Genomic DNA, 86,381 nt, shown 5'->3' with positions numbered 1-86,381 from the left:
CAGGCCGCCGGGCAGAGGTCGCCCCTCGGGCAAGCCGCCGGGCAGAGGTCGCCCCTCGGGCAAGCCGCCGGGCAGAGGTCGCCCCTCGGGCAAGCCGCCGGGCAGAGGTCGCCCCTCGGGCAAGCCGCCGGGCAGAGGTCGCCCCTCGGGCAAGCCGGCAGCGGTCCGCCGCACAGGCGCCATGTCTCCGGCCGCAGGGGGCGAAGCGGCCACCGCCCGTCCGGCCGGCGCCCGGGACGCCGGGCGCGCCCCGTGGTCGCTCCCTCGGGACCGCCCGAACGGCGGCCCCCGGAGCGGGCCGGACAGCCGAAGCCGACCACCCTGCGGGGTGGTCGGCGAAAAACTTCTCCGGGGCGTTGCATGAACCGTCCGCGACGGGGCACGCGAGGGTCAGGCCCCGCCGCGTTCCCCCGTCGCGGCGGGGCTTTCCCCTGCCTCCCGCGCGCGACGGTCGGTGACGTCGAGGAAGATCTGGTCGGCCTCGGGGACCGTTCGGGCTATGGAGCGCTTGATGCGGACCGCGACGTCCTCGACGTGCTCGCTGTCCAGGCCGGGCACGAGGTCGACGCGGGCGGCCACGAGGGCCGAGTCGAGGCCCGTCTTCATGGTGAACAGCGCCTCCACGCTGTCGATCTCCGGCTGTGCCCGCAGCAACTCCCGGATCCGCCCGCTCGCCTCCCGGTCGGCCGCCTCGCCGATCAGCTGGTCGCGGGCGTCACGGCCCAGCCGGTAGGCGACGTAGACCAGCAGCGCGCCGATCGCCAGGGAGGCGGACGCCTCCCAGACCACCTGGCCCGTGACCATGTGCAGCGCCATACCGGCGATGGCGAGCGTGACGCCGAGCACCGCGGTGCCGTCCTCGGCGACGACCGTGCGCAGGGCGGGGTCGCGCAGCCCGGCGACGGTGCCGCCCTGCCGGCGCACCTGGTACAGCGCCCGCAGCAGAGAGGCGCCCTCCGCGAGGAGGGCGATCCCGAGCACGATCAGACCGGCGACATAGCCGCCGAGTTTCTCCTCCCCTCCGCTCACCAGGGCCTCGATGCCCTGGAAGAAGGAGAAGCACCCGCCCATGACGAAGATCCCGACGGCCGCGAGGAGCGACCAGAAGAACCGCTCCTTGCCGTAGCCGAAGGGGTGACGCCGGTCGGCGGGGCGGCGGCTGCGGCGCAGTGCCGCCAGTAAGAACACCTCGTTCATGCTGTCGGCCACCGAGTGGGCCGCCTCCGACAGCAGTGCTGGCGATCCCGCGGCCAGGCCGCCGACCGCCTTCGCCGCCGCGATCACGAGATTGGCGGCGAGCGCCACCAGCACGGTGACGCGTGTCCTCCGATCAGTTCCTTCTGCACTCACCCACGCCGATTGCCCCGGTCGGCGGTGCTCACACCGTGCCGTCGGCGGAAAAAGGGGAACGCGTTCACCAGGGCACACGCACGACAAGCAGGCCACACGTACGCCGAAGGAGGGCATCCCCATGAGCCGCGACGACGACGGCGGCAACAGCTCCTACGGAAGGAGGTCGTTCAAACGGTCCAAGGCACACTTCACGGACCGGATCACCGCCGACGGCCGGGACGGCTGGCCGGTGGAGGCCGGCCGCTACCGTCTGGTCGTCAGCCGCGCCTGCCCGTGGGCGAGCCGGTCGCTGGTCGCCCGGCGGCTGCTCGGCCTGGAGGACGCGCTGTCCCTGGCCGTCGCCGACCCGATCCAGGACGACCGCAGCTGGCGCTTCACGCTGGACGAGGACGGCCGCGACCCGGTCCTCGGCATCCGCTACCTCAGCCAGGCCTACGACCGGCGGGAGACGGACCACCCCGGCGGTGTCAGCGTGCCGGCGATGGTGGACGTGCCCAGCGGGAAGCTGGTCACCAACGACTACCAGCAGATCACGCTCGACCTCGCGACCGAATGGACGGCGCTGCACCGGGAGGGCGCGCCCGACCTGTATCCGCTGAAGCTGCGCGACGAGATCGACGAGGTGATGGCGGACGTCTACGAGGACGTCAACAACGGCGTGTACCGGGCGGGTTTCGCCACCGAGCAGGAGGAGTACGAGACCGCCTGCGCGGGCGTGTTCCGGCGGCTGGAGCTGCTCACGGACCGGCTGGAGCGGCAGCGGTACCTCGTCGGCGACACCATCACCGAGGCGGACATCCGGCTGTTCACCACGCTGGTCCGCTTCGACGCGGTCTACCACGGTCACTTCAAGTGCAACCGCTGGAAGCTGACGGAGAACCGGGTGCTGTGGGGCTATGCCCGTGACCTCTACCAGACGCCCGGGTTCGGCGACACCGTCGACTTCGACCACATCAAGCGCCACTACTACCAGGTGCACACGGGCATCAACCCGACCCGCGTCGTGCCGCTGGGCCCGGACCTGTCCGGCTGGCTGACCCCGCACCACCGCGAGGAACTGGGCGGCCGGCCGTTCGGTGACGGCACGCCGCCCGGGCCGGTCCGCGCCGAGGAGCGGGTCCCGGCCGCGGGCACACCCTGACCACTTTCCACCCACCCTCACCGATCAAGGAGATTCACGTGGCCAAGAAGAAGAAGCTCCCCTTCGCCTACCAGCCCCTCGGGTTCGTGCTGGGCTGGTCGAGCGGCTGGCTGGCCGGGCTGGCCTTCCGCAAGACGTGGATGGCGATCCGGAACGAGGAGGACGCTCCCGACGCTCTGGACAAGGACCGCGGCTGGGGCGAGATCCTGCTGGCCGCCGCGGTCCAGGGCGCCATCTTCGCCGTGGTGCGCAGCGCCGTGGACCGCGCGGGCGCCAAGGCCATCGAGCGTTCCACCGGCACGTGGCCGGCCGGGGAGAAGGGCGGACGCGACTGAGAACGACGCGGCCCCGCCCCGCCGGTGCGGCGGGGCGGGGCCGGCCTGTGCGGGGCCGCCGCGCCTCATCTGTTGATCCTTGCCCGCACGGAGATCGCGGGAGCGCCGCCGGCAACCGGCCCGCCGCCTCCGGTCAGCCCTGTTTGGGCGCGGTCGGTGCGGTGCGGCGCAGGACGAAGGAGTGGCCTGCCGGGTCGGCGTAGCCCCGCTCCTCCAGGGGGCCCGAGGCGTCCTTGGCCTCCAGGGGGCGGCCGCCGAGGGAGATGACCCGGCGTTCCACCGCGTCGAGGTCGTCCACCACGAACTCCAGGTGGGCCTGGAGGGAGTTCTCTGGGCGGGGCCAGCTGGGCGGTGTCGCGTTGACGTCCCGGCGCAGGGCGACGCGGAAGCCGTCCGCGCCCTTGATCTCCACCCGGTTGGCGGTCGCGGCCGCCTCTTCCCCTTCCAGCAGCTCCTTGTAGAACACGGCGAGCTTCTCGGGCTCGGCACAGTCGAGCACCAGGACACCCGCTTTCACCAGTGCCATGTCTCCTCCGCAGGATTCCGGCCGCGGGGCGGTCGTGCCCCGCGGCCCTGTACCTTGCGGTTATCCCGGTCCGGCCGATTCAGTCGACCGTCAACCACCGTCCGTCGCGCATGAGTTCGCGGCCGTCCAGTTCGTTGGCCTCCCGCCAGGCCTGCACCCGCTGCGGCACGACGCGGAAGTAGAGGTACGGCGTGGCCAGCCCGCGGGGGTCGAACCCGGTCTTGGCGGCGAAGAGTTCGGCGTCCTGCTCGGTCAGCTCGCCGGGCTGGACGGTCTGCACGGTGCCCTCGACGAGCACGACGTCGCGGGTCGGCCCGATTCCGACACGGGCCCGGCCGGTCGCGGCCAGATTCCGTCCGGTGGGGCTCGACGCGGGGGTGGCGAACAGCAGGTACGAGCCGTTCCAGAGGAAGGACAGCGGGACGAGGTACGGCGTCCCGGACGTCCCGTCGGCCGTGGCGACCCAGGCGTCCACGTCGTGCTCCAGACGGTGCAGGGTGTCCTTCTTGCGCTGCTCAGCGCTGCGTGCGGGTTCGGACGTCATCGTCGGCAATCCTCCTGAAGCGTCGTCAACTGACGCTCACCAGTGTGACGTTCCGAGATTGCGGAGGCACGGCGGACAAGCCGATGCCGGGTGCGGGACGAGGGAGTATACGCAGCTCATGCGGTTCGGGCAGTAACGGAGATCACGGCAGGGTCACGGAATGGCTCATTCACGTCGTGGGCAGCCTCGTACCGCTTATCGGTTCAACTTTCGGACTGCGAAGCCCAGTTCGAGTGTGCGGGCGGTCACGGCACCGTCCGCCAGCAGGGGTGGGGGGACTCTGCGTTCCGTCTCCCGAAAGGAAACGCATGCCTCAGGACGTCCGGTTCGACCTGCCCTTCGACACCCCGGTCAGCTACCCACACGCCTCGGGCGAAGCAGCGCATCTCGGATCCAGGGGTCGCGCTACGCCTGACGGGCCGCGAGTGCTTCCTGATCAACACAACTGAGGCCGCGATGCAGGTGCTCGCCTTGCAGCAGGAGTGCCGTCATCGCAGCAGTCGTGCCCCTCGCGGTCGTTCGTAGCAGGAGCCAGAGCCGGTCGCGTGAGTCCGGCTGTCCGGCGAGGCCGTCGCGGAAAGTACAGAAGATTCCCGGACACGGCCGGTCAACGACCACGGTCGATCGATTCCGTTGCCAGGACCACAGCTCATTGGGAGACCGGTGTGAAATCTCGAGTCGCAGGTGCTGTTCCGAAGGCGTCCGCCGACAGCTCGCTCCCGGCGCAGCCAAGCGCCCAGCTCCACCCCACGGAGGCAGGGAACACCCTGGCCCGCCTCTTGGTGAAACACATCGATGGGAGCACGGAGCAGTACCGAAGGTCCCAGAACGCCGCTCAGCAGCGGCTGAACGCATTCGGCTCCCCCCACTCCAGCACCACGCTGCATGTGGAGGGAGCCCTCCATCTGGCGCGGCCCGCGTTCCTCCCGCCCGACGAGGAGGGCTACGCCAGGCTGAGGCACCTCGACACCAGCCTGCGCATGATCGAAGCAGCCTTCCCCCAAGTCAGCACCGACATCGAGGTCTGCAGACTGACCTGCACGATGCTGGAAGGGGCCTGGAGGAGCCGGGCCCTCACCCCGCCGCGCGAGGAGGAGCAGACAAGCGTCTGCGCCTGCCCTCTGTGCCGTCGGCTGCCCACGCCACCCGCACGCACGCTGGACGACTACCGTTGGCGGCAGAGCGCCGGTCGTCCCCTCACCGTCAAGACCTGGCCAAACCGCCGGGAACTCGACAGCGTCCTGACCGGTGGATGGTCCTGGACCCGGCAGATGAACGACCTGGAACGAGACCTCGGCCACCGCCACCGCTTCGAGGACGACATCCTCGTCTTCCACGAATACAAACGCGTGATCGACACCATCGACACAACGCGCCTCACCCAGCACGTCGAAGGCCGCCTGGCCGAGAATTTCAGCACCAACAGCGCACGGGCCCTGGTCTCCGGACTCTTCGCAGCCCACAAGCGATCCGTCGACGAGTACTGGCTGCAACAGCACGACGCGGGCAGCGTCGTGCTCCCCCAGACCAACCCGCTCAACCAGAGCACCTACTCAGCCCTTCAGATGCTGGACTGCCTGTTCTGGCACGTCGCCCCCGACACCGAACTCTGGCAGGAAGAGAACCTCGCCTCCCTGCTGCTGTGCCGCGTCATCGACGACATGGCCGATGTACGAGCCGACGCCCTCACCGGCGAGATCAGCAACTTCTGGCTCGCCGACATGCCCGCCCACACCAAGGCGCTCTACGCTGCCTGCGCGATAGCCCTCGTCAAGTACGGCTGCATGCCCGAGGCCCACAGCCCGATGTGGAACACCTGGCTGATGACCACCACCGTCGTCTGGATGGGGCTCACGGGCCGCCACGCCCTGTGGTTCGACGGCATCACCCAGGGCCTCCCCCCGGCCGAGGAGTGCCCGCTGTGCGACCTGCAGCCCAACCCGTGCACCGGCATCCTCACCCACGGCACCACCCTCACCATCGCCCCGCGGCCCACCGCACCAGCACTGAGCACCCGGGCCGTCGAGCTGTCCGCACGCTGTCGAGCCCAGTACCCCCGGACATGGCCCCTCTTCGACGCCGAGCTCCATGCCTTCGAAGCACTGCACGGGCCCTGGTACGGCAACACGGACAGCACATGGGAGATCTTGCGCCGCACCTACATCGCCGCCGTGGAGGCGTCCAGCGCCGCACCATCGACGGACCGCGCCCGTCATGTCCAACAAGACGCCGGCGTCGTCGGATCCGAGAGGTTCCACACCCTGCACGACCCTCAGACCGGGAGGGAAGACACCGCACTGCTCGCCTACATGTTCGGCTGTGCCCACCCGCACTTCCTCTGGAACGCCACGGGACACCGTCCCACGGGCGTCGCAGGCGACTGGCTCGACGGCTGACGCCTCGACCCTGAAGGCTCGGGCCGAGGCCGAGCGGACTGGGCGTGTGAGCCACCGCCTGCACCCACGCACGGCGTTGCCCGGCCGGAAGCCGGCCGGGCAACGGTCTGCCGGCGTGGCCTAGACGGCGAACTCGACCGGCAGGCTGTCCAGCCGGGACTCCCACGTGGAGGCGGTCGAGCTGAGTTCTTCCGGCGGTACGGCCAGGCGCAGGTCCGGCAGCCGGTGCAGCAGGACGTCCACGCCGATCTCGATGATGGACTGGCCGATGTTCTGCCCCGGGCACTCGTGCGGTCCGGAGCTGAAGGCCAGATGCGACTGGTTGCCCTGCACGGCGACGGCCGAGTCCGGCCGTACCTCCGGGTCGAGGTTGGCGGCGGCCAGGCCCAGGATGAGCAGTTCTCCCTCCTGGACGTGATGGCCTCCGAGCTCCAGGTCGGCGGTTGCGAACCGGCCCGGCAGCACGGACAGCGGCGGGGTGTCCCACATGACCTCTTCCACCGCTGAGGAGATGTTCAGCTCCCCGCTCACCAGACCGGACAGCCGGGCGGGGTCGGTGAGGATCCGTTGCAGGACCCGGGCCAGCAGGTTGCTGGTGGTGGTGTGCGCGGCGATCAGCACCAGGCGCAGATGGCTGACGACCTCGTCGTGGTCGAGGCCGGCCGGGTGCTCCAGCAGGGCCGTGGCGAAGTCGGAGCCCGGCTCGGCCCGCTTGCGCTCGGCGAGTTCCGCGAGGATCTGCATGATCCGGTCGTTGTGCTCGAGGGCGCCCTCACCGCCCTTGAAGACCTCGGCGCACGACTCGATCAGGCGTAGCCCGTCCGCCGCGGGAAGGCCCAGCATCCTGGTGAGCACGAGCATCGGCAGTTGCTCGGCGTATTCGGCCACGAGGTCGGCGCGCCCGGCGTCGGCGAACGCGTCGATCTGCTTGTTCGCGAAGTACGTGACGTGCCGCCGGATGCCCCGGACGGCCGCCGCCTGCAACCCGTCGGTGACGGCGCCGCGCAGCCTGCGGTGCGGTTCGCCGTCCTGGGACACACAGTCGGGGCGCCAGCCGACCATCGGCATGATCGGCGAGGTCTCCTCGATCCGGCCCTCCCGCCAGTCCCGCCAGATCCGCGCGTCCCGGCTGAACTGGCGGGGGTTGTTCAGCACCCGCCGGTTGTCGCGGTATCCGAGGACGAGCCAGGCGGGCACGTCGCCTTCGAGCAGCACCGGCGCGACGGAGCCGTGTTCCTTGCGCAGCCGCTCGTAGATGCTCCCCGGGTCGGTCGCCGCCTCCGGCCCGTACAGCCGGGTCAGGTCGGTCCCGTGGTGGGCGACGGGGCAGCCTCGCACGGCCTGGAGCTCGTTTTCGGTCTGATCGTTCATCGGGGCTCCAGGGCCACGGCCGAGCGTTGCTTCAGGTGGTGGATCAGGGCGACGAGGACGTCCCGGCTGGAGGCCCGGTCGCGGGCGTCGAAGGCCACGACCGGGGTGTGCTCGGGGATGTCCAGTGCGTCCCTGATCTCCTCGACCGGGTAGTTCCGGGAGTCGGGGAAGACGTTCAGCGCGACGACGAACGGGACGTCCTGCCGCTCCATCTCCTCGATCGCCCGGAAACTGGATTCCAGGCGGCGCGTGTCCACCAGGACGATCGCGCCCAGCGCACCCTTGAACAGCCCGTTCCACAGGAACCAGAACCGCTCCTGGCCCGGCGTGCCGAACAGGTAGAGCACCAGGCTCTCGTTGATGCCGATCTTGCCGAAGTCCAGGCTGACGGTGGTCTGCGTCTTGTCGGCGACGCCGATGAGGTGGTCGACGTCGACGCTGGCCTGGGTGAGGGTCTCCTCGGTGGTGAGCGGCTTGATGTCGCTGACCGACCGGACCATGGTGGTCTTCCCGGTGCCGAACCCGCCGGCGATCATCACCTTCACCGAGCGGGCGTCCCCGGCCGCCCGCCCTCCGGGTTGGTCAAAGCCTTTCAAGTCCACTGAGTACCTCCTCAAGGAGCGCGAGGTCGGGCCCGCGGCCGGCGTCGTGTGCCGGGATGGGGTTACGGGCTTCGACGCGACCTGCGTCCAGCAGGTCCGACAGCAGCACGGCGAGAATGTTGAAGGGCAGCCCGAGGTGGGCGCCGAGTTCGGCGACCGACAGCGGATCGCGGCAGCGGCGGAGGATCTCCTCGTGCTCGTGCTGCATGCCCGGTAACGGGGCGGCTCGGGCGACGACGAGGGTCGCCACGTCGAGGCTCGACGCCGAACCGCCCGGTCCGCTGCGTCCTCCGGTGAGGACGTAGTAGCGCTCGAGACCGGACGGGTCGGACGGCCTGCGGGGAGCACTCATCCAGAGTGCTCCTCCAGGCGCGGAGTGGTGCCGAGAAGCTCACCCATCCTGCGGGCCAGGTCCCTCATCTGGTGCCCGAGCAGGCCCTGGTCGAGGCCCTCCCTGGCGAGGACCCCGAGGTAGGTCTCCACACCGGCCCGGACGACGAAGAGGTGCCCGCCGTCGACCTCGATCATCGCGAGGCGCAACTGCCCGGCGTACTTGGGGAACTGCTCGGCGACCGGCTGGGCCAGCGCCTGGAGGCCGGCCACCACGGCGGCGAAGCGGTCGACGTCGTCGGGGTCTTCGGCGCCGTAGGAGGTGATGGCCTTGCCGTCGCTGGAGGCCACCAGGGCGAAACGGATCTCCTGGATGCTCTCGACGAGATCGCGGAGCGCCCAGCTCACATCTGTTCCTTGCTGCGTCATGAGGACTAGTCGCTCTCTTGGGTGCGGTGCTCTGTGAACTCGCGGCCGGCGAGGGTGTCGCGGTCGTCGGCCGCCTGGGACGCCTCCGCGGCGTCGCGGCCGGCGGTGGCGAAGGCCGCGAGGCCGGAGAAGGAGGCGTCCGGCGGGACGGCGGAGACGGCCGTGCTCCGGTCGCTCCGCTCGGCCTGCCTGGGCCCGTCCGTCTCGTTCCGCTTGCTGCGGCGCCGGGGCAGTCCACCGGGAGTGGTCTCCACGGCCTCGGACTCCGCGGCCGGTGACGGTGCGGTGACCGTCTCGTCGCGGGCCGGGGCGGGCGCGGCGGGGCGGGCTTCCGGGGCGGGCGCGGCCTGGGTGGGCGCGGCCGCGGGCAGCGGGCTGAAGTACTTGTGCGGAACCACGACCACCACGGAGGTGCCGAGCCACGGCGAGTCCGCGAAGGTGACGCGGATGCCGTAACGGCGGGCGAGGGCTCCGACGACGCGCAGACCGATGCTCGCGTCCTCGGTGATGCCGCCGAGGCCGGCGCCGGGCGCGGTCCCGGCGAGGGCGTGCTCGGCCTCGCGCTTCTTCTCCTCGCTCAGGCCCTTGCCGGAGTCCTGGATCTCGATGCCGACGCCGTTGGGGACCTCCTTGCCGGAGATGAGCACCGGCTCGGTGGGCGGCGAGTAGCGGGCCGCGTTGTCCAGGAGGTGGGCGAAGATCAGCGTGAGGTGGTCCACCAGGCCGCCGTCGACGCCGAGTTCGGGCAGATGGCGCACCTGGACGCGGTGGAAGTCCTTGATCCGGCCGATGCCGCCGCGCACCACGCTCAGCAGCCGCTGCGGTTCCTGCCACTGGCGCCCCGGGCGGTCCGAGCCGCCGAGCACACCGATGCTCGCGGCGAGCGAGTCGGCGGGGCCGAGTTCCTGGTCGAGCTCCATCAGACCGCGGGCGACGGCCGGGAGCCTGCCGTGCTCGCCCTGCATCTCGTGCAGCCGGCCGCGGAGCTTGCTGGTCAGCACGTGGATGCGGTTGCCGATGCTGATCACGGCCTGCTCGGCGGAGGTGGAGCGGTCGAACTCCGCCTCCAGGCCGACCAGGGCGGTGCGCAGCAGCTTGCGCAGTTCCGCTTGGAGGTCGGCGCTGACCTTCGCGCACTGGTTGACGGTCGGCAGGACGTCGTCGATGGCCTCGCCGGAGCGCAGCTTCTCCATCGCGTCGGGCAGTTGCTCGTCGGCGAGCCGGGTGACCGCGGCGAGTTGGTGGGTGAGCTGCTCCTGCCAGACCTCGGCCTGGTCGGCGAGCTGGGCCTCGTAGGACCTGGCCTGCTCGGTCAGCCGTTCCTCGTACGCCCGGGACTGGTCGGCGAGCTGCGACTCGTACGTGGCGCTCTGGTCGGCGAGGTGCCGTTCGTAGGCCGCGTTCTGCTCGGTGAGCTGGGACTCCAGGGTGGCGCGCTCGGCCGAGAACTTCCGTTCCAGGCCCGCCACATGCTGCTGCCACTGCGCGTTGTGCTCGGCCTGCGTGGTGCGGAAAGAGCCCTCCGCCCGGTGCAGTCGGGCCCGGGTGCGCAGCAGCAGGCGTACGCACACGGCACCGGCCGCCGTCGCCGCTACACCGGCGACGGCCGTGGTTATTCGCTCCGAGCTCATGAACGTGGCGGCTACGGTCCCGCCTCCCAAGCCCAGCGGCATCAACCACCAGCTGTACCAGGCGACAGGGGCCCGCGCCGCCGGTGGCGGAGTGGCGAGTTCCATCTGCATCCTTCGAAGCAACACGATCGAACGGGGGGGGTGTGGATCGCACTCATGAGTACGCACCGCGAGTCGACCGGACGCGATCGCGTCAACTCGCAGCGCCGATCGGAACCTTATCGGGTTTGAACCCGAAAGGATCAAACCCGACCCCCGGCGGAGGTGAGGGTTCCGTCACGCTCCGCCAGAAAGCAACAGGTCGACAAATGGCTTTGCTCGCTGCCCAGTTGGGCGTGAGACCGGGCCCTGCCTGGTCAGCGCGTGGTCTGGAACGTGCGGCGGTAGGCCTGCGGGGTCACCCCGATCGCCGCGTTCAGGTGCTGGCGCAGGGAGGCGCCGGTCGCGAAGCCGACCCGGCCCGCGATCTGGTCCACCGTGAGGTCGCTGGACTCCAGCAGATGCCGGGCGCGCGCCACCCGCTGCTGGATGAGCCAGCGGCCGGGGCTGAGGCCCACCTCGTCGTGGAAGCGGCGGGCGAAAGTGCGCAGGCTCATCCGGGCGTGGCCGGCGAGGTCGGCCAGGGTGAGCGGTTCGCCGAGGCGTTCCAGGGCCCAGGAGCGGGTGGCCGCGGTGCTCGCGGCGCCCTGTTCGGGGACGGGCTGTTCGATGTACTGGGCCTGGCCGCCGTCCCGGAACGGCGGGACGACGCAGCGGCGGGCGACGGTGTTGGCCAGCCTGCTGCCGTGGTCCTTGCGGATCAGATGCAGGCAGATGTCCACCCCGGAGGCGGCTCCGGCGGAGGTGAGGAAGGGGTGGTCGTCGACGAACAGCACGTCCGGGTCGAGGTCGACGTGCGGGAACATGCGCCGGAACCGGTCGGCGACCTGCCAGTGTGTGGTGGCCCTGCGCCCGTCGAGGAGCCCGGCGGCGGCGAGGACGAAGGCGCCGGTGCAGATGGACACGATGCGCGTTCCGGGGCGGATGAGGGCGAGCGCGGCCAGGACCTTGTCGGGCACCCGGTCACTCAGACGGTCCGGCGCGACGGGCGCGATCACCACGGTGTCGGCCGTGGCGAGGGCTTCCGGGCCGTGTTCGACGGTGACGCCGAAGTCGGCGTCGGTGCGCACGGGTCCGCCGTCCACGGAACACGTCAGGACCTCGTACCGGCCGTCGGCCGCGCCGAGGATCCGGCTGGGGATGCCCAATTCGAACGGGTACACGCCGTCCAGGGCCAGGACCACCACTCGTTCACGCCGCATGGCACGATCCTATCGAAGGTTGGCCTTTCTGCCATTGGCGGACCGGGCGCGGAACGGCACGCTGGGACACCATGAGCCCACGGAACACGATGCGAGCCATCAGCCAGGACGTCCTCGGCGGTCCCGAGGTCCTGAAGGAAGTGGAAGTCGAGCGCCCGGAACCCCGGCCGAACGAGGTGCTGGTGCGGATGCGGGCCGCCGGGGTCAACCCGACCGACTGGAAGCACCGCGCGACCGGCGGCTTCCTGGGCGAACCACCCTTCGTCCTGGGCTGGGACGTCTCCGGGGTGGTGGAGGCGGTCGGCATCGGCGTCGCGGCGTTCGCGCCCGGTGACGAGGTCTTCGGCATGCTGCCGTATCCCTTCGGGCACGGCTCGCACGCCGAGTACGTGATCGCTCCCGCCCGCGCCCTCGCGCGCAAGCCGGCCGGGATCGACCACGTCCAGGCGGGCGCGCTGCCGCTGGTGTCGCTGACCGCGTGGCAGGCACTCGTCGAGCACGCGGACCTGAGGTCAGGACAGCGGGTGCTGATCCACGCCGCGGCGGGCGGGGTCGGACATGTGGCGGTGCAGATCGCGAAGGCGCGCGGCGCCCATGTGATCGGCACCGCGAGCGCGGGCAAGCACGAGTTCCTGCGGGAGATCGGCGTGGACGAGGCGGTGGACTACCGGGAGACGGACTTCACCGAGGCCGTGAAGGACGTCGACGTCGTCCTGGACACGATCGGCGGCGACAACTCCCTGCGCTCGCTGCGCGTTCTGCGCCCGGGCGGGGTCGTGGTGTCGATCCTGCCGGGGGGCTCGGACGACTTCTACGAGGAGGCCGGGCGGCTCGGTGTGCGGGCGGTGCGGATGCTGGTCGACGCCGACCGCACCGGCATGGAGACGATCGCGGAACTCGCCGGAACGGGCAGGCTCCGCGCCACGATCGCCGGTACCTTCCCGCTGGCCGCCGCCGCGGAGGCCCACGCCTCGGGCGACACGGGCCGGACGACGGGGAAGCTGGTCCTGGTGAACGACTGAGCGCCCCAAAGGGGCGCGGGGAACTGCGCGCCAAGCCACGGCAAAGCCGCCCACGCCGGTCCACCGCACCCCTCGAGCTCTCATGCGAACGGCCGTGACAGCCGACCGCGTCAGAACATCAGAACCGGCTTGATCGTCTTGCCCGACCTCATGTCCTGCACCGCCCGGTCGATGTCCCCGAAGGGATACGTGCCGATCAGGCGGTGCAGCGGGAGCCGCCCGTCCTTCACCAGGCGGACCAGGGCCGGGATCATGGTCTGGGTCTCACTGTCACCGAGGGTGAGACCCACGATCCGCTTACCCCCGAGCAGCCCGTTGACGTCCAGGGCGACCTCCGTGCCGAAGGGCGGGGCGCCGACCACGACCAGGGTGCCGCGGGCGGCGAGCGCGTCGACGCCCTGGCGCAGGACGCCGACGTTGCCCGTGGTCTCCACGACACCGTCCGCGCCCTGACCGCCGGTGATCTCGGCGAGGGCCGGGGCGAGGTCCGTCCCGCTCGTGTCGACGGTGTGCGTGGCGCCCAGCTCCGTCGCCAGGGAGAGGCGCTCGGCGACCCGGTCGACGGCGACGATCCGCGTGGCCGGGGTGAGGGCCGCCGCCATCACGGCCGACAGGCCGACCGCCCCGGCCCCCAGGACGACGACCGTGCTGCCCGTGTCCGGCTTCAGGACGTTCCAGACGGCACCCACACCGGTCTGCACGCCGCAGCCCAGCGGGGCGATGGACTCCAGCGGCACGTCCGGGTCGACCTTGACGAGGCTGCGCTCGTCGGCCAGCGCCCGCTCGGCGAAGGAGGACTGGCCGAAGAAGTGCCCGCCCAGGGCCTGACCCCCGCGGCTGATGGTGTGCGTGCCGTCGGCCCGGCTGCCGCCGAGCAGGTTCAGCGGCAGCCAGGTCGCGCAGTACGCGGGGTGCCCGCCACGGCAGTTGCGGCAGTCGCCGCAGGAGGTGAAGGAGAGCAGGACGTGGTCGCCGGGCGTGACGCCGGTGACGGCGGAACCGACGGCCTCGACGACGCCCGCGCCCTCGTGGCCGAGGACCCCGGGCAGTGGGAAGGGCAGTCCGCCGCTCGCCACACCGAGGTCGGTGTGGCACAGGCCGGTGGCGACCATGCGGACCAGCGCCTCGTGCGGGCCGGGTGCGTCGAGGACGACGTCGGAGAGGGTGAAGGGCGCGCCGCCGGACTCGACGACCGCGGCACGGGTGGTGGTGGGCATCGCAAGAGCTCCTTGACGACTGTCTCAGTCGAGCGAGACGACGACGGACTTGACCTTGGTGTAACCGGCGAGGGCCTCGGGCCCGTACTCGCGGCCGTAGCCGGAGTCCTTCACGCCGCCGAAGGGCACGGCGGGGTCGAGCATCGCCCAGTCGTTGACCCAGACGATGCCGGCCTGGAGCCGGTCGGCGACCCGGTGCGCGCGGGCGAGGTTGGTGGTCTGGACGCCCGAGGCCAGCCCGTAGGAGGTGGAGTTGGCGAGGGCGACGGCCTCGTCCTCGTCGTCGAAGGGCTGCACGGTGAGGACCGGGCCGAAGATCTCCTCCTGGATCACGCGGGAGTCGTTCGACAGGTCGGCGATGACGGTCGGCTTGTAGTAGTAGCCGCCATCCAGGTCGAGCCGCTCGCCGCCGCAGACGATCCGGGCGCCCTCCTTGCGGGCCAGGGCGACGTACTCCTCCACCTTCTTCAGGTGCTTCTCGGCCGCCATAGGGCCGATGACCGTGGCCGGGTCGCGCGGGTCGCCGATCGGTACGCCCGGGACGGCCTCGGCGAGGATGCCGAGCAGCGTCGGGTACACCGAGCGGGCCACCAGCAGGCGCGGTCCGCCCATGCAGAACTGGCCGGTGTTGAAGACGAAGCCCTTGATGACCGCGCCCACCGCCTTCTCCAGGTCGGCGTCCTCGAACACGAGGTGGGCCGCGTTCCCGCCGAGCTCCATGGTGACGGGCTTGAGCGCCTCACCGGCGACGCTCGCCACGTGCCGGCCGATCGCGGTGGAGCCGGTGAAGGCGACCTTGTCGACACCGCGGTGGCGCAGCAGCGCCTCGCCGGCCACCGGCCCGCTGCCGGTCACGACGTTGACCACGCCGTCGGGCACCCCCGCCTCCTGGAAGAGCCGGGCCATGTACAGGGCGCTCAGCGGGGTCTCGTCGGCGGGCTTGTGGACGACGGTGTTGCCGGCCGCCAGCGCGGGGCCGATCTTGCTGCCGGCGAGGATCAGCGGGAAGTTGAACGGGGTGATCGCGGCGACCACGCCGAGCGGTTCGCGCCTGGTGTAGGCGAGGGCGTTCATGGGGGTGTCGCGCAGGGCGCCGTCCTGGCTCTGCGCGAGGTTCGCGAAGTACTCGTAGTCGTTGGCCGCGTTCGTCACGTCGACCGCGCCGCACAGCGTGATCGGCTTGCCGACGTCGAGGCTCTCCAGCGCGGCGATCTCGTCGGCGTTCTCGCGGATCAACTGTGCGACGCGGTGCAGCACCCGGCCCCGCTCGCGGCCGCTCAGACCGGACCAGGCGCCGTCGTCGTAGGCCTCGCGGGCGGCACGTACGGCCGCGTCGACGTCGGCCGGGCCCGCCTCCGCGACGGTGGTGACGACCGTGCCCCGGGACGGGTCGACCACCTCGGTGCGCGCCCCGTCGGCGGCCTCGCGCCACTGTCCCCCGATGAACAGCTGCCCGGGTTCCCTCTCGAAGGTGGTCATCGCCACTCCTCAGCGTCGTCGCCAAGTTTTCAATAAACAGGATTCCTGTTGGTTCGCAGTCTCATTACAGACAGGTTTCCTGTCAATGGTCTAGCCTGCATCCATGCTGGACGCACAAGTGACCAAGGCGCCCCCTTCCCTGCTCTACATGGTCAAGCAGGTGGAGCTCGTCGTGCGCTCCCATCTGGACGAGCTGGTCAGACCCTCGGGCATAACCGCTCTCCAGTACACCGCGCTGACCGTGCTGGAGCGACACGACGGGCTCTCGGCGGCCCAGCTCGCGCGCGACTCCTTCGTCACCGCGCAGTCCATCGCCGACCTCGTCCGCTCCCTGGAGGGCCGCGGGCTGGTGCGCCGGGAGCGCAATCCCCGCAACCGCCGCGAGCTGCTGATCCTGCTCACCGACGCCGGCCGGGAGCTGCTCGCACGGCACGCCGGGCCCGTCCGGGAACTGGAGGAGCGGATGGTGCGCGACCTCACGGCGCACCAGACCGAGCAGTTCCGTCAGGCGCTCGCCAAGGCCTGGCACTCCCTGTCGTAGCCCGGGACGCACACCGGCGAACACGCCCGCGCTCACACCCGCGTACGCCCCCGCGCGAACCTCGGCCAACTCGGGCGCAATTCAGAGACATATGTCAATCGAACATGCTCAAATTCACTCGTTGGAGGGTAACTTGCAGGGCGGGGAACGGTTCTGAGGACCGCGACCCCTCCCCACGCACGGAGCAGGCTGGAGGCGATCTCGTCGTGCGGCAGGAACCTGCACCGCTCACCCGGCATCTGCGCGTGCGACAGGAACGGGGGCACACGGTGCTGGAGCTCCGCGGCGAGATCGACCTCGCCGCGGCCACGGAGATCGCCCCGCACCTGGACCGGGAGACGAACCGCCGCGCCGCCCGGGTCGTGATCGACCTCAGCCGGATCGAGTTCTTCGACTGCTCGGGCCTGCGGTTGCTGTACCGGGCCAGGAGCCGGGTGCTCGACCGGGACGGGCAACTGCTCCTCGTCTGCGCCCACCCGCTGACGCTGCGCGTCCTGCGGATCACCGGCCTGTCCCGGCTGCTGCCCCCGCAGCCGACGCTCGACGCGGCCCTGGAGCAGCCGGAGGCGGCGTCCGGCTCGGTGTGAGCCGGAGGCGGCGTCCGGCCCGGTCTGAGCCGGAGGCGGCGTCCGGCCCGGAGTGAGCCGGAGGCGGCGTCCGGCCCGGAGTGAGCCGGAGGCGGCGTCCGGCCCGGAGTGAGCCGGAGGCGGCGTCCGGCCCGGAGTGAGCCGGAGGCGGCGTCCGGCCCGGTGTGAAGCCCGAGTGCGCCCTGCCGTGCTTCCGCCGACATCCTCCCCTCCTCAACCGACCGGTCTGGCAAGGCTCGTGGCGGGCATCCGGACAGTAGGAAGGAGGGCCGTCGCATGACGACTCCCGTCAAGCCTCTCCCCAGGCGCGTGCCCGGCTGGGCGAAGGTGGTGGGCGCGCTGGTGCTGGTGCTCGTCGTGTTCTTCGCCGGGATCCGGTTGAGCGTGATCCCGGGCCTGAAGGACCTGTTCGGCACCGACACCCACGACCGGTCCGGCCCCGCGCTGCTGAAGTCCGTCCAGGACCTCAGCCGTTACGACGCCGCCTCCGGCAACTTCCAGGTCGTCGTGGACCTGGAGAAGGACGCCAAGTTCCTCCCCGACGCGATCCGCGGCACCCGCACCCTGTACGTCGGTGCGGGCACCGTCGACGCCTACGTCGACCTGGGCAAGGTCGGCGACGACGACGTACAGGTCAACGGCGACCGCACGTCCGCCACGCTCCGGCTGCCCCACGCGCGACTGGGCCGGCCGGCCCTCGACCCCGACCGTTCCTACGCCGTCTCCAAGCAGCGCGGTCTCTTCGACCGCCTCGGCGACCTCTTCTCGGACAATCCCAACGGCGAACAGGCCGTGCAGAAACTCGCCGTACGGCACATCGGCGACGCGGCGAAGGAGAGCGAGCTGACCGCCCGCGCCGAGACCAACACCAGGAGCATGCTCGAAGGCCTGCTGCGTTCCCTGGGGTTCAAGGAGGTACGCGTTTCGTACGGGAACTGAGGGCGCGGTGAAGCATGGGGACACCGTGGCCGGGAACGGCCCGTGGCGGCATTGTCGGCGCGGCTGCGGGTAACCGCCCTATCACTCAGGGAAGTTGAAGACTGGAGGATAGAATGGCCGGTGCAGCCTCACGTCTCCGTACGGCCGGCCCCGGCCGTGAGCGACGCCCGCTGCCGCTGCCCGTCCGGCTGCTGGCGATGCTGTGCGCCTTCGCCTTCATGGTGGCCTTCGCCGTGGTGCTGGCCCGGCTGACCCTCCAGCCCTCGCCCGCGTCGGAGGCGCTGACCCACACCAATCTGCATCCGGGCCGCTCGCTGAAGGCCTATCTCGACCAGCCGGAACTGCGGGACGCCGTCCGGCAGGTCGGCGGCAACATCCTGCTGGGGGTCCCCTTCGGTGTCCTGGTGCCCGTCGTCGCGCCGCGCACCCGCGGCATCCTGCGCCTGCTGCTGCTGACCGCCGTGGTCATGCTGCTGGTGGAGTTCGCCCAGGGCGCGCTGGTCACCGGCCGTGCCTTCGACATCGACGACGTCATCCTGAACACCACGGGCGCGCTGATCGGTTATCTGCTCCTGGGCCGCCGGATGAGCCGCGCGGTCCATGCGCGCGGGCCCCGCGGCGGCCGGGCGGGGAAGAAGCCGGCCCAGCGCACTTAGCAAGGCCTAGTGCACGGTCCAGGTGAACTTGTCGCCGCCGACCCAGCGGACCACGTCCGGATCGTCCAGGTCGTGGACCGTGATGCCGAACGCGGCGGCGGCCGCCAGTACGTCGGTGACGGTCTTGGCCTCCCCGACCACCTGGCCGTCGATCTCCACGATCCGGAACGGCGGTGTAGTCGGCTGCACCCCGAGCACCACGATCCGCGGGTGGGATATGTACGGGCTCGCGCTTTCGGTCATGCATCGAGCGTAGAGCGCAACCGGCGGTAGTGCGGAGTCAAGCGCCGGCGGGATCAGCCGGTCCGCTCAGGGGCGGCGCCAGTCGTCGCTCGTCAGGTGCGAGCCGGCCTGCGGGCCCATGCGGAGCATTCCGCCGTCGACGCTCCAGGAGGCGCCGGTGACGTAGGAGGCGTCCTGACCGGCGAGGAAGGCGATGACGGCGGCGACCTCGCGGGCGTCGCCGGGCCGTCCCAGCGGCACGCCGGGGCGGCTCTCGGTGTGCGGGTCGGTGTCCTCCTGCCCGGTCATGGGCGTGGAGATCTCGCCCGGGGCGACGGCGTTGACGGTGATGCGGTACTCCGCGAGTTCGAGCGCCATGACCTGGGTGAGCAGACCGAGACCGCCCTTGGCCGCGCAGTACGGGGCGGCACCCACGCGCGGCTGGTGCTCGTGGACGGACGTCACGTTGACGATCCGCCCGCCGTCGCCCTGCCGGATCATGTGCCGGGCCGCCTTCTGCCCGCACAGGAACGGCCCGACGAGATCGACGTCGAGGACCTCGCGCACGTCGGACAGTTCCAGGTCGAGGAAGGGCGTCATGGTGCCGGTGCCCGCGTTGTTCACGAGCACGTCGATACGGCCGAGGCGCTCGCACAGCTCGTCGACGGTGTCGGCGGCCTCGGGCAGCCGGGTGAGGTCCATCCGGGCGACCTCGGCCCGTCGCCCGTGCGCCCGGACCTCGTCGGCCGTCTCCTCCGCTCCCTTGTGGTCGCTGTGCCAGGTGATGCCCACGTCCATGCCCGCCTCGGCCAGCTGTACGGCGGTGGCCCTGCCGATGCCGGAGTCGGCGCCGGTGATCAAGGCGGCCTTGCTGCGGGGCGTGGTGGGGGCGGACATGGGGCCTCCTCGTCGGCGCGTTCGGGACGAGGCATCGCAGTACCCGGGTGCGTACCGGGCAAACCACGCGCCCGTCGTGCGGCCCGCCGGGTGCTGGGGAACCCTTGTGGTGGAGGTGGCGATGGACCCCGTCGAGGCACTGGACCGGATCGCCTTTCTGCTGGAGCGGTCCCTGGCGCCGACGTACCGCGTACGGGCCTTCCGTACGGCGTCCCGGGTGCTGAAGGAGCTGGGCGAGGAGGAGGTGCGGCGGCGGGCGGACGCCGGGTCGCTGGAGTCGCTCAAGGGGGTCGGTCCGAAGACCGCGCAGGTGGTGCGGGAGGCACTGACCGGTGAGGTGCCCGGCTATCTGCGGAAACTGGAGGGCGAGGCGAAGGAGCCGCCGGCCGTACGGGGCGGCGAGAAGCTGCGGGCGCTGCTGCGCGGCGACTGCCATCTGCACTCCGACTGGTCGGACGGCGGCAGCCCGATCGAGGAGATGGGCCGGGCCGCGGCGGCGCTGGGGCACGAGTGGGCGGCGCTGACCGACCATTCGCCGCGCCTGACGGTGGCGCGCGGGCTGTCGGCCGAGCGGCTGCGGGAGCAGCTGGACGTGGTGGCGGAGCTGAACGAGACCTGGGCGCCGTTCCGGCTGCTGACCGGCATCGAGTGCGACATCCTCGAGGACGGCTCGCTCGACCAGGAGCCGGAGCTGCTGGACCGGCTGGACGTCGTGGTGGTGTCGGTGCACTCCAAGCTGCGCATGGACGCCCGGTCGATGACCCGGCGGATGGTGGCCGCGGTGCGTGATCCGCACTCGGACGTGCTCGGGCACTGCACGGGGCGGCTGGTGACCGGGCGGGGGCGGCCCGAGTCGGAGTTCGACGCGGACGAGGTGTTCGCGGCGCTCGTGGAGACGGGCACGGCCCTGGAGATCAACAGCCGGCCGGAGCGGCTCGACCCGCCGCGGCGGCTGCTGCGCCGGGCCGTGGAGGCGGGTGTGCTGTTCTCCGTCGACACCGACGCGCACGCGCCGGGGCAGCTGGACTGGCAGATCAACGGGTGCGCGCGGGCGGAGGAGTGCGGAGTACCGCCCGAGCGGGTGGTGACGACGTGGTCCCTGGACGAGCTGCTGGCCTGGACCCGTGAGCGGCGGGTGCCTTCCGGCGTGACAGGCGGCTGAGGTGGTACCCGGGCGGCCTGGGAGCAGGCCGTAGAGGAAGGGATCGCACGCATGGCGAAGGCGGAACGGGCGGCCGTGTTCGACGTCGACGGCACGCTGGTCGACACCAACCACCTGCACGTCGTGACGTGGTGGGAGGCCTTCCGCCAGGCGGGCCACGACGTGCCGATGCACGCCGTCCACCGGGCCGTGGGCCTGGCCTCCACCGACCTCGTCGCGCACCTGCTCGGCGAGGACCGGGACACCGACCAGGACGCGGCGATCAGCGCCGCCCACAAGGCGCTGTACGGGCAGTACTTCGACCGGCTGCCCGCGCTGCCGGAGGCGGGACCGCTGCTGCGGCGGCTGCACGGGGACGGCTGGGCCGTGGTGCTGGCCACCTCGGCGGGCGGCGCGGAGCTGAGCGCGCTGCGCCGGGCGATCGACGCGGACGACGCCATCACCGCCACGGCCAGCGCCGACGACGTGGACGCGGGCAAGCCCGCGCCCGAGCCCGTCGAGCACGCCCTCGACCTGGCCGGGGTGCCGGCGGAGCGGGCCGTCTTCGTCGGGGACACCGTGTGGGACATGCGGGCGGGCAGCCGAGCCGGGGTGCGCTGTGTGGGCGTCCTGTGCGGCGGCATCCCGCGCACCGACCTGGAGAAGTCCGGCGCGGACGCGATCTACGCCGACCCCGCGCACCTGCTGTCGTCCCTGCGGGACAGTCCGCTCGCATGAGCCGACGTGAAACCGCCGGTCACGCGGATACTCGCAGCGCATGACGCGTGTGACGAGTGCTGTTCGACGGGCGGCTCGCATCTTCGGCCGCCGGAAGGACGGAGCCGCGGCGGCGAACGACACCCGCCCGACCGGGCAACCGGCCCGGGGAACACGACCCGACGAGACGACCGGCAGCCGGACGACCCGGGGAACAGCCCCCGAGGAGACGAGCGACGACCGGACAGCCCGGGGTACGACCCCCGACGAGGCACCGGACGGCCGCAGGGCCCGAGAGACGCTCCGCGACACGACGACCGACAACCGAACGACACGGGACACACCCCCCAACCAGGCACCCGACGACGCCACAACCCGAGAAACGCTCCCCCACACGACGACCGACAACCGAACGACACAGGAGACACCCCCCAACCAGGCACCCGACGACCCCACAACCCGAGAAACACTCCCCCACACGACGACCGACAACCGAACGACACAGGAGACACCCCCCAACCGGGCACCGGACGACCGCACGGCCCGAGAGACGCTCCGCGACACGACGACCGACAACCGAACGACACAGGAGACACCCCCCAACCGGGCACCGGACGACCGCACGGCCCGAGAGACGGGTCATGGCAGGGAGACGGACAGCGGGGCAGCCCGGGAGACGGGACCCCGCAAGGCCACGGACGTCCCGTCGGCGCGGGGGACGCACGCCCACGAGGCGACCGGCAGCCGGACAGCCCCGCAGACGCAGTCCCACGAGGCGGCCCGCAGCCGGACAGCCCCTGAGACGGCCCGCGACCACGCAACGGACAACGCCCCGCCGCGGAAAACCCAGCGCCGCAAGCCGACCGACCGCCAGACCACCCAGGGGACGCCGCCCGGCACAGCGGCCGGTAGCCCGTCGGGCCGGGGCGGCAAGGTCATGGACAGCCGGGCGGCCGCCGATGCGCTGCGGCAGCGTATGGGGGATCTCGGGCAGGGGGTCCGTGCCACGCGGCCGCTGGACGCCGTGCGGCGGGAGGCGGGCAGGGCCGTGGAGGCCGTCCGGGCCGCCTGGCGTGGGCCCGGACGGGAGCGGGACCTGGTCGTCCAGTCGCTGAAGGCCGCCGCGGCGGCGGTGATCGCCTGGCTGGTGGGCGGCGTCTGGATGGGAGACCCGCTGGCGCTGATGGCGCCGTGGGTGGCGCTGGTGCTGGTGCAGGCCACGGTCTACAGCTCGCTGGTGCAGGGGGCGCGGCAGTTCGGGGCGATCTGCGTCGGCAGCGTGCTGGCCTCGGCGGCGCTGGCCCTCACCGGCGACACGACGGGCGCGCTCGCCCTGTCCGTCCCGGTGCTGATGCTGCTCTCGAACTGGCCTCGCTTCGGGGACCAGGGCATCTACGCGGCGACCACGGCCCTGTTCACCCTCACGTCGGGCGCGGTCGGCATGTCCGGTGTCGCGCACCGCATCGGCCAGGCGGCGCTCGGCGCCGTCATCGGCGTCGCCGTCAACGCGCTCGTCCTCCCGCCGATCCATCTGCGGGACGTCCGGGAGAACCTGGCGACCCTCGCCCGGGAATCGGGCGACGTCCTGCGCTCCGTCTCCGCTGACCTGCGCCACGGTGACTGGGACGCGCAGACCGCCGCCGGCTGGCTCAACGCCTCGGCGCAGCTGGAACGCCGCCTGGACGCACTGCGCTCGGCGCGCCGCTGGAGCCAGGAGAGTCTGCGCCTGACCTACGGCCCGCTGCGCGCCCTGCACCGCGTCCCGCACATGCCCCTGCCGCCACCGGACGAGGACGAACGCCTCTGCCGTGTCACCAGGCACGTCACCGCCCTGACCCGGGCGCTGGCGGTGGCCGTGGACGACAGCCGGACGCCCGCGCCGCCCGAGGGCCGGACCCTGAGCTCGTACGCGGAGCTGCTGGAGCTGCTCGGGGACGTCTGCGGCGCGGAGGCCGACCGGCTGCTCGACGGCAGCGTGGACCCCCGCCGGGGCGACGAGAGGGAGGAGAGGATGCGGGAGCTGCACCGGTACTTGCAGGAAGGGCTGCGGGAGCACGCCGGGATGGGGGCCGAGCACACGGCGGTGCTCGGCACGCTGCTGCTCCAGGCCGAGAACCTGTGGGCGGAGGTCCTTCCGGAGCACGAGAGCCAGTGACACACATCACCGCGAGAGCGGCCCGAGCCCGGAACGCCCAGAAGTGGTTCCCCGTTGAACAACACGTGGGTGCGGATGGGACAGTGTCCCCGGGCCTCACCATTCGCCCACAGGGACGATCGTTCGGCTGAAGCCCTGTGGAGCCCTTCGCCGAGAGGCGACCGCCATCCGCGCCCACCTCTTGAGCCGCCCCGGCCGTGATTCCCCCGTCCGGCCGGGGCTTTCCTCTGCCCACGTGCAATCGGCGCGACCCGGGTACTCGGTCATCCTCCGAGCACGGTCGCGGCCGAGAGGAGCAGATGGTGAGCAGCGGAACAGGCATGAGGATCGTCGTCACGGGCGCCACCGGCAACGTGGGCACCAGCGTGGTACGCCTCCTCTCGGAGGATCCGGAGGTGGCCTCCGTGCTGGGCCTGGCCCGGCGGATCCCCGACTGGTCGCCGCCGAAGACGGACTGGTCGGCGGTCGACCTGGCCTCCGAGCAGTCCGATCTGGCCGATCAGTTCCAGGGCGCCGACGCGGTGGTCCATCTGGCGTGGGCGTTCCAGCCGACGCACGACCCGGCGGCGACCTGGCGCACCAACGTGCTGGGCAGCATGCGGGTGTTCGAGGCGGTGGCCGCCGCGGGCGTGCCGGCGCTGGTGCACGCCTCGTCGGTCGGCGCGTACTCGCCGGGCCCGAAGGACCGGGCGGTGGACGAGTCGTGGCCGACGCACGGCTGGCCGGACGCCGCGTACTGCCGGGAGAAGGCCTATCTGGAGCGCGCGCTGGACACGTTCGAGCGCGACCACCCCGAGACGCGGGTGGTGCGGATGCGGCCCGCCTTCCTCTTCAAGTGGGAGTCCGCGAGCGAGCAGCGCCGGATCTTCGGCGGGCGTTTCCTCCCCGGCCCGCTGGCCCGCCCGGAGCTGCTGCCGTTCCTGCCCGACATCCCGGGGCTGCGGGTGCAGGCGCTGCACACGGACGACGCGGCGAACGCGTACCGGCTGGCGGTGCACTCCGACGCCCGGGGCGCCTTCAACCTGGCGGCCGAGCAGCCGGTCGACGCGCAGGTGCTGGGCGAGATGCTCGGTGCGCGCCCGGTACGGCTGCCGCGCACCGCGGCCCGTTCGGCGATCGCCGCCGCCTGGGGCCTGCACCTGCTGCCCGCCTCCCCGCACCTGTTCGACGCGGTGCTGCAGCTGCCCCTGATGGACAGCACGCGTGCCCGTGCGGAACTCGGCTGGCGGCCGGAGCGTACGGCGACGGAGGTGCTGGAGGAGTTCCTCCAGGGCCTTCAGCAGGGCGGGGGCGCACGGACGGAACCGATGCGGGGACGCAAGGTGGGCTGACCACACGAACCCTGCCCGGACGACCGATGGCCGCAGCCGACCCCCACAGCCGGCTGCGGCCATCGACGCCCACGGCGCCGGAGCGCTCGGCGGCGCTCAGGCGGAGGACTCGTCCGGATCCGGATGCTCGGGGTGGACGGTTCCCGAGCGCGGTACGCCCTGCCGTCCCGTCCCCGCTTCGTCCGTGTCGGGGACGTCTCCGGCGGGCTCGTCGGCCTCGTCCCCGTCGTCCTTCCGGTCCTTGCCGGTGCCCGTGAAGCGCGGGGCGACCTCCCAAGGGTCCTCGCCGGCGTCGGCCTGCTGGTCCGGCATGTCCCGCGGCACGGGCTCACCGTTCTCGCCGGGTCCTTCGAGGCGGTGGTCGGTCACGGCGTGCTCCCTTCACTGGTCCGGGCGCCACGCGAGTACCTCCGGCGTGACCTGGGAAACCTCAGCGCGGTGCCGCAAAGAGTTTGAGATCCCACCGTCACGGCTGAGGGGAGCCCGACAGGAGATCCTCGACCTCGTCCAAGGCCGCTACGAGCTCCGGGCCGACCCTGGCCCGCACCCAGCGCTCCTGTTCCTCTCCGACCTCGCGCGGAATCGTCTCGGTGAGCATGATCAGGTACAGGTAGGCGCGGTACAGGGCCAGTCGGAGGCGGGCCGGGACGTCGAAACCGGCCTGGCCGCCGGCCTCCCGGTAGCCCGCCAGGAGCGCCTCGTCCTGCTTGATGTCGCCCAGCAGTGCCAGGGAGACGAAGTCGGCCAGGGGGTCGCCCCAGAACATGCGCTCCCCGTCGATGAGGCCGCCGATGCGGGCGTCTCCGGCCGAGCGGTCGACCATGATGTTGCCCCGCCACAGATCGAAGTGCACGAGGCACGGGACGGTGACCTCGTCGAGGGCGCCGTACGCGGACCTGGCGGTACGGGCCACCGCGTCGGCGGGCCGGGGCAGCCACGCCCCGTAGCGCCGGGCGTCGTCGAGGACGGCGTCGAACATCGTCGTGAACGCGGTCCGCCAGTCGGGGGCGAGCGGACCGAGGGCACCGGAGGGATAGCCGAAGCCGGAGCCCGTCACGCGGTGCAGCCGGGCCGTCTGGCGGCCCAGCTCCGTGCGCAGTGCGGTCTGTTCCGTGTCGGTGAGAGAGCCGTCCCACGGTGCCCCCGGGCAGGCCGTCATCAGCAGGAAGTCGTCGCCCATGGTCACCAGCCGCGGTGCGAGGACTCCGGCGTGGGCGGCCGAGCGGTAGAACTCGGCCTCCGAGACGAGGAGCCGGCGCTCGTGGCGGAGGCCGGGGGTGGCCGCCGCGGGCGGGATCTTCAGCACGTAGCGGGTGCCGTCGGTGAGGCGGAGTTCCTCGACGGTGTTGTAGGTGCCGCCGGTCAGCGGGGCGAGGTGGGCGAGGTGGCCGGGATCCAGACCCGCCGCCTCCAGGATGCGCCGAGCCCGTTCCCAGGAGTCCACCACCGTGCGCCCACCCCTCCCCTTCGCCCTCGGTCAGCCGGCCGCGTACACGTCCTCGACGTAACGCCCGTCCGCGACCAGTTCGTCGAGCCACTGCTCGGCGGCCGTCTCGTCGGCGCCCGGCGTGTGCTTCCGGTACAGGGTACGGAACGCCTCCCGCACCCCGGGCGCCATCCGGGAACCGTCGCCGCAGACGTACACCCGCGCTCCGGCGGCCAGCAGGGCCCAGACCTCCCCGGCCTCGGCGGCGATGCGGTGCTGCACGAACCGCACCTCGCCCTCGGGTGCCTCGCTGAAGGCGGGGCGGAGGGCAACCGCTCCGGCGGTCTCGGCGGCGCGCAGTTCCTCGGCGTGCAGGAAGTCGGCGCCGGGCGCGTCGCAGCCGAAGTAGCAGACGGCCGGGGGGAGTTCCGTGCCTGCCGCGAGAGCGGCCGTACGGTCGGCGATGGCGCCGCGGAACGGGGCGAGGCCGGTGCCCGCCGCGATCATGACGACCGGCGCCGATCCGCCGGTGACGTCGATGCGGAAGGCCTCCCGGCACCGCTGCACGCGCGCGTACACCGTGTCGCCGGGCTCTACGCCGGCCAGGTGGCCGGATCCGGTGCCCCGGTAGACGCCGCGGCCCGAGCGGGCCGGTGCCTCCAGCAGCGACACCATCAGGTCCACGTGAGCGGGGTCCACGGCGGGCGAGGAGGAGATGGAGTAGTGGCGGGGGCGCAGCGGGGTGAGGAGATCGAGGAGCCGCGGCCAGTCCAGGGCGCCGCGCAGGGCCGGGTGGTCTTCGATGATCTCCACGAGGGTGCGCGGGTCGTCGGCGAGGGCGGCCAGGGCCATGCGCTCGGGCGGGCACGGGTTGGCGGCGGCGAGCGCGGCCAGCTGACCGGCGCTCGGGCGCTCCTGCAACTCCACGTGGTGGGTGAGGAGCTGTCGCACCGTCACGGGGCGGTCGACGGCGATTCCGTCGCGGCGCGGGCGGGTGGCGCGGATGTCCAGGACGGTGTCGAGGTCGACGCCGAGCGCGGTGGCGGCGCGGGTGACGACGTCCGGGTGGTTGGCGGGCAGCACGGTGAGGTGGTCGGCCGTGCGGTAGGTGACGCCGTCCGGCAGTGCGACGCGGAGGAACCGCTTGCGGCGCGGGTAGCCGGGCGCGGTGAGGTCGTGTGCTTCGGTGACTCGCATGGGGAGGAGCTCGTGCCGTTCGGCGAGGGCGTCCAGCGGGCCGCCGGTCAGGGTGCGGACCTCGTAGGCGGTGGTGGGCTCGGGGTCCGGGGTCGTGGCGTCCGGGTCGCCGTACCGCTCCAGCAGGGCGGCGCGGAGGGCCGTCGTGAACTCCCGCACCGTGCCGGTGAGGTCGCCGGAGGCGTCGGCGGCGGCACGGTCGAGGAGCCGGGTGGCGCCGGACTGCGCGAGCCGCTCGTCGATCCGGGTGGGGACGTGCTGGTAGGTGGCTGCCCAGTTGCGGTCCCCGACGCCGAGGACGGCGTACGTCACGCCGGACAGGTCGTGGGTCTCCTCCAGCCAGGCGGCGAAGGCGGTGGCGTCGTCGGTGGGGCGGCCGTTGTAGGAGGCGGCCGTGATGACGACGGGCCGGTCGGTGGGCAGGCCGCCGGCGTAGGCGTCCAGTTGCGCCACCTGTGTCTCGCAGCCGACGGCGGCGGCCTCGTCGGCGAGTCGGCCGGCGAAGTCGCGGCAGGTGCCGTAGTTGCTGCCGTGCAGGAAGAGGGCGGCGGTGCCGGGGCGGACGCGGGCGGGGAGGTCCTGTGGTTCGTCGGACCGGGCGTCCTGGACCGGGGCGGCGCCGGGCAGCGGGGTGTGGACACGGTCGGCCGGCGTGCGCGGGGTGAGCGTGAGGGTGAAGCCCTCGGGCTTGAGGGTGAGGGTCTCCTTGACGTGGAGCCGGTAGTCGGCGTGGTCGCTCAGCCGGTAGCGGTGGACGAGCATGGCCAGCAGCATGGTCGCCTCGTGCAGGGCGAACTGCCGCCCGATGCAGGCGCGCTCACCGGTGCCGAACGGCTTGAAGGCGTGCACCGGGCGCTCCGCCTCCGCCTCGGCCGTGAAGCGCGAGGGGTCGAACAGCTCGGGGTTGTCTCCCCACACGGGCTGCCGGTGCAGCATCGGCGTGAGCACCAGGGCGGACTGCCCGGCGCGCAGCGGGACGCGGCCGCCGAGCAGCGTGTCCTCGCGGGCCTCCCGGGCGAAGACGGCGGCCGTGGGCCACAGCCGGAGCGCCTCGTTCAGGACCTGGCGCGTGTAAGTCAGCCGACCGATCTCGTCGTACGTCGGCTCGATGTCCGCCGCGTCGCCCCACAGCTCGTCGACCTCGCGCTGCACCAGTTGGAGCGCGGTGGGGTGCTTGGCGAGGTAGTACAGGGCGAAGGACATGGCGCCGGAGGTGGTCTCGTGGCCGGCGATGAGGAAAGTGATGACCTGGTGGCGGATGTTGGCGGTGTCGAGCGTGCTGCCGTCGGCGGGGTGCTCGGCGGTGAGCATGAGGCCGAGGAGGTCGTCGGCCTGGCTCTGGTCGGTGCCGGTGCGGGCGGCGATGACGTCGTCGACGACCTGGGCGAGATAGGCGGAGTCGTCGCGGAAGGCCGCGTCCTGCGCCGAGTAGTCCTGGCCCGGGACGCGGGCGAGGCGGGTCATGCTCCACTCCAGGCAGCGGACCATCGACTCGACGAAGGGGTGCGGCTCGGCCCGCTCGAAGGAGCCGAAGTCGTAGCCGAATCCGGCCAGTCCGATGGTGTCGAGCGTCATGCGGGTCATGTCGCCGGGCACGTCGACGGGCTGCCCGGCGCGGGCGTCGCGGTCCCAGGACGCGATGAGGCGGCGGGCCACCTTCAGCATCACGGGGTGGTAGGTCCGCATCGAGCCGAGCGCGAAGGCGGGCATGAGGATGTCGTGCGCCTTGGCCCAGTTGGGCTCGTCGTTGTACGCGGTGAACAGGCCGTCGGCGGCGAACTCGCGGACGTTCTCCAGACCGGGCCCGATGTGCTTGGCGAACCGCCGCTCGTCCGCGAGCTCGGCCACGAGGTCCAGGTCGCCCACGAACAGCGTGTCGCGTCCGTACAGCCGCCGCACGAACACGGGCCCGTGCTCGCGCATCAGCTCCATGGCCTGCTGGACGGGCGCGGCACCGGGCCCGGTGCCGGAGATGTCGGCGACGGGGACACCGGGGAGGACGTCTGCGGGCCGGGGGGCCGGTGCGGTGGGGCGCATGACGCGACAACTGCCTTTCGCGGTACGGAAGTACTGCGATCCAGCGTGATCGACGGGACCCTGCGGGCCGTGCCGCGGCCCTACATGATTGTGTAGTACATGCAGACGCGTCGCCCTTGCGCGGGGGCGGCCCGGCGTGGCAGGAGACACTCGTGGACCAGGCCCGGCAGGAGGCCGTGACGTGGCGCAACCGCGCCCTGCTCCTCTTCGACCGGGTCGCGATGCCGGTCGCGGTGTGCGACGTGTACGGAGCGGTGCTGCTCGCCAATCCGGCGATGGCCGCGGAGTGCGGTACGACGCCGGGGCGGCTGCGCGGCCGTGACGTGCTGGACCTGTTCAGCCCGCGGGAGGCGACGCAGGTGGAGCGCATCGCCCAGGCCCTGCGCCTGCGGCACCGCTCGCGCTACCAGGTGTCGGTGCGCTGGCGGGCGCCCGGCGGCGCGGAGCGGTACGGGGAACTGACGGCGGACCCGGTGAGCGACACGGCGGAGGACACACCGGCGCTGCTGGTGATGCTGCGCGTGGACGGCGAACGCGCCCCCTCCCCCGCCCCGCCCGCCGGACAGGCCCGCGTCACCCCCGTGGAGGCCCGCATCCTGGCCCTGCTGGCCTCCGGCGCCACCACGGCCCGGGCAGCGCGCGAGACCGGCCTCACCACCGACGGCGTCACCTACCACCTGCGCCGCCTGTCCTCCCGCTGGCACGCCACCAACCGCACGGAACTGGTCGCCCGCGCCTACGCGCTGGGGGTGCTCACACCGGGGGTCTGGCCGCCGGAGGCCCCGGCCGCGGAGTAGGCGGTGCCGGCTCCCTCCGGTGCTCCGAAGCGGGCGAGGGTGTGCCACACCTTCTTCAGGTGCTGCAGTTCGTACCGGCCCGTCCGGGCGGCGTCGCCGATGGCCCTGGGGTCGATCAGGCCGTCCCGGGCGATCCGCGCGCCCAGGTCCGCGTACTCCGGGCCGCGGTAGTCCGCGTGGCGCCGCAGCCCGGCCACGGTGAGCCGGTAGCCGGGGTGCCACTCGACGGGGCAGGGCAGGCGCCGGGCCGCGGTCTCGACCGGTGTGCCGCGGTAGCAGGCGTCCAGCACCAGCGCCTCCATGTCCCGGGCGAGATCGACGCCTCCGTGCACGTGCGCCTCGATGTAGTCGTCGAGGGCGTCCTGCTCGTCCGCCTCGGCCAGCGCGATGAGCGACATGCCGGCCGCCACGCCGAAGTCGGCCGGCTCGGCGGCGCTGTCGGGGTAGCAGAACGTGGCGCGGGCCACGGCGCCGGCGCGCAGCCGGAAGTGGGAGGAGCCGAAGCGCGGCGCCGCGCCGACCACTTGCCGGCGGAAGTTCAGGGCGCCGTAGACGGGTCGCTCGTGGGCGGCCGCTGCGTCGTACGCCCCGCCGAAGATCCGGCTCTCCCAGTGCCACCGGTCGCCGCCGGGGCGGGCCGTGAGGCCGCCGTTGCTGGTGCCGGTGACGAACTGCGAGTGGTAGGCGCCGTCCCGGGCGAGCGCCACGAGGAGGGGCACGCCGCCCGCCGGCCGGTCCGGGTGGAAGTTCAGTGTGATCCGCACCTGCGGATCGACGGCGGGCCCTGACGAGCCGCCCGCCACATGGCGCAGCGCCGCCCGTGCGCGTGCGGACGCGACCTCGGCGAAATCCATTGGCTCCCCTGTCTTCGATGCTTCTAACCTGATCGCGAACCTAGGACCCCTAGGGTTCGTCGATGACGACCGCCGATGACGACCAGGAGCCCTCCGATGAGGTCACTCACCGAACAGGACATCCGCAACTCCTTTATCAACTGCTCCAAGGGAGAGGCGAAGCGTCTGTCCGTACCCCGGGACCTCGCCGAGCGCCCCTGGGACGATCTCGACTTTCTCGGGTGGCGGGATCCGGGTGCGCCGGATCGGAGTTATCTGGTCACCGAGCGCGAGGGGCGGCTCGTCGGGGTGTCGATGCGGTTCCAGGCCGCGCAGCGGGGCTTTCTGCATCGCAGCATGTGTTCGCTGTGCCTGACGACGCACCCGCGGGGCGGTGTGGCGCTGATGACCGCGCGGAAGACGGGAGCGGCCGGACGTGAGGGGAACTCCGTCGGGGCGTACATGTGCACCGACCTCGCCTGCTCGCTGTACCTGCGCGGGAAGAAGGTGCCGGAGAGCGGGCCCCGCTTCGAGGAGAGCCTCACCCTGGAGGAGCAGATCGAGCGGACGATGGGCCATCTGACCGCCTTCCTCGACAAGGTGTACGCCTGAGGCTCTCGGTCGCCCGTGGTTTCCCCCGGCATTAACGTCCTTCATGGATGCGTTCGATACGCCAGGGGAAGGGGAACAGCCCCAGGATGCAAGAGGTACGTGAGTGGACGGCGCACGCCAGGCGGATCATGCACAAGCGCCGGGACCCCGTGGTCGTCCAGACGGTGCGGTCCGCGTTCGCGGCGACGATCGCCTACGTCATCGCGCTGCGGCTGAGCCCCGAGGCGGCACCGCTCACCGCTCCCCTGACGGCCCTGCTGGTCGTCCAGGTGACCCTGTACGCCACACTCACCAACGGCTTCCGGCGGGTGAACGCCGTGGTGACCGGCGTCCTCGTCGCCATCGCGTTCAGCCTCCTGGTGGGCCTCACCTGGTGGAGCCTGGCGCTGCTCCTCGTGGCCTCGCTGGCCGTGGGACGGCTGGTCCGGGTGGAGGAGTACGTACCCGAGGTCGCCATCAGCGCGATGCTGGTGCTCGGGGTCACCACCGTCGGGGACACCGCCTGGGCCCGCGTGGTGGAGACGCTGATCGGCGCGGTCGTCGGACTCGGCTGCAATCTGCTGCTGGCTCCGCCGGTGTGGGTGGAGGAGGCGGGCGCGTCCGTCGAGGATCTGGCGCGCCGGCTGCGGCAGCTGATGCTGCGCATGGGAGAGGAGGCCGCCGGCCGTACGCCCGCGGACCGCGCGGCGGAGCGGCTGCACGAGGCGCGGCGCCTGGACCACGACATCGTCGAGGTGGACGCGGCGCTCCGGCAGGCGGAGGACAGCCTGCGGCTCAACCCGCGCGTGCGGGAGGGCCTGCTGCACCGGGTGGTGCTGCGCACCGGCCTGGACACGCTGGAGATCTGCACGGTCGTCCTGCGCGTGCTCGCGCGTTCCCTCACCGACCTGGCGAAGGAACGTGAGCCCGAGCCGCTGTTCGAGGGCGAGACGGGCGCCGCGCTGGAGCAGTTGCTCTCCGAGATCGCCGACGCGGTGGTGAGTTTCGCGGTGCTGGTGACCACTCATCTGAGCGCGAGCGCCGAGTCGGCGGAGGAACGCCTCACCGCGGAACTGCGCACCGCGGCGGGCACCCGCGACAAGCTGGCCCTGCTGCTGCGCAAGGAGGCCGAGCGCGAGACGCGGCACTGGCAGCTGCTCGGCGCCGTCCTGACGGAGGTCAACCGGATCCTGGACGAGCTCGACACCGAGCACCGCACCCGGCGCCTGTTCGAGGAACTGGACCGGGTGTCCCGGGAGCAGCGCGTGCGGATGCCCCGGCTGACCCGGCTGCGTGAGCGCCTGGGCGTTCAGGAGCAGATGTGGCGGAACCGTACGGGGGTCGGCGGGCGTTCTCGCTGAGCGACCACCTGAAGCGCGTTGCACGGACCGCAACACCCGGTGCCTTTGTTGCACCCGGCGGGTGATCCACGCCAAGGTGGCTGCGCGACGGGGACGAGTGACGACCTGAGGGGCGACATGGGCAGTGGTGGCTGGAGCAGGCGCCGGTTCGTCGGCGCGCTGGCGGGCGGAGCCGCCGCGGCGGCGCTGCCCGCCTGTGACGACGCGCCCGCGCCCGCGTCCCCGACGACTCCGGCGGTCCCCGAGTCGGGCGCGAGTCCGTCCGGCGGGGCCCGTCGCCCGTCCGGCCCGCGCCCGCTCTACCTCGGCACCTACACCTCCGCCGAGGGCGGCGGCAAGGGCATCGGGCTGGCCACGTACGACGCGGCGACGGGCCGGATCACCGGCACCGGCACGCTCACCGGCGTCGACGACCCGTCGTACCTCGCGATCCACCCGGACCGCCACACGCTGTACGCGGTGAACGAGCGCGAGGACGGCGCCGTGACGGCCGTCCGGCTGTCCGACCGGAAGGTCCTGGGCAGCCGGAGCACCGGCGGCGCGGCCCCCTGCCACCTGTCGGTGCATCCGGGCGGGCGGTGGCTGCTCAGCGCGGACTACGGCTCGGGCAGCGTGGCGGTGCATCCGATCGACGGCTCGGGCGCCCTGGGAGAGCGGACCGATCTCGTCCGGCACACCCGTCCGGCACCGGGACCGGGCCAGGACGGTCCGCACGCCCACCAGATCTTCACCAGCCCCGACGGCCGCCACGTGCTCGCCGTGGACCTGGGCACGGACACCGTGTACACGTACCGGCTCGACGAGAAGGCCGGCACGCTCACCGAGGCCGCGCAGGCGCGGACCCGGCCGGGCGCGGGCCCGCGCCACCTGACGTTCCACCCCGGCGGCCGGTACGCCTACCTCGCGAACGAGGTCGACAACACGGTGGCGGTCTGCTCCTACGACCCCGCCTCCGGCCGCGTCACGGTCGGTGAACCGCAGTCCACGGGCACCGGTCCGGGCACCAACTACCCGGCGCAGTTCCTGGTGACCCCGAACGGCCGTCATGCCTTTCTCGCCAACCGCGGCGACAACAGCCTCACGCGCTACGCCGTCGAGGAGGACGGCGCCCGGCTCAGGCTGCTGGAAACCGTGCCGGTGGGCGGGGACTTCCCGCGCCAGATCGCCTTCTCTCCGGAGGGCACGCTGTTGTTCGCGGCGAACCAGAAGTCCGGCACCGTGACCGTCTTCCGGGTGGACGAGACGAGCGGCGCGCTGCGGCGCGCCGGTGAACCGTTTCCGTCACCGGTCGCCGTCTGTGCGCTGCCACTGTAGGGCGCGCGGGCAGGCCGCGGCGGTCGCCTGGCTGAGCAGGACGTGCATGCGCTCGGTGAGCTGCGCGACGTCGTCGGCGGGTGTGTGGAAGGCCAGCCGTACGTCGCCGTGGGCGCGGGTGCGTTCGATGCGCAGCGTCAGGCCGTGCCGGTCGACGGCGAGGGGCTGGACGCGGACCGCGCCGTGCAGGCTGTCGGAGCCGATGAGGCGGGTGAGCCGCTCGACCGCGTCCGCGTGGCAGTCGGCGAGGTGCGTCAGCAGCCGGGCCTCTGCCGTGCCGAGCGGGTCGGGCGTCGCGGCGGCGAAGTCGTCGAGGTCGACGACCACGGCCCCGGACGGCTGCCGCAGCACCACGCGCGTGGCCCGGAAGGCCAGCCGGTCCTCCTCGACGGCGAACCAGCCCGCGAGCCACAGCCGGGCGCGGATCCGGTCGCGCACGGGGACGGGGGCCACGTCGGCGAACTCCAGCACCGCGGACGGCTCGCCGCGGGGCGCGCAGATCGCGGCCCCGAGCAGGGCGCTGTCCTCGGGCACGTCCACCAGCACCCGGCCGTCCTCGGTCACCGTGTGCGCGCCCACCAGCTCCTCCCGCGTGCCCTCCGCGGTCACCGAGCAGGACCATGCGGCGGCGAGCACCGAGCGCGCCCGCTCCGCAGCGGCAGGGGCCGCCGTCCAGCCGTGGCTGTCGTCACCCATCCCAGACCTCCTTAGGTAAGCCTTGCCTAACCTACCGAAGATCCGGGCGTGAGCCAACCACGTCACGTGATCTTTACGAGCTCTTTCAGGGAGTGAGCACACCCAGCAGGGCACGGGCGCACAGCTCGCGCACCTGATCCCGGCTCAACTCCGTGCCGCGCAGCCACTCCAGACAGACGGACGTGGTGAACGCCAGCCAGCCGCGCACGGCCAGCCGCACCTCCGGGCGCTCTTCGCAGGCCGGGCCGAACTCGGGGTCCTCGGCGAGCGCCGCGAGGATCTGCCGCTCCTGCGCGCCCAGAGCCCGCTGGTAGACCCGCCGGACCGCCTGGTCCCCGGCCGCGTCGGCGCGGTGGAAGGCGCGGTAGCCGTGGGCATGGGCCTGGACGTACTCCAGGAACGTGTCGAGGCCGCCCGCGAGCTGCTCGCGCACCGGCACACCGGGCACCGGCGCCGTCATGCGCAGCATCCGCTCGCTCTCACGCTCGACGACCGCCGCGAAGAAGTCCCGCTTGGTCGGAAAGTAGTGGTAGAGCAGCCCGCGCGACACCCCGGCGATCTCGGCGACCTGCTCGATCCACACGTCGTCGTACGGACTCTCCGAGAACAGCCGCGCACCGACGGCCAGAAGCTGCGCCCGGCGCTCCTCGGTGCTGAGCCGGCGGCGCGTGCGCCCGCCCTGGTTCGCGGCCATGCCCGCACTTTACTTGACGCCGGTTCAACAACGGGACCAGACTGAACCGCACTATTGAACCCACGTACAACACGTGCGAACCCGCCGCTGGATCAAGGGAGATCGCGTCATGACGGAGGCGCCGGTACGGGACGGGCTGACCAAAGGGTTCCGCAGCGCCGAGCTGGGCTGGCCGGAGCTGGACCGCATACCGCATCCACCGCACCGGGTCCCGCTGCTCGGTGACGTGGTGGGCGTGAACCGGCGCACTCCCCTCCAGGACTCGCTGCGGTACGCCCGCCGACTGGGTCCGGTCTTCCGGCGGAAGGCCTTCGGCAAGGAGTTCGTGTTCGTGTGGGGCGCCCGGCACGCGGCCGACCTCGCGGACGAGTCGCGGTTCGCCAAGCACGTGGGTCTCGGCATCGCGAACCTGCGGCCGGTCGCCGGGGACGGCCTGTTCACGGCGTACAACCACGAGCCCAACTGGCAGCTGGCGCACGACGTGCTCGCCCCGGGGTTCAGCCGTGAGGCCATGGCCGGTTACCACCCGATGATGCTGGCCGTCGCGCGGCGGCTGACGGAGCACTGGGACCGGGCGGCGGCGCAGGGCCGGGCGGTGGACGTGCCCGGCGACATGACCAAGCTGACGCTGGAGACGATCGCGCGCACCGGCTTCGGCCACGACTTCGGGTCGTTCGAACGCTCCCGGCCGCATCCCTTCGTGACCGCGATGGTCGGCACGCTGACCTACGCGCAGCGGCTCAACACGGTGCCCTTCCCGCTGGCCCCGCTGCTGCTGCGGAGCGCGAGCCGCCGCAACGCCGCCGACATCGCCCACCTCAACCGCACGGTCGACGAGCTGGTCCGGACCCGGCGCGCCTGCGGCCGCGGGAACGGGGACCTGCTCGACCGGATGCTGGAGACGGCCCACCCCGAGACCGGGGAGCGGCTGGAGCCGCGGAACGTCCGCCGTCAGGTCATCACCTTTCTCGTTGCCGGCCACGAGACCACGTCCGGCGCGCTCTCCTTCGCGCTGCACTACCTCTCCCGCCACCCCGAGGTCGCGGCCCGGGCGCGCGCCGAGGTGGACCGCGTCTGGGGCGACGCGCCGGAACCGGCCTACGAGCAGGTGGCCAGGCTGCGCTACGTCCGCCGGGTGCTGGACGAGTCGCTGCGGCTGTGGCCCACCGCGCCGGCCTTCGCCCGGGAGGCGCGGGAGGACACGGTGCTCGCCGGGGAGCATCCCATGCGGCGCGGGGCGTGGGCGCTGGTGCTGACGCCGATGCTGCACCGGGACCCCGAGGTGTGGGGCGCGGACGCCGAGCGGTTCGACCCGGACCGCTTCGACGCGCGGGCCGTACGGTCCCGGGCCCCGCACACCTTCAAGCCCTTCGGGACCGGGGCGCGGGCCTGCATCGGGCGCCAGTTCGCCCTGCACGAGGCGACGCTGGTGCTCGGCCTGCTGCTGCGGCGCTACGAGCTGCGCCCCGACCCGGCGTACCGGCTGCGGGTGGCGGAACGGCTGACGCTGATGCCGGAGGGGCTGCGGCTGCACCCGGAGCGCCGGACGCCGGTGCGGGAGCCGGCCTCAGACCTGCGCTGTCCAGTGCCCGGGGCGGGTGACTGACGCGGGCAGCCGGGTTCCGGCACTCCCCCGGGCCGCGTTGAGCTGCGGCTGGGTGAGGAAGAACGCCCCCGTGAGGTCGGCGTCCGTGAGGTCCGCGTCACGCAGATCGGCACCGATCAGGTCCGCGCCCCGCAGATCCGCGCCCGTGAGGTCGGCGGCGATGAGGTAGGCGCCGCGGAGGTTGGCGCCGCGCAGGTCGGCACCCTTGAGGCGGGCGCCCATGAGGTCCGCGCCCCGGCGGTTCTTCTTGCGCCCCTTGGTGCCGGACCTGGCCAGCTCGCTCGTCTGCAGCAGCAGGACGTTGACCTCCTGACGGTGCGCCGCCACGTCCAGCCCGGCGAGCTCCTCGGGGGTCAGCCCGGTCAGCTCCTCGGTCTTCTCCAGGGCCTCGCGCAGACCGGCGTGGACGGGACGGGCCGCGGGGAGGGAGAGCGCCTCGGTCAGGTACCACAGCAGCTCGTGCAGCTGCCGGACGACCGGGAAGACGTCGAACATGCGGCGGGCGTGCTCCGGTGGTCCGGACCTCCAGTCCTGGCCGCCGAAGGTGATCTGCGAGACCTGCTGCCCGGCGCCGAAGCAGTCGTAGACCGTGCAGCCGGTGAACCCCTTCTGCCGCAGCCGGGCGTGGATGCCGCAGCGGTGGTCGCTCTGGAGATTGCGGCAGGGGGTACCGGCGTCCTTGTCGACCGCGAAGTCGGACGAGGCCGCGAAGGGCAGGGCGACGCAGCACAGTCCGAAGCACCGCTCGCAGTCGCCGCGCAGTTCCGCCCGCGCGGCCGTGTGATCTGACATGACGTTCAGCATACGAAATGACAACTCGCCGAGCTCATCGCCGCCGCCTGAGTCAGCCCGCGAGGCCAGGTGCCTCCAGGCGCTCCAGCCGCTCGGGGTCGGCCAGGATGTACATGCCGGTGATCCGGCCGTCGGCGATCGTGACCCCCATGACCGACTGCACGTGTCCCCCGGGCGCGTTGACGACCCCGACCGAGCCGTTGACCAGCATCAGCTCCGCGGACTGCGCGAACCGGGCGAACATGAGCGCCTGCTCCGCCACCGTCTTCGCCCCCTGGAGGGCCTTGGACACGGCCGCGCCGCGCACCAGGGCACCCGAGTCGGCCCGCAGCACCACGTCCGGGTGCAGGAGCGCGAGCAGCGCCTCGAAGTCCCCGCTGCGCGAGGCGGCCAGGAACGCGTCGAGGACCTCCTTCTGCCGGCCGAGGTCCGGCTCGGCCGCCGGGGTGGCGCCGCGCACCCGGCGCCGGGCGCGGCTCGCCAGCTGCCGGGTCGCGGCCGGGCTGCGCTCCACGATCGGCGCGATGTCGTCGAACGGCACGGCGAACATGTCGTGCAGCACGAACGCGAGCCGCTCGGCGGGCTCCAGGTTCTCCAGGACGACGAGCAGGGCCAGGCCCACCTCGTCGGCGTGCAGCACCTCCTGCTCCGGGTCGATGTGCGACAAGGGCCTGAGCACCGGGTCCGGGACGAAGGTGTCGTCCATGGGCTCCTCGCGGCGCGCGGTGCGCGAGCGCAGCAGGTCCAGGCACACCCGGCCGGTCACCGTGGTGAGCCAGCCGCCGAGGTTGTGGATGTCGTCCGCGTCGGTGCGGCCGAGCTTCAGCCAGGCCTCCTGGACGGCGTCCTCCGCCTCGGCGAGCGATCCGAGCATGCGGTAGGCGACGGCCTTCAGCCGCCCCCGGTGCTCCTCGAACCGGTCGGCCAGCTCCTTGCTGTCTGTCATGGTCTCCCCCGTCTCCCCTGTCATCCGCGTCATCTGCCGAACAGTTCGAACGCCACCGCCGGCCTGCCCCCGAACCGCTCCCCGGTGGCCTCGGCGTGCTGGGTGAGGAAGCCCCGGACGTAGGTCTCCGGGTCCTCGTCGGTCAGGACCTCGATGTAGGTGCGGTGCTCCAGCAGTGAGCGCACCGCGCGTTCCATGCCGGGCGTCGCGTCGACCGCGTGCGTGGGGGTGCTGGAACCGGCGACGGCGACCCAGCGCACGCCGTCCCACGGTTCGAGGCCCCGCTCGGTGAGCTCCGGGAAGATCCACCGGTTGCCCGCGTCACCGGCCGCGTCGAGCGTGGCCCGGCCGACGGCCACGTGGTCCGGGGTGTTCCAGGCCACGCCGCCCCAGGTGTCCCGGTGGTTGAGCGTGATGACCAGCTCGGGCCGGTGCCGGCGGATCGCGGCGGCGATGTCGCGGCGCAGGGCGGTGCCGTACTCGATGACACCGTCCTTGTGGTCGAGGAACTCCACGGCCGACACGCCGACCACCGCCGCGCTCGCCCGCTGCTCCCGCTCCCGCAGCGGCCCGCACCGCTCGGGCTCCAGTGTGTCGATGCCCGCCTCGCCCCGGGTCGCCAGCACATAGGCGACCTCGCGGCCCTCGTCGGTCCAGGCCGCGATCGCCGCCGAGCAGCCGTACTCGAGGTCGTCGGGGTGGGCCACGACCGCGAGGGCACGCCGCCAGTCGTCCGGCATGGGCTGGAGTTGAGTGGTCGTCATGTCGGCAGACTAATCGGCGCCACCGACATCACCACGCGTCCGGCACGGCATCACGCCTCGTTGCGCGCCAGCGCCAGCAGCCGGTCCAGGACCCGTTGGCCGCCGGTGCGCACGCCGTCGTGCTCGAACTCGTCCGTGACCCAGGTGCGCAGGCCGCGGATCGTGCGGGCGGTGCGCAGGGAGTGGGCCGTGTCGACGTACATGTCGTCGTGGTAGACGGCGGCGACGACCGGTACGTCGTTCGCGGCGAGGCGGGCCGGGTCGTACAGGGGCGTCCAGTCGGTGCGGGCGGCGAGCAGGTCGGCGGTCTCGCGCAAGGGGCGCAGCGCCGGGTCGCAGTCGAACATCCAGGGGTGGATCGACTCGCCGGTGAACAGCAGCGGTTCGTCGCCCGCGAGGGCCTTCGCGGCGTCGAACTGCGGGAACTCGGCGCGGACCCGCTCGGCCGACCAGGCGGTGGGCCGGGCGTCCTGCCCGTAGATCGCCTCGTGGATCAGGGCGTACAGCGGGTGGCGGGCGTAGGACAGCATGCCCTGCGCCTGCTCCTGGAACGCGTCGGAGAGCGTGAAGCCCTGCGGGGTGCGGACGAAGGCGTTCTCGAGGAGGTAGTGCAGGCGGTGGGTGCCGTCGCCGGTGCCGAGGACGATGCCGAGGGACTGGAAGGCCTCGACGGTGAGCCGGTAGCCGTTCGGCAGGACCACGTCGTGGGTCAGCAGGTGGTCGGCGATCCGGCGGGCGCGTTCGGCGTCCTGCGGGTAGCGGGCGTAGTGGTCGGTGACCTTGCGTTCGATGCGCGGGAAGGCGGCCCGGTAGACGTCGTCGGCGTGGGCGTCCAGGGAGGGCAGTCCGCCGGTGATCACGACGGTGGCCAGGCCCTGGGGCGCGAGGGACAGGTAGGTGGTCAGGCAGAAGCCGCCGAAGCTCTGGCCGAGGACGGTCCAGGGGGCGCCGCCGGTGACCTGGGCGCGGATGGCCTCGCAGTCGCGGACGATCGAGTCGGCGCGGAAGTGCGTGAGGTAGTCGGCCTGTTCGGCGGGGCCGCCGCGCAGCGGGAGCGTCTGCCGGTTGGCGGGCGTGCTGTGGCCGGTGCCGCGCTGGTCGAGGAGGAGGACGCGGAACTCCTTCAGCGCGCGGCCGAGCCAGCCTGGCCTGCCGACGGAGCGGTCCGCGCCGAAGCCGGGGCCGCCCTGGAGGTAGAGCAGCCACGGCAGATCCTGGTGCGCCTTGTCGCTCGCGACGACCTCGCGGGCGTACAGCTCGATCGTCTCGCCCCCGGGGTGGTCGTGGTCGAGGGGGACGGTGAAACGGCGGTCGGTGAGGACGACACCGGGCTGGCGGTAGCTGAGGGTCAACAGGGCTCCCGGGACGGACGGATTTTCGGACCGCGTCCCAGTTCATCACAGGGGACGTCCGCGGGTGGCCCCTTCGGATCATGAAATCTTCCTGAACGACGGTTCAGGTTCAGCGGGCGGACAGACTGGAGCGGCGGACCACCAGCTCGGGCTGGAGCACGACCCGCCGGTGCTCGTGCGGCCGGACCGGGCCGTCCTCCTCCGTCTCCTCCAGGAGCAGGTCGGCCGCCATGGCGCCCATGGTGACGGCGGGCTGCCGTACCGAGGTGAGCGGGACGGCGGCGGCCGCCGCGAACTCGATGTCGTCGTAGCCGACGATGGCCAGGTCGTCCGGGACGCCGACACCGGCCGCGTACATGGCCTGGAGGACACCGAGCGCCAGCAGGTCGTTGGCGCAGAACACGGCGGTCGGCCGGTCGGCGAGGCCGAGCAGGCGGGCACCGGCGTCGCGGCCCGCGGCGACGTCCAGCCGTTCGGTCGGCAGCTCGCGCAGCGCGTCGGGACCGAGCCCGGCCTCGGCGAGCGCTTCGAGGGCGCCCGTGCGCCGGTCGCGGACCTGGTTGAGGCCGGGCGGGCCGCTGACGTAGGCGATGGAGCGGTGCCCGGCGTCGACGAGATGGCGTACGGCCAGGGCGCCGCCCGCGACGTCGTCCACGGAGACCGAGCACTCGGTGGTGCCCTCGGCGACCCGGTCGACCAGGACGAAGGGGATGCCGTGCCGGCGGAACGCCTCGATGTTGCGGCCCGTGGCGTCGGCCGGGGTGAGCAGCACGCCACGCACGCGCTGCTCGGCGAAGAGCGACAGGTACTCGGCCTCCTCGCCCGGGTTCTGGGCGCTGTTGCAGACCATCACGCCGAGCCCGGCCTGCCGTGCGGCGCGCTCGGCACCGCGTGCCACGTCGACGAAGAAGGGGTTGCCCATGTCGAGGACGAGCAGCCCCATGATCCGGCTGCGGCCCGCGCGCAGCTGGCGCGCGGACTCGCTGCGGACGTAGCCGAGCCGGTCTATCGCGGACAGCACGCGGGCCCGGGTCTCGGTGGCGACCGTGTCCGGGCGGTTGATCACGTTCGACACCGTGCCGACGGAGACTCCGGCGACGCGGGCGACGTCCTTGATACCCACCGACTGGGCCATCGGTCAGGGACCTCCTGGTGAGACGAGGGGGGCGGCGGCCGGAGCGGCTTCACATTACCGGCATGCCGCCCCGGCGACCGGCTTCGGTCAGGCGGGCAGGCGGAAGTCGATCACGTGCAGCGCCGAGGGCGTCGTACCGCTGGACTTCTCCTGGTACATGAAGGACAGCACACCGTCCTGCGCGACGCGTGTCTCGTCGATGACGACCTCGCCGAAGGCGTTGAGGCCGCTGCCGTCGAAAAGGATCTTCCAGTCGGTGTATCCGGAGGCCGCCGAGGCGCCGGCGACGCGGCCGAAGGGGAAGATCGCGTACGCGTTGTCGTACTTGTCCAGGATCAGCTTGGTGCGCTGGCTGGAGTTCAGCGGGACCGGGATCTCGGTCTTCTGCCAGGCGCCGGAGGCGTTCCTGCGGACGTGGAAGGCGCGGCCGTTGCGCGTCCGGTCGGTGACGTAGTCGGTGGTGCACTGCCCGAAGCGGCCCGGGACGTAGGAGATGATCGCGTGCGGCCGGCCCGCGGAGTCGGTGGACTGGCTCTCCTGGTTCATCAGGGAGTGGTCCGGGTTGAGCGGGTCGACGACCAGACCGGCGTCGTTCACGGACACCTTGTCGGAGCCGCCGGTGACGCCGACGACGGTGCCCGCGTTGTTGCGCCAGGTGCGGCCGCGGTCGTCGGAGTAGACGTAGCCGGTGTCGTGGTTGGTGATGCCGCCGCCGTTGCACATCACGGCGCCGTTCTGCTCGCGCCAGGTGAAGAAGGAGTGCAGCCGGCCGTTCCGGTCGTAGTCGATGCCGTGCAGGTACATGTTGCGGGCGGTCGAGGAGCCGTGCTCGCTGGTGTACGTGCCGGTGGAGCTGGACCACTCCCCCAGGTTGGTCCACTTGGTGCCGTCGTACTCGGCGAGCGCGTTGCGGCCGTTGCCGGAGACGGCGACACGGTAGCTCAGCTGGAGCCTGCCCTCCGGCGTGGAGATGAACTGCGGGTAGGTGAACTGCGAGGTCAGCGCCAGGCCGTCCAGGGTGGACTGGGGCGCGCCGAAGCGGCTCGCGGTCCAGCTCAGCCCGCCGGGGTTGTCCAGGAGCCCGGCGACCGACTTGACGTAGGTGAAGCCGTCGCTGTGGGAGTCCATGTTGAGGTGCAGCCGGCCGTCGGTCTTGGAGACGCCCATGGAGATCACGTTGTGGGAGTCGTTGTACCGCAGGGTGTGCCCGACCTTGACCGTCGACCAGGTACTGGCGCCGAGGACCCGGCGTCCGACGACGGCGTTGCGGTCGGCCGTGTACCAGACGGCGTACTGGTAGCCCTTGTAGGTCAGCAGGCCGTTCTTCTGGAACGCGTTGTTGTTGACCAGGCCGTCGTACGACACGAAGAAGAGGGCCTGGCTGTCGAGCGTGGTGGTGCCGGTCCTGGTGACGGAGGGGCCGGGGTCGGCGGCCCGCGCGGTGCCGGCGGCGAAGGCGGGGGTCACCACGGCTCCGGCGAGAGCGGCGGCCAGCAACGTACGTCTGTGCATCTCATGAACTCCATTGTTCAGGCGAGGTGGAACACTTCCGTGAGCGGTTTCATGGCCTCGTCGGGCCGGGCGCCGTCCAGCGACTCGAAGAACGGCGCCATCTCCGCCTGCCAGCGGGCGTTGACGTCGGTGGCTTCCATTCCGGCCTGGGCGGCCGCGAAGTCCTCGGTCTCCAGGTAGCCGACGAGCAGTCCGTCCTCGCGCAGGAAGAGCGAGTAGTTGTGCCAGCCGGTGTCCGAGAGCGCCTGGAGCATCTCGGGCCAGACGGCGGCGTGCCGCTCGCGGTACTCGTCGAGGCGGTCCGCCCGGACCTTCAGCAGGAAGCACACGCGCTGCATCAACAACCCTCCGGGAATCAGAAGTTGAACTGGTCGATGTTCTTGGCGTCGAACACGGTCGGCTTGCCGAGGCTGATCACGCCGTCCTTGCCGATGGTGTACTCGCCCATGGAGCCGGCCTTGAAGGTCTCGCCCTCCTTGCCGGTGATCTGCCCGGAGGACAGGGCGACGGCGGTACGCGCGGCCAGCTCGCCGAGCTTCGCCGGGTCCCACAGCTCGAACGCCTCGACGGTGCCGTTCTTGACGTACTTGCGCATGTCGTTCGGGGTACCGAGGCCGGTCAGCTTGACCTTGCCCTTGTACTTGGAGCCCGACAGGTACTGGGCGGCGGCCTTGATGCCGACGGTGGTCGGGGAGATGATCCCCTTCAGGTTCGGGTACTCCTGGAGCAGGCCCTGGGTCTGCTGGAAGGACTGCTGGGCGTCGTCGTTGCCGTACGCGGTCTTCACCAGCTTCATGTTCTTGTACTCGGGCTTCTTCAGCTCGTCCTTCATGAAGTCGATCCAGGTGTTCTGGTTCGTCGCGGTCTGCGCGGCGGACAGGATCGCGATCTCGCCCTTGTAGCCGATCTGCTTGGCGAGCAGCTGCACCTCGGTACGGCCCAGGTCCTCGGCGGAGGCCTGCGAGACGAAGGCGTTGCGGCAGTCGGGCGTGGTGTCGGAGTCGTAGGTGACGACCTTGATGCCGTTCTTCATGGCCTGCTTGAGCGCGGTGCACAGGGCGCCCGGGTCCTGCGCGGACACGGCCATCGCGTCGACCTGCTGCTGGGTGAGCGTGTTGACGTAGGAGACCTGGCCGGAGGTGTCGGTCGCGCTGGAGGGGCCGACCTCCTTGTAGCTGGAGCCGAGCTCCTTCAGCGCCTTCTCGCCGCCCTTGTCGGCGGAGGTGAAGTACGGGTTGTTGACCTGCTTGGGCAGGAAGCCGACGGTCAGCCCCTTCTTCAGCTCGGCGTTGGGGTCGGCCTTGCCGGCCGCGGCTGCGGAGCCGCCCTCGCTCTGCACGTCCTTCTTGGTGGTGCCGCCACCGCAGGCGGTGAGCGCCAGAGCGAGAGAAGTGGCGGTGGCGAGCGCCGCGCAGCTGCGGCGGAGGGTTGACTTGCGCATGGCTGTCGTCCTTTACGAGGAAGGGCTGGTTATGAGGTGGGAGTCGAGGCGGCTCTGCGGCCCGCCCTCGCTGTGGAGATCTGCCGTACGACCCGCGGGCCGAGCACGGAGAGAACGAGCAGGACGCCGGTGACGACGATCTGCGACTGGGCGGAGACGTCCTGGAGGCTCATCACGTTCTGCAACGCCCCCAGCAGGAACACCCCGGCGATGGCGCCGCCCAGCGTGCCCTTGCCACCGTCGAAGTCGATACCGCCGAGCAACACGGCCGCCACGACGGAGAGTTCCAGACCCGTGGCGTTGTCGTAGCGGGCGCTGGCGTAGTGCAGCGCCCAGAAGATGCCAGTCAGGGAGGCCATCAGACCGGTCAGCGTGAACAGGATCAGCTTCTGCCGCTTGACCCGGATGCCGGCGAACCGCGCCGCCTCCTCACTCGCCCCGATCGCGAACAGCGACCGCCCGAACGGCGTGGCGTGCAGCGCGACCACGGCGATGGCGAGCAGGACGAGGAACGGCAGGAAGGCGTACGGGATGAACGTGTCCCCGATGCGCCCGGCCGCGAAGTCCAGGTACTGCGTGGGGAAGTCGGTCACCGCGTCCGACCCGAGCACGATCTGCGCGACACCCCGGTACGCGGCGAGCGTGCCGATGGTGACGGCGAGGGACGGCAGCCCAAGCCTGGTCACCAGCAGGCCGTTGATCAGCCCGCACACGACACCCAGCAGCAGGCAGATCGGGATGATCGTCTCGATGGCCATGCCCTGGTTCCACAGGGCGCCCATCACGGCACCGGACAGACCCGCCGTGGACGCCACCGACAGGTCGATCTCCCCGGATACGACCAGCAGGGTCATCGGCAGGGCGATCAGCGCGATCGGCAGCGTGTTGCCGATGAGGAACGACAGGTTGAGCGCGTTGCCGAACCCGTCGACGAAGCCGAAGGAGAACAACAGCACCACGATCAGCAGGGCGCCGACGACCGTGTCCCAGCGGACCGCTCGGCTCAGGGAGATGTCAGCCATGGCGGGCGTTCCTCTTCTTCAGGGCGGAGGCCACGCGCAGCGCGACGATCCGGTCGACCGCGATGGCGAGGATGAGCAGGATGCCGTTGATGGCGAGCACCCAGACGGAGCTGACGCCGAGGGCGGGCAGCACGCTGTTGATGGAGGTCAGCAGCAGCGCGCCGAGGGCCGCGCCGTAGACGCTGCCGGAGCCGCCGGTGAAGACGACGCCGCCGACCACGACCGCGCTGACGACGGTGAGTTCATAGCCGTTGCCGGTGCCGGAGTCGACGTTGCCGAACCGCGCGAGGTACATCGCGCCGGCGAGTCCGGCGAGGGCGCCGCAGAAGGTGTACGCGGCGAGGATCCGCTTGCGCACGGGGATGCCGGCGAGGCGGGCGGCCTCGGGGTTGGAGCCCAGCGCGTACAGCTCGCGGCCGCTGGCGAAGTGCTTGAGGTAGTAGGCGGTGGCGATGAGGACCGCCAGGGCGATCAGCGCCAGGTACGGCACCGCCGAGATGCCGCCGGAGCCGAAGTCGACGAAACCTCCGGGCAGATCGGCCGCGGTGATCTGGCTGGAGCCGACCCAGATGGAGTCGATGCCGCGGATGATGTAGAGCGTGCCGAGGGTGACGACGAGCGCGGGCACCTGGCCGAGGCTGACGAGCAGGCCGTTGAGCAGTCCGAAGCCGATGCCGAGCAGCACGGCCAGGGCGATCGCCACGACCGGGTTGCCGCCGCCCTGGAGATACGTTCCGGCGGCGAAGGCGCTGATGCCGAGCGTGGATCCGACGGACAGGTCGACGTTGCGGGTGATGACGACGAGGGACTGCCCGGTGGCGACGAGCACGAGGATCGTCGCGTTCAGCAGCAGGTCCTTGATGCCCTGTTCGGACAGGAACTGGCTGTTGCCGGCCTGGGTGACCGCGATCATCACCAGGAAGACGACGAGGATGGCGAGTTCGCGCATCTTGAAGACGCGGTCGACGAGGCGGGTGCCGCTCGACTTGGGCACGTCGGCCACGGGGGCCTCTTGTGGGGTGACGACCGTCATGCGGCGGCCCTCCCGGTGGCTGCGGCCATCACGGTTTCCTCGGTGGCGTCGGAGCGTGGGATTTCGGCGGTGAGCCGGCCCTCGTGCATGACCAGCACGCGGTCGGCCATGCCGAGGATCTCGGGCAGGTCGGAGGAGATCATCAGGACGGCCACGCCGTCGGCGGCCAGTTGTGACAGCAGCCGGTGCACCTCGGCCTTGGTGCCGACGTCGATGCCGCGGGTCGGCTCGTCCACGATCAGCACCCTGGGCGCGGTGGCGAGCCACTTGGCGAGCACGACCTTCTGCTGGTTGCCGCCGGAGAGGGTGTTGACGGTGTCGGCGATCCGGGCGTACTTGACCTGGAGCTTGACGGCCCAGTCGAGGGAGCGGCTGCGCTCGGCGCCCCGGTCCATCAGACCCGCCTTCACGGTCGTGCGCAGCCCGGTGAGTCCGATGTTCCGCTCGATCGACATGTCCATCACCAGGCCCTGGGCGCGTCGGTCCTCGGGGACCAGGGCGAGGCCGGCGGACATCGCGGTGGACGGGGCGCCGTTGACCAGGGCCTTGCCGTCGACGGTGACCTCGCCGGCGTCCCAGCGGTCGATGCCGAACACGGCCCGGGCGACCTCCGTACGCCCGGCGCCCACGAGTCCGGCGAGGCCGACGATCTCGCCGTGCCGTACGTCGAAGGAGACGTCGGTGAACACGCCTTCGCGGGTCAGGCGGCGCACGCTCAGGGCGACCTCGCCCGGCTGCACGTCCTGCTTGGGGTAGAGCTCGTCGAGGTCACGGCCGACCATGCGGCGCACGAGGTCGTCCTCGGTCATGCCCTCCAGTGGCTCGCTGCCGACCAGGGCGCCGTCGCGCAGGGTGGTGACCCGCCGGCAGATCTCGAAGATCTCCTCCAGCCGATGGGAGATGAACAGTACGGCGGCGCCCTGGTCGCGCAGGGTGCGTACGACGCCGAAGAGGCGGGCGACCTCGCTGCCGGTGAGCGCGGCGGTCGGCTCGTCCATGATCAGGACGCGGGCGTCGAAGGAGAGGGCCTTGGCGATCTCGACGATCTGCTGGTCGGCGATGGACAGGCCGCGGGCGGGCCGGTCGGGGTCGAGTTCGACACCGAGGCGCTCCATGAGGGCGGCGGTCGCGTTGTGCGTGGCCTTGTGGTCGATCCGGCCGAGGGCGCGCCGGGGCTGGCGGCCCATGTAGATGTTCTCGGCGATCGACAGGTCGGGGAAGAGCGTGGGCTCCTGGTAGATCACCGCGATGCCGGCGTCGCGGGCGTCGCCGGGGCCATGGAAGGTGACGGGCGCACCGTCGAGCAGCACCTGGCCGGCGTCCGGCCGGTGCACTCCGGCGAGTGCCTTGATGAGGGTGGACTTGCCGGCACCGTTCTCACCGGCGAGCGCGTGCACCTCCCCGGGGAACAGCTCCAGGGAGACGTCCCGCAGTGCGCGGACCGCGCCGAAGGACTTGGAGACGTCCTTCAGTGCCAGAACCGGGGCCGGACCCGTGGTGGACGGGTGGGTCATGGGGGCTCCTCGACGACGCCGGCGGGACGGCCCTCTCGGCGTCGTGAAAGGTTTCAACTGGATTGCCGGGACGTTAGGCGGGTCGCGCATGTCACGTCAATGGGTTCCGGTCGAAAAAGTTTCGAGGACAGAAGGTCACGCCCTGGTCACGAGTAACCGTGTCGACCAGAGGGGTTGACACCCCTTCGGGGGGCCCATAACTTCGCGTCCTGAATCGTTTCATTCGGTGGTCATTACGACCCGATGCCTCAGGAGCCCTGACGTGACCGAGCTCGCCGCGGTGAAGGCCGCTCTCAAGACCCAGGCAGTCGAGACGCCGTCGTGGGCGTACGGGAACTCGGGCACACGCTTCAAGGTGTTCGCGCAAGCCGGTGTGCCGCGCAATCCGTACGAGAAGCTGGACGACGCGGCGAAGGTGCACGAGTTCACGGGGGCCGCACCGACCGTCGCCCTGCACATTCCGTGGGACAAGGTCGACGACTACGCGGCGCTGGCGAAGCATGCCGAGCAGCGCGGGGTGAAGCTCGGCGCGATCAACTCCAACACGTTCCAGGACGACGACTACAAGCTCGGGAGCATCTGCCACCCGGAGGCTTCTGTGCGCCGCAAGGCCGTCGACCATCTGCTGGAGTGTGTCGACATCATGGATGCGACGGGTTCGACGGACCTGAAGCTGTGGTTCGCCGACGGGACGAACTATCCCGGGCAGGACGACATCCGGGCCCGGCAGGACCGGCTCGCCGAGGGGCTCGCGGAGGTCTACGAGCGGCTGGGCGAGGGGCAGCGGATGCTGCTGGAGTACAAGTTCTTCGAGCCGGCCTTCTACTCGACCGATGTGCCGGACTGGGGCACGGCGTACGCCCACTGCCTGAAGCTCGGGCCGAAGGCTCAGGTCGTCGTCGACACGGGGCATCACGCGCCGGGGACCAATATCGAGTTCATCGTGGCGACGCTGCTGCGGGAGGGGAAGCTCGGCGGGTTCGACTTCAACTCGCGGTTCTACGCGGATGACGACCTCATGGTGGGCGCGGCCGATCCCTTCCAGCTGTTCCGGATCATGTACGAGGTGATCCGTGGCGGGGGGTTCTCGCCCGAGGTCGCGTTCATGCTCGACCAGTGCCACAACATCGAGGCGAAGATTCCGGCGATCATCCGGTCGGTGATGAATGTGCAGGAGGCCACGGCGAAGGCGTTGCTGGTCGACGCTGACGCGTTGGGTGCGGCGCAGCGCAGCGGTGATGTGCTGGAGGCCAATGCCGTGCTGATGGATGCGTACAACACCGATGTCCGGCCTCTTCTTGCTGAGGTGCGGGAGGAAAGCGGTCTTGACCCGGACCCGATCGCCGCGTATCGCCGTTCCGGGTGGGCGGAGAAGATCGTTTCTGAGCGGGTTGGTGGGGAGCAGGCGGGGTGGGGTGCGTAAGCGTCTGCCGAGATCTGTTGTCTGCGGGGTGCGGGCCGAGTGTGGCTGGTCGCGCAGTTCCCCGCGCCCCAAAAGAACCACCCCCCGTTGAAAGGAACCGGTATCCATGACACCGCACCCCGAAGCCGCCGCTCTCCTGGCCCGTTCGCACCGGCTCGGCTCCGATCCCCGCAACACCAACTACGCGGGAGGCAACGCCTCCGCCAAGGGCACCGAGACCGACCCCGTCACCGGTGGTGATGTCGAGCTGATGTGGGTGAAGGGGTCCGGCGGTGACCTCGGCACGCTCACCGAGGCGGGACTCGCCGTGCTCCGGCTGGACCGGATGCGGGCGCTCGTCGACGTCTATCCGGGGGTGGAGCGCGAGGACGAGATGGTCGCCGCGTTCGACTACTGCCTGCACGGGAAGGGCGGGGCGGCTCCCTCCATCGACACCGCGATGCACGGGCTGGTCGAGGCGGCGCACGTCGACCACCTCCACCCCGACTCCGGTATCGCGCTGGCGTGTGCCGCCGACGGCGAGAAGCTGACCGCCGAGTGTTTCGGGGACAGTGTCGTGTGGGTGCCGTGGCGGCGGCCCGGATTCCAGCTGGGGCTGGACATCGCGGCCGTCAAGGAGGCCAATCCGCAGGCCGTCGGGTGCGTTCTCGGCGGGCACGGGATCACCGCCTGGGGCGACACGTCCGAGGAGTGCGAGCGGAACTCGCTGCACATCATCCGGACCGCGGAGAAGTTCCTCGCCGAGCGCGGCAAGGAGGAGCCCTTCGGGCCGGTGATCGAGGGGTACGCCGCGCTGGGTGCCGGGGAGCGCCGGGAGCGGGCCGCCGCGCTCGCGCCGTACGTCCGTGCCCTCGCGTCCCAGGACCGGCCCCAGGTCGGGCACTTCGACGACTCCGAGGTGGTTCTCGACTTCCTCGCGAGCGCCGAGCATCCGCGGCTGGCCGCGCTGGGCACCTCCTGCCCGGACCACTTCCTGCGGACCAAGGTGCGGCCGCTGGTCCTCGACCTGCCGCCGACGGCTCCGCTCGACGAGGCCATCGCCCGGCTCAAGGAGCTGCACGCTGAGTACCGCGAGGAGTACGCCGCCTACTACCAGCGGCACGCCCTGCCCGACTCCCCCGCCATGCGCGGCGCCGACCCGGCGATCGTGCTGGTCCCGGGTGTGGGCATGTTCAGCTTCGGCAAGGACAAGCAGACCGCCCGGGTGGCCGGCGAGTTCTACGTCAACGCCATCAACGTGATGCGCGGGGCGGAGGCCGTGTCCACGTACGCGCCCATCGAGGAGTCGGAGAAGTTCCGCATCGAGTACTGGGCGCTGGAGGAGGCCAAGCTCCAGCGGATGCCGAAGCCCAAGGCGCTCGCGACGCGGGTCGCGCTGGTCACGGGTGCGGGCAGCGGTATCGGCAAGGCGATCGCGCACCGGCTGGCCGCCGAGGGCGCCTGTGTCGTCGTGGCCGATCTGAACGGCGAGAACGCGGCCGCGGTCGCCGAGGAGCTGGGCGGTCCGGACAAGGCCGTCGCCGTGACGGTGGACGTCACGTCCGAGGAGCAGATCGCCGAGGCGTTCCGTGCGGCCGTGCTGGCCTTCGGCGGTGTCGACCTCGTCGTCAACAACGCCGGTATCTCGATCTCCAAGCCGCTGCTGGAGACCTCGGCGAAGGACTGGGACCTCCAGCACGACATCATGGCGCGCGGGTCCTTCCTCGTGTCGCGGGAAGCGGCGCGGGTGATGATCGCGCAGGAGCTGGGCGGCGACATCGTCTACATCGCCTCGAAGAACGCCGTGTTCGCCGGGCCCAACAACATCGCCTACTCGGCCACCAAGGCCGACCAGGCCCACCAGGTCCGGCTGCTCGCCGCCGAGCTGGGCGAGCACGGCATCCGGGTCAACGGGGTCAACCCCGACGGTGTCGTGCGCGGCTCCGGGATCTTCGCCGGCGGCTGGGGGGCCCAGCGGGCCGCCGTGTACGGGGTCGAGGAGGAGAAGCTCGGCGAGTTCTACGCCCAGCGGACGATCCTCAAGCGGGAGGTGCTGCCCGAGCATGTCGCGAACGCGGTCTTCGCCCTCACCGGCGGCGACCTGACCCACACCACCGGGCTGCACGTCCCGGTCGACGCCGGCGTCGCGGCCGCCTTCCTGCGGTGAGCGCGGCCGTGAAGTCGTACGCCGCGGTCGACCTCGGCGCGTCCAGCGGGCGCGTCATGGTCGGCCGCGTCGGCCCCGACAGCCTGGAGCTGGCCGAGGCGCACCGCTTCCCGAACCGGCCCGTGCGGGTGCCCGAGGGGCTGCGCTGGGACGTGCTCGGTCTGTACGCGGGGGTGCTGGACGGGCTGAAGGCGGCGGGGCAGGTCGACTCCGTCGGGATCGACAGCTGGGCCGTGGACCACGGGCTGCTCGACGCGGACGGGGCGCTGCTCGGCAATCCCGTGCACTACCGGGACTCCCGGACGGAGGGGGTCGCGGAGAAGGTGTGGGCGACCGTCCCGGCGGAGGAGCTGTACGCGGCGACCGGGTTGCAGTACGCGCCCTTCAACACCCTGTACCAGCTGACGGCCGCCCGGTCCTCGGCCCAGCTGTCCTCCGCCGAGCGGCTGCTGCTCATCCCCGACCTGCTGACGTACTGGCTCACCGGCGAGCAGGGCACCGAGCTCACCAATGCCTCGACGACCCAGCTGATCGATCCCCGGACCCGCGACTGGTCGTACGGCATCGCCTCGCGGCTGGGCATCGACCTGGGTCTGTTCGCGCCGCTGCGGCAGCCCGGTGATCCGGCGGGTGTGCTGCGGGACGCCGTACTGGAGGAGACCGGGCTGACCGGACCCGTGCCCGTGACGGCGGTCGGGTCGCACGACACCGCGTCGGCGGTGGCCGCCGTACCCGCCGGGCGGGAGCGGTTCGCGTACATCTGCACCGGCACCTGGTCCCTGGCCGGACTGGAGCTGGACGCGCCGGTGCTGACCGAGGAGAGCCGGGCGGCCAACTTCACCAACGAGCTGGGGCTGGACGGCACGGTCCGGTACCTGCGCAACATCATGGGGCTGTGGCTGCTCCAGGAGTGCGTGCGGGCCTGGGGCGAGCCGGACCTGGGCGCGCTGCTGCTGGAGGCGTCCAAGGTGGAGGCACTGCGGTCCGTGGTGGACGCGGGCGACGCGGCGTTCCTCGCGCCGGGGCGGATGCCGGAGCGGATCGCCGAGGCGTGCCGGGTCTCGGGGCAGCCCGTGCCCGGGTCGCAGGCCGAGGTGACGCGCTGCATCCTCGACTCCCTCGCCCTCGCCCACCGCAAGGCGGTCCAGGACGCGCAGCGGCTCGCCGGGCATCCGGTGGACGTGGTGCACGTGGTGGGCGGCGGCACGCGCAACGCGCTGCTGTGCCAGCTGACCGCCGACGCCTGCGGGCTGCCGGTGGTGGCGGGGCCGACGGAGGCGGCCGCCCTGGGGAACGTGCTCGTGCAGGCCCGGGCCCACGGTCTCGCCGGTGACCTGGCGGGGATGCGGCGGCTGCTCGTCCGTACGCAGCCCCTCACGCGGTACGAGCCGCGCGGCGGGACCGAGCGGTGGCGCGCCGCGCAGGACCGGCTCGCCGGGGACTGACGGGGTCTCCCCCGGGCCTCCTCCCCGGACTACGCTGCAACTCATCCGATGATCGACCACAAGGAGCCGCGATGCGTGTCGCCCTGTTCCTGACCTGCGTCAACGACACGCTGCATCCCGACACCGGCCGCGCCGTGGTGAAACTGCTGACCAGACTGGGCGTCGACGTCGACTTCCCGATGGCGCAGACCTGCTGCGGCCAGGCGCACTACAACACCGGATACCGTCACGAGGCCGAACCGCTCGCCCGGCACTTCTCCGATGTCTTCGGCGAGTACGAGGCGATCGTGACGCCGTCCGGGTCGTGCGGGGCGATGGTGCGGGAGCTGTATCCGCGGATGGGCGAGCGGGCCCGGGCCGAGGGGCGCGGGGACACCCTCGCGGCCACGCTGGCTCCGGTGGTGCCGAAGACGTACGAACTCACGGAGTTCCTGGTCGACGTGCTGGGCGTGACGGACGTCGGGGCGTACTACCCGCACAAGGTGACGTACCACCCGACCTGTCACGGCCTGCGCGGTCTGGGCCTCGGCGACCGGCCGCGGCGGCTGCTCCAGGCCGTGAAGGGGCTGGAGCTGGCCGAGCTGCCGGGGGCCGACGAGTGCTGCGGGTTCGGCGGCACCTTCGCGCTGAAGAACGCCGACGTCTCGGCGGCCATGGGCACCGACAAGGTGCGCAACGCCGAGTCGACGGGAGCCGAGGTGCTGTGCGCGGCCGACAACTCCTGCCTGATGCACATCGGCGGGACGATGGCCCGGCTGCGGACGGCCATGCGGCCGGTGCACATCGCGGAGATCCTGGCGAGCACGGAGGAGGAACCGGCCGTATGAGCGGAACGTTCGTCGGGATGCCGGCGTTTCCGGAGGCCGCGCGGGAGGCCGTGGGCAACACGACCCTGCGCGGCAACCTGCGGCACGCCACGCACACCATCCGCGCCAAGCGGGCCAAGGCCGTGACGGAGGTGTCCGACTGGGCCGAGCTGCGCGAGGCGGGCAAGCGGATCAAGGACCACACGCTGCGTCATCTGGACCGCTACCTCGAGCAGTTGGAGGAGGCGGTGACGGCGGCCGGCGGCATCGTCCACTGGGCCGCCGACGCGGCGGAGGCCAACGAGATCGTCACCCAGCTCGTGAAGATGACCGGCGAGTCGGAGGTCGTCAAGGTCAAGTCGATGGCCACCCAGGAGATCGGGCTCAACGAGGCGCTGGAGGCCGAGGGCATCCGCGCCTACGAGACCGATCTCGCCGAGCTGATCGTGCAGTTGGGCAAGGACCGCCCCTCGCACATCCTCGTCCCGGCCATCCACCGCAACCGCGGCGAGATCCGCGACATCTTCTCCCGGGAGATGAGCGAGTGGGGCCGCCCGGCCCCCGAGGGCCTCACCGACACGCCCGCCGAACTCGCCGAGGCGGCCCGGCTGCACCTGCGGGACAAGTTCCTGCGCGCCAAGGTCGGTATCTCCGGCGCCAACTTCATGGTCGCCGAGACGGGCACGCTGGTGGTCGTGGAGTCGGAGGGCAACGGCCGGATGTGCCTGACGCTGCCCGAGACGCTGATCTCGGTCGTCGGCATCGAGAAGATCGTGCCGACGTGGCGGGACCTGGAGGTGTTCCTCCAGACACTCCCCCGCTCGTCGACTGCGGAGCGCATGAACCCGTACACGTCGACGTGGACCGGGACGACCGACGGGGACGGGCCGAGCACCTTCCATCTGGTGCTGTTGGACAACGGCCGCACCGACACCCTGGCCGACGAGGTCGGCCGGCAGGCGCTGCGCTGCATCCGCTGCTCGGCGTGTCTCAACGTGTGCCCGGTGTACGAACGCGCCGGCGGCCACGCCTACGGCTCGGTGTACCCGGGGCCGATCGGCGCGATCCTCAGTCCCCAACTGCGGGGTACGGGCAGTGAGATCGACGCCTCGCTGCCGTACGCGTCCTCGCTGTGCGGCGCGTGCTACGAGGTGTGCCCCGTCGCCATCGACATCCCCGAGGTGCTGGTGCACCTGCGGGAACGGGTCGTGGAGGGCGGGGAGGTCACCCGGGAGGGCAACAAGGTGGTGCTGCGGCCGGCGAAGGGGCACGCCGCCGAGCGGGCGGCGATGCGCGCGGCCCGCTGGGCGTTCACGCACCCGGGCGCGCTGCGTACCGGCCAGCGCGCCGCCTCCCGGACCCGGCGCTTCCATCCCCGTACGCTGCCCGGGCCCGGGCGGGCCTGGAGCGGGACCCGCGATCTGCCACCGGTGCCCGCCGAGCCGTTCCGGGACTGGTGGCAGCGGACGCGCGGTGGGAAGGACGGTGCCAGGTGAACAGCAGGGAGCGGATTCTGGGGCGGGTGCGGCGCGCGCTGGCGGACGCGCCGGCCGACGAGGAGCCGATCGCGCGGGACTATCTGCGCGAGCACGGGCAGCGGACCGTCGCGGAGACGGTGGAGCTGCTCGCCGAGAATCTGGCGGACTACCGGGCGGTCGTGCATCGCTGCACGGACGACGAGTTGCCGGACGTGCTCATGCGTCTCCTGGCGGAACGGGGCGTGCAATCCGTGCTGGTGCCCCCCGGACTGCCACCGCACTGGCTCAGGGCGGTCGACGCGACGCGTGTCCACGACCGGGCCGTGAGCACGCCGCACGAACTCGACCGGGTCGACAGCGTCGTCACCGGGTGCGCCGTCGCCATCGCCGAGACCGGCACCATCGTGCTGGACGGCTCGCCCGACCAGGGGCGGCGCCGGATCACGCTCGTCCCCGACCACCACATCTGTGTCGTGCGCGTCCCCGGCCAGGTCGTGTCGTCCGTGCCGCAGGGGCTCGAACGCCTCGACCCGGCACGTCCGTTGACATGGATCTCCGGGCCGTCGGCGACCAGTGACATCGAGCTGGACCGGGTCGAGGGGGTGCACGGTCCGCGCACGCTGGAGGTGATCCTGGTGGGCGACGCCTGACTCGTCGCCCAGGCCTGGTCGGAGGCCCGCATGCCGTGTCCCGGGTCGCGGGGTGTCGCTGAGTACACCCCGCGATACGGGTTCTGCGGCCAGTGTGGCCGGGTCGCCTTCTCCGTAGCGTCGTCGGCGAGGCACAGGGCGTGCCGGACGAAGGGGGACGACGATGCTGCGCACCGGCTCACGACAGGACCAGGACCCGGGACCCGCCGCCGAGGCGCTGCGGCTGGTCAAGGTCACCAAGACCTACGGGAGCGCCGACAGTGCCGTGACCGCCCTGGACGGTGTGACGTTCGGGCTGGGGCGTGGCACGTTCACGGCGGTGATGGGGCCGTCCGGTTCCGGCAAGTCGACGCTGTTGCAGTGCGCGGCAGGCCTGGACCGGCCCGACAGCGGGATCGTGCGGGTCGACGGCACCGAGCTGACGGGCGGCGGCGAGGCCGAGCTGACGAGGTTCCGGCGCGGGCGGATCGGGTTCGTTTTCCAGCAGTACAACCTGCTGGAGACGCTGACCGTCGCGCAGAACACGGTGCTGCCGCTGAAGCTCGCGGGGCGGCGCGTGGACCGGCGGCGGGTCCGGGAGGTGCTGGCGTCCGTGGGGCTGGGCGACCGGCTCGGGCATCGACCGGACCAGTTGTCGGGCGGTCAGCGTCAGCGCGTCGCCATCGCGCGGGCGCTGGTCACCGAGCCACGGGTGATCTTCGCGGACGAGCCGACGGGCGCCCTGGACACGCGCAGTGCGCGGGACGTGCTGCGGCTGCTCCGGGAGGCGGTGCGGGAGCACGGCCGGACGGTGGTCATGGTGACGCACGACCCGGTCGCCGCCTCGTACGCCGGCAGCGTGCTGTTCCTCGCGGACGGCCGGCTGGCGGGCCGCATGGACGACCCGACGGCGGACGCGGTCGCCGAGCGGCTGGCGCACCTGGGCGACGACATGCCGGCGGGGGTGTGAGCCGTGTTCGTTCTCGCGATGCGGTCGATACGGCAGCGGCCCGGACGGTTCCTGGCGACCCTGCTGTCCGCGTTCCTGGGCGCGGTGATCATCATGACGTTCAACTCGATGCACGACACGGCCGGGCAGCCGGGCGTGGACCCGACGAGCGCGGAGACTTTGTCCACCGCCGCGGGTGTGGTCGGCGGCTACGGCACCCTGCTGGTGTTCTTCGCGATCGCCTCGACGCTGACGGTGAACGTGCGTCAGCGCACCGCCGAGATGGAGCTGTTGCGCTGTTCAGGGGCGACTCCGGCGCAGATCAAGCGGATGGTGGTGGGTGAGGCGGTGGCCGTGGCCCTGGTGGGCGCGGCCCTGGCGGTCGGACCGGCGATGTTCGGCGGCCGGGCGCTGCTCGACGTGTTCCGGGACAGCGGTCAGGTCGCCCGGTCCGTCGACCACTCCTTCGGCCCGGTGGCGTTTCAGTCCGGTGCCGGCATCACGCTGCTCGCCGCCGCGGGTGCCGCGTTCCTCGCCGTGCGGCGGGCTACGGGCGGGAGCCGGCGTCGGGGCCGGGCGCGGACGGTTCTCGCCTACGCGGCCCTGGTGGCCGGTGCCGTGTCGGTGACCTCGACGTTCGCGTTCTCGGCGACGGACGCGGCGCTGATGGCGCCGCCGGCGTACGGGGCGATCCTGCTGTCGGTCGGGTGCGCGCTGATGGCGCCGCGGCTGCTGGCGGGGGTGCTGGACCGGCTGCCGCTCGGCGGCGCGAGCGGCTGGCTGGCGGTGCGCAATCTGCGCGAGCGGGCCGGGCAGCTCGCCGGGATCCTCATGTCGCTGATCCTGTTCACCGCCGTCGCCACGGCGACGCTGACCATGCAGGCCGTGGAGAGCGACGCCGTCGCGGCCTCGGGAGCCGTGAAGTCGGTCGACGCGAAGAACCTCGAGACGCTCAACTTCACGGTCGTCGGCATCATCGTGGTCTTCGTCTGCGTGATGCTGGTCAACTCCCTGTACGCGGCGACCACGTACCGGAAGCGGGAGTTCGGGCAGCAGCGCCTCGCCGGGGCCACCCCCGGTCAGGTGCTGGGTGTGGTCGGGGCCGAGGGGCTGGTCCTGACGGTCACCGGCGTGTGCTTCGGCACGCTGGCGGCGCTGGCGGGGATCGTCCCGTTCACCGTGGTCCGCACCGACGCGGTGCTGCCGGACCAGGCGTTCGGCGTGTGGCTCGCGGTCGTGGCGGTCGCGGCGGCGGTGACGCTGGGGACGGGCCTGGCCACGGCCCGGCGGGTGCTGCGCACTCCCGCGGTGCGGGCGGTGGCGTCGGCGGCGTGATCGACGACACGGCCGGGGGCCGGCCGCTTCGGCGGCCGACCCCCGTGACAGCGTCGCTGAACAAGCGCTTAGATAGGTACTCCTGTCAGCCCGCTGCCGCCGCCGACCTGGGAGGCCCCCGTTGTTCACATCCGTCGACGACGTCTCCGCACGTCTGGCCGAGACCGGCTATCTCGCCTCGCCCGCCGTCGCCACGACCGTCTTCCTCGCCGACCGGCTGGGCAAGCCGCTGCTGGTGGAGGGGCCGGCAGGCGTCGGCAAGACGGAGCTCGCCAAGGCCGTCGCCCAGGTGGGAGGGGCGCGACTGGTGCGCCTTCAGTGCTACGAAGGGGTCGACGAATCCCGGGCGCTGTACGAGTGGAACCACGCCAAGCAGCTCCTGCGCATCAGCGCGGGCCGCGACGAGACGTGGGACGAGACGCGCACGGACATCTTCAGCGAGGAGTTCCTGCTCACACGGCCGCTGCTGACCGCCATCCGGGGCGACGACCCGAAGGTGCTGCTGATCGACGAGACCGACAAGGCGGACGTCGAGGTGGAGGGCCTGCTCCTGGAAGTGCTCAGCGACTTCCAGGTGACCGTGCCCGAGCTGGGCACCATCACCGCGAGGCGCCGCCCCTTCGTCGTCCTCACCTCGAACGCGAGCCGGGAACTGTCCGAGGCGCTGCGCCGCCGCTGCCTCTTCCTCCACATCGGCTTCCCCGAGGAGGAGCTGGAGCGCCGCATCGTACGGCTGAGGGTGCCGGGGCTCGACGAGGCGCTGGCCCGCTCGGTCGTCCGGGTCGTGGGCGCGCTGCGGGCGATGGACCTGCGCAAGGTGCCGTCGGTCGCCGAGACCATCGACTGGGCGCGCACGCTGCTCGCGCTCGGCGCGGACTCCCTGGACGAGACGGTCGTGCGGGCCACCCTCGGCGTGCTCCTCAAGCACCAGGACGACGTGCTCAAGGCGACCGCCAAGCTCGACCTGGACGCCCTGTGACCACGCCGACGGGCGTCGCGGAACGGCTGACGTCCCTGGTCGGGGCGCTGCGCGCGCACGGCGTCCGGATCGGCACCGGCGAGACGGTCGACGCGGCGCGGGCGGTCGAGGCACTCGGCCTCGCGGACCGGGAGCTGCTGCGCGAGGGGCTCGCGGCGACTCTGCTGCACGGCACCGGGCAGCGGCAGGTGTTCGACCCGGTCTTCGACCTGTACTTCCCGCGCGGCGTCGGCGGCCCGCAGCAGCGGGCCGCGGGCCGGGAGAATCTGCGCGACCGGCTGGCGGCCGCACTCGCCGCCGACGACCGGGCGCTGCTGGGCCGGCTCGCGGTCGAGGCGGTCGAGGGTTTCGGCGGTTACGGTTCCGCGCCGGAGTCGGACGGCTGGTCGTCGTACCAGACGCTGGAACGGCTGCGCCCGCAGACCCTGCTGGCCCGGGTCCGCGACGACGTGCGCGGCCGGGGCGGGATTGAGGGGTTCGCGGACCGGCTGCTGGAGGACGAGATCCGGCGGCGTATCGAGAGCTTCCGCGCGCTGGTGGCCGCGGAGGCGCGGCGCCGGGTCGCCGAGCGGCGCGGCCGGGACGAGATCGCCCGGCGGGCGGTGGCCCCGACCGCCGACCAGGTGGACTTCCTGTTCGCCGGGAAGGCCCGGCTGGCCGAGCTGCGCCGGACCGTGCAGCCGCTCGCCCGCAAGCTCGCGACCCGGCTCGCGGCCCGGCGCCGCCGCGCCTCCCGGGGCTCGATCGACCTGCGGCGGACCCTGCGCGGTTCACTGTCGACGGGCGGCGTGCCGATGAAGCCGGTGCTGCGCAGACGACGGCCCGTCCGCCCCGAACTGGTGCTGCTGTGCGATGTGTCGGGGTCGGTCTCCGGCTTCTCGGACTTCACGATGCTGCTGGTGCAGGCGCTGCACGACCAGTTCAGCAAGGTGCGGGTGTTCGCCTTCGTCAACCGGATCGACGAGGTGACCGGACTCCTCCGGCACGGCACCGCGGACCCGGAAGGGCTCGGTGCCCGTATCGAGGCGGAGGCCACGCTGACGGGCTGGCACGGCAGCAGCGACTACGGCATGGCGCTGGGCGAGTTCGCGGAGCGCTACGTCGACGCGGTCGGCCCGCGCACGACCGTGTTCGTCCTCGGGGACGCCCGCACGAACATGAGCGACCCGAACCTGCCGGCCCTGCGGCAGATCGCCGGACGGGCCCGCCGCGTCTACTGGCTGAACCCCGAGCAGCGCTCGCGCTGGGGCACGGGCGATTCCGCCGCACCCGCCTACGCCGAGCTGGTCGAGATGCACGAGTGCCGCACGGCCCGGCAGCTGAGCGCGCTGGTGGGGCGGCTGCTGCCGGTGTGATCAGGCGGCCCGTACGAAGGACGGCGAGGCTAGTCCTTCTTGGCGTACTCCTTGGCCATGCTGCCCGCGAAGTCGTGGACCACGCACTGCTCGTCGCCGACGACCCAGGCGTCGTGGCCGGGCGGGCAGACGAACACGTCGCCGGGTCCCACCTCGCTTTCCGCTCCGTCGTCCATGCGGATGCGCATACGGCCCGATACGACGTAGCCGTTGTGGTGGATCTGACAGCTGTCGGTCCCGGCGATCGGAGCCACGGACTCGGACCAGCGCCAGCCTGGTTCGAACGTGGCCACGGCGAAGTCCAGACCCGTCATGTGGACGGCTTCCAGATGGCCTCGGGGGTAGTCGCGCCGCTCGTCCGGCTTGTCGATCGTCTTCACCTCAAGCATGACGCTCCTCCTCCGTGAGGGGTGTGCTTCCATCGTCCGTCCGTCGAGCGGGCCGCGCCATTCAGCGGGTACCGGTGCCGCAGAGCCGGGCGAAGCGCTCGGCGTCGATGTTGCCGCCGGAGACGATGACGCCGACGCGGCGCGGGAGAGGGCCCGCGCGGCCGGTGAGCAGGGCGGCCAGCGGGGTGGCGCCGCTCGGCTCGACGACGATCTTCAGGCGTTCGAAGGCGAACCGCATCGCGTCCCTGATCTCGTCGTCGGTGACCAGGACGACGTCGTCGACGAGCCGCCGGTTGACGGAGAAGGTGAGCTCGCCGGGTGTGTGCAGGGCCTGTCCGTCGGCGATGGTGTGCGGCACCGGGATGCTGACGCGCCGGCCCGCCTCCAGCGAGCGCTTGGTGTCGTCCCCGGCCTCCGGTTCGACGCCGATCATCCGGATGTCCGGGTGCAGGCCCTTGGCCACCGTGGCACTGCCGGCCATGAGCCCGCCGCCGCCGACCGGGGTGAGCAGCGCCCCCAACTCCCCTGCTTCTTCGAGCAGCTCCAGTGCGGCCGTGCCCTGCCCGGCCATGATGTGCGGATGCTCGTACGGCGGGATGACGGTGAGCCCCCGCTCGGCGGCCAGGGCCTCGGCGATGGCGACGCGGTCGCCGGTGTAGCGGTCGTAGGTGACGATCTCGGCGCCGTAGCCGGCGGTGGCCGCCCGCTTGGACGGCGGGGCGTCCTCCGGCATGACGATCACGGCGGTGGTGCCGAGTTCGCGGGCGGCCAGGGCGACGGCCTGGGCGTGGTTGCCGGAGGAGTAGGCGGCGATGCCCCGGGAGAGCTGGTCGGGGGTGAGGCGGGAGGCGGCGTTGTAGGCGCCGCGGAACTTGAAGGCGCCGACGCGCTGGAAGTTCTCGCACTTGAGGTGGATCTCGGCGCCGGCGAGCGCGTCCAGGGTGCGGGAGCGCAGGACGGGCGTGCGGTGGGCGACGCCCTGGAGCCGGGCGGCGGCGTCCCTGACGTCGTCGAGGGTGACCGGTGGGGTGGTGGTCGTCACGCTTGTCCTCCAGCGGAAGTGTCGGAAGCCGTGCCGTGGGCGGCCCGGGCCTGGGAGAGGTAGTTGTAGGCGGAGGCGCGGGAGATGCCGAGCCGGGCGGCGACCTGCTCGACCGCGCCGCGCACGGCGAAGACCCCGCGTGCGTCCAGGCCGCCGAACAGCTCCAGGCGCTCCGCGCGGCCGAGCTCCGCCCAGCTGCCCCGCTGTTTCGACTGGTGGGCGTCGACGAGGGCGTCGACCACGGAGTCGATGTCGTTGCCGAAGGTGGTGGTCGGCAGCTCCGCGGGGGCCGCGCCGAGTCCGGCGAGGGCGCCGAGCAGGCCGTGGACCTGGCTGACGGCGCTGACGTCCACGTTGACGCAGAGCGCGCCGAACACGGCTCCCGTGGAGTCCCGCAGCACCATCGTGGAGGACTTCACCAGTGTCCCGTTCCGGGTGCGGGTGACGTAGTTCAGTTCGTCGGCCGCCTCGTCCCCGTGGGCGAGGACGCGCATCCCGATCTCGCTCATCGCGCCGCCCACCGTCCGCCCGGTCACCGATCCGGCCACGGCGACGACCGACTTCTCCGGGTTCCGGTAGTCGTGCAGTACGACTTCGCAGAGCGGTCCGAAGGTCGTGGCGATCCCGTCGACGACCGGTGTCAGCGCGGCGAGGATCGCGTCCCGTTCCGCTGCCAGAGTCTCTCGCATGGATTTAGACTACACGTCCAAGAGTTGGACCGACAGTCCAGTCGGCCTGTTCAACAACTGGCAATGGTTTTCACATGACTTCGGCCAGAATCTGCTCTTGACATTCATTCCCATCTAGCGTGGCGCCTGCCTGCCATCCCGTCCGCACATCCGTCATGGAGGAGCCATGCCCCTGTCCACGTCCCGCCGCCTGGCGCTGCTGACCGGCGCGTCACTGGCCCTTCTCGCGGGCTGCGGCAGCTCGTCGGACTCCGCCGACGCCGGGAGCGCCTCGGCGAAGGTGCCCGTGGTCGCCTCCACGAACGTCTACGGCGACATCGTGCGGAGCATCGGCGCCGACAAGGTCGACGTCACCTCGGTCATCAGCGACCCCGACCAGGACCCGCACTCCTACGAGGCCGACACACAGAACCAGCTGGCCCTGTCCAAGGCGAAGGTCGTCGTCGAGAACGGCGGCGGCTACGACGACTTCGTCGACCGCATGCTGAAGAGCGGCCACAACGACTCCGCCCAGGTGATCGACGCGGTGCGGGTCTCCGGCAAGACCGCGCCGAAGGGCGGCGAGCTGAACGAGCACGTCTGGTACGACTTCCCCACCGTCGCCCGCGTCGCCGACCGCATATCCGCGGCCCTCGCCAAGGCCGACCCGGCCGACGCGGCCGCCTTCAGGAAGAACGCCACCGCCTTCAAGGCCGAGCTCACGCCCTTGGAGGCGAAGGAGGCACGGATCAGGAAGGAGCACGGCGGTGAGGCGGTGGCGATCACCGAGCCCGTGCCGCTGTACATGACCGAGGCGAGCGGCCTGGTGAACAGGACGCCCGCGGCGTTCAGCGAGGCGATCGAGGAGGGCGACGACGTCTCGCCCCGGATCCTCCAGGAGAGTCTGGCCCTGTTCACCGGCAGGAAGGTCGAGGTGCTCGTCTACAACGAGCAGACCTCCGGCCCGCAGACCGAGAAGTCCGAGGCGGCGGCCAAGGCGGCCGGCATCCCCGTCGTGCCCGTCACCGAGACCCTGCCGAAGGGCGAGGACTACCTCGGCTGGATGACCGCCAACGTCGACGCGCTCGCGAGCGCGCTGGCCAAGTGACCACGGTGCCCGGGCAGGACGGCACTCCTGTCGTCAGCCTGCGCGGCGCCGCCCTGTCGTACGGCGACCGCACGGTGTGGAGCGGCCTCGACCTCGACGTACGGCCCGGGGAGTTCCTGGCCGTGCTGGGGCCGAACGGAGCGGGCAAGACCAGCTTCGTACGGGCGCTGCTGGGCCGTCGGCCGCTGTCCGCCGGGACGCTGACCGTCCTCGGCCGGCCCGCTCGCGAGGCCGCCCGGCACATCGGTTACGTCCCGCAGCAGGCGGCGCTGTCCGTGCAGGCCCTGCTGCGCGCCCGGGACCTCGTGCGGTTCGGCATCGACGGGCACCGCTTCGGGCCGCGCCCGCGCACCGGCGCGGTCCGCCGCCGGGTGGACGAGATCCTCGAGTCGGTCGGGGCCGCGGCCTACGCCGACGTCCCGCTCGGGATGCTGTCCGGCGGCGAACGGCAACGCGTACGCATCGGTCAGGCCCTGGCGACCGACCCGCGCGTCCTGCTGTGCGACGAGCCGCTGCTGTCGCTCGACCTGAACCACCAGCGGGCCGTCACCGGGCTGATCGACGCCCGGCGCCGCTCCCACGGCACGGCGGTCGTCTTCGTGACCCACGAGATCAATCCGGTGCTGGGGATGGTCGACCGGGTGCTGTACCTGGCACCCGGCGGCCACCGGGTCGGCACCCCGGACGAGGTGCTGACGTCCGAGTCGCTGTCCCGGCTCTACGACACGCAGGTCGACGTGGTGCGCGTGCGGGGCCGGGTCGTCGTCGCCGGGGCCCCCGACGAGCCCGCCGCGCCGCCCCACCATCCGGGACATCACGAGACGGACGGAGTGCGCGCATGACGCTCGCCGACGGGGTCTGGCAGCAGATCTTCGACTTCACCGACTACGGCGAGCTGCTGGCCCTGGTCCGCAACTCCCTCATCGCCGGCGTGGCACTCGGTCTCGTGGGCGGGCTGGCCGGGGTCTTCGTCCTGATGCGGGACCTGCCGTTCGCGGTGCACGGCATCAGCGAGCTGTCGTTCGCGGGCGCGTCGGCCGCCCTGCTGCTGGGCGTCAACATCGTGGCGGGCTCGATCGCCGGTTCGCTCCTCGCGGCCGGCGCCATCGGGGTGCTGGGGACCCGGGCCCGGGACCGCAACTCGGTGATCGGCATCATCATGCCGTTCGGGCTGGGCCTCGGCGTGCTCTTCCTCGCCCTCTACAAGGGCCGGGCGGCCAACAAGTTCGGCCTGCTCACGGGTCAGATCGTCGCCGTGGACACCCCGCAGATGTCGTGGCTGCTCGGCACGTCCGTGCTGGTGCTGATCGCTCTGGCGGTCATATGGCGTCCGCTGACCTTCGCCAGCACGGACCCGGATGTGGCTCAGGCACGCGGGGTGCCGGTGCGTGCGCTGTCCTTCGCGTTCATGCTGGTGCTCGGGCTCGCGGTCGCCCTGTCGGTGCAGGTCGTCGGCGCGCTGCTGGTGCTCACGCTGGTCGTCACCCCGGCCGCGGCCGCCGCCCGCGTCACCGCCTCGCCGGTGCTGCTGCCCGTCCTGAGCGTGCTGTTCGCCGTGGCCTCGATCGAGGGAGGCATTCTGCTCGCACTGGGCAGCAGCATCCCCATCAGCCCCTATGTCACGACGATCTCGTTCGGCGTCTACGCGGTGTGCCGGCTGGCCGGGACGTACCGGGCCCGGCGGTGGGGGGCGCGGCGGACGGCTGTGGGGGCGGCGTGACGCGCTGATCGGCGGCAACCGCTACGGGGCCGTGGATTCCGCCGAGTCGAGGGCGATGGCTCCGGCGGGGCCGAGGGTGTCGAGCAGCGCGGCCAGGTCGTCCGCCATCCCGGCGGGTGTGTTGCCCTCGTCCCGTACCTCCGAGCAGCCGTGCCCTGGCAGGTGGGGCACGATCACCGGGAAGTGTCCGGCCAGGGCCTCGGCGTGCGGGGACCGCTCACGGCCGTCCCCGCCCCAGCCGTGCACCAGGAGCACGGCAGGGCGCCGGCGGCGCCGAGCGTCGTGCTGAAGTGGCGGACGCGGCGGGGGCCAGGCATGGGCTTCTCGTTCTTCGGCGACAGGGCAGTCGTCGTACGTGCGCAGGTGGAGGGGCGCGCCGCCCACCAGCCTGGCGGCCGACCAGCATGATCGCGCCCGCGAGCGGTACGCCGCCGGACATGCGTCGCCCTGCCGTCGGCGCGAGGCTGGTCATGTGAGCACGGTCGGGCGTCGCGAGGAGATCGTCATGCACAGCGCCACTCTGGAAGACATGCGGACGACATTGCGGGGGCCGGTCATAGGCCCGCGGGACGCCGAGTACGACCAGGCCCGCAAGATCTACAACGCGATGATCGACAAACGCCCCGCCGCGATCGTCCGGTGCGCGGACGCCGCGGACGTCATGGCCGCGGTGACCTTCGTCCGCGAGCACGGTCTGGAACTCGCCGTACGGGGCGGCGGGCACAGCGGCCCGGGCCTGTGCCTGGTGGACGACGGCGTGACCATCGACCTCTCGCCCATGCGCGGGGTGCGCGTCGACCCGGCCGCGAAGACCGCGCAGGCCGGCGGGGGAAGCCAGCTCGGCGACCTGGACCACGCCACGCACGCCTTCGGCCTCGCCACTCCCACGGGCATCATCTCCATGACGGGCGTCGCAGGCCTGACCCTCGGCGGCGGACACGGTTATCTCACCCGCAAGTACGGCCTGACCGCGGACAATCTGATCAGCGCGGACGTCGTGCTGGCCGACGGCAGCTTCGTCACCGCGAACGCGACCGAACACCCGGATCTGTTCTGGGCGTTGCGTGGTGGCGGCGGCAACTTCGGCATCGCTACGTCCCTCACCTACCGGCTCCACCCGGTGGACACGGTCGGGGGCGGGGTGACCGTCTGGCCGGTCGAGCACACCCGCGAAGTGCTGACGTGGTACCGCGAGTTCCTCCCCCAGGCGCCGGAGGACGTGTACGGGTTCTTCACCGTCTTCGTCGTCCCGCCCGGACCACCCTTCCCCGAGGAGATCCACAGGCAGAAGGTGTGCGGCATCGTGTGGTGCCACACCGGCGATCCCGACCGGCTCGACGAGGCTCTCTCCGTGGTCCAGGAGCCCGGCTCGCCGGCCTTCCACTTCGCGTCACCGATGCCCTATGTCGCGCTGCAGGGCCTGTTCGACGAACTGATCCCGACCGGCTACCAGTGGTACTGGCGCGGCGACTTCTTCGACCACATCCCCGACGCCGCCCTGGACGTCCACCTCAAGTACGGCGAGAACAATCCGACGCAGCTCTCGCTGATGCACCTCTACCCCGTCGACGGAGCCGCCCACCGGGTGGGCCCGGACGACACCGCGTGGAGCTACCGGGACGCCGTCTGGTCCGGCGTCTTCGCGGGTGTCGATCCCGATCCGGCCAACGCCGGGATCATCAGGCAGTGGTGCGTCGGCTACCAGGAAGAGCTGCACCCGTACTCCATGGGCGGCTCATACGTGAACTTCATGGGCACGGGAGAGGGCCAGGAACGGGTCCGGGCGACATACCGTGACCACTACGACAGGCTCGCCCGGGTCAAGCGGACGTACGACCCGGACAACCTGTTCCACGCCAACCAGAACATCGCGCCGGCGCAGGAGTGACGACCACGAGTCCTCGTTCCAGGAGGCCGACCATGGGACAAGTCATCGACGCCGACGGTGTGGAGCTCTGGGTCGAACGACGGGGTCAGGGACCGGACGTCCTGCTCATCTCGGGGCTGGGGGACCCGGCCGAGGCCTGGCAGCCGCAGCTCGACGGGCTCGCGGACCGCTACCGGCTCACGGCCTTCGACAACCGTGGCGCCGGGCGTACGCCACTGCCCGAGGGACCGCTCTCTCTGGCGCGGATGGCCGGCGACGCTTCGGCACTGCTCCGGGCGCTCCAGGTACCGGCCGCCCACATCGCCGGTTTCTCCGGGGGCAGCTTCATCGCCCAGGAGCTGGCGCTCCGCCATCCCGGCGTGGTCCGCAGTCTCGTCCTCATGAGCACGATGGCTCGCCCGGACCCCTACTTCCGCTCCATGACGCGCTACTGGCACTGGATGGTCGAGCACGCCCCGGACGAACGCGCCATGCTCGAGGCGTTCTTCCTGTGGATCTACACGCCCCGCGCCCACGCCGACGGCATGGTCGACAGGTTCGTCGAGGAGGCGCTCGCCTTCGAACACCCGCAGTCCGTCGAGAACTTCCAGCGCCAGCTCGCGGCGTTCACCGACCACGACGCGCTCGACCGTCTCGGCCGGATCACCGCGCCGGCCCTCGTCCTCGCCGGCGAACTCGACCTCGCCACGCCGCCGCGCCTCGGCCGCGTGGTCGCGGACAGCATCCCGGACGCCGAGTTCGAAGTACTGCCCGGGGAGGCCCATCAGCCCTTCCAGGAGGTGCCGGACGTGTTCAACGCCCGGGTCGACGCGTTCTGGCGTGAGGTGGAGTCGCGAGGCTGACGACTCGTCAGGACTCCAGTCGGCGCAGTCGTTCCGCGTCGCAGGTGCGGGGGCAGGTGGCGCAGGCCTCGTCGGGGCGGATGGCGTAGTAGAGGCAGCAGCCCGTGCGGGTGCGGGTCGGATGGTGGCGGCCGTCGGTGCCGGCCAGGAGGCGGAAGTCCGCTCCGGCGGGGTAGGGACTGACGGGTTCGGGGAGCAATGCGGTGACGGCGCGTACGGCGTCGTCCTCGCGGCCGAGGGTGCGGCCCAGGTACCAGATCCCGGAGACGAGATCGTCGCCGACCATGCCCCACAGGGCGCGCGGGCCTCGGCGTACGGCGGGGCCGAGGGCGGTGAGCAGCGGGCGCATGTGGTCCGCGACCGCGGCGCGCAGCTCGGCGCGCAGGGCCTCCTCGTCCGCGACGGTGACCGCCCCGGGCAGCGTGGCGACGGGGTCGCCCGGCAGACAGGCGACGCGGGGCTCGGGCGTGATCGCGTACGTCCCGGTCGCGAGGTCCACGCCCACCGACTGGGGGCGTACGCGGGGCACGCGGCGCTCCAGGTACCACACGCCGCTCATCAGCAGGGCGATCGACCAGGCGTAGTCGTGCAGGGCGCGTGAGGCGGCGACGTGGGGCCGCGGGGTGTGCCCGTGGCGCGTGCGGATGCGGGTCGCCTCGGCTTCCACGAAGGCGTCGAGGGATTGCTGATTCGATGCCAGTTCATCGGCCGACAGCACGTGTTGGCCGGCAGCCGTCCGGGGGTCCGCGACCTCGACGTCCAGCGCCTCGCAGACGCCGGTCAGTCGCCGGTAGGCGGCGGTGAGGACGGAGGCGAGGGCCGGCGGTGACTCCAGGACAGTGCGCATCGATCACTCCTACGGGCAGTTGCAACCCGTGGTTGGATAGGTAAGGCTAACCTAAGGTACAAGATCGTCGGCGTGCTGGTGAACGTCCGCCGATCAAGGGCCGTCCTTGTCACAGGGGTCCCGCGGCACGCCGTTCGACCCCGCCCCCTCCCGGAAGACCGCCATGCGCCTGTACCTTCTCGCCCTGAACCCGACCGACTCCGTCACCGAGGGTTTCCTGCCCGCCGCCGCCCGGCTGGGCCTGGACGTCACCGTTCTCACCGACCAGCCCGGCCCACACCGGAGAACCTGCCCGGACATCGAGGTTCTGGAGTGTGACGTGCGGGACTTCCGGGCCGTCGTGGCGCGCGTGTCGGGCCGTCACCGTCCCGACGCGGTCTTCACCAACAGCGACCACCTCCAGACCCAGGCCGCCCTGGCCGCCGCCTACTTCGGCCTGCCGGGCAAGGACTGGCGCGCCGCCCTGCGCTGCAAGGACAAGGCGGAGATGCGCCGCAGGCTGGCCGCCGCCGGAGTGGACACCGTCTGGTCGGCCGAACTCACCGAACCGGCCCCGCTCGACGCGCCCTACCCGTGTGTCGTCAAGCCCCGCGAGGGCGTGGCCAGCGAGGACGTGGTCCTCGTCGACGGCCCGGAGGACCTGGTGACCCGCGTCAAGGAGATCCTGGACCGCCGTCCCCGCACCACCCTGGTGGTCGAGGAGTACCTCCCCGGCGAGCTGCACACGCTGGAGACCCTGGGCGACGGCCGCGTCCGCCACGTCCTGGGCGGCTTCCGCACCGAACTGTCCCCGCCGCCGCACTTCGTCGAGGAACGCCTCACCTTCGTCCCGGCCCACCCCGAGCCGGTCGTGACGCAGGTCCTCGGTCAACTCGACGCGCTCGGCGTCGGATTCGGCGCCTGTCACACCGAGTTCGTGGTGCACGAGGGCCGGGCACGGATCATCGAGGTGAACTACCGGGCCATCGGCGACCAGTGCGACCTGCTGCTCGCCCGGCTCCTCGGCATCCCGCTGTTCGAGCTCGTCCTCGGCACGCACCTGGGCGAACCGCTCCCCGCCGACCTGGGTGCCCGCCGCGACGGCGCCGCCCTCGTGGAATACCCGTGCGCCGACCGGGCCGGAACCCTGACCGACGCCCCGGACGCCGCCGACCTCACCGTCGACGGTGTGCGTCTGACGTACCGTCCGCTGCGGGCCGTGGGCGAGCGACACGGGCTGTACCGCACCAACCGGGACTACTTGGGCGTCCTGCGGGCCACCGGCACCGACCAGGAGACCGTCAACCGTGTGGCGGCCGATTTCCTGGCCGCCTGCCGCTGGGAGATCCAGGCGTGACCGTATCGCCGCCCCCGCCGGACACCTGCGCGGCCGGGCTTCTCACCCGGGTGCTGAGCGCCCTCCTGCGCGAGGACGTCGTCGGACTGCGCTCCCGGAGCACCCTCGTCCACCGCCCGGACGGACCCTGGCTGCGGCGCGCCGCCGGGTCCGACGCGCTGCTGCTGCCCGTCGCCGAGGACGGTTTCCAGTGCGCGTACGCCGCGCGGCTGCCGCTCCTGCGCCGCGCGTCGGACGGCGCCGAGCTGACGTCGTACGGCGACGTGCTGGGCGTGCTGCGGGCGCTCGCCGAGCCCGAGGACCGGGCCGGCTTCGACGCCTTCGCCGAGGAGTGCAGGCAGACACTGGCCACACTGCGGCTGCACGCCGACACGCGCGCTGGCATCGCGGCAGAGCTGATCTCCCGCCACGGGGCCGACCCAGCGTGCTGGACGGGCCTGGACGCCGGTCTGGCCTTCGACGCGCTCGCCGCCCGGCAGGACCATCCGGTGTACCCGACCGGGCGCGGCCGGGCGGGACTGGCGGAGGAGCAACTGCGGTCGTACGCACCCGAGTTCCATCCACGGTTCCGGCTGCGCTGGCTCGCCGTGCCCCGGGACGCGGTCCATGTGGCGGGCACTCTCCCGGAGTCGTGGCCCACGCCCGCGCGGCTCGGTCTGGCCGGGCTGGAGGGCACGCACCTCGCCCTGCCGGTGCACCCGCTGACCGTCGGCCCTCCGCTCGACGAGGCGTTACGGGCGACCGGCCTGCGCGGGCGAGCGGTACTGGCCGAGCGCGGCGGCCTCGACGTCGTACCGACCCTGTCGATGCGCACGGTGGCCACGGCGGCGGATCCGGCGCTGCATCTCAAACTTCCCCTGGCGACCTCGTCATTGGGGCTGCGCAACAAGCGGTCCGTCAAGCCCGGCACGCTCGTCGACGGGGCCGTCGGGCAACGGCTGGTCCAGCGGATCGTCGCCCGCGAGCCGCGTTTCCGGGACACGATCCTGCACGCCGACGAGACGACGTACGCCCACGCGGGTCACGAACTGCTGGCCGTGCTGTGCCGCCGCTACCCCGCCGGTCTCGCGGACTCGGTCGTCGTACCGATGGCGGCGCTGCTCGCCGAGGCGCCGGACGGGCGGCTGGTCATCGACCATCTCGCCGACCGCTTCCACGGCGGCGACCCGCTCGCGCTGCTCGACGCCTGCCTGACCCTGCTGTTCGACTGGCAGACCACACTGTTCGGGTACGGCGTCGCGCTGGAGTCGCACCAGCAGAACGTCTCACTGGTCCTGCGGCCGGGCAGCCTCCGGCTGCTGTTCAAGGACAACGACGGGCCACGCGTGAACACGCGGCGGCTGCGCGCCCGGCTGCGCGCCCGGCTGCCCGGGGCGTGGGAGTTCGACGACGCGCGGGTCCTCGGCACGGACGACGGGCCGGTGGCCGACCTGTTCACCACGATCACCGTCCATCTGTGCGCGGGCGCCTACGCGTTCGGCCTCGCCCGGCACCGGCGCGCCCCGCTGCCGGTGCTGCTGCGGCTGGTGCGTGAACGGCTGGCCGAGGCCGTGGCACGGCTCGGGGGCGAGGCGGGGGACGTCCTGCGCGCCCGGGTGCTCGACGCGCCGGAGCTGCCCGTGAAGGCGATGGTCACGGCCGGAACGCTGCTGAGCAAGCAGCGGTCGGGCGCCGCCGACATCAACAAGCACTACACCACCGGCCCCAATTACCTGCTGCCCTCCCGGAGCACGTCATGACAGCCGTGAGCCGCAGCCGCACCGGTGCCGCCGTCCTCGTCCCCCTCACCGACCTCGTCCCCGCATCGAACCCGCGCACCCCGCTGGAGCCCGCCATGCCCTCGCTGACCGAATCGCCCGGCACCACCGCCGCCGCCCCGGTCTCCCTGCCCACCGCCGACGACGTGGTGGCGCACACCCTGCTGAACTGCCTGCTGCGCGAGGTGTCGGGGCCCGAGCGCCAGACCGTCGTCGCCGAGGGGCACCTGCTGCTGCGGCTGCCCCGCCGCGGGGTGCTGCTGCGGGTCGCCCTGCGCCGGACGTCGCTGCTCGGCGCGCACCGGTTCACCGGCCCGGTGTGCGAGGAACGGGACGGCGGCCGGAGGTTCGTGGACTGGCGGCGACTCGCCGCGTACACGTGCGACGAGCTGTCACTGCGCACCGGGGTGCGCAACGAGGAGTTCCTGGAGCAGGTCGCCTCCAGCCACGCGGCCGTCGCCGCCGCCCTCGCCACCGGGCACGCCTCGGACATGCCGGACGACCCGCGGTCCGCCTACATCGCCTCCGAGCAGTCCCTCCTCTTCGGGCACCGATTTCATCCGACGCCGAAGGCCCGCAGCGGCGACCCGCTTTCGTGGGCGGCGTACGCGCCCGAAGCGGGTGCCTCCTTCCCGCTGCGGCACCTCGCCGTGCGCGAGCACCTGATCGCGCAGGAGAGCGCCGAACCGTCGGCCACCGCCGTCCTGGACCGGCAGTGCGCGGACGTCCCGGACGGCTACCGGCTGCTGCCCGCCCACCCCTGGCAGTACGAGACGCTCCGGGAGCACCCGCTGCTGCGGGCCGCCCTGGAACGGGGTGACGTGCTCGACCTGGGACCGGGCGGGCGGCCCTTCGCGGCCACCGCGTCCGTGCGCACGCTGTACGACGGGGAGACGTTCCTCAAGTTCAGCCTGAACGTGCGGATCACCAACTGCCTGCGAAAGAACAGCAGTTACGAACTGTCCGGAGCGGTCGCGCTGACCCGGGCACTGGCCCCGGTGCTGTCCGGCCTCGCCGGGCGCTTCCCCGGCAGTGCCGTGCTCCGCGAGCCGGCCTACCGCACGCTCGCCCTGCCCGGGCCCGGCGGCGCACCGGACCGCGACCTGCTGGAGGGCTTCGGCGTGATCGTCCGCGAGGGCCTGTCCCGGCGGCTCGCGCCGGGCACCACTCCCTTGCTCGCGGCCGCCGTCGCCGACGAGTACCCGACCAGTACCGCACACGTCTCCCGCCTGCTCGCCGGAGCGGACGCGGCAGCGGCGCTCGACTGGTGGTCGGCGTACCTGGAGCTTCTCCTGCCGCCCGTCCTTGCCGCCTACTTCGACCACGGCGTGGTGCTGGAGCCGCACCTCCAGAACGTGTTGCTCTGCGTCGACGACGCCGGACGGCCCGCCCAGGTCCTCTTCAGGGACCTGGAGGGCACCAAGCTGCTGCCCGAGCAGCACGCACAGACGCTGGCCGCGCTGCCGCCCGAGGTGGCCGGGCCGATGACGTACGACGCGCGGCGCGGCTGGGACCGCGTCGTGTACTGCCTGCTGGTCAACCATGTCGCCGAGCTGCTCGCGGCCCTCGCCGACCTGCATCCGGAGGCGGAGCCGGCGCTGTGGGCGCGAGTGCGCGACACGCTGCGGTCATACGCCGGCCGGCACGGCTGCCCGCCCCGCCTGGCCGCCCTGCTCGCCGGGGTGCCGCTGCCCGCCAAGGCCAACCTGCTCACCCGCTGGGAGCGCAAGGCGGACCGGGCGGCGGGATACGTCCGGCTGCCGTCGCCGCTCGGCGAGGACGTGCTGCACGAGGCGAACAGGAGCTCCCGATGACCACCGCCCACCCGACGCCCGCGGTGCGTGACCGAGTGCTGTCGCTGCCGCCGTCACGGTTGCCGGCCTACGTCTACGACCTGGCGGCGCTACGCGCGCACGCCGCCCGGGTCCGGGCCGCACTGCCCGGGCGGGTCGAGCTGTACTACGCGGCGAAGGCCAACCCCGAGCCGGAGATCCTGGCCGCGCTGGGCCCCTGCGTCGACGGCTACGAGGTCGCGTCGGGCGGTGAACTCGCCCATGTCGCCGAGGCGGTGCCGGGCCGGCCGCTGGCGTTCGGCGGGCCGGGCAAGACGCCGGACGAGGTGACGGCCGCGCTGGAGCTGGGCGTCGGGCGGTTCCACGTCGAGAGCGAACACGAGCTGCGCGTGCTGGCCGAGCTGGCACGCCGCGTCGTGCCCCGGCGGCGGGTCGCGGTGCTGCCGCGCGTCAACCTGCCGGTGCCCGACGGCTCACTGGCGGGGAGCTCACTGGCGATGGGCGGGCGGCCGACGCCCTTCGGCATGGACCCGGCCCGGGCCGAGCCGATGCTCCTGGCCCTCGCCGACGGGACGTACCCACAGCTCGAACTGCGCGGCGTCCACGCCCACTTGGCGAGCGGGCTGGAAGCGGCCGAGCTGCTGGCGGTGGCGGAGGGCGTGGTCGGCTGGGCCACGGGACTCGGAGTGCCGGTCGCGGAGGTGAACGTCGGGGGCGGCATGGGCGTCGACTACGCCGGCCCGGAGCGCCGCTTCGACTGGGCCGCGTACGGCGAGGGCCTGGCCCGGCTCGCCGAGGCCCACCCGGGGCTGACGCTGCGGATCGAGCCCGGGCGGGCGCTCACCGCGTACTGCGGCTGGTACGCCACGGAGGTGCTCGACGTGAAGCACAGCCACGGCGAGGAGTTCGCCGTCCTGCGGGGCGGCACCCACCATCTGCGCACCCCTGCGACGAAGGGACACGACCAGCCCTGCTCCGTCCTGCCGGTGGACACCTGGCCGCACCCCTGGCCGCGACCGTCCGCACACAGCGGTCGGGTGACCCTCGCGGGCCAGCTGTGCACACCGAAGGACGTGCTGGCCCGCCGGGTGCCCGTGCGGGATCTCAGGGCCGGGGACCGGGTGGTGTTCTCGCTTGCGGGTGCCTACGCGTGGAACATCTCGCACCACGACTTCCTGATGCACCCGCGGCCCGGGTTCCACTTCCTGTCCGGCGACGCCCCTGCCCTGTGAATCGCTCGCGGGCGGGCCGGCGCCCACCGGACGGACCCGGTGGGCGCCACGGGCCGGGACGTGTCAGGCCGCGGCCAGGGCCGGTGACGCGACCGGTGGCGGTTGCTCCGCCTCGGCGAGCAGGGCCATGAGCGTCGCCCGGGCGCGGGCCACGCGGGAGCGGACGGTGCCGACCGGACAGTCGCTCAGCTCGGCTGCCTCCGCGTACGGCAGACCGAGCACCTGCGTGAGGACGAACGCCTCGCGCCGCTCGTCCGGCAGTGAGGCCAGCAGCTCCAGCAGCGCCACGCCGTCGTCGAAGCCGGGCAGGCCGCGCGGCTGGGCGAGTTCGACCGCCAGCTCCCAGTCCGGCAGGTCGGCCCGGCGGGGGCGTACGGCGGTGTACCGGAGGCTGTCGGCCACCGCGCGCCGGGCGATCGCCAGCAGCCAGGCACGCGCCGAGGAGCGTCCCTCGAACCGGTGCAGGCTGCCCAGCGCCCGCAGGAACGTGTCCTGCGCCAGATCGTCCACGGCCTGCGGATCCGCGCACAGATGGGCGACGTAGCGGATCACGTCGCGGTGCAGGGCGCGCACGAAGTGGTCGACGGCGGCCGGGTCACCGCCGCGGGCGGCCAGCGCCCAGGCGGTTATCGACTCGTCGGCCGACGCCGGACGTTCTCTTCTCTCGTGCGAAAGGGGCAGGGCAGGAGTGATCACCTGGTGTCCTTCTCGGGATTCCAGGACCACGGCAGGGCGAGTACGCGCACGCGGACATACGGGATGCCGGGCGTGCGCGCGCGTGGCTGCGCGGTCCGGTGAGTGAGGGCTGGGGCGTACGGGCGTACGACCGCACCGGGGCGCAGCAGTGGCCGCCCCGGGACTGACCGGCTGCCGTCAGACGGCAGCGGCCCTCACGGGTGGTCCTCTTGAGGTGATCGCGTGAACGAGGAGGAGAAGGCGCGGCGCCCGGTCCGAGGACCACCGCCGTACGCGCACGGGCGGGGGCGGCGGTGCGGGCAGGGCGAACAGGAGCCGCAGCGGCGCGGCCAGCCAGCCGCCCACGGCACGCAGGAGACGGAAGACGGCCCGCTCCCCGTGTCCCAGCCACAGGCCGCACAGCAGGGCGGCGAGCAGGTGGGCGGCGAGCATGCCGAGGGACGAGTCACCGTCAGGGGCGTGACTCGCGTGCCCCATGTGCCCGGACATGGACACGGGGGCCGACGGCATGGACCCCATGTCGTGCCCCATGGCCCCCATACCGTCGGCCCCCATGTCCATGGAGTCCATGCGCAGGGGTGCCGGGCCGCCCGATATGCCGTTCGCCGGCGCGAGCGAGAACGCCGAGTGCAGGGCCGTCTGGACGGCCACGGCGACGGCGACGACCAGCCGGAGTCCGCGCTCGCGGCCCGCCAGGCACCAGCCCACCACGCTCATCAAGGCCCAGCCGGCCAACAGCGTCCCGAGGGGCACGTGGTCGCCGGACATCATGACGTGCCCCAGGGCGGCGAGCACGACACAGACGGCCGCGAACACCGCGGCCCGTATCGTGCGAGCACACCACCCAGCCGTCATGGCGCCTCATCCTCGCATCCGGCACCGCTCCGTCACCCATGGGTACGGACAACGCCCGGGCCGGGCACTCAATCCACGCCATGTGATCCAGACCACTGCCGGTGCATGGGAGGCATCCCGGCTTCCCGGTCAGTGGTGGGCGTGCACCACGGCATGCCCCTTGCCCCGGCCGATCATCCACTTGTTGACCGGCGTCGTGATCAGGAAGGCCACCGCGAAACCGCCCAGGAGCGCGGACCAGAACAGGCCGTCCGTCAGATGGGCGTCCATCGCGCCGGGCGTGAGGGCGATGATCGCGTTGTCCACGAGTTCCATCACGGTGATCGAGACCGTGTCCGCGGCCAGGGCGACCCGGATCGCCGCCCCGAGGCCGAGACCGGCCCGCAGGACCGCGAACAGGGTGAACGAGTAGCCGAAGAGGAACGCGAGCCCGATGGCCAGGACCATCGTGGGCACGTTGTCCCACTCCAGCGCGGTGCCGATCACCATGCCGAGAATCTCGCCGATCGCACACCCGGTCAGACAGTGCAGGGTCGCCTTCACGGCGGTCCCCCAGGTCGCCGTTCCGTGGGGGCGCCCTTCGTGGTCATGAGTGGAGTGATCCATATGATCCATGACACCGACTATATACCCCCTAGGGGTATTCGCGCCATGGATGGCACCACCAACATCGCTGCTTCGGCCTGCCGTTCTAGAGTGCTCGTCATGACGACACCAGCGACGCGGGCCACACAGGCCTATCTCTCCGAATTGTTCTCCCTGCACGGCCGGGTCGCGGTGGTCACGGGCGGCAGTTCCGGCATCGGCCGCGCCATCACCCGTGCCCTCGCCCGCGCCGGGGCGAGCGTGGTGGTCGTGGCACGCGGTGAGGCCGGACTGGTCGCGACGGTCGAGGAGCTGACGGCCGAGGGCTGCCGCGCCGCCTGGGTCAGCGCCGACCTGAGCACGCGGGAGGGGGTGCGGACGGCCGCCGAGCGGGCCGTCGAGGCGTTCGGGGAACCCGACATCCTCGTCAACAGCGCCGGGATCAACGTGCGTCCGCCGATGGACGAACTCACCGAGGACGTCTGGGACCTCACGATGGCCGTCAACCTGGACGCGCCGTTCCTGCTGGGCCAGCGCTTCGGCCCCGGCATGGCGGAGCGCGGCCACGGCCGGATCCTGCACATCAGCTCGCAGCAGGCGCACCGGGCGTTCGTCCAGAGCGGTGCCTACGGCGCCTCCAAGGGCGGCCTGGAGTCACTGGCGCGGTCCCAGGCCGAGGCGTGGTCGCCGCGCGGCGTCACCTGCAACGTCCTGGTGCCCGGCTTCGTCATGACACCGCTCAACACGCGGCTGTCGTCGGATCCGGAGAAGGTGGCCGCCCTCGCCGAACGCACGCTGATCGGGCGGAACGGACTGGCCGAGGACTTCGCGGGAGTGGCGGTCTTCCTGGCGAGCCCCGCGTCCGCCTACATCACCGGGCAGGCGGTCTTCGTCGACGGCGGCATGTCGGTGCACTGACCCCGCCCCGGCGCCTGCCGGTCAGCACCCGGAGGAGTCCTTCCTCCAGACGAAGACCTCCGTGCTCGGCCCGCGTTCGGAGAACCTCCCCACAGAAGAGGCCTCCCGCAGCAGCCGGCGCAGGTCCCCTTCGAAGTCGTCCCGGCGCCCTTCGAACAGATGCGGCGCCGAGAACGACATGGAGAACACCCAGGCGACGACATCGTCGACGGTCCGCTCCAGCGCCTGCCCGCCGGGGACGACCAGACGCCGGGGACCGGAGAATCCCGCCCGGGCGAACACCTCGGCCTCTCCCCCGGCTGTGCCCTGCGGCAGCACCCCGCGGCCCGCTCGCCGCACGGGTCCCAGGTACCGCTTGACCAGCTCGTCCACCGCCGTGTAGGGGACCGGCGGGTGCGGCAGGCCGTCGAGGGTGCGGTGTTCCGTCTTCAGGTCCGCGATGTGCACCAGGGCGCCGCCCGGCTGGAGCATGTCCCTGACGGTCGCCGCGACCAGGTCGCGGTCCATCCAGTGGAACGACTGCGCGAAGGTGGCGACGGCGAACGTGCCGAGCCCCGCGGGCAGGGTTTCCGCGCGGGCCCTCACCCAGCGGGCCTTCTCCCCCACTCCCCGGTCGGTGGCCCGGCGTCCGGCTTCGGCGATCATGCCGCGGTCGGGGTCCACGCCGACGATCTCGCCGAACAGATGCGCGAGGCTGAGGGCGATGGTCCCGGGCCCGCAGCCCACGTCGACGAGGCGCCCCTCCCCGTCGGGCCGCAGGACCTCCGCGAGCGCGTCCGCGAGCCCCGGGGCGTACGGAGGCCGCCCCCGCTCGTAGTAGGCGGCGGTCCCCGCGAACAGCGTGTCGTCCCACTCCCAGCCGGCCACCACACCGCCCACCACCCTCACCGCACAGAGCTCCACGATCACCCGGCCGGGCGATGCGCCCGATGATTCCACGGCCCGGCAACCGGCCGGGGGCACAGGTCCGTTGATCCGCCGACCGGGCAGCGGCCGAGGGGCGATTGTCAGTGCCCGGTGTCACGCTGGGCACACCGAATCTGCGGAAGGGAAGCACCGCCATGATCACCACGGAATTCGCCCCCGGTTCCCCCTGCTGGCTCGACCTCGGCACTCCGGACGTCCGGGCCGCGGCGGCCTTCTACGGCGCCGTGCTCGGGTGGGACTACGAGTCCATGGGCGAGAGCGAGGACTTCGAAGGCGGCATGTTCCGGAAGGACGGCAAGATCGTCGCCGGTCTCGGCAAGCTCACGGAGGAGGGTGCGCGCCCGGCCTGGATGCTCTACTTCAGCGTCCCCGACGCGGACGCCACGACGGAGGCCGTGCAGCAGGCCGGCGGCACCGTCCGGGTGGCGCCGATGGACCTCGACGACTGGGGCCGGATGGCGCAGTACAGCGACCCGCTGGGCGGCCAGTTCGCCGTCTGGCAGCCGGGCACGACCAAGGGCGTCGACCTGGTCGACGAGCCGGGCTCGCTGTCATGGACCGAGCTGTACACGAGCGACGCGGCGGGCGCGAAGGAGTTCTACGGCGGCCTGTTCGGCTGGCAGTTCAGCGACATGCCGCTGCCGGGCGGCGGGGGCACGTACACCCTCATCACCCCCGCCGGGCTGCCCGAGGAGCGCATGCACGGCGGCCTCATGGAGCTCGGCAAGGAGGACCTCTCGCTGGCGAGCGGGCGGCCGTACTGGCACCCGGTCTTCGCCGTGGAGGACTGCGACGCCGCGGTGGCCAAGGTCACCGAGAACGGCGGCAGCGTGCAGATGGGGCCCGAGGACGCGGAGGGCGTCGGCCGGCTGGCGGTCTGCGTCGACCCGGCGGGCGCGGACTTCGTGGTGCTCACCCCGGCCGAGAGCTGAGCGCGGCCGCCGGCTGTGTGTGCCGAGCCACGTCACCTCGGCACTCTCACCGCATAGCTATTGCATATGATGTGCAAATGCGCGACTACAGCATCAGGGCGGCCACGGCGGAGGACATCGACGGGGCTCGGGCGGTGATGCTCGACGCGGTGTACCGCGACTTCCAGACGGGATACGTGCCCGGCTGGCACGCCGACATCATCGATCCCGCGTCCTTCTACGTGACACCGCCGCGGCACACGCTCCTGGTCGCCGTGGACGAGCGGGACGGGACGGTGGCGGCAACGGCGGCGCTGGACGCGCGCGGCCCGGCGCACCCGCCGAACCCGCGCTGGCTGGCCGAGCGGTTCCCCTCGGGCGAGACCGCACAGCTCCGGCGGGTGTACGTGCGCCCCGAGCACCGGCGGCGGGGGCTGGCCCGGCGGCTGGTGGAGGGTCTGCTGGACTTCGCGCGGGCCGACGGTGGTTACCGGTCCGTGTATCTGCACACGTACCCGCACTCGCCCGGCGCGACGGGCCTGTGGCGGAGCCTGGGCAAGGTGGTGTGCGACGAGCGGGAGGAAGTGCCCGGCGGGGGCAGCGGCGTGGTGCACTTCGAGATCCCCTTCGCCTGAGCGGCACGAGGACGACGCCGAGCACCTCGATGACACCCCTGACCAAGGCCCTGGCCGCCCTGCGCGTTCTCGCGCGCGGCGGCGGCCCGAAGCTGCTGTGGCGGGTCGCGCTCACGGCCGGCCTGGTGGGCGCGATCGGCCTGCTGCCGTGGCTGTCGCGCACCGACCCGGCGCTGACCGTGCTCAAGGCCCGCTCGGCGGACCGTGATCCGACCCCCGAGACGCTGCGCGCCATCCGCGACGAACTCGGGCTGGACGACGGCCCGTCGGTCCTGCTCGGCCGCTGGTTGGGCGGGCTGCCGCACGGGGACGCCGGCACGTCGTGGGTGTCCGGCGCCCAGGTGCTGCCCTCCGTCACGCAGGCGCTCGGTGCCTCGTTGCTGCTGATGTCCGGTGCCCTCGTCGTCGCCGCGGTCACGGCGACGGCCGTGTGCGCCCGCACGCTCCGGCTCGGCTCGCGGGGCCGGCTCGGCACGCGCGGTGCCGGCGGCACGGCGACCGCCGTGCTGGCCTCGCTGCCCGAGTTCCTCGTCGCCTCGGTGCTCGCCTCGGTGATCGGCGTGCAGCTGGGCTGGCTGCCGGCCCTGGGCTGGTACGGGCCGCAGTGGATGGTGCTGCCCTCGCTGGCCCTCGGCCTGCCCGCCGGCGCGGTCCTCGGGCGGATGCTGGACGACCTGCTGCCCGGCGCGTTCGCCGAGCCGTGGGCCCTGGCTGCCGCGGCCCGCGGTGTCCCGCCGAAGTCCGTGGCGCGGCAGGCGGTGCGCCGCTCTGTGCCCGGGCTGCTGCCCAACCTGGGCCTGTTCGTGGTCGGTCTGACCGGCGGATCGGTCGCCGTCGAGCAGATCTTCGACATCCCGGGCCTGGGCCGGCTCACCCTGCACGCCGCCCTCGCCCAGGACCTTCCGGTCCTTCAGACCGGCACGCTCGCCCTGGTCCTGCTCGCGGCCACCGCCGGTGTCCTCGCCCGGCTGACGGCCCGGCAGCTGATCGGGCCGGCGCTGCGCGACGGCGCCCTGCACTCCCTGCACCGCCCCGCCCCGCCCCCGCCCCGTGCCCTGCCCCTGCTGTACGGGGCGCTGCTCGCCGCGGTCATCGGCCTCGGCCTGCCGCGCGACGCGCTCGCCCTCGACCCCCTGGCCCGGCTGCAAGCCCCCTCCCCGGGGCACCCGTTCGGGACGGACGCGCTGGGCCGGGACGTCCTCGCCCGTGTCGCCCACGGCGCGCTGAACACCCTCGGCACGGCGCTCGCGGTGAGTGCCGCCGCCCTGGCGGTCGGGCTGCTGCTGGGGCTGCTGCCGCGGCTGTCCGGGCCGCTGGTCGACACCGTCAGTGCCGTACCGCCCGTCCTGGCCGGGCTCCTCGTCACCGGCGTCACGGGCAGTGGCCCCTGGGCGCCCGCCCTCGCCGTCGGGGTCGTGGCCTGGTCCCCGCTGGCCGCCCACACGTCCTCCCTGCTGCGTCAGGAGCGCGCGACCACGCACCTGGCCGCCACCCGCGCGCTCGGCGCCGGGCGCTGGCACCTGCTCCGGCACGAACTGCTGCCCGCCGTACTGCCGCCGGTGACCCGGCACGCCCTGCTCCGGCTGCCCGGCGTCGCGCTGAGCCTCGCCGCGCTCGGTTTCCTCGGCCTCGGCGCGCAGCCTCCGTCCCCCGAGTGGGGCCTGCTGCTCGCCGAGAACCAGCCGTACGCCGAGCGCGCCCCGTGGGCCGTCCTCTTCCCGGCGGCCGTACTCGCCCTGCTGGGGGCGCTCGCGGTGACGGCCGCCGGCGGCGTACGGCTGCCCCGGCGGCGTCGGCGGGCCGGCAGCCAGGCGGGACCGCCCGGCGACCGGTTCGTCCCCGCCCCACGGCGCCGGCCGAACCGTCCCGACGCCCTCATGACTCCTGTGCCCACCCCGACGAGGAAAGAACGATGACCGGCCTCATATCCCGCGCCCTGACCCGCCGGGCCGTCCGCGCGCCCAAGAGCGAGACCTCCGGCGACGGGACGCCCAAGGCCCCGCGCGAGAGCACCTGGCGGCTCTGGCAGGACCTGTCCCCGCTGCTGCGGCTGCTGATCGTGACCCAGCTCGCCTTCAACATCGGCTTCTTCGCCGTCCTTCCGTTCCTCGCCGAGCACCTCGGCACCGCGATAGGCATGGCGGGCTGGCTGGTCGGCTTCGTCCTCGGCCTGCGTACCTTCAGCCAGCAGGGCCTGTTCGTGGTCGGCGGCTCGCTCGTCGACCGCTACGGCGTACGCCCGGTCGTGCTGGCGGGCTGCGTACTGCGGATCGCCGGGTTCGCGTGGCTCGGGTTCGCGGAGGCGAGCTGGACCGTGATCGGCGCCGTGCTGGTGATCGGCTTCGCCGCCGCCCTGTTCTCCCCCGCCGTGGAGTCCGAGGTGGCCCGCCAGGCGGTGGTCTGGGAGGAGGAAGGGCACGGCTCACGCACCCGTCTCCTGGCCCTGTTCAGCGTGGCGGGCCAGGCCGGGGCCTTCGTCGGACCGCTGCTCGGCGCGCTGCTGCTCGCCGTCGACTTCCGCACCGCATGCCTCGCCGGTGCCGCGGTGTTCGTGCTCGTCCTCGCCGGGCACCTGTGGCTGATGCCGCAGCACATCCCCGGCAGGGTCCGCGTCCGGCAGCGGGGCGGAGCGCGCCTGCTGCTGCGCAACCGCCGCTTCCTGGCGCTGTGCTGTGCGTACGGCACGTACCTGCTGGCCTACAACCAGCTGTATCTGGCCCTTCCGGACGAGGTGCAGCGCGCGACGGGCTCCCAGGCGCCGCTGTCCTGGCTGTTCGCCCTGTCCTCGGTCCTGGTGGTGTTCGCTCAGCTGCCCCTGACTCGCTGGGCGGGCGACCGGCTCGACCTGCGCCGCTCCATGACCGCCGGGCTGCTGCTGATCGCGTCCGGTTTCGCGGTGGTGGCCGCGGCGCGTCCCGCGGGCTGGACGGGTGCCGCCGGGCTGCTGCCGGCCGCGGGTTTCGTCGTGCTGCTCACCGTGGGGCAGATGCTGGTCGTGCCCGCCGCCCGCGCCTGGGTGCCCGACCTCGCCGAGGAGGGCCGGATCGGTCTCTACATGGGTGCGCTCTCGTCCGTCTCCGGCCTGATCGTCCTCGTCGGCAGCGCGGCCACCGGCTCCCTGCTCGACACCGGCCTCCCGGCCGCCGTGCCCTGGCTGGTCCTCGCGGCCGTACCCGCCCTGGCGGTGACACTGCTGCCGCGCCGCAAGGAGCGGGCGCGGGGGGCGGGCGCGACGGCCTGACGGCGCGCGGAGGCGCGGGGAGGCGCGGGGAAGGGACAGCGACGGTCCGGCCCGCGCCCGAAGGCACGGGGAAGAAGCCCGGCAACCACGCGCGCCGCACGATCACCCCGGCGGGCGGCTCCTCCGCTCCCCGGTTTCCGGGACCGTGCCGTCCCACGCCACCGCGGCGGGGAACGGTGGTCACGCGGCGCCAGTATCCTGGGTCGGCTGCGGTACCCCCCACCAACCTCCGCTCCGACGCGGGGAGTTACGGCCTGCGGCGAGGACCTTCCCATGAGCAGAGGACGAGGACGAGTGCTGCTAGCGGGCCGCTACCGGCTGGACGTTGAGATCGGGCGCGGCGGAATGGGAGAGGTCTGGCGTGCGTACGACGAGACGCTCGCCAGAGCGGTGGCCGTCAAGCTGCTGCTGCCTCAGGACACCGACGCCACGGCGGCGTCCCGGTTCCGCCTGGAGGCCCAGACGGCCGGGCGTCTCAATCACCCCAACGTGGTCGGGGTCCTGGACTTCGGCGAGTACGACAACCGGCTGTACCTGGTGATGGAGCTGGTCGAGGGCGACAGCCTCGCCCGGGTGCTGTCCGTCTCCGGCGCGCTCCCGGCCGAGCGGGTGGCGGGACTCGCCGCGCAGGCCGCCGCCGGCCTCGCCGCCGCGCACCAGCAGGGCATCGTGCACCGGGACGTCAAACCCGCCAACCTCCTGCTGGACGCGGGCGGCACGCTGAAGATCGGCGACTTCGGCATCGCGCGCTTCCTCGACGACCCGGGCGCCGCGCTCACCGCCACCGGTCAGATCGTCGGCACCGGCCTCTACCTCGCGCCCGAACGCGCCCTGGGCCAACCGGCGGGTCCCGCCTCCGACATGTACTCCCTGGGGTGCGTGCTCTACCAGCTCCTCAGCGGCCGCCCGCCGTTCCAGGCCGACACCGCCGTCGCACTCCTCCACCAGCATCTCGACAACGCCCCCGTACCGCCCCGCGAGCTCGGTGTCACCGGTCTGCCTCCGGCCTTCGAGAGCTACCTCCTCGCCCTGCTCGCCAAGCAGCCCGATGACCGGCCCACGGCGCAGCAGGCCGCCGAGTGGTTCGCCGGCGGCGCCTGGCAGGGGCGGCCCGAGCCGCTGCCGGAGGCGGCGTCCCCGGTGCCGTCCTCCGGGCCGGGACCGTACGCGGCGTCCCCTGCGCCCTCGTCCGGGCCGGGACCGTACGCGGCGGGCGACACCGGCGCCCCGGCCACGTACGCGCTGCCCACGGGTTCTCGCACGGCACCGGGCGGGCGTTCACGTCGCTCCGCACCCCGCAACGGCCTCGGCAACCACCGGAGACTGGCCGCGACGGTGGCCGCGGCGGCGCTGTTCCTCGCCGCGATGCTCGCCGGCATGATGTGGTTCTCGCCCGACAAGACCGCGACGCAGGGCACGGAACCCGACGCGTCCCCGTCCGCGAGCAGCCCGGCCGCCTCCTCGTCCCCCGACTCCGCCGACCCCCTCGCGTCCGCGCCCGCGACCGCCACGACTCCCAC

Annotated in this window: 81 protein-coding genes (1 of these 81 cut by a window edge); 42 read left to right on the top strand and 39 right to left on the bottom strand. The window is 72.3% G+C overall.

From position 1 onward, the window contains the following. Positions 1-390: 390 nt before the first annotated feature. A complete protein-coding gene (locus ABFX81_RS06740; protein WP_428837136.1) occupies positions 391-1,311 on the bottom strand; it encodes a cation diffusion facilitator family transporter in 921 nt (306 codons plus the stop codon). 160 nt (positions 1,312-1,471) lie between these two features. Here ABFX81_RS06740 and ABFX81_RS06735 point away from each other — a divergent pair, with 160 nt between their 5' ends. Further along, positions 1,472-2,494: a glutathione S-transferase C-terminal domain-containing protein gene (locus ABFX81_RS06735; RefSeq protein ID WP_086855213.1), complete on the top strand. Its 1,023-nt coding sequence runs from the start codon at positions 1,472-1,474 to the stop codon at positions 2,492-2,494. A 38-nt stretch (positions 2,495-2,532) separates the two neighbouring features. Next, positions 2,533-2,829, top strand: coding sequence for a DUF4235 domain-containing protein (locus tag ABFX81_RS06730; protein ID WP_086565167.1), 297 nt, complete (start codon positions 2,533-2,535; stop codon positions 2,827-2,829). Positions 2,830-2,962: 133 nt separating this feature from the next. Here ABFX81_RS06730 and ABFX81_RS06725 read toward each other — a convergent pair whose 3' ends face one another. Next, complete coding sequence (locus tag ABFX81_RS06725) at positions 2,963-3,355, bottom strand: VOC family protein (protein WP_086855214.1); 393 nt, start codon at positions 3,353-3,355, stop codon at positions 2,963-2,965. A gap of 79 nt (positions 3,356-3,434) precedes the next feature. Further along, on the bottom strand, positions 3,435-3,899 hold the full coding sequence (locus ABFX81_RS06720; RefSeq protein WP_086855215.1) for a pyridoxamine 5'-phosphate oxidase family protein: 465 nt from the start codon (positions 3,897-3,899) through the stop codon (positions 3,435-3,437). Between the two features lie 782 nt (positions 3,900-4,681). Here ABFX81_RS06720 and ABFX81_RS06715 point away from each other — a divergent pair. After that, positions 4,682-6,295, top strand: coding sequence for a hypothetical protein (locus ABFX81_RS06715; RefSeq protein ID WP_346137741.1), 1,614 nt, complete (start codon positions 4,682-4,684; stop codon positions 6,293-6,295). A gap of 120 nt (positions 6,296-6,415) precedes the next feature. Here the strand turns inward: ABFX81_RS06715 and ABFX81_RS06710 are convergent, their stop codons facing one another. The 6 genes from ABFX81_RS06710 to ABFX81_RS06685 form a co-directional block, all read right to left on the bottom strand. Then, complete coding sequence (locus ABFX81_RS06710; RefSeq protein WP_086855216.1) at positions 6,416-7,666, bottom strand: cytochrome P450 family protein; 1,251 nt, start codon at positions 7,664-7,666, stop codon at positions 6,416-6,418. After that, positions 7,663-8,268: an ATP/GTP-binding protein gene (locus ABFX81_RS06705; RefSeq protein ID WP_086855217.1), complete on the bottom strand. Its 606-nt coding sequence runs from the start codon at positions 8,266-8,268 to the stop codon at positions 7,663-7,665. The genes ABFX81_RS06710 and ABFX81_RS06705 overlap by 4 nt, the downstream gene beginning before the upstream one ends. After that, positions 8,249-8,620, bottom strand: coding sequence for a DUF742 domain-containing protein (locus ABFX81_RS06700; RefSeq protein ID WP_078650896.1), 372 nt, complete (start codon positions 8,618-8,620; stop codon positions 8,249-8,251). Before ABFX81_RS06700 ends, ABFX81_RS06705 begins: the two co-directional genes overlap by 20 nt. Beyond that, positions 8,617-9,027: a roadblock/LC7 domain-containing protein gene (locus tag ABFX81_RS06695; protein ID WP_003994857.1), complete on the bottom strand. Its 411-nt coding sequence runs from the start codon at positions 9,025-9,027 to the stop codon at positions 8,617-8,619. The genes ABFX81_RS06700 and ABFX81_RS06695 overlap by 4 nt, the downstream gene beginning before the upstream one ends. Positions 9,028-9,032: 5 nt before the next feature. Beyond that, positions 9,033-10,763, bottom strand: a complete 1,731-nt coding sequence (locus ABFX81_RS06690) for a sensor histidine kinase (RefSeq protein ID WP_346137740.1) — start codon at positions 10,761-10,763, stop codon at positions 9,033-9,035. 251 nt (positions 10,764-11,014) lie between these two features. Next, positions 11,015-11,959 carry a helix-turn-helix domain-containing protein gene (locus ABFX81_RS06685; RefSeq protein ID WP_086852059.1) on the bottom strand — a complete coding sequence of 315 codons (945 nt, stop codon included), beginning with the start codon at positions 11,957-11,959 and terminating at the stop codon, positions 11,015-11,017. A gap of 71 nt (positions 11,960-12,030) precedes the next feature. On the opposite strand from ABFX81_RS06685, the gene ABFX81_RS06680 reads away from it, so the two are divergent. Next, positions 12,031-12,981, top strand: a complete 951-nt coding sequence (locus ABFX81_RS06680; protein ID WP_086852057.1) for a zinc-binding dehydrogenase — start codon at positions 12,031-12,033, stop codon at positions 12,979-12,981. Positions 12,982-13,091: 110 nt separating this feature from the next. Here ABFX81_RS06680 and ABFX81_RS06675 read toward each other — a convergent pair whose 3' ends face one another. Further along, a complete protein-coding gene (locus ABFX81_RS06675; protein ID WP_086852055.1) occupies positions 13,092-14,198 on the bottom strand; it encodes a zinc-binding dehydrogenase in 1,107 nt (368 codons plus the stop codon). Between the two features lie 24 nt (positions 14,199-14,222). After that, positions 14,223-15,677 (bottom strand): aldehyde dehydrogenase family protein, encoded by a 1,455-nt coding sequence (locus ABFX81_RS06670; protein ID WP_086852053.1) that lies wholly within the window; start codon positions 15,675-15,677, stop codon positions 14,223-14,225. Between the two features lie 103 nt (positions 15,678-15,780). On the opposite strand from ABFX81_RS06670, the gene ABFX81_RS06665 reads away from it, so the two are divergent. The 4 genes from ABFX81_RS06665 (at position 15,781) to ABFX81_RS06650 (ending at position 18,400) form a co-directional block, all read left to right on the top strand. Then, a complete protein-coding gene (locus ABFX81_RS06665) occupies positions 15,781-16,218 on the top strand; it encodes a MarR family transcriptional regulator (protein WP_086852051.1) in 438 nt (145 codons plus the stop codon). A gap of 206 nt (positions 16,219-16,424) precedes the next feature. Continuing rightward, positions 16,425-16,805, top strand: a complete 381-nt coding sequence (locus tag ABFX81_RS06660) for an anti-sigma factor antagonist (RefSeq protein WP_086852049.1) — start codon at positions 16,425-16,427, stop codon at positions 16,803-16,805. 276 nt (positions 16,806-17,081) lie between these two features. Further along, positions 17,082-17,744, top strand: a complete 663-nt coding sequence (locus tag ABFX81_RS06655; RefSeq protein ID WP_086852047.1) for a DUF4230 domain-containing protein — start codon at positions 17,082-17,084, stop codon at positions 17,742-17,744. Between the two features lie 113 nt (positions 17,745-17,857). Further along, the gene (locus ABFX81_RS06650) at positions 17,858-18,400 is read left to right on the top strand and encodes a VanZ family protein (protein ID WP_086852044.1); all 543 of its coding nucleotides are present in this window, start codon (positions 17,858-17,860) and stop codon (positions 18,398-18,400) included. A 6-nt stretch (positions 18,401-18,406) separates the two neighbouring features. Here the strand turns inward: ABFX81_RS06650 and ABFX81_RS06645 are convergent, their stop codons facing one another. Together ABFX81_RS06645 and ABFX81_RS06640 are read right to left on the bottom strand one after the other, a co-directional pair. Continuing rightward, positions 18,407-18,643, bottom strand: coding sequence for a hypothetical protein (locus ABFX81_RS06645; RefSeq protein WP_086852042.1), 237 nt, complete (start codon positions 18,641-18,643; stop codon positions 18,407-18,409). A gap of 66 nt (positions 18,644-18,709) precedes the next feature. Continuing rightward, positions 18,710-19,519 (bottom strand): SDR family oxidoreductase, encoded by an 810-nt coding sequence (locus tag ABFX81_RS06640; RefSeq protein ID WP_086852040.1) that lies wholly within the window; start codon positions 19,517-19,519, stop codon positions 18,710-18,712. Positions 19,520-19,640: 121 nt separating this feature from the next. On the opposite strand from ABFX81_RS06640, the gene ABFX81_RS06635 reads away from it, so the two are divergent. From ABFX81_RS06635 to ABFX81_RS06620, 4 genes are all read left to right on the top strand, one after another. Then, complete coding sequence (locus tag ABFX81_RS06635; protein ID WP_346137739.1) at positions 19,641-20,681, top strand: PHP domain-containing protein; 1,041 nt, start codon at positions 19,641-19,643, stop codon at positions 20,679-20,681. Between the two features lie 51 nt (positions 20,682-20,732). Continuing rightward, positions 20,733-21,398: an HAD family hydrolase gene (locus tag ABFX81_RS06630; protein WP_086852036.1), complete on the top strand. Its 666-nt coding sequence runs from the start codon at positions 20,733-20,735 to the stop codon at positions 21,396-21,398. Between the two features lie 955 nt (positions 21,399-22,353). After that, positions 22,354-23,532, top strand: a complete 1,179-nt coding sequence (locus ABFX81_RS06625; RefSeq protein ID WP_086852234.1) for an aromatic acid exporter family protein — start codon at positions 22,354-22,356, stop codon at positions 23,530-23,532. Between the two features lie 302 nt (positions 23,533-23,834). After that, a complete protein-coding gene (locus ABFX81_RS06620; RefSeq protein WP_086852236.1) occupies positions 23,835-24,863 on the top strand; it encodes an NAD-dependent epimerase/dehydratase family protein in 1,029 nt (342 codons plus the stop codon). 96 nt (positions 24,864-24,959) lie between these two features. On the opposite strand, the gene ABFX81_RS06615 is transcribed toward ABFX81_RS06620, so the two are convergent. The 3 genes from ABFX81_RS06615 to ABFX81_RS06605 all read right to left on the bottom strand — a co-directional run bounded on the left by ABFX81_RS06615 (position 24,960) and on the right by ABFX81_RS06605 (position 29,523). Then, positions 24,960-25,232, bottom strand: coding sequence for a hypothetical protein (locus ABFX81_RS06615; RefSeq protein WP_086852232.1), 273 nt, complete (start codon positions 25,230-25,232; stop codon positions 24,960-24,962). Between the two features lie 97 nt (positions 25,233-25,329). Beyond that, positions 25,330-26,310 carry a phosphotransferase family protein gene (locus ABFX81_RS06610; protein ID WP_346137738.1) on the bottom strand — a complete coding sequence of 327 codons (981 nt, stop codon included), beginning with the start codon at positions 26,308-26,310 and terminating at the stop codon, positions 25,330-25,332. A 30-nt stretch (positions 26,311-26,340) separates the two neighbouring features. Further along, the gene (locus tag ABFX81_RS06605) at positions 26,341-29,523 is read right to left on the bottom strand and encodes a bifunctional cytochrome P450/NADPH--P450 reductase (protein ID WP_346137737.1); all 3,183 of its coding nucleotides are present in this window, start codon (positions 29,521-29,523) and stop codon (positions 26,341-26,343) included. Positions 29,524-29,675: 152 nt separating this feature from the next. Here ABFX81_RS06605 and ABFX81_RS06600 point away from each other — a divergent pair, with 152 nt between their 5' ends. Beyond that, a complete protein-coding gene (locus ABFX81_RS06600) occupies positions 29,676-30,320 on the top strand; it encodes a helix-turn-helix transcriptional regulator (protein WP_346137736.1) in 645 nt (214 codons plus the stop codon). Here ABFX81_RS06600 and ABFX81_RS06595 read toward each other — a convergent pair. Beyond that, a complete protein-coding gene (locus ABFX81_RS06595) occupies positions 30,260-31,174 on the bottom strand; it encodes a DUF3626 domain-containing protein (protein WP_086846029.1) in 915 nt (304 codons plus the stop codon). The two genes, ABFX81_RS06600 and ABFX81_RS06595, sit on opposite strands and share 61 nt — an antisense overlap. 96 nt (positions 31,175-31,270) lie before the next feature. Between ABFX81_RS06595 and ABFX81_RS06590 the strand changes: the two genes are divergently transcribed. The 3 genes from ABFX81_RS06590 (at position 31,271) to ABFX81_RS06580 (ending at position 34,419) form a co-directional block, all read left to right on the top strand. Next, positions 31,271-31,765, top strand: coding sequence for an FBP domain-containing protein (locus ABFX81_RS06590; RefSeq protein WP_086846027.1), 495 nt, complete (start codon positions 31,271-31,273; stop codon positions 31,763-31,765). Positions 31,766-31,851: 86 nt separating this feature from the next. Beyond that, on the top strand, positions 31,852-33,105 hold the full coding sequence (locus tag ABFX81_RS06585) for an FUSC family protein (protein ID WP_086846025.1): 1,254 nt from the start codon (positions 31,852-31,854) through the stop codon (positions 33,103-33,105). Between the two features lie 117 nt (positions 33,106-33,222). After that, positions 33,223-34,419: a beta-propeller fold lactonase family protein gene (locus tag ABFX81_RS06580; protein WP_086846023.1), complete on the top strand. Its 1,197-nt coding sequence runs from the start codon at positions 33,223-33,225 to the stop codon at positions 34,417-34,419. Here the strand turns inward: ABFX81_RS06580 and ABFX81_RS06575 are convergent. Beyond that, the gene (locus tag ABFX81_RS06575; RefSeq protein WP_086846021.1) at positions 34,387-35,115 is read right to left on the bottom strand and encodes a DUF2470 domain-containing protein; all 729 of its coding nucleotides are present in this window, start codon (positions 35,113-35,115) and stop codon (positions 34,387-34,389) included. The genes ABFX81_RS06580 and ABFX81_RS06575 overlap by 33 nt on opposite strands. Before the next feature lie 85 nt (positions 35,116-35,200). Continuing rightward, entirely contained in the window at positions 35,201-35,809 is a 609-nt protein-coding gene (locus tag ABFX81_RS06570) for a TetR family transcriptional regulator (RefSeq protein WP_086846019.1), read from the bottom strand. A 109-nt stretch (positions 35,810-35,918) separates the two neighbouring features. Here ABFX81_RS06570 and ABFX81_RS06565 point away from each other — a divergent pair, with 109 nt between their 5' ends. Further along, positions 35,919-37,415 (top strand): cytochrome P450, encoded by a 1,497-nt coding sequence (locus ABFX81_RS06565; RefSeq protein WP_086846017.1) that lies wholly within the window; start codon positions 35,919-35,921, stop codon positions 37,413-37,415. Here the strand turns inward: ABFX81_RS06565 and ABFX81_RS06560 are convergent. The 11 genes from ABFX81_RS06560 to ABFX81_RS06510 all read right to left on the bottom strand — a co-directional run bounded on the left by ABFX81_RS06560 (position 37,377) and on the right by ABFX81_RS06510 (position 48,926). After that, the gene (locus ABFX81_RS06560) at positions 37,377-38,207 is read right to left on the bottom strand and encodes a pentapeptide repeat-containing protein (protein WP_086846031.1); all 831 of its coding nucleotides are present in this window, start codon (positions 38,205-38,207) and stop codon (positions 37,377-37,379) included. The two genes, ABFX81_RS06565 and ABFX81_RS06560, sit on opposite strands and share 39 nt — an antisense overlap. Before the next feature lie 52 nt (positions 38,208-38,259). Then, positions 38,260-39,153 carry an RNA polymerase sigma factor SigJ gene (gene sigJ, locus ABFX81_RS06555; protein WP_086846016.1) on the bottom strand — a complete coding sequence of 298 codons (894 nt, stop codon included), beginning with the start codon at positions 39,151-39,153 and terminating at the stop codon, positions 38,260-38,262. A gap of 29 nt (positions 39,154-39,182) precedes the next feature. Further along, positions 39,183-39,917, bottom strand: coding sequence for a PIG-L deacetylase family protein (locus ABFX81_RS06550; protein ID WP_086846014.1), 735 nt, complete (start codon positions 39,915-39,917; stop codon positions 39,183-39,185). A 50-nt stretch (positions 39,918-39,967) separates the two neighbouring features. Beyond that, positions 39,968-41,269, bottom strand: a complete 1,302-nt coding sequence (locus ABFX81_RS06545) for an alpha/beta fold hydrolase (protein ID WP_086846012.1) — start codon at positions 41,267-41,269, stop codon at positions 39,968-39,970. A 109-nt stretch (positions 41,270-41,378) separates the two neighbouring features. After that, entirely contained in the window at positions 41,379-42,404 is a 1,026-nt protein-coding gene (locus ABFX81_RS06540; RefSeq protein WP_086846010.1) for a substrate-binding domain-containing protein, read from the bottom strand. Positions 42,405-42,491: 87 nt separating this feature from the next. Next, the gene (locus ABFX81_RS06535; RefSeq protein ID WP_086846008.1) at positions 42,492-43,916 is read right to left on the bottom strand and encodes a BNR-4 repeat-containing protein; all 1,425 of its coding nucleotides are present in this window, start codon (positions 43,914-43,916) and stop codon (positions 42,492-42,494) included. Between the two features lie 17 nt (positions 43,917-43,933). Continuing rightward, positions 43,934-44,254 (bottom strand): L-rhamnose mutarotase, encoded by a 321-nt coding sequence (locus tag ABFX81_RS06530; RefSeq protein ID WP_059414378.1) that lies wholly within the window; start codon positions 44,252-44,254, stop codon positions 43,934-43,936. A 17-nt stretch (positions 44,255-44,271) separates the two neighbouring features. After that, positions 44,272-45,357: a rhamnose ABC transporter substrate-binding protein gene (rhaS, locus tag ABFX81_RS06525; RefSeq protein WP_086846005.1), complete on the bottom strand. Its 1,086-nt coding sequence runs from the start codon at positions 45,355-45,357 to the stop codon at positions 44,272-44,274. 29 nt (positions 45,358-45,386) lie between these two features. After that, positions 45,387-46,379, bottom strand: a complete 993-nt coding sequence (locus ABFX81_RS06520; RefSeq protein ID WP_086846003.1) for an ABC transporter permease subunit — start codon at positions 46,377-46,379, stop codon at positions 45,387-45,389. Further along, positions 46,372-47,412, bottom strand: a complete 1,041-nt coding sequence (locus tag ABFX81_RS06515; RefSeq protein ID WP_059414372.1) for an ABC transporter permease — start codon at positions 47,410-47,412, stop codon at positions 46,372-46,374. Before ABFX81_RS06515 ends, ABFX81_RS06520 begins: the two co-directional genes overlap by 8 nt. Beyond that, positions 47,409-48,926 carry an ATP-binding cassette domain-containing protein gene (locus tag ABFX81_RS06510; protein WP_086846001.1) on the bottom strand — a complete coding sequence of 506 codons (1,518 nt, stop codon included), beginning with the start codon at positions 48,924-48,926 and terminating at the stop codon, positions 47,409-47,411. The genes ABFX81_RS06515 and ABFX81_RS06510 overlap by 4 nt, the downstream gene beginning before the upstream one ends. A gap of 262 nt (positions 48,927-49,188) precedes the next feature. On the opposite strand from ABFX81_RS06510, the gene rhaI reads away from it, so the two are divergent. The 10 genes from rhaI to ABFX81_RS06460 all read left to right on the top strand — a co-directional run bounded on the left by rhaI (position 49,189) and on the right by ABFX81_RS06460 (position 61,471). Further along, on the top strand, positions 49,189-50,349 hold the full coding sequence (gene rhaI, locus ABFX81_RS06505; protein ID WP_086845999.1) for an L-rhamnose isomerase: 1,161 nt from the start codon (positions 49,189-49,191) through the stop codon (positions 50,347-50,349). A gap of 106 nt (positions 50,350-50,455) precedes the next feature. Next, positions 50,456-52,495, top strand: a complete 2,040-nt coding sequence (locus ABFX81_RS06500) for a bifunctional aldolase/short-chain dehydrogenase (protein ID WP_086845997.1) — start codon at positions 50,456-50,458, stop codon at positions 52,493-52,495. Next, positions 52,492-53,940, top strand: a complete 1,449-nt coding sequence (locus ABFX81_RS06495) for an FGGY-family carbohydrate kinase (RefSeq protein WP_086845994.1) — start codon at positions 52,492-52,494, stop codon at positions 53,938-53,940. The genes ABFX81_RS06500 and ABFX81_RS06495 overlap by 4 nt, the downstream gene beginning before the upstream one ends. A 71-nt stretch (positions 53,941-54,011) precedes the next feature. Further along, a complete protein-coding gene (locus ABFX81_RS06490) occupies positions 54,012-54,767 on the top strand; it encodes a heterodisulfide reductase-related iron-sulfur binding cluster (protein ID WP_086845992.1) in 756 nt (251 codons plus the stop codon). Next, positions 54,764-56,242: a LutB/LldF family L-lactate oxidation iron-sulfur protein gene (locus ABFX81_RS06485; RefSeq protein WP_086845988.1), complete on the top strand. Its 1,479-nt coding sequence runs from the start codon at positions 54,764-54,766 to the stop codon at positions 56,240-56,242. The genes ABFX81_RS06490 and ABFX81_RS06485 overlap by 4 nt, the downstream gene beginning before the upstream one ends. Continuing rightward, entirely contained in the window at positions 56,239-56,874 is a 636-nt protein-coding gene (locus tag ABFX81_RS06480) for an LUD domain-containing protein (protein WP_086845986.1), read from the top strand. The genes ABFX81_RS06485 and ABFX81_RS06480 overlap by 4 nt, the downstream gene beginning before the upstream one ends. A gap of 163 nt (positions 56,875-57,037) precedes the next feature. Beyond that, the gene (locus ABFX81_RS06475; protein ID WP_086845984.1) at positions 57,038-57,823 is read left to right on the top strand and encodes an ATP-binding cassette domain-containing protein; all 786 of its coding nucleotides are present in this window, start codon (positions 57,038-57,040) and stop codon (positions 57,821-57,823) included. A gap of 3 nt (positions 57,824-57,826) precedes the next feature. Further along, positions 57,827-59,137, top strand: a complete 1,311-nt coding sequence (locus ABFX81_RS06470; protein WP_086845982.1) for an FtsX-like permease family protein — start codon at positions 57,827-57,829, stop codon at positions 59,135-59,137. Positions 59,138-59,258: 121 nt separating this feature from the next. Then, entirely contained in the window at positions 59,259-60,116 is an 858-nt protein-coding gene (locus tag ABFX81_RS06465) for an AAA family ATPase (RefSeq protein WP_086845980.1), read from the top strand. Further along, positions 60,113-61,471: a VWA domain-containing protein gene (locus ABFX81_RS06460; protein WP_086845978.1), complete on the top strand. Its 1,359-nt coding sequence runs from the start codon at positions 60,113-60,115 to the stop codon at positions 61,469-61,471. Before ABFX81_RS06465 ends, ABFX81_RS06460 begins: the two co-directional genes overlap by 4 nt. A 29-nt stretch (positions 61,472-61,500) precedes the next feature. Here the strand turns inward: ABFX81_RS06460 and ABFX81_RS06455 are convergent, their stop codons facing one another. The 3 genes from ABFX81_RS06455 to ABFX81_RS06445 all read right to left on the bottom strand — a co-directional run bounded on the left by ABFX81_RS06455 (position 61,501) and on the right by ABFX81_RS06445 (position 63,591). Beyond that, a complete protein-coding gene (locus ABFX81_RS06455; protein WP_086845976.1) occupies positions 61,501-61,860 on the bottom strand; it encodes a cupin domain-containing protein in 360 nt (119 codons plus the stop codon). Positions 61,861-61,921: 61 nt separating this feature from the next. After that, complete coding sequence (locus ABFX81_RS06450) at positions 61,922-62,902, bottom strand: pyridoxal-phosphate dependent enzyme (RefSeq protein WP_086845974.1); 981 nt, start codon at positions 62,900-62,902, stop codon at positions 61,922-61,924. Beyond that, positions 62,899-63,591, bottom strand: coding sequence for a PAS domain-containing protein (locus ABFX81_RS06445; protein ID WP_086845972.1), 693 nt, complete (start codon positions 63,589-63,591; stop codon positions 62,899-62,901). The genes ABFX81_RS06450 and ABFX81_RS06445 overlap by 4 nt, the downstream gene beginning before the upstream one ends. Before the next feature lie 166 nt (positions 63,592-63,757). On the opposite strand from ABFX81_RS06445, the gene ABFX81_RS06440 reads away from it, so the two are divergent. From ABFX81_RS06440 to ABFX81_RS06430, 3 genes are read left to right on the top strand one after another with little or no spacing between them, the layout of a single operon-like run. Then, on the top strand, positions 63,758-64,678 hold the full coding sequence (locus ABFX81_RS06440) for a metal ABC transporter solute-binding protein, Zn/Mn family (protein ID WP_346137735.1): 921 nt from the start codon (positions 63,758-63,760) through the stop codon (positions 64,676-64,678). Then, positions 64,675-65,520, top strand: a complete 846-nt coding sequence (locus tag ABFX81_RS06435) for an ATP-binding cassette domain-containing protein (protein ID WP_086854524.1) — start codon at positions 64,675-64,677, stop codon at positions 65,518-65,520. The genes ABFX81_RS06440 and ABFX81_RS06435 overlap by 4 nt, the downstream gene beginning before the upstream one ends. Next, on the top strand, positions 65,517-66,398 hold the full coding sequence (locus ABFX81_RS06430) for a metal ABC transporter permease (protein ID WP_086854525.1): 882 nt from the start codon (positions 65,517-65,519) through the stop codon (positions 66,396-66,398). The genes ABFX81_RS06435 and ABFX81_RS06430 overlap by 4 nt, the downstream gene beginning before the upstream one ends. 21 nt (positions 66,399-66,419) lie before the next feature. Here ABFX81_RS06430 and ABFX81_RS06425 read toward each other — a convergent pair whose 3' ends face one another. Then, a complete protein-coding gene (locus ABFX81_RS06425; protein WP_346137734.1) occupies positions 66,420-66,653 on the bottom strand; it encodes an alpha/beta fold hydrolase in 234 nt (77 codons plus the stop codon). 250 nt (positions 66,654-66,903) lie between these two features. Between ABFX81_RS06425 and ABFX81_RS06420 the strand changes: the two genes are divergently transcribed. Beyond that, positions 66,904-68,286 carry an FAD-binding protein gene (locus tag ABFX81_RS06420; protein WP_086854526.1) on the top strand — a complete coding sequence of 461 codons (1,383 nt, stop codon included), beginning with the start codon at positions 66,904-66,906 and terminating at the stop codon, positions 68,284-68,286. A 32-nt stretch (positions 68,287-68,318) separates the two neighbouring features. After that, positions 68,319-69,128 (top strand): alpha/beta fold hydrolase, encoded by an 810-nt coding sequence (locus tag ABFX81_RS06415; protein WP_086854527.1) that lies wholly within the window; start codon positions 68,319-68,321, stop codon positions 69,126-69,128. A gap of 7 nt (positions 69,129-69,135) precedes the next feature. Here ABFX81_RS06415 and ABFX81_RS06410 read toward each other — a convergent pair whose 3' ends face one another. Further along, positions 69,136-69,975 carry a (2Fe-2S)-binding protein gene (locus tag ABFX81_RS06410; RefSeq protein ID WP_086854528.1) on the bottom strand — a complete coding sequence of 280 codons (840 nt, stop codon included), beginning with the start codon at positions 69,973-69,975 and terminating at the stop codon, positions 69,136-69,138. A gap of 163 nt (positions 69,976-70,138) precedes the next feature. Here ABFX81_RS06410 and ABFX81_RS06405 point away from each other — a divergent pair, with 163 nt between their 5' ends. The 4 genes from ABFX81_RS06405 (at position 70,139) to ABFX81_RS06390 (ending at position 76,093) form a co-directional block, all read left to right on the top strand. After that, positions 70,139-71,311 (top strand): ATP-grasp domain-containing protein, encoded by a 1,173-nt coding sequence (locus tag ABFX81_RS06405; protein WP_086854529.1) that lies wholly within the window; start codon positions 70,139-70,141, stop codon positions 71,309-71,311. Beyond that, a complete protein-coding gene (locus ABFX81_RS06400) occupies positions 71,308-73,050 on the top strand; it encodes an IucA/IucC family protein (RefSeq protein WP_346137733.1) in 1,743 nt (580 codons plus the stop codon). Before ABFX81_RS06405 ends, ABFX81_RS06400 begins: the two co-directional genes overlap by 4 nt. 95 nt (positions 73,051-73,145) lie before the next feature. Then, complete coding sequence (locus tag ABFX81_RS06395) at positions 73,146-74,882, top strand: IucA/IucC family protein (protein ID WP_346137782.1); 1,737 nt, start codon at positions 73,146-73,148, stop codon at positions 74,880-74,882. Beyond that, positions 74,879-76,093, top strand: a complete 1,215-nt coding sequence (locus tag ABFX81_RS06390; protein ID WP_086852589.1) for a type III PLP-dependent enzyme domain-containing protein — start codon at positions 74,879-74,881, stop codon at positions 76,091-76,093. The genes ABFX81_RS06395 and ABFX81_RS06390 overlap by 4 nt, the downstream gene beginning before the upstream one ends. 63 nt (positions 76,094-76,156) lie before the next feature. Here ABFX81_RS06390 and ABFX81_RS06385 read toward each other — a convergent pair whose 3' ends face one another. The 3 genes from ABFX81_RS06385 to ABFX81_RS06375 all read right to left on the bottom strand — a co-directional run bounded on the left by ABFX81_RS06385 (position 76,157) and on the right by ABFX81_RS06375 (position 78,250). Next, positions 76,157-76,789 (bottom strand): sigma-70 family RNA polymerase sigma factor, encoded by a 633-nt coding sequence (locus ABFX81_RS06385; protein ID WP_086852587.1) that lies wholly within the window; start codon positions 76,787-76,789, stop codon positions 76,157-76,159. Positions 76,790-76,966: 177 nt separating this feature from the next. Beyond that, positions 76,967-77,644 carry a hypothetical protein gene (locus tag ABFX81_RS06380; protein WP_086852585.1) on the bottom strand — a complete coding sequence of 226 codons (678 nt, stop codon included), beginning with the start codon at positions 77,642-77,644 and terminating at the stop codon, positions 76,967-76,969. A 129-nt stretch (positions 77,645-77,773) separates the two neighbouring features. Further along, positions 77,774-78,250 carry a DUF4396 domain-containing protein gene (locus tag ABFX81_RS06375; RefSeq protein ID WP_346137781.1) on the bottom strand — a complete coding sequence of 159 codons (477 nt, stop codon included), beginning with the start codon at positions 78,248-78,250 and terminating at the stop codon, positions 77,774-77,776. 99 nt (positions 78,251-78,349) lie between these two features. Here ABFX81_RS06375 and ABFX81_RS06370 point away from each other — a divergent pair, with 99 nt between their 5' ends. Continuing rightward, positions 78,350-79,147 (top strand): SDR family oxidoreductase, encoded by a 798-nt coding sequence (locus ABFX81_RS06370; protein ID WP_086852581.1) that lies wholly within the window; start codon positions 78,350-78,352, stop codon positions 79,145-79,147. A gap of 21 nt (positions 79,148-79,168) precedes the next feature. Here the strand turns inward: ABFX81_RS06370 and ABFX81_RS06365 are convergent, their stop codons facing one another. Further along, positions 79,169-80,017: a methyltransferase domain-containing protein gene (locus ABFX81_RS06365; protein ID WP_086852591.1), complete on the bottom strand. Its 849-nt coding sequence runs from the start codon at positions 80,015-80,017 to the stop codon at positions 79,169-79,171. 191 nt (positions 80,018-80,208) lie between these two features. Between ABFX81_RS06365 and ABFX81_RS06360 the strand changes: the two genes are divergently transcribed. The 5 genes from ABFX81_RS06360 to ABFX81_RS06340 all read left to right on the top strand — a co-directional run. Next, entirely contained in the window at positions 80,209-81,006 is a 798-nt protein-coding gene (locus ABFX81_RS06360; RefSeq protein ID WP_086852580.1) for a VOC family protein, read from the top strand. A 77-nt stretch (positions 81,007-81,083) separates the two neighbouring features. After that, positions 81,084-81,620: a GNAT family N-acetyltransferase gene (locus tag ABFX81_RS06355; protein ID WP_086852578.1), complete on the top strand. Its 537-nt coding sequence runs from the start codon at positions 81,084-81,086 to the stop codon at positions 81,618-81,620. Positions 81,621-81,649: 29 nt separating this feature from the next. After that, positions 81,650-83,536 (top strand): ABC transporter permease subunit, encoded by a 1,887-nt coding sequence (locus ABFX81_RS06350; RefSeq protein ID WP_346137732.1) that lies wholly within the window; start codon positions 81,650-81,652, stop codon positions 83,534-83,536. Continuing rightward, on the top strand, positions 83,533-84,861 hold the full coding sequence (locus tag ABFX81_RS06345) for an MDR family MFS transporter (RefSeq protein WP_346137731.1): 1,329 nt from the start codon (positions 83,533-83,535) through the stop codon (positions 84,859-84,861). The genes ABFX81_RS06350 and ABFX81_RS06345 overlap by 4 nt, the downstream gene beginning before the upstream one ends. A 273-nt stretch (positions 84,862-85,134) precedes the next feature. Next, on the top strand, positions 85,135-86,381 hold the 5' portion of the coding sequence (locus ABFX81_RS06340; protein ID WP_487222172.1) for a serine/threonine-protein kinase. 199 nt of this gene lie beyond the right edge of the window; only the first 1,247 of its 1,446 coding nucleotides appear in the window; its start codon is at positions 85,135-85,137; its stop codon lies beyond the right edge, outside the window.

The organism is Streptomyces coeruleofuscus (assembly GCF_039532725.1).
GTDB classification, from domain to species: domain Bacteria; phylum Actinomycetota; class Actinomycetes; order Streptomycetales; family Streptomycetaceae; genus Streptomyces; species Streptomyces coeruleofuscus.
Note: the sequence above shows the minus strand (reverse complement) of the source record. Positions and strands in the feature narration are given on the sequence as shown.

Excerpts from the sequence above, each read along its gene's own strand:
- ABFX81_RS06390 (WP_086852589.1), top strand. The coding sequence starts at position 74,879 with ATGACCACCGCCCACCCGACGCCCGCGGTGCGTGACCGAGTGCTGTCG.
- ABFX81_RS06355 (WP_086852578.1), top strand. The coding sequence starts at position 81,084 with ATGCGCGACTACAGCATCAGGGCGGCCACGGCGGAGGACATCGACGGG.
- ABFX81_RS06455 (WP_086845976.1), bottom strand. The coding sequence starts at position 61,860 with ATGCTTGAGGTGAAGACGATCGACAAGCCGGACGAGCGGCGCGACTAC.
- ABFX81_RS06695 (WP_003994857.1), bottom strand. The coding sequence starts at position 9,027 with ATGACGCAGCAAGGAACAGATGTGAGCTGGGCGCTCCGCGATCTCGTC.
- ABFX81_RS06575 (WP_086846021.1), bottom strand. The coding sequence starts at position 35,115 with ATGGGTGACGACAGCCACGGCTGGACGGCGGCCCCTGCCGCTGCGGAG.
- ABFX81_RS06700 (WP_078650896.1), bottom strand. The coding sequence starts at position 8,620 with ATGAGTGCTCCCCGCAGGCCGTCCGACCCGTCCGGTCTCGAGCGCTAC.
- ABFX81_RS06585 (WP_086846025.1), top strand. The coding sequence starts at position 31,852 with ATGCAAGAGGTACGTGAGTGGACGGCGCACGCCAGGCGGATCATGCAC.
- ABFX81_RS06570 (WP_086846019.1), bottom strand. The coding sequence starts at position 35,809 with ATGGCCGCGAACCAGGGCGGGCGCACGCGCCGCCGGCTCAGCACCGAG.
- ABFX81_RS06690 (WP_346137740.1), bottom strand. The coding sequence starts at position 10,763 with ATGGAACTCGCCACTCCGCCACCGGCGGCGCGGGCCCCTGTCGCCTGG.
- ABFX81_RS06375 (WP_346137781.1), bottom strand. The coding sequence starts at position 78,250 with ATGGATCACTCCACTCATGACCACGAAGGGCGCCCCCACGGAACGGCG.
- ABFX81_RS06720 (WP_086855215.1), bottom strand. The coding sequence starts at position 3,899 with ATGACGTCCGAACCCGCACGCAGCGCTGAGCAGCGCAAGAAGGACACC.
- ABFX81_RS06635 (WP_346137739.1), top strand. The coding sequence starts at position 19,641 with ATGGACCCCGTCGAGGCACTGGACCGGATCGCCTTTCTGCTGGAGCGG.
- ABFX81_RS06485 (WP_086845988.1), top strand. The coding sequence starts at position 54,764 with ATGAGCGGAACGTTCGTCGGGATGCCGGCGTTTCCGGAGGCCGCGCGG.
- ABFX81_RS06415 (WP_086854527.1), top strand. The coding sequence starts at position 68,319 with ATGGGACAAGTCATCGACGCCGACGGTGTGGAGCTCTGGGTCGAACGA.
- ABFX81_RS06640 (WP_086852040.1), bottom strand. The coding sequence starts at position 19,519 with ATGTCCGCCCCCACCACGCCCCGCAGCAAGGCCGCCTTGATCACCGGC.
- ABFX81_RS06405 (WP_086854529.1), top strand. The coding sequence starts at position 70,139 with ATGCGCCTGTACCTTCTCGCCCTGAACCCGACCGACTCCGTCACCGAG.
- ABFX81_RS06395 (WP_346137782.1), top strand. The coding sequence starts at position 73,146 with ATGCCCTCGCTGACCGAATCGCCCGGCACCACCGCCGCCGCCCCGGTC.
- ABFX81_RS06710 (WP_086855216.1), bottom strand. The coding sequence starts at position 7,666 with ATGAACGATCAGACCGAAAACGAGCTCCAGGCCGTGCGAGGCTGCCCC.
- ABFX81_RS06350 (WP_346137732.1), top strand. The coding sequence starts at position 81,650 with ATGACACCCCTGACCAAGGCCCTGGCCGCCCTGCGCGTTCTCGCGCGC.
- ABFX81_RS06595 (WP_086846029.1), bottom strand. The coding sequence starts at position 31,174 with ATGGATTTCGCCGAGGTCGCGTCCGCACGCGCACGGGCGGCGCTGCGC.
- ABFX81_RS06445 (WP_086845972.1), bottom strand. The coding sequence starts at position 63,591 with ATGCGAGAGACTCTGGCAGCGGAACGGGACGCGATCCTCGCCGCGCTG.
- ABFX81_RS06665 (WP_086852051.1), top strand. The coding sequence starts at position 15,781 with ATGCTGGACGCACAAGTGACCAAGGCGCCCCCTTCCCTGCTCTACATG.
- rhaS (WP_086846005.1), bottom strand. The coding sequence starts at position 45,357 with ATGCGCAAGTCAACCCTCCGCCGCAGCTGCGCGGCGCTCGCCACCGCC.
- sigJ (WP_086846016.1), bottom strand. The coding sequence starts at position 39,153 with ATGACAGACAGCAAGGAGCTGGCCGACCGGTTCGAGGAGCACCGGGGG.
- ABFX81_RS06605 (WP_346137737.1), bottom strand. The coding sequence starts at position 29,523 with ATGCGCCCCACCGCACCGGCCCCCCGGCCCGCAGACGTCCTCCCCGGT.
- ABFX81_RS06530 (WP_059414378.1), bottom strand. The coding sequence starts at position 44,254 with ATGCAGCGCGTGTGCTTCCTGCTGAAGGTCCGGGCGGACCGCCTCGAC.
- ABFX81_RS06550 (WP_086846014.1), bottom strand. The coding sequence starts at position 39,917 with ATGACGACCACTCAACTCCAGCCCATGCCGGACGACTGGCGGCGTGCC.
- ABFX81_RS06440 (WP_346137735.1), top strand. The coding sequence starts at position 63,758 with ATGCCCCTGTCCACGTCCCGCCGCCTGGCGCTGCTGACCGGCGCGTCA.
- ABFX81_RS06490 (WP_086845992.1), top strand. The coding sequence starts at position 54,012 with ATGCGTGTCGCCCTGTTCCTGACCTGCGTCAACGACACGCTGCATCCC.
- ABFX81_RS06735 (WP_086855213.1), top strand. The coding sequence starts at position 1,472 with ATGAGCCGCGACGACGACGGCGGCAACAGCTCCTACGGAAGGAGGTCG.
- ABFX81_RS06345 (WP_346137731.1), top strand. The coding sequence starts at position 83,533 with ATGACCGGCCTCATATCCCGCGCCCTGACCCGCCGGGCCGTCCGCGCG.
- ABFX81_RS06535 (WP_086846008.1), bottom strand. The coding sequence starts at position 43,916 with ATGCACAGACGTACGTTGCTGGCCGCCGCTCTCGCCGGAGCCGTGGTG.
- ABFX81_RS06370 (WP_086852581.1), top strand. The coding sequence starts at position 78,350 with ATGACGACACCAGCGACGCGGGCCACACAGGCCTATCTCTCCGAATTG.
- ABFX81_RS06515 (WP_059414372.1), bottom strand. The coding sequence starts at position 47,412 with ATGACGGTCGTCACCCCACAAGAGGCCCCCGTGGCCGACGTGCCCAAG.
- ABFX81_RS06670 (WP_086852053.1), bottom strand. The coding sequence starts at position 15,677 with ATGACCACCTTCGAGAGGGAACCCGGGCAGCTGTTCATCGGGGGACAG.
- ABFX81_RS06625 (WP_086852234.1), top strand. The coding sequence starts at position 22,354 with ATGGGGGATCTCGGGCAGGGGGTCCGTGCCACGCGGCCGCTGGACGCC.
- ABFX81_RS06675 (WP_086852055.1), bottom strand. The coding sequence starts at position 14,198 with ATGCCCACCACCACCCGTGCCGCGGTCGTCGAGTCCGGCGGCGCGCCC.
- ABFX81_RS06655 (WP_086852047.1), top strand. The coding sequence starts at position 17,082 with ATGACGACTCCCGTCAAGCCTCTCCCCAGGCGCGTGCCCGGCTGGGCG.
- ABFX81_RS06565 (WP_086846017.1), top strand. The coding sequence starts at position 35,919 with ATGACGGAGGCGCCGGTACGGGACGGGCTGACCAAAGGGTTCCGCAGC.
- ABFX81_RS06420 (WP_086854526.1), top strand. The coding sequence starts at position 66,904 with ATGCACAGCGCCACTCTGGAAGACATGCGGACGACATTGCGGGGGCCG.
- ABFX81_RS06430 (WP_086854525.1), top strand. The coding sequence starts at position 65,517 with ATGACGCTCGCCGACGGGGTCTGGCAGCAGATCTTCGACTTCACCGAC.
- ABFX81_RS06725 (WP_086855214.1), bottom strand. The coding sequence starts at position 3,355 with ATGGCACTGGTGAAAGCGGGTGTCCTGGTGCTCGACTGTGCCGAGCCC.
- ABFX81_RS06410 (WP_086854528.1), bottom strand. The coding sequence starts at position 69,975 with ATGCGCACTGTCCTGGAGTCACCGCCGGCCCTCGCCTCCGTCCTCACC.
- ABFX81_RS06520 (WP_086846003.1), bottom strand. The coding sequence starts at position 46,379 with ATGGCTGACATCTCCCTGAGCCGAGCGGTCCGCTGGGACACGGTCGTC.
- ABFX81_RS06475 (WP_086845984.1), top strand. The coding sequence starts at position 57,038 with ATGCTGCGCACCGGCTCACGACAGGACCAGGACCCGGGACCCGCCGCC.
- ABFX81_RS06680 (WP_086852057.1), top strand. The coding sequence starts at position 12,031 with ATGAGCCCACGGAACACGATGCGAGCCATCAGCCAGGACGTCCTCGGC.
- ABFX81_RS06560 (WP_086846031.1), bottom strand. The coding sequence starts at position 38,207 with ATGTCAGATCACACGGCCGCGCGGGCGGAACTGCGCGGCGACTGCGAG.
- ABFX81_RS06500 (WP_086845997.1), top strand. The coding sequence starts at position 50,456 with ATGACACCGCACCCCGAAGCCGCCGCTCTCCTGGCCCGTTCGCACCGG.
- ABFX81_RS06510 (WP_086846001.1), bottom strand. The coding sequence starts at position 48,926 with ATGACCCACCCGTCCACCACGGGTCCGGCCCCGGTTCTGGCACTGAAG.
- ABFX81_RS06380 (WP_086852585.1), bottom strand. The coding sequence starts at position 77,644 with ATGACGGCTGGGTGGTGTGCTCGCACGATACGGGCCGCGGTGTTCGCG.
- ABFX81_RS06645 (WP_086852042.1), bottom strand. The coding sequence starts at position 18,643 with ATGACCGAAAGCGCGAGCCCGTACATATCCCACCCGCGGATCGTGGTG.
- ABFX81_RS06580 (WP_086846023.1), top strand. The coding sequence starts at position 33,223 with ATGGGCAGTGGTGGCTGGAGCAGGCGCCGGTTCGTCGGCGCGCTGGCG.
- ABFX81_RS06630 (WP_086852036.1), top strand. The coding sequence starts at position 20,733 with ATGGCGAAGGCGGAACGGGCGGCCGTGTTCGACGTCGACGGCACGCTG.
- ABFX81_RS06590 (WP_086846027.1), top strand. The coding sequence starts at position 31,271 with ATGAGGTCACTCACCGAACAGGACATCCGCAACTCCTTTATCAACTGC.
- ABFX81_RS06685 (WP_086852059.1), bottom strand. The coding sequence starts at position 11,959 with ATGCGGCGTGAACGAGTGGTGGTCCTGGCCCTGGACGGCGTGTACCCG.
- ABFX81_RS06540 (WP_086846010.1), bottom strand. The coding sequence starts at position 42,404 with ATGGCCCAGTCGGTGGGTATCAAGGACGTCGCCCGCGTCGCCGGAGTC.
- ABFX81_RS06650 (WP_086852044.1), top strand. The coding sequence starts at position 17,858 with ATGGCCGGTGCAGCCTCACGTCTCCGTACGGCCGGCCCCGGCCGTGAG.
- ABFX81_RS06360 (WP_086852580.1), top strand. The coding sequence starts at position 80,209 with ATGATCACCACGGAATTCGCCCCCGGTTCCCCCTGCTGGCTCGACCTC.